At 70.5% G+C, this 115,343-nt stretch carries 100 protein-coding genes and 1 tRNA gene (2 of these 101 running past the window's edge); 57 read left to right on the top strand and 44 right to left on the bottom strand.

Annotation, left to right across the window (positions count from 1 at the left end):
• From FR742_RS30695 to FR742_RS30685, 3 genes are all read left to right on the top strand, one after another.
• A protein-coding gene (locus tag FR742_RS30695; protein ID WP_261808827.1) for a BTAD domain-containing putative transcriptional regulator crosses the window boundary here: on the top strand, positions 1-1,498 show its 3' portion. It extends 1,391 nt beyond the left edge of the window; the window shows 1,498 of its 2,889 coding nt (coding positions 1,392-2,889); its start codon lies off the left edge, out of view; its stop codon occupies positions 1,496-1,498.
• 73 nt (positions 1,499-1,571) lie between these two features.
• Complete coding sequence (locus FR742_RS30690) at positions 1,572-2,168, top strand: lipoprotein (protein ID WP_148034165.1); 597 nt, start codon at positions 1,572-1,574, stop codon at positions 2,166-2,168.
• Entirely contained in the window at positions 2,152-2,688 is a 537-nt protein-coding gene (locus tag FR742_RS30685; protein WP_148034164.1) for an OmpA family protein, read from the top strand. Before FR742_RS30690 ends, FR742_RS30685 begins: the two co-directional genes overlap by 17 nt.
• A gap of 17 nt (positions 2,689-2,705) precedes the next feature.
• On the opposite strand, the gene FR742_RS30680 is transcribed toward FR742_RS30685, so the two are convergent.
• Positions 2,706-3,788 carry a S1C family serine protease gene (locus FR742_RS30680; protein ID WP_148034163.1) on the bottom strand — a complete coding sequence of 361 codons (1,083 nt, stop codon included), beginning with the start codon at positions 3,786-3,788 and terminating at the stop codon, positions 2,706-2,708.
• An 826-nt stretch (positions 3,789-4,614) separates the two neighbouring features.
• Here FR742_RS30680 and FR742_RS30670 point away from each other — a divergent pair.
• Positions 4,615-5,460: a hypothetical protein gene (locus FR742_RS30670; RefSeq protein ID WP_187281375.1), complete on the top strand. Its 846-nt coding sequence runs from the start codon at positions 4,615-4,617 to the stop codon at positions 5,458-5,460.
• A gap of 60 nt (positions 5,461-5,520) precedes the next feature.
• Positions 5,521-7,698, top strand: a complete 2,178-nt coding sequence (locus tag FR742_RS30665) for an acyl-CoA dehydrogenase (protein WP_148034160.1) — start codon at positions 5,521-5,523, stop codon at positions 7,696-7,698.
• Positions 7,699-7,716: 18 nt separating this feature from the next.
• Here FR742_RS30665 and FR742_RS30660 read toward each other — a convergent pair whose 3' ends face one another.
• The gene (locus FR742_RS30660; protein WP_148034159.1) at positions 7,717-9,531 is read right to left on the bottom strand and encodes a hypothetical protein; all 1,815 of its coding nucleotides are present in this window, start codon (positions 9,529-9,531) and stop codon (positions 7,717-7,719) included.
• A gap of 109 nt (positions 9,532-9,640) precedes the next feature.
• Here FR742_RS30660 and FR742_RS30655 point away from each other — a divergent pair, with 109 nt between their 5' ends.
• The 5 genes from FR742_RS30655 to FR742_RS30640 all read left to right on the top strand — a co-directional run bounded on the left by FR742_RS30655 (position 9,641) and on the right by FR742_RS30640 (position 17,505).
• A complete protein-coding gene (locus tag FR742_RS30655; RefSeq protein ID WP_148034158.1) occupies positions 9,641-11,260 on the top strand; it encodes an alpha-(1->3)-arabinofuranosyltransferase family protein in 1,620 nt (539 codons plus the stop codon).
• 113 nt (positions 11,261-11,373) lie between these two features.
• Positions 11,374-11,508, top strand: coding sequence for a hypothetical protein (locus FR742_RS46080; protein ID WP_261808826.1), 135 nt, complete (start codon positions 11,374-11,376; stop codon positions 11,506-11,508).
• A gap of 12 nt (positions 11,509-11,520) precedes the next feature.
• Positions 11,521-12,315 carry a glycosyltransferase gene (locus FR742_RS30650; protein ID WP_148034157.1) on the top strand — a complete coding sequence of 265 codons (795 nt, stop codon included), beginning with the start codon at positions 11,521-11,523 and terminating at the stop codon, positions 12,313-12,315.
• A gap of 7 nt (positions 12,316-12,322) precedes the next feature.
• The gene (locus tag FR742_RS30645) at positions 12,323-13,444 is read left to right on the top strand and encodes a glycosyltransferase family 4 protein (protein WP_148034156.1); all 1,122 of its coding nucleotides are present in this window, start codon (positions 12,323-12,325) and stop codon (positions 13,442-13,444) included.
• On the top strand, positions 13,441-17,505 hold the full coding sequence (locus tag FR742_RS30640; protein WP_187281374.1) for an alpha-(1->3)-arabinofuranosyltransferase family protein: 4,065 nt from the start codon (positions 13,441-13,443) through the stop codon (positions 17,503-17,505). The genes FR742_RS30645 and FR742_RS30640 overlap by 4 nt, the downstream gene beginning before the upstream one ends.
• Here FR742_RS30640 and FR742_RS30635 read toward each other — a convergent pair.
• Entirely contained in the window at positions 17,426-18,616 is a 1,191-nt protein-coding gene (locus tag FR742_RS30635; protein WP_187281373.1) for an acyltransferase, read from the bottom strand. The two genes, FR742_RS30640 and FR742_RS30635, sit on opposite strands and share 80 nt — an antisense overlap.
• Positions 18,617-18,735: 119 nt before the next feature.
• Between FR742_RS30635 and FR742_RS30630 the strand changes: the two genes are divergently transcribed.
• Both FR742_RS30630 and FR742_RS30625 read left to right on the top strand, forming a co-directional pair.
• Positions 18,736-19,650 carry a DUF3068 domain-containing protein gene (locus FR742_RS30630; protein WP_148034153.1) on the top strand — a complete coding sequence of 305 codons (915 nt, stop codon included), beginning with the start codon at positions 18,736-18,738 and terminating at the stop codon, positions 19,648-19,650.
• A 168-nt stretch (positions 19,651-19,818) separates the two neighbouring features.
• On the top strand, positions 19,819-20,925 hold the full coding sequence (locus FR742_RS30625) for a nitronate monooxygenase family protein (RefSeq protein WP_148034152.1): 1,107 nt from the start codon (positions 19,819-19,821) through the stop codon (positions 20,923-20,925).
• Here the strand turns inward: FR742_RS30625 and FR742_RS30620 are convergent.
• Positions 20,922-21,731 carry a crotonase/enoyl-CoA hydratase family protein gene (locus FR742_RS30620; protein WP_148034151.1) on the bottom strand — a complete coding sequence of 270 codons (810 nt, stop codon included), beginning with the start codon at positions 21,729-21,731 and terminating at the stop codon, positions 20,922-20,924. The two genes, FR742_RS30625 and FR742_RS30620, sit on opposite strands and share 4 nt — an antisense overlap.
• 124 nt (positions 21,732-21,855) lie before the next feature.
• On the opposite strand from FR742_RS30620, the gene FR742_RS30615 reads away from it, so the two are divergent.
• The 5 genes from FR742_RS30615 to FR742_RS30595 are packed head-to-tail and all read left to right on the top strand — an operon-like array spanning position 21,856 to position 28,064.
• Complete coding sequence (locus FR742_RS30615; RefSeq protein ID WP_148034150.1) at positions 21,856-23,400, top strand: acyl-CoA synthetase; 1,545 nt, start codon at positions 21,856-21,858, stop codon at positions 23,398-23,400.
• A 16-nt stretch (positions 23,401-23,416) separates the two neighbouring features.
• On the top strand, positions 23,417-24,310 hold the full coding sequence (locus FR742_RS30610) for a Zn-ribbon domain-containing OB-fold protein (RefSeq protein WP_148034149.1): 894 nt from the start codon (positions 23,417-23,419) through the stop codon (positions 24,308-24,310).
• Positions 24,311-25,330 (top strand): thiolase domain-containing protein, encoded by a 1,020-nt coding sequence (locus tag FR742_RS30605; protein WP_148034148.1) that lies wholly within the window; start codon positions 24,311-24,313, stop codon positions 25,328-25,330.
• Positions 25,330-26,478, top strand: a complete 1,149-nt coding sequence (locus FR742_RS30600) for a thiolase domain-containing protein (protein WP_148034147.1) — start codon at positions 25,330-25,332, stop codon at positions 26,476-26,478. The genes FR742_RS30605 and FR742_RS30600 overlap by 1 nt, the downstream gene beginning before the upstream one ends.
• A complete protein-coding gene (locus FR742_RS30595) occupies positions 26,478-28,064 on the top strand; it encodes an acyl-CoA synthetase (RefSeq protein WP_148034146.1) in 1,587 nt (528 codons plus the stop codon). The genes FR742_RS30600 and FR742_RS30595 overlap by 1 nt, the downstream gene beginning before the upstream one ends.
• A gap of 43 nt (positions 28,065-28,107) precedes the next feature.
• Here FR742_RS30595 and FR742_RS44785 read toward each other — a convergent pair whose 3' ends face one another.
• Genes FR742_RS44785 through FR742_RS30580 form a run of 3 tightly spaced genes read right to left on the bottom strand, consistent with a single transcriptional unit; the run spans position 28,108 to position 36,944 of the window.
• Positions 28,108-35,352 (bottom strand): tetratricopeptide repeat protein, encoded by a 7,245-nt coding sequence (locus tag FR742_RS44785; protein WP_187281372.1) that lies wholly within the window; start codon positions 35,350-35,352, stop codon positions 28,108-28,110.
• Positions 35,353-35,393: 41 nt separating this feature from the next.
• Positions 35,394-36,020, bottom strand: coding sequence for a LysE family translocator (locus FR742_RS30585; protein ID WP_148034145.1), 627 nt, complete (start codon positions 36,018-36,020; stop codon positions 35,394-35,396).
• A 30-nt stretch (positions 36,021-36,050) separates the two neighbouring features.
• A complete protein-coding gene (locus tag FR742_RS30580) occupies positions 36,051-36,944 on the bottom strand; it encodes a LysR family transcriptional regulator (RefSeq protein ID WP_148034144.1) in 894 nt (297 codons plus the stop codon).
• Between the two features lie 103 nt (positions 36,945-37,047).
• Here FR742_RS30580 and FR742_RS30575 point away from each other — a divergent pair, with 103 nt between their 5' ends.
• The gene (locus tag FR742_RS30575; protein ID WP_148034143.1) at positions 37,048-37,578 is read left to right on the top strand and encodes a cysteine dioxygenase family protein; all 531 of its coding nucleotides are present in this window, start codon (positions 37,048-37,050) and stop codon (positions 37,576-37,578) included.
• On the opposite strand, the gene FR742_RS30570 is transcribed toward FR742_RS30575, so the two are convergent.
• Positions 37,569-38,219 (bottom strand): alpha/beta fold hydrolase, encoded by a 651-nt coding sequence (locus FR742_RS30570; RefSeq protein ID WP_148034142.1) that lies wholly within the window; start codon positions 38,217-38,219, stop codon positions 37,569-37,571. The two genes, FR742_RS30575 and FR742_RS30570, sit on opposite strands and share 10 nt — an antisense overlap.
• Positions 38,219-38,704 (bottom strand): pyridoxamine 5'-phosphate oxidase family protein, encoded by a 486-nt coding sequence (locus FR742_RS30565; RefSeq protein ID WP_148034141.1) that lies wholly within the window; start codon positions 38,702-38,704, stop codon positions 38,219-38,221. The genes FR742_RS30570 and FR742_RS30565 overlap by 1 nt, the downstream gene beginning before the upstream one ends.
• A gap of 67 nt (positions 38,705-38,771) precedes the next feature.
• On the opposite strand from FR742_RS30565, the gene FR742_RS30560 reads away from it, so the two are divergent.
• Positions 38,772-39,398 (top strand): helix-turn-helix domain-containing protein, encoded by a 627-nt coding sequence (locus FR742_RS30560; RefSeq protein WP_148034140.1) that lies wholly within the window; start codon positions 38,772-38,774, stop codon positions 39,396-39,398.
• 39 nt (positions 39,399-39,437) lie between these two features.
• Positions 39,438-39,938: a pyridoxamine 5'-phosphate oxidase family protein gene (locus FR742_RS30555; protein ID WP_148034139.1), complete on the top strand. Its 501-nt coding sequence runs from the start codon at positions 39,438-39,440 to the stop codon at positions 39,936-39,938.
• Here the strand turns inward: FR742_RS30555 and FR742_RS30550 are convergent, their stop codons facing one another.
• Positions 39,939-41,279, bottom strand: a complete 1,341-nt coding sequence (locus FR742_RS30550; protein ID WP_148034138.1) for a M20/M25/M40 family metallo-hydrolase — start codon at positions 41,277-41,279, stop codon at positions 39,939-39,941.
• Positions 41,280-41,512: 233 nt separating this feature from the next.
• Here FR742_RS30550 and FR742_RS30545 point away from each other — a divergent pair, with 233 nt between their 5' ends.
• Positions 41,513-42,898, top strand: coding sequence for an aspartate aminotransferase family protein (locus FR742_RS30545; protein ID WP_148034137.1), 1,386 nt, complete (start codon positions 41,513-41,515; stop codon positions 42,896-42,898).
• Positions 42,899-42,963: 65 nt separating this feature from the next.
• A complete protein-coding gene (ald, locus tag FR742_RS30540) occupies positions 42,964-44,079 on the top strand; it encodes an alanine dehydrogenase (RefSeq protein WP_148034136.1) in 1,116 nt (371 codons plus the stop codon).
• On the opposite strand, the gene FR742_RS30535 is transcribed toward ald, so the two are convergent.
• From FR742_RS30535 to FR742_RS30515, 5 genes are all read right to left on the bottom strand, one after another.
• Entirely contained in the window at positions 44,076-45,503 is a 1,428-nt protein-coding gene (locus tag FR742_RS30535; protein WP_148034135.1) for a tetratricopeptide repeat protein, read from the bottom strand. The genes ald and FR742_RS30535 overlap by 4 nt on opposite strands.
• 53 nt (positions 45,504-45,556) lie before the next feature.
• The gene (locus FR742_RS30530; protein ID WP_148034134.1) at positions 45,557-46,423 is read right to left on the bottom strand and encodes a sulfite exporter TauE/SafE family protein; all 867 of its coding nucleotides are present in this window, start codon (positions 46,421-46,423) and stop codon (positions 45,557-45,559) included.
• A 137-nt stretch (positions 46,424-46,560) separates the two neighbouring features.
• Positions 46,561-46,953: a VOC family protein gene (locus FR742_RS30525; RefSeq protein ID WP_148034133.1), complete on the bottom strand. Its 393-nt coding sequence runs from the start codon at positions 46,951-46,953 to the stop codon at positions 46,561-46,563.
• A gap of 21 nt (positions 46,954-46,974) precedes the next feature.
• Positions 46,975-47,622 (bottom strand): response regulator transcription factor, encoded by a 648-nt coding sequence (locus tag FR742_RS30520; protein ID WP_148034132.1) that lies wholly within the window; start codon positions 47,620-47,622, stop codon positions 46,975-46,977.
• Positions 47,619-48,731 carry a sensor histidine kinase gene (locus FR742_RS30515; RefSeq protein WP_148034131.1) on the bottom strand — a complete coding sequence of 371 codons (1,113 nt, stop codon included), beginning with the start codon at positions 48,729-48,731 and terminating at the stop codon, positions 47,619-47,621. Before FR742_RS30515 ends, FR742_RS30520 begins: the two co-directional genes overlap by 4 nt.
• 95 nt (positions 48,732-48,826) lie before the next feature.
• Between FR742_RS30515 and ggt the strand changes: the two genes are divergently transcribed.
• The gene (ggt, locus tag FR742_RS30510) at positions 48,827-50,563 is read left to right on the top strand and encodes a gamma-glutamyltransferase (RefSeq protein WP_148034130.1); all 1,737 of its coding nucleotides are present in this window, start codon (positions 48,827-48,829) and stop codon (positions 50,561-50,563) included.
• 73 nt (positions 50,564-50,636) lie between these two features.
• On the opposite strand, the gene FR742_RS44780 is transcribed toward ggt, so the two are convergent.
• Entirely contained in the window at positions 50,637-50,813 is a 177-nt protein-coding gene (locus tag FR742_RS44780; RefSeq protein WP_187281371.1) for a hypothetical protein, read from the bottom strand.
• A 104-nt stretch (positions 50,814-50,917) separates the two neighbouring features.
• On the opposite strand from FR742_RS44780, the gene FR742_RS30505 reads away from it, so the two are divergent.
• Complete coding sequence (locus tag FR742_RS30505) at positions 50,918-51,700, top strand: SURF1 family protein (protein WP_187281370.1); 783 nt, start codon at positions 50,918-50,920, stop codon at positions 51,698-51,700.
• Positions 51,701-51,702: 2 nt separating this feature from the next.
• Entirely contained in the window at positions 51,703-52,005 is a 303-nt protein-coding gene (locus FR742_RS30500; protein ID WP_187281369.1) for a DUF3817 domain-containing protein, read from the top strand.
• 19 nt (positions 52,006-52,024) lie between these two features.
• Here FR742_RS30500 and FR742_RS30495 read toward each other — a convergent pair whose 3' ends face one another.
• The 3 genes from FR742_RS30495 to FR742_RS30485 form a co-directional block, all read right to left on the bottom strand.
• Positions 52,025-52,216, bottom strand: coding sequence for a hypothetical protein (locus FR742_RS30495; RefSeq protein WP_148034129.1), 192 nt, complete (start codon positions 52,214-52,216; stop codon positions 52,025-52,027).
• A 94-nt stretch (positions 52,217-52,310) separates the two neighbouring features.
• Entirely contained in the window at positions 52,311-53,390 is a 1,080-nt protein-coding gene (locus tag FR742_RS30490) for a protein kinase domain-containing protein (RefSeq protein WP_187281368.1), read from the bottom strand.
• 46 nt (positions 53,391-53,436) lie between these two features.
• Positions 53,437-54,279, bottom strand: a complete 843-nt coding sequence (locus FR742_RS30485) for an arylamine N-acetyltransferase (RefSeq protein WP_261808825.1) — start codon at positions 54,277-54,279, stop codon at positions 53,437-53,439.
• A 72-nt stretch (positions 54,280-54,351) separates the two neighbouring features.
• On the opposite strand from FR742_RS30485, the gene FR742_RS30480 reads away from it, so the two are divergent.
• From FR742_RS30480 to FR742_RS30455, 6 genes are read left to right on the top strand one after another with little or no spacing between them, the layout of a single operon-like run.
• Positions 54,352-55,035 carry a response regulator transcription factor gene (locus FR742_RS30480; protein WP_187281367.1) on the top strand — a complete coding sequence of 228 codons (684 nt, stop codon included), beginning with the start codon at positions 54,352-54,354 and terminating at the stop codon, positions 55,033-55,035.
• Entirely contained in the window at positions 55,032-58,802 is a 3,771-nt protein-coding gene (locus FR742_RS30475) for a DUF4153 domain-containing protein (protein ID WP_261808824.1), read from the top strand. The genes FR742_RS30480 and FR742_RS30475 overlap by 4 nt, the downstream gene beginning before the upstream one ends.
• 11 nt (positions 58,803-58,813) lie before the next feature.
• Complete coding sequence (locus FR742_RS30470) at positions 58,814-60,349, top strand: amidohydrolase family protein (RefSeq protein WP_261808823.1); 1,536 nt, start codon at positions 58,814-58,816, stop codon at positions 60,347-60,349.
• Between the two features lie 36 nt (positions 60,350-60,385).
• Positions 60,386-61,465, top strand: a complete 1,080-nt coding sequence (locus tag FR742_RS30465) for an alanine racemase (protein WP_148034914.1) — start codon at positions 60,386-60,388, stop codon at positions 61,463-61,465.
• The gene (locus tag FR742_RS30460) at positions 61,462-61,842 is read left to right on the top strand and encodes a RidA family protein (protein WP_148034124.1); all 381 of its coding nucleotides are present in this window, start codon (positions 61,462-61,464) and stop codon (positions 61,840-61,842) included. Before FR742_RS30465 ends, FR742_RS30460 begins: the two co-directional genes overlap by 4 nt.
• Positions 61,843-61,854: 12 nt before the next feature.
• Complete coding sequence (locus FR742_RS30455; protein ID WP_148034123.1) at positions 61,855-63,051, top strand: hypothetical protein; 1,197 nt, start codon at positions 61,855-61,857, stop codon at positions 63,049-63,051.
• Positions 63,052-63,086: 35 nt separating this feature from the next.
• Here FR742_RS30455 and FR742_RS30450 read toward each other — a convergent pair whose 3' ends face one another.
• Both FR742_RS30450 and FR742_RS30445 read right to left on the bottom strand, forming a co-directional pair.
• Complete coding sequence (locus FR742_RS30450; RefSeq protein WP_148034122.1) at positions 63,087-63,629, bottom strand: TetR/AcrR family transcriptional regulator; 543 nt, start codon at positions 63,627-63,629, stop codon at positions 63,087-63,089.
• Positions 63,630-63,633: 4 nt separating this feature from the next.
• Positions 63,634-64,251, bottom strand: a complete 618-nt coding sequence (locus tag FR742_RS30445) for a LysE family translocator (RefSeq protein ID WP_148034121.1) — start codon at positions 64,249-64,251, stop codon at positions 63,634-63,636.
• Between the two features lie 100 nt (positions 64,252-64,351).
• On the opposite strand from FR742_RS30445, the gene FR742_RS46440 reads away from it, so the two are divergent.
• Positions 64,352-67,087, top strand: a complete 2,736-nt coding sequence (locus FR742_RS46440) for a helix-turn-helix transcriptional regulator (RefSeq protein ID WP_148034120.1) — start codon at positions 64,352-64,354, stop codon at positions 67,085-67,087.
• On the opposite strand, the gene FR742_RS30435 is transcribed toward FR742_RS46440, so the two are convergent.
• Positions 67,077-67,454 (bottom strand): response regulator transcription factor, encoded by a 378-nt coding sequence (locus tag FR742_RS30435; protein ID WP_148034913.1) that lies wholly within the window; start codon positions 67,452-67,454, stop codon positions 67,077-67,079. The genes FR742_RS46440 and FR742_RS30435 overlap by 11 nt on opposite strands.
• Positions 67,455-67,569: 115 nt before the next feature.
• Between FR742_RS30435 and FR742_RS30430 the strand changes: the two genes are divergently transcribed.
• Positions 67,570-67,641: transfer RNA gene (locus FR742_RS30430), tRNA-Arg, on the top strand.
• Positions 67,642-68,073: 432 nt separating this feature from the next.
• Here FR742_RS30430 and FR742_RS30425 read toward each other — a convergent pair.
• From FR742_RS30425 to FR742_RS30410, 4 genes are read right to left on the bottom strand one after another with little or no spacing between them, the layout of a single operon-like run.
• Entirely contained in the window at positions 68,074-68,958 is an 885-nt protein-coding gene (locus FR742_RS30425; RefSeq protein WP_148034119.1) for a hypothetical protein, read from the bottom strand.
• On the bottom strand, positions 68,955-69,533 hold the full coding sequence (locus tag FR742_RS30420) for an RNA polymerase sigma factor (protein WP_148034118.1): 579 nt from the start codon (positions 69,531-69,533) through the stop codon (positions 68,955-68,957). Before FR742_RS30420 ends, FR742_RS30425 begins: the two co-directional genes overlap by 4 nt.
• Before the next feature lie 43 nt (positions 69,534-69,576).
• On the bottom strand, positions 69,577-69,777 hold the full coding sequence (locus FR742_RS30415; RefSeq protein WP_148034117.1) for a hypothetical protein: 201 nt from the start codon (positions 69,775-69,777) through the stop codon (positions 69,577-69,579).
• Positions 69,774-70,583, bottom strand: coding sequence for a bifunctional 2-polyprenyl-6-hydroxyphenol methylase/3-demethylubiquinol 3-O-methyltransferase UbiG (locus tag FR742_RS30410; protein ID WP_148034116.1), 810 nt, complete (start codon positions 70,581-70,583; stop codon positions 69,774-69,776). Before FR742_RS30410 ends, FR742_RS30415 begins: the two co-directional genes overlap by 4 nt.
• Positions 70,584-70,686: 103 nt before the next feature.
• On the opposite strand from FR742_RS30410, the gene FR742_RS30405 reads away from it, so the two are divergent.
• Positions 70,687-71,178, top strand: a complete 492-nt coding sequence (locus FR742_RS30405) for a hypothetical protein (RefSeq protein ID WP_148034115.1) — start codon at positions 70,687-70,689, stop codon at positions 71,176-71,178.
• Between the two features lie 3 nt (positions 71,179-71,181).
• Here the strand turns inward: FR742_RS30405 and FR742_RS44770 are convergent, their stop codons facing one another.
• Both FR742_RS44770 and FR742_RS30395 read right to left on the bottom strand, forming a co-directional pair.
• On the bottom strand, positions 71,182-71,475 hold the full coding sequence (locus FR742_RS44770) for a hypothetical protein (RefSeq protein WP_187281366.1): 294 nt from the start codon (positions 71,473-71,475) through the stop codon (positions 71,182-71,184).
• 182 nt (positions 71,476-71,657) lie between these two features.
• Positions 71,658-72,329 (bottom strand): hypothetical protein, encoded by a 672-nt coding sequence (locus FR742_RS30395; protein WP_187281365.1) that lies wholly within the window; start codon positions 72,327-72,329, stop codon positions 71,658-71,660.
• Positions 72,330-72,851: 522 nt separating this feature from the next.
• On the opposite strand from FR742_RS30395, the gene FR742_RS30390 reads away from it, so the two are divergent.
• The 10 genes from FR742_RS30390 (at position 72,852) to FR742_RS30345 (ending at position 81,676) form a co-directional block, all read left to right on the top strand.
• Positions 72,852-73,355: a DUF433 domain-containing protein gene (locus tag FR742_RS30390; protein ID WP_261808822.1), complete on the top strand. Its 504-nt coding sequence runs from the start codon at positions 72,852-72,854 to the stop codon at positions 73,353-73,355.
• Between the two features lie 63 nt (positions 73,356-73,418).
• Positions 73,419-73,787 (top strand): hypothetical protein, encoded by a 369-nt coding sequence (locus tag FR742_RS30385; RefSeq protein ID WP_261808821.1) that lies wholly within the window; start codon positions 73,419-73,421, stop codon positions 73,785-73,787.
• 185 nt (positions 73,788-73,972) lie between these two features.
• A complete protein-coding gene (locus tag FR742_RS30380; RefSeq protein WP_148034114.1) occupies positions 73,973-74,587 on the top strand; it encodes an RNA polymerase sigma factor in 615 nt (204 codons plus the stop codon).
• Positions 74,584-75,234, top strand: coding sequence for a hypothetical protein (locus FR742_RS30375; RefSeq protein ID WP_148034113.1), 651 nt, complete (start codon positions 74,584-74,586; stop codon positions 75,232-75,234). Before FR742_RS30380 ends, FR742_RS30375 begins: the two co-directional genes overlap by 4 nt.
• Before the next feature lie 243 nt (positions 75,235-75,477).
• Positions 75,478-76,902, top strand: coding sequence for an aminotransferase class V-fold PLP-dependent enzyme (locus tag FR742_RS30370; protein WP_148034112.1), 1,425 nt, complete (start codon positions 75,478-75,480; stop codon positions 76,900-76,902).
• 105 nt (positions 76,903-77,007) lie between these two features.
• Positions 77,008-77,571 (top strand): dihydrofolate reductase family protein, encoded by a 564-nt coding sequence (locus FR742_RS30365; protein ID WP_148034111.1) that lies wholly within the window; start codon positions 77,008-77,010, stop codon positions 77,569-77,571.
• 181 nt (positions 77,572-77,752) lie between these two features.
• On the top strand, positions 77,753-79,708 hold the full coding sequence (locus tag FR742_RS30360; protein ID WP_148034110.1) for a hypothetical protein: 1,956 nt from the start codon (positions 77,753-77,755) through the stop codon (positions 79,706-79,708).
• A 14-nt stretch (positions 79,709-79,722) separates the two neighbouring features.
• A complete protein-coding gene (locus FR742_RS30355) occupies positions 79,723-80,265 on the top strand; it encodes a hypothetical protein (RefSeq protein ID WP_148034109.1) in 543 nt (180 codons plus the stop codon).
• A complete protein-coding gene (locus tag FR742_RS30350; RefSeq protein WP_148034108.1) occupies positions 80,258-80,572 on the top strand; it encodes a hypothetical protein in 315 nt (104 codons plus the stop codon). The genes FR742_RS30355 and FR742_RS30350 overlap by 8 nt, the downstream gene beginning before the upstream one ends.
• Positions 80,573-80,725: 153 nt before the next feature.
• A complete protein-coding gene (locus tag FR742_RS30345; RefSeq protein WP_148034107.1) occupies positions 80,726-81,676 on the top strand; it encodes an NAD(P)-dependent oxidoreductase in 951 nt (316 codons plus the stop codon).
• 278 nt (positions 81,677-81,954) lie between these two features.
• Here the strand turns inward: FR742_RS30345 and FR742_RS30340 are convergent, their stop codons facing one another.
• Positions 81,955-83,193: a hypothetical protein gene (locus tag FR742_RS30340; RefSeq protein WP_148034106.1), complete on the bottom strand. Its 1,239-nt coding sequence runs from the start codon at positions 83,191-83,193 to the stop codon at positions 81,955-81,957.
• A 242-nt stretch (positions 83,194-83,435) separates the two neighbouring features.
• On the opposite strand from FR742_RS30340, the gene FR742_RS30335 reads away from it, so the two are divergent.
• Complete coding sequence (locus tag FR742_RS30335; RefSeq protein WP_148034912.1) at positions 83,436-83,582, top strand: DUF397 domain-containing protein; 147 nt, start codon at positions 83,436-83,438, stop codon at positions 83,580-83,582.
• 155 nt (positions 83,583-83,737) lie between these two features.
• Here the strand turns inward: FR742_RS30335 and FR742_RS30330 are convergent, their stop codons facing one another.
• Positions 83,738-84,481: an MBL fold metallo-hydrolase gene (locus FR742_RS30330; RefSeq protein WP_148034105.1), complete on the bottom strand. Its 744-nt coding sequence runs from the start codon at positions 84,479-84,481 to the stop codon at positions 83,738-83,740.
• Positions 84,482-84,783: 302 nt separating this feature from the next.
• Here FR742_RS30330 and FR742_RS30325 point away from each other — a divergent pair, with 302 nt between their 5' ends.
• From FR742_RS30325 to FR742_RS30315, 3 genes are read left to right on the top strand one after another with little or no spacing between them, the layout of a single operon-like run.
• Positions 84,784-85,908 (top strand): acyl-CoA dehydrogenase family protein, encoded by a 1,125-nt coding sequence (locus tag FR742_RS30325; protein WP_148034104.1) that lies wholly within the window; start codon positions 84,784-84,786, stop codon positions 85,906-85,908.
• On the top strand, positions 85,905-86,744 hold the full coding sequence (locus FR742_RS30320; protein ID WP_222709087.1) for a phosphate/phosphite/phosphonate ABC transporter substrate-binding protein: 840 nt from the start codon (positions 85,905-85,907) through the stop codon (positions 86,742-86,744). Before FR742_RS30325 ends, FR742_RS30320 begins: the two co-directional genes overlap by 4 nt.
• Positions 86,741-87,940, top strand: coding sequence for a ferritin-like domain-containing protein (locus FR742_RS30315; protein WP_148034103.1), 1,200 nt, complete (start codon positions 86,741-86,743; stop codon positions 87,938-87,940). Before FR742_RS30320 ends, FR742_RS30315 begins: the two co-directional genes overlap by 4 nt.
• 7 nt (positions 87,941-87,947) lie before the next feature.
• Here FR742_RS30315 and FR742_RS30310 read toward each other — a convergent pair whose 3' ends face one another.
• From FR742_RS30310 to drmA, 6 genes are all read right to left on the bottom strand, one after another.
• Positions 87,948-88,241, bottom strand: a complete 294-nt coding sequence (locus FR742_RS30310; RefSeq protein ID WP_261808820.1) for a TraR/DksA C4-type zinc finger protein — start codon at positions 88,239-88,241, stop codon at positions 87,948-87,950.
• Between the two features lie 469 nt (positions 88,242-88,710).
• Entirely contained in the window at positions 88,711-90,987 is a 2,277-nt protein-coding gene (locus FR742_RS30305) for a DUF262 domain-containing protein (RefSeq protein ID WP_148034102.1), read from the bottom strand.
• Between the two features lie 32 nt (positions 90,988-91,019).
• Positions 91,020-92,585: a serine/threonine-protein kinase gene (locus FR742_RS30300; RefSeq protein WP_222709086.1), complete on the bottom strand. Its 1,566-nt coding sequence runs from the start codon at positions 92,583-92,585 to the stop codon at positions 91,020-91,022.
• A gap of 107 nt (positions 92,586-92,692) precedes the next feature.
• Positions 92,693-93,460 carry a DISARM system phospholipase D-like protein DrmC gene (drmC, locus tag FR742_RS30295; protein WP_148034101.1) on the bottom strand — a complete coding sequence of 256 codons (768 nt, stop codon included), beginning with the start codon at positions 93,458-93,460 and terminating at the stop codon, positions 92,693-92,695.
• Complete coding sequence (drmB, locus tag FR742_RS30290; RefSeq protein ID WP_148034100.1) at positions 93,457-95,370, bottom strand: DUF1998 domain-containing protein; 1,914 nt, start codon at positions 95,368-95,370, stop codon at positions 93,457-93,459. Before drmB ends, drmC begins: the two co-directional genes overlap by 4 nt.
• A complete protein-coding gene (drmA, locus tag FR742_RS30285) occupies positions 95,370-99,302 on the bottom strand; it encodes a DISARM system helicase DrmA (protein WP_148034099.1) in 3,933 nt (1,310 codons plus the stop codon). The genes drmB and drmA overlap by 1 nt, the downstream gene beginning before the upstream one ends.
• A gap of 232 nt (positions 99,303-99,534) precedes the next feature.
• Between drmA and FR742_RS30280 the strand changes: the two genes are divergently transcribed.
• Entirely contained in the window at positions 99,535-99,903 is a 369-nt protein-coding gene (locus FR742_RS30280) for a transposase (protein ID WP_148028988.1), read from the top strand.
• Positions 99,900-100,823, top strand: coding sequence for an IS3 family transposase (locus tag FR742_RS30275; protein WP_148028989.1), 924 nt, complete (start codon positions 99,900-99,902; stop codon positions 100,821-100,823). The genes FR742_RS30280 and FR742_RS30275 overlap by 4 nt, the downstream gene beginning before the upstream one ends.
• On the opposite strand, the gene FR742_RS30270 is transcribed toward FR742_RS30275, so the two are convergent.
• The 4 genes from FR742_RS30270 to FR742_RS30255 form a co-directional block, all read right to left on the bottom strand.
• A complete protein-coding gene (locus tag FR742_RS30270; RefSeq protein WP_222709085.1) occupies positions 100,766-101,197 on the bottom strand; it encodes a hypothetical protein in 432 nt (143 codons plus the stop codon). The two genes, FR742_RS30275 and FR742_RS30270, sit on opposite strands and share 58 nt — an antisense overlap.
• A gap of 138 nt (positions 101,198-101,335) precedes the next feature.
• Positions 101,336-102,175, bottom strand: coding sequence for an IS3 family transposase (locus FR742_RS30265; protein WP_148034098.1), 840 nt, complete (start codon positions 102,173-102,175; stop codon positions 101,336-101,338).
• Positions 102,172-102,465: a transposase gene (locus tag FR742_RS30260; RefSeq protein WP_148034097.1), complete on the bottom strand. Its 294-nt coding sequence runs from the start codon at positions 102,463-102,465 to the stop codon at positions 102,172-102,174. Before FR742_RS30260 ends, FR742_RS30265 begins: the two co-directional genes overlap by 4 nt.
• 33 nt (positions 102,466-102,498) lie before the next feature.
• Entirely contained in the window at positions 102,499-102,990 is a 492-nt protein-coding gene (locus FR742_RS30255) for a hypothetical protein (RefSeq protein ID WP_187281364.1), read from the bottom strand.
• Between the two features lie 596 nt (positions 102,991-103,586).
• Between FR742_RS30255 and FR742_RS30250 the strand changes: the two genes are divergently transcribed.
• Positions 103,587-105,233, top strand: a complete 1,647-nt coding sequence (locus tag FR742_RS30250) for a hypothetical protein (RefSeq protein WP_148034096.1) — start codon at positions 103,587-103,589, stop codon at positions 105,231-105,233.
• A 306-nt stretch (positions 105,234-105,539) separates the two neighbouring features.
• On the opposite strand, the gene FR742_RS30245 is transcribed toward FR742_RS30250, so the two are convergent.
• The 3 genes from FR742_RS30245 to FR742_RS30235 all read right to left on the bottom strand — a co-directional run bounded on the left by FR742_RS30245 (position 105,540) and on the right by FR742_RS30235 (position 107,360).
• Positions 105,540-106,652: a winged helix DNA-binding domain-containing protein gene (locus FR742_RS30245; RefSeq protein ID WP_148034095.1), complete on the bottom strand. Its 1,113-nt coding sequence runs from the start codon at positions 106,650-106,652 to the stop codon at positions 105,540-105,542.
• 145 nt (positions 106,653-106,797) lie between these two features.
• Positions 106,798-107,151 (bottom strand): hypothetical protein, encoded by a 354-nt coding sequence (locus tag FR742_RS30240; RefSeq protein ID WP_148034094.1) that lies wholly within the window; start codon positions 107,149-107,151, stop codon positions 106,798-106,800.
• Positions 107,124-107,360, bottom strand: a complete 237-nt coding sequence (locus tag FR742_RS30235; protein ID WP_148034093.1) for a hypothetical protein — start codon at positions 107,358-107,360, stop codon at positions 107,124-107,126. Before FR742_RS30235 ends, FR742_RS30240 begins: the two co-directional genes overlap by 28 nt.
• A gap of 388 nt (positions 107,361-107,748) precedes the next feature.
• Between FR742_RS30235 and FR742_RS30230 the strand changes: the two genes are divergently transcribed.
• From FR742_RS30230 to FR742_RS30205, 6 genes are all read left to right on the top strand, one after another.
• Entirely contained in the window at positions 107,749-108,069 is a 321-nt protein-coding gene (locus FR742_RS30230) for a type II toxin-antitoxin system RelE/ParE family toxin (RefSeq protein ID WP_261808892.1), read from the top strand.
• Positions 108,070-108,125: 56 nt separating this feature from the next.
• Positions 108,126-109,238: a helix-turn-helix domain-containing protein gene (locus tag FR742_RS30225; RefSeq protein WP_148034091.1), complete on the top strand. Its 1,113-nt coding sequence runs from the start codon at positions 108,126-108,128 to the stop codon at positions 109,236-109,238.
• 95 nt (positions 109,239-109,333) lie between these two features.
• Positions 109,334-110,572 (top strand): helix-turn-helix transcriptional regulator, encoded by a 1,239-nt coding sequence (locus FR742_RS30220; RefSeq protein ID WP_148034090.1) that lies wholly within the window; start codon positions 109,334-109,336, stop codon positions 110,570-110,572.
• A 136-nt stretch (positions 110,573-110,708) separates the two neighbouring features.
• The gene (locus FR742_RS30215) at positions 110,709-111,065 is read left to right on the top strand and encodes a helix-turn-helix transcriptional regulator (protein WP_148034089.1); all 357 of its coding nucleotides are present in this window, start codon (positions 110,709-110,711) and stop codon (positions 111,063-111,065) included.
• A 474-nt stretch (positions 111,066-111,539) separates the two neighbouring features.
• Positions 111,540-111,767 (top strand): hypothetical protein, encoded by a 228-nt coding sequence (locus FR742_RS30210; RefSeq protein ID WP_148034088.1) that lies wholly within the window; start codon positions 111,540-111,542, stop codon positions 111,765-111,767.
• A 140-nt stretch (positions 111,768-111,907) separates the two neighbouring features.
• On the top strand, positions 111,908-113,629 hold the full coding sequence (locus FR742_RS30205) for an IS1634 family transposase (protein ID WP_148034087.1): 1,722 nt from the start codon (positions 111,908-111,910) through the stop codon (positions 113,627-113,629).
• A gap of 1,163 nt (positions 113,630-114,792) precedes the next feature.
• On the opposite strand, the gene FR742_RS30200 is transcribed toward FR742_RS30205, so the two are convergent.
• Positions 114,793-115,343, bottom strand: partial view of an Eco57I restriction-modification methylase domain-containing protein gene (locus FR742_RS30200; protein ID WP_148034086.1) — the end only. The gene runs 3,550 nt beyond the window's last position; only the last 551 of its 4,101 coding nucleotides appear in the window; the start codon falls outside the window, past its right edge; the stop codon is at positions 114,793-114,795.

Below are 115,343 nucleotides of genomic sequence, written 5' to 3'. Positions count from 1 at the left end.
GGCCGAGCCGGAGGCGGCGCGAGAGATCGTCCGGCTGTGCGGCGGACTGCCGCTGGCGCTGCGGATCGCCGGGTCGCGGCTGGCCAGAAGGTCCGGCTGGACGGTCGCCCACCTGGCCGGGCGGCTCGGCGACGAGCGGCGCAGGCTGGACGAGCTGAGCGCGGGCGACCTGGCCGTGCGCGGCAGCCTGGCGCTCGGTTACCGCGGGCTGGCGGAGCCGGAGCGGCGGCTGCTGCGCGAGCTGGGCGCGTTCACGGCCCCCGACTTCGCCCCGTGGGTGCTGGGCGAGGACCTGGAGCCGCTGGCCGAGGCCGGGCTGCTGCAGTCGCGCGGGCTGGACGAGGCGGGCCAGGAGCGGTTCGGCCGGCACGACCTGACCAGGCTGTACGCGGCCGAGCGGCTGGCGGAGGAGGGCGGGCCCGGCCCGGTGCTGGCGGCCAGGGCGGCGGAGATCCTCGACCGGACCAGGCGGGCCAGGGCCACCCTGCTGCCCGCGGAGCCCGGCTCCGGCCGGACGCTCGTCCGTACCGCCGAACAGATCCTGGAGACGGGCCGGCTGCGCCAGGAGGCGCGCTGGCTGAGCGCGGAGCGCCGCTTCCTGGTCGCGGCGGTCGGCGACTTCTTCCGTGCGGGCCTGTACGAGGCCGCGTGGCGGCTGGCGTTCTACCTGACGCCGCTGTTCGAGCTGGCCGGCCACCACGACGACTGGCATGCCACGACCGCGACCGGGCTGGACGCGGCCAGGGCGGCGGGCCACCGGCAGGGGGAGGCGCTGCTGCTGCGCGGCCTGGCCGATTTGCACCGGGCGGAGGGGAGGAACGACGCCGCGGCGGCGGCGCTCCGGGCCGCCCAGCCGCTGGTGGAAGGGCTGGAGCTGGCCCGCATCACGCTCCGGCTCGGGTTGGTCGAACCCCGCAGGGCCGAGGCGGAGCGGGTGCTGCGCCGGGCGCTGCACGTCTTCGGCCAGGCCGGTGACCAGCGCGGCAGGGCCGACGCGCTGCGGGCGCTGGGCGCGCTGCTGTCCGGCCGGGAGCCGCTGGAGGAGAGCCTGGCCGTCTACCGCGAGCTGGGCGACCCGCGCGGCGAGGCCGAGGCGCTGCTCGACCTGGCCAGGCTGCACCTGGGGGCGGGCCGCCGCGCCGAGGCTCGGGCCTGTGCGGAGCGGCGGGTCGCGATCAACCGGCGGCTCGGCGACCGGCTGCCCGAGGCGTCCGGACTGCTGGTGCTCGCCCGCGTCGCCCGCGCCGAGGGGCTGCCGGACGCCGCCGAGGACTCGGCCGGGCAGGCGCTGGAGACCTTCACGGTCTACGGGGACCGGCGCGGTTCGGGTGCGGCCCTGCTCGTCCTGGCGGAGTCGTACCTGGACATGGAGAAGATCGATGAGGCGGTTGAGGCGCTGACGCGTGCTATGGGAGAGTTTGACCGGCTCGGTGACGAGCTCGGCCGCGCGGCGGCCGAGCGGCTCGCGAGCGAGGCCCGCGGGAGGCGGGGCGTTTAGCCCGCTATGCGGATCCTGAATGTCGCCTCGCTAACGTTCGGGCCCTGAGTTCAGAACCCCCGAAAGGTGAACCATGCGCAAGACGTTCGTGCTGGCGGTGGCGGTCGTGGCGCTGACCGGCTGCGGCATGCTTCCCCCCACGACGGGCGGCGGCGGCCAGGAGAAGCAGGGCGGGACCCAGGCCGCCCAGACCGAGAACGCGCCGCCCGAGACCACCGCGCCCCCCGCCGAGCAGCAGACCGCCCCGCCGCAGGGGGACAAGGTCATCGCCAGCCGCGAGACCAAGGCCGAGGGCACCGACGGGGCGACCAAGGTCAGGGTGGAGATCACCGGGCTGCTGCGCCAGGGCAAGACCGCGACGCTCAACTGGACCATCACCGGTCTGGAAGGCAGTTTCAACGTGCACAACGGTATGGGCGGCGGCGTCTTCGACTACTCCGTGTCCGGCGTCAGCCTGATCGACCCGGTCAACGCCAAGCGCTACCGCGTGGCCCGCAACGGCACCGACGACAAGGCCGAGTGCGTCTGCTCGGGCACCCAGGGCGAGTTCCTGGAGAAGGACGAGAGCGCCAGCCTGTACGCGGTCTTCGCCGCGCCGCCGGCCGACGTCACCAAGGTCAACATCGAGATGCCGCAGATCGGCGTGTTCACCGATGTTCCGATCTCTTAGTCTCGCCCTCGCCCTGACGCTGGCCTCCCCGACCCCTCCGCCGGAGTCGGCGATCGGCGTGGTGGAGGACCTGGTGCTGCCCGTCGAGGACATCATCGGCGAGGTCGAGTCGCTCGACGGCAGCGAGAGCGAGTCCCAGCGGGGCGACCAGGTGACGGTGGCGCTCACCAGTGACGTGCTGTTCGCGCTCGACAAGTGGCGGCTCACCGCCAAGGCCAGGCAGCGGCTCAAGGAGGTCGCCGAGCAGATCAACACCGAGGGCGCGGGCGGCCAGGTGAGGGTCGAGGGCCACACCGACGACCAGGGCGCCGACGCCTACAACGACACCCTCTCCCAGCGCCGGGCGGACGCCGTCAAGCAGGTCATGGCGGGCCTGCTGACGCTCCCCGGCGTGACCCTCCAGGCCCAGGGCTTCGGCGAGACCCGCCCCAAGCTGCCCAACACGGCCGAGGGCAAGCCCCTGCCGAAGAACCGAGCCAAGAACCGCCGCGTCGACATCGTCTACACGATCAAGCAGTGAGCGCGGCGGCCTGCGGCTCACCCGGCCTGGAGTTCGGTCAGGGTGACGGTGACCTTCTGACTGGCGCCGTTGCGTACGAACTCGATCTCGACCTTGTCGCCCGGTTTGTACTCCGTGAGGGTTTCGGTGAGGTCGGCGATGGTGGGGGTCTGCTTGCCGGCGACCGAGACGATGATGTCGCCCTCGCGGATGCCGGCCTTGGCGCCGCCGCCGTTCGGCTGGACCGAGCGGACGGCGACACCGGCGGGCTGGCCGTCTTCGCCGATCACCGTCGAGCCCGTGATGCCCAGCGCCGCCCGGTGGCTGTTGACCACGCGGCCGTGCTCGACGATCTGGGCGGCGATGTCCGTGGCGGTGTTGCTGGGGATGGCGAAGCCGATGCCCGGGGCCGCGCCGCCGCCCAGCGACGGGTTGGTGGCGGCCAGGGTCGGGATGCCGATCACCTGTCCGGCCATGTCGACCAGGGCGCCGCCGCTGTTGCCGGGGTTGATCGCGGCCGAGGTCTGGATGGCGCTGGCGATCGTCGCGCCGGGCGAGCCTTCGCCCTGCGGCTCGCTGACCGTGCGTCCCGTCGCGGAGACGATGCCGTTGGTGACGCTGCCCGACAGGCCCAGCGGGTTGCCCATGGCGAGCACGAGCTGGCCGACCCTGAGCCTGGACGAGTCGGCGAACGTGGCCGGGCGCAGGCCCCGCGCGTCGTCCACCTTGATCACCGCGAGGTCGCCGGCGGGGAAGGACTCGACCAGCTTCGCGCTGCGGGAGCCGCCGCCGGTGGCGAGCGTGACCTCCATGGTGGTGGCCTCGCCGATGACGTGCGCGTTGGTGACGATGTGGCCCTTGTCGTCGTACACGACTCCGGAACCGAGGCCGGCCTTCGTGTTGATCTGCACGATCGACGGCAGGACCTGGGCGATGACGCGCTCGTACGTCTGCTCCAGCGGCAGCGCTTCGGCGGTGGGGCTGGGCGAGGGGGTGGTCGCCGTGGCGGTGGCGGTGGCGGTGGGTGAGGCGGTCGGCGAGGCCGTGCCGCGGACTCCGGGCGCGCCGGCGCAACCGGTGACCAGGACGGCGGCGGCCAGCCCTCCAGCGATCTTGCGCATGCCCGGTACTCTGCCCAGCTCGGACGGAAAGATACGCAGGTCAGGGGTGTGGGTTGCGCGACGTCTCCTGATGGATACGGTACGTGACTTCGTTCTGGTGCGGGCATAGCGGAAATGTCGCCCGTCCAGGTGACGTAGCCTTCAAGCCATGGCGGACGTCGGCGATCAGAACAACGGCAACGATGCTCCCACCGCTCCCTTTCGCAAGATCGTCCCGCCTGCGGAGGAAACCATCGCCTTCCGCCGGGACCGTCCCTCAGGAGCCTCACCTCGTCCGGGCCAGGGGGAGGTGACCCCTGAGCCTCCCAAGCCGGCGGCATCGGGCGGCCCTTCCCGGCCTTCTGGTGCGAAGTCGGGCGGTGCTTCCAAGCCTGGGAGTTCCGGCGGTTCCGCGCCGTCCGGGCCGAATCCGATCGAGACGTCCGGCCCTCAGACCGGGAGAGCACCCGGTAAAGGGGCTCCGCAGTCTGCGGGCCCCCAGAGGCCCGGAGGTGAGCGTCCCGCCGGTCGTCCAGGTCAGCCGGGCCCCGCCGGACCTGGGGCCGGTCCCGCTAGACCCGCAAGCGGCTCGGCTGCGCCGTCCGGGCAGGCCGGTGCTGGAAAGGCTGGTCCTCCGGCTCGGAAGGCCAGGTCTCTGGCCGAGTTGGTCGGGCAGCCCGGGTCGGCAGGGAAGGCTGGGTCTCCGGCTGGTCCGGCTGGGCAGCCTGGTGCTTCGGCTGGTTCTGTCGGGCAGGCTGGGGTGGCTGGGCCGGCCGGTGGTTCGGCTGGGCCGGCTGGGTCTTCGGCTGGGCAGGGTGTGGGGCCGCGGCGGGCTGGGGTGGGGCCCGTGCGGGTGGGGGCGGGGCCGGTGGGGCCTGGGGGTGCGCCGTTCGGGGAGGCTGAGCCGTTGCCGGTGACGGCGGGGCCGCCTCCGTTGAAGGGTGGGCTGGTCAGCCGGATCGGGGACATCCCGATCAAGGTCGTTTACCTGCTCGGCGCCATCGTCGCCACGGTGGCCGCCGTCCTCCTGGTGTTCGTGATCTTCTCCGGCGACGTGCCGACCCAGCCGGAGAACGAGGACGTCGTCCAGGTCGCCCCGGTGCCCTCGACGTCGGCCGAGGCCTCGGTGACCCCGACCCCCACCGAGACGCCGCTGCCGGCGGTGCCCGCGAAGATGGCGTTCGCCGACCTGCCGGGCAGGGCCACCGCCGCCACCGGCACCGTGACCGACAGCAGGACCGGCATCAGCTACCCCAAGCTGGGCAAGCCCTGGCAGGCCAGGTCGTTCTCGCCGTTCGCGCACGCGCAGCGGGTGGGCAAGGCCGGGGTGCCGCAGACGGTGATCGCGTCGGCGATGCTGCCCGGCGACAACCCGGAGACCAAGCCCAGGTCGGACGCCGACTACCGGGCCATCGCGGCCAGGGCGGCCCGCTGGACGCTGGGTTCCCAGTATCCGGAGGGCGCCACCCTCGCCTGGACCGGCTCGCTGAAGGTGTCCGGGGGCAAGGGCTGGACGCTCGCCTTCCGGGTGACCTACACCGACGGCGGCAAGCAGCGCACCGGGCACGCCCTGGTGTCCGTCGTGGAGGTGGGCCAGACCAAGCCCGCCATGCTGATGGCCTCGATCCCGGAGAGCGGCAGGGCGTACTGGAGAGATCTGAACACCCTGGCGGAGAAAGTTCGCCCCCTCTAGGCCAGAAGCGTGCTCTAGAATATGATTCTGGCATCTACGGAACCGCCTGGAGGATGAGCTATGGCGATCGGGTTGAGCGAGGAGCACGAGGCGCTCCACGAGTCGGTGAGCGGCTGGGCGGAGCGCAGCATCCCCACCGACACGCTCCGCTCTGCCGGCGACGAGCGGCCCGCCTTCTGGCCGGGCCTGGCAGAGCAGGGCCTCCTAGGCCTCCACCTGCCCGAGGAGTCGGGCGGCTCCGGCTACGGGCTGCTTGAGGCCGCTGTCGCCGTCGAGGCGCTGGCCGAGCGGATGGCGCCCGGCCCCTACGTGCCGACCGTGCTGGCCAGCGCGGTGATCCACGCCTCGAAGCACCACGAGCTGCTGCCCGGCCTGGCCGACGGCACCCGCACCGGCGCGCTGGCCCTCACCGGGTCGCTGACCGGCACGCGGGCGGGCGACGGCTCCCTGACCGTGTCCGGCGCCGCGGAGCCGGTGCTCGGCGGCGCGATGGCCGACGTGCTGGTGCTTCCCGTCGCCACCGGCGACGGCGAGCTGTGGGTGGCGGTCGACGCCACCGCCGCCACCGTCACCTCGCTCAAGTCGCTCGACCTCACCAGGTCCGTGGCGAAGGTCGAGCTGGACGGCGTCACCGTGCCCGCCGACCGGGTGCTCGACGGGGTGGAGAGCGCCGACGTGCGCAACATCGCCGCCGTCCTGCTCGGCGCCGAGGCCGCCGGCGTCGCGTCCTGGTGCGTGACCGCCGCCGCCGAGTACGCGAAGGTACGCGTGCAGTTCGGCCGCCCGATCGGCCAGTTCCAGGGCATCAAGCACAAGCTGTCGCGCATGCTGGTCGCGCTGGAGCAGGCCCGCGCCACCGTCTGGGACGCCACCCGCGCCGCGGGCCAGGAGCTCGACTACGCGGCCGCGATCGCCGGCGTCATGGCCCCCGACGCGGCCGTGCAGTGCGCCAAGGACGCCATCCAGACCTTCGGCGGCATCGGCTACACCTTCGAGCACGACGCCCACCTCTACTACCGGCGCGCGCTCACCCTGCGCGCGCTGCTCGGCGGCTCCGCCGGCTGGGCCGCCCGCGTCACCGAGCTGGCCCTGCGCGGCGTCACCCGCGAGATGGAGCTCGACCTGCCGGAGGACGCCGAGCCGCTGCGCGAGGCCCTGCGCGCCGAGATCGCGGAGATCGCCCGGCTGGAGGGCAAGGAGCAGAAGCGGGCGCTGGCCGAGCGCGGCTTCGTCATGCCGCACCTGCCCGCGCCGTGGGGGCGCGGCGCGAGCCCGCTGGAGCAGGTGCTCATCGCCCAGGAGCTGAAGGCCGCCAAGGTCAGGCTCCCCGCGCTGATCATCGGCGCCTGGGTGGTGCCGTCCGTCGCCGTCTACGGCACGCCCGAGCAGCAGGAGCGGTTCCTGCCCAAGACGCTCAGCGGCGAGATGATGTGGTGCCAGCTCTTCTCCGAGCCCGGCGCCGGCTCCGACCTGGCCTCGCTGCAGATGAAGGCGGAGAAGGTCGAAGGCGGCTGGCGGCTCAACGGCCAGAAGATCTGGACATCCGTCGCGCACGTCGCCGAATGGGGCATCTGCATCGCCCGTAACTCCAGCGAGGGCTCCAAACACGAGGGCATCACGTACTTCCTCGTCGACATGAAGTCGCCCGGCGTCACCGTGCGCCCGCTCACCGAGATGACCGGCGAGAACCTGTTCAACGAGGTCTTCCTGGACGACGTGTTCGTCTCCGACGACCTGGTGGTCGGCGAGGTCGGCGACGGCTGGAAGGTGGCCAGGAACACGCTCTCGAACGAGCGCGTCTCGCTCTCCTCCGGCTCTGGCGGCACCGGCGCGTCCGTGCCCGACCTGCTCGGGCTCGTCAAGCGGCTCGGCCGGGACCTCACGCCGGTCGAGGCGGACGCTCTCGCGCACGTCATCTGCGAGGGCCACTCGATCAACGCGCTGTCGCTGCGGGTGACGCTCAAGCAGCTCGCCGGCAACGAGCCGGGCGCCGACGCCTCGGTGCGCAAGCTGCTGTCGACCTCGCACGCCCAGCACGTCTCCGAGACCGCGGTGAGCCTGATCGGCGCGCAGGCCACGGCGGCGGCCGACATGAAGCTCGGCGACCCCGGCTACTGGAACCGCGCCGTGCTCGCGACCCGGGCGATGACCATCTACGGCGGCACCACCGAGGTGCAGCTCAACATCATCGGCGAGCGCATGCTCGGCCTGCCCAGGGACCCCGAACCGGGCAAGTGACCCGCGCGCCCGATCCCCTCACGGCAGCACCGGCCGTGCGGGGATCGGCGTGCCGTGCTCGGCGGGCACCGGCTGCCCCGCCTTGATCTCGCCGACGCACGCGGGCGCGCCGACCGTCCTGAGAGCCAGCTCGCCGCCCTCGCCGTGCACGGTCGCGTACGTCGCGCCGAGGTCGCGCCCCGCCCTGACCTCGGCCTGCCCGCCGCCCAGCCGCACGACGAGCGTGGTCTCGGCCGAGTTCAGGTACGTGACCAGCACGGTCCACTCCCCGGCCGGCAGCCTCTCGGGCAGCGGGAAGACGGCCTCCTCGGCGCCCACGGGCGTGCAGGAGGCGCCGCCCGGCACGGTGACCCCCTTGACGTCCACCGGGTTGAGCCGTCCTCGCGGGTCGAAGACGAGCGGGGCGCGCACCGGCCCCGACAGCCGTTCCGTCCAGTTCACCCGGCCGGGCGCGAGCGGGCCGAGGACCTTGGAGACGCGGGCGTACTGGAAGAAGAAGGCCGGGTCGGCCACCTTGACCGGCACGAAGGTGTCCAGCACGACCGAGTCCTGGGGGACGCGGGCCAGCGCGAGCTCGGCCGTCACCACGTAGCTCTCGACGTTGCGGCCGAGGGGCAGTGCGGTGAAGGCCGTCACCGACCAGACCGAGCCCGCCGCGCACACCGCGGCCAGCGGCGCCCACGCCCACCGCCACCGCGGCGGCGGGCGCAGCCACGGGCGCTCCTCGCCCGCCACGGGGATGAAGGCCAGGCCGATCACGATGGCGGCCACCATCGAGGTGGACGCGATGTACCGCAGCTCGAACCCGCTCAGGTCGGCCCCCAGCGCCTCCACCCGCCCCAGCATGACCGGGACGACGTCGGCCAGCAGGAAGTAACCGAGCAGCATCAGCCAGGCCAGCCAGGCCCGCCGCCGGTAGCGCAGCGACACGATCACCACGGCCGCGCCCACCACGAGCGAGGCCCAGATCAGCGGCGCCGGGGTGGCGGCGAGCGCGTAGTCCTCGCCGATCGGCCACCACCGCCACGGGCCGCCCAGCGAGGTGGGCACGAGCGAGCCCGAGAACATCCGCCACGTGGCCTCCACGGCCAGCCCCGCGTCCGGCAGGGAAGGCCGCACCGTGTCGTTCGTGAGCTGCACGGAGGTGAACATCTGGTGGAAGAAGACCACCGAGTACGCCGCGAGCACCCCGCCGTAGAACAGCCACACGCGCGTCATCCGGTCCCGCGCCAGCCAGCCCAGGGTCAGCACGAAGGCCATCACCAGGATGAACGGCGACTTGACGTAGAACGCCATCGCGAACAGCGTCCAGCCCACGGCGGCCACCGCGTGCCGCCGGCGGCGCGTGCGGGTGTAGAGGACGTGTGACGCGAGCGCCATGGGCACCGCCACCTGGAAGGGCAGCGCCCCCAGCACCACGGACCACCATGACAGCGAGGGGATCGTCATCGGGGTCAGCAGGAAGAACCCCAGCGGCACCAGGATCGCCGACCGCGACCCGAACAGCACCGTCAGCAGCCGCAGCAGCGCCAGCCCCGCCGCGGCCAGCAGGCACATCGTGACGCCGTGGGCCAGCGCGTCGTTGTAGCCGCCGAGCCGTCCCATCAGCCACTGGATCGCGAACGGGCCGGGAGCCATGTGCCCGTAGTCCACCCGCATCAGGTAGTCCCAGGTCAGGCTCTGTTCCAGGCCCCTGGCGATGAACATGAAGTCGTCCTGGCGGAAGTACGTGCGGCGGACCAGCTCGAACTTCCACACCAGCTGGGCGGCCACCATCAGCAAGCCCGCGGCGAGCACCACGTCGCCGCGCACCGCCTGGCCGGCCCTCGCCACCCCGTCGTCCTTCCTGCCCGCGATCCCCCACGCGACAGCATGCCGGAAAGGTCCCTCAACTGGCGACATGCCGGGAAAAGCAGTCATAGAGGTGTGATGTCATAGCTGGATGCCACACCAGGCCAGAGCCGCCCTGGCCGGCGCCGCCCTCGGCCTCACCCTCGGAGCCCTCGCCCTCGGTCCCGCTCTGGGCTGGGGGTTCGTGCTGCTGCAGGACATGGTGTTCGTCCCCGACCCGGCGTTCTCCCTCTTCACCTTCGGCCTGGCGGGCGGCGCGCCCCGGGTGGTGCCCAGCGACGCGGTGGTCACCCTCCTGTCCCAGCTCCTGCCGGGGGAGCTGGTGCAGAAGCTCGTCCTGCTGTCGATCTTCGTGCTGGGCGCCTCGGGCGTCGCCGTCCTCGTCCCTTCCCCCGGACCGGCCCCCCGGCTGGCGGCGGCGGCCTTCTACGTCTGGAACCCGTTCGTGGCCGAGCGCCTCCTGATCGGGCAGTGGGCGCTCCTCCTGGGGTACGCGGGGCTGCCCTGGGTGGTCCACGCGCTCGACCGGGGTCGGCGCCTGGCCGTCTCCGTCCTGCCGGCGGCGACGGGCGGCTTCGCGGCGATGCTGGTCACCGTCGTCACCGCCCTCCCCGTGGCCGCCTCGTCCGGCCGCCGGTGGGGGAGGGTGCTCCAGGTGGGGCTGGTGCTGGGCGCCTTCTGCCTGCCGTGGCTGGTGCCGGCGGTGCTGCGGCCCGACGGTCTCGAAGGGGACCCGGTGGGGGTGGAGGCGTTCGCCTCGCGGGCCGACACGCCGTTCGGGACGGTGGGGAGCCTGCTGTCGCTAGGCGGGATCTGGAACGCGAACGCCGTGCCCGCCGGGTACGACGGGATCGTCGGGGCGGTGGCGCGGCTGGTGCTCGTGGTCGCGGGGATCGCCGGGTTCTGGTGGCTGGGCCGCCGGTTGCCGTACCGGAACGGGCTCGTGGTGGCCGCCGTCATCGGGTTCGCCGTCGCGTCCGCGGGGGTCACCGAGGCCGGGCGGTCCGTGCTGAAATGGCTGGTCGGGGTGTGGGGCGGGTTCGCGGTGTTCCGGGACGCGCAGCAGTACGTGGCGCCGGTCGCGTTGCTGGCGGCCGTGGGGCTCGGGCTGCTGGCGGCGGCCGTCGTACGGGAGAGCCCGGCCGGGGCGAGCGGGTCCGCGGCGCCGGGCGGACAGTCGGCGACGGCGGGTGGGCGGCCTGGACGGTGGCTGGTCGCCGTGCTGGTCGTGGTGCCGGTGGCCGTGCTGCCGACGATGGCGTGGGGGGCTCTGGGGGCGCTGGACGCCGTCTCGTATCCACGGTCGTGGTACGAGGCGAGGGACACGCTGCGTGACGACCCGGCTCCCGGTGACGTGCTGGTGCTGCCCTTCGAGTCGTACCGGAGATTCGACTGGAACGGGCACAGGGCGGTGCTGGATCCGGCGCAGCGGTTCTTCGCGGTGCCGGGGCGGCGGGTGGTGACCAACGACGTGGTGCGGGTGGGCGAGCTGGTCGTCGGAAGCGAGGACCCCCGGGCCGCGGAGGTAGAACGCGTACTAGAAGGCGGTTCACCTGACCTCGCCCGACTGGGGTTCCGGTACGTGATTGTTGATGCGGGGACGGTTGAGGAGAAGAACCGGTTCGCCGGCTGGCTCGGTGACGCCGAGGTGCCGGTCAACTCTGCGGAGCTGCGTCTGTACAGGTTGGAGCCGCCGCTTACGACCCGATAAGGTACCTCATCAGGGGTTTTGTAAAATTTGGGTCTAGCTACTAGCGAGTAGCAGTAATTGGTTCTAGGTTTGTCCACATACCCCGGACCCCTGCCGCACCAGGAGGAACCCCCGTGATCAAGATCCTGTTAGCAGCGATCATCGGCGTAGCCGTGGCCGCACTAGTGACGACGATCACCACGGTCTCCCTGACCGGTTCCACCGCCACGCCTGTCAACCAGCCGCTCTACAACTACGGCACGCGGTAACAGAGCGCCGCCATGCCGCCCTCCTCCTCAGGGAACTCGGGGGCGAGCCGGCGACCACTGCTTGAGATCGTCGTTCCCGCGCACAACGAGGAACGACGGCTTCCCGGGGGGCTCCTGCAGCTGTGCGCGAAGCTTGCCCGCATGCCGTTCCCGACCGCGGTCATCGTCGTCGACAACAACAGCACGGACGGCACCGCCGAGATCGTCCGCACCTGGCCCGAGGGCGAGGTCCCGGTCCGGCTGGTGAGCTGCCCGGTGCCCGGCAAGGGAGCCGCGGTCCGTGCGGGGCTGATCGAGACCCGTGCCCCCTTCGTGGGCTTCTGCGATGCCGACATGGCCACCGACCTGGCCGCCGTCGACGTCGCCTTCGGCCTGCTCCTGTCCGGGGAGCGGGTGGTGATCGGCTCGCGGGCGCACGCGTACTCGAGTGTCGAGAACCGGCACAGCCGGATCCGCGAGATCGGCGCCGTCGGCTTCCGCGCGCTGGCCAGGGCGCTGGTGCACGGGGTGAGCGACACCCAGTGCGGGTTCAAGTTCTTCGACGGCCCGCTCGCCCGCGAGGTGGCCGCCGAGCTGCGCACGCCCGGGTTCGCGTTCGACGTGGAGCTGCTGGCGCGCTGCGCCGGCCGCGGCTCGCGGGTGCTGGAGATCCCGGTCCGCTGGCACGACATGCCAGGCTCCAGGTTCTCCCCGGCCCGGCACAGCTTCGGCATCATGCTGGAGCTGGGCAGGATCTGGCTGAGGCTGCGCGCCACACCGCCCGCGCCCGTCTGGGAACCCCCGCTCGACCCCGTCGGATATCCGTGAACGACCCATGAACGTCGCCGTCGTCAACTGGCGCGACCCCTGGCACCCCGCCTCCGGCGGCGCCGAGACCTACGCCTGGGAGCTGGCGTGCCGGATGGCCCGCGCGGGCCACGCGGTCTCGTTCGTCACCGCGCGGGCGCCCGGCCAGTCGCGGGCGGAGACCCGCGACGGCGTACGGGTGCGCCGGATGGGCGGGGTGTTCACCGTCTACCCGCTGGTGCTGCTCTGGCTGCTGGTCCGGCGCACCAGGTTCGACGCGGTGCTCGACTGCCAGAACGGCATCCCGTTCTTCACGCCGTGGGTGCTGCCGCGCCGTACCCGGATCCTGTGCGTCGTGCACCACGTGCACGACCGGCAGTTCGGCCTGCACCTGCCGTGGTGGCTGGCCGCGGTGGGGCGGTTCCTGGAGGGGCCGGTGTCGCGCTGGACCTACCGGCGGCACACCGGCGTGGCCGTGTCGCCGTCCACCGTGCGCGCCATGCGGGAGCGGCTGCGCTGGATCGGCCCGATCCACCTGGTGCACAACGGGGTGAGCACGGGCCCGCCCGAGAACGACGTCCCCAAGAGCCCGGTGCCGCGCGTCGTCTGCGTCGGCAGGCTCGTCGCGCACAAGCGCGTCGGCCTGCTGCTGGACGCGGTGGCGGAGCTGCGGGAGCAGCGGCCTGACCTGGTCGTCGACGTCGTCGGCCGCGGCCCGGAGGAGGCCGCGCTGCGCGCGCGGCTCCCCGGGGGCGTCACGCTCCACGGCTACCTGCCGGAGGAGGAGAAGGCGCGCCTGATCGCCGCCGCCTGGGTGCACGTCACCGCCTCGCAGGGCGAGGGCTGGGGGCTGTGCGTGGTGGAGGCCGCCGCGCTCGGCGTGCCGACCGTCGCCTTCGACGTGGAAGGGCTCCGGGACGCGGTACGGGACGGCGAGACGGGCTGGCTGGTGCCCGAGGGCGGCACACCGGTCGCTGACCTGGCCAAAGGCCTCGGCGCGGCGCTGGACGAGGTCGCGGACGAGCTGACTGACCGGGGTCCGGACACCTATAACATGAAATGTCGGAAATGGGCTGGACGGTTCTCCTGGGACGCCAGCGCCGACCGCCTCATGGCGTTGATCACCGGTGCGGACGTGGAGGAGCGGTGACCGAGAAGGCCCGGCACCGCTTCTGGCTGGTGTTGTGCTGTGCCGGCTTCGCGATCCTGGCGTTCACCACCAAGCCCGGCCACCTCATCCCCGACACCAAGCTCGACCTGGCGCTGAACCCGCTCGGCTGGCTGGAGCGCGCCACCCACCTGTGGGATCTGCAACATTTCGGCCAGCTCCAGAACCAGGCGGCCGGCTACCTGTTCCCGATGGGCCCCTTCTTCGCCCTCGGCGAGCTGGCCGGCGTCGAGCCGTGGATCACCCAGCGGCTCTGGCTGACGCTGCTGTTCTGTGTCGCGTTCCTGGGCGCCGAGCGGCTGGCCGCCAAGCTCGGCGTCGGCACGCCGGGCACCAGGATCGCGGGCGCGCTGGCGTACGCGCTGGCCCCGCGCGCGCTGTCGATCGTCGGCGAGATCTCGATCGAGTGGCTGCCCGCCGCGATGCTGCCGTGGATCCTGATCCCGCTGCTCACCGCCGCCGAGACGGGGCAGCGGGCCAGGGCGGCGGTCCGGTCGGGACTGGCCGTGGCGCTGTGCGGCGGGGTGAACGCCGTCGCCGTGCTGGCCGTGCTGGTCGCCCCCGTCGTCTACATCCTCACCCGGCCGCGCCCGGTGCCGCGCTGGCGGATGCTCGGCTGGTGGACGGCCGCCGTCGCGGTGGCCACCCTCTTCTGGTCGCTGCCGCTGCTGCTGGTGGGCCGGTACGCGTTCTCGTTCCTGCCCTACACCGAGACCTCGGCGGCGACCACGCAGGTCACGTCGCTGACGAACGTGCTGCGCGGCGCCTCCGACTGGGTGCGCTTCCTGCCGCTCAGCGGCGTGTTCGAGCAGCCGCCCGGGTACGCGATCGCGACCTCAGGCGCGATGGTGGCGGTCACCGGCGTCATCGCCGCGCTCGGCCTGGCCGGGCTGGCCCGCCGCGACCTGCCCGCCAGGGGCTTCCTCATCGCGCTCTTCCTGGTGGGGACGGCGGCGGTGACGGCCGGGCACATCAGCGCGCTGGAGCCCGCCGTGGCCGAGCCGATCCGGTGGCTGCTGGACGGCCCGCTCGCGCCGCTGCGCAACCTGCGCAAGTTCGACCCGCTCATCCGGCTCGCGCTCGCGTTCGGGCTGGCCCACCTGCTGGCGAGCGTGCTCGGCCGGGCCAGGCTGCCGCTGCGGGCGGTGGCGGCGGGCGCGTTCGCCGCGCTGGTCCTGCCGGTCTTCAACCAGGGCCTGGCGTACCCCGGGGTCTTCCAGCAGGTGCCGGACCACTGGCGGCAGGCCGCCGCCTGGCTCGACGAGAACGCCGGTGACGAGGGCGTGCTGGTCGTGCCCGGCGCCTCGTTCGGCGAGTACGTGTGGGGCCGGCCGATGGACGAGCCGCTCCAGCCCCTGTCCAGCGTCCGGTGGACGGCACGTCAGATCACCCCGCCGGGCTCGGTGGGGCTGAGCAGGCTGCTGGACGCCGTCGACCAGCGGCTGACGTCCGGCCACGGCTCGGCCGGGCTGACCGAGGTGCTGCGCCGCATGGGCGTCCGCTACGTGCTCGCCAGGAACGACCTGCTCAGGGAGCAGCTCGCGGGCGCCTGGCCGGCCAGGATCCACGAGGCGATGAGCGAGTCGCCCGGCGTCACCAAGGTGCGCTCGTTCGGCGAGCCGGTCGGCGACGTGTTCGGCGACGACGCCGTCGACTCGCTCGACGCCGCCTTCCCCGCGCTCGACCTGTACGAGGTGTCGGAGCCGTCGGACCTGGTCACCGTGCGGCCGGCGGCGGACGCGCTGCGGGTGCGCGGCGGCCCCGACTCGCTGCTCAGCATGGGCGACCTCGGCCTGCTCGGCGACGGGCCGGTCCTGGTGAACGACGACGCGGCCGGGGTCGAGGCGCCGGCCGTGGTGAGCGACGCGCTGCGGCTGCGCGAGCGGCACTTCGGCGAGCTGCGCTCCAACATCAGCCCGACACTCACCGAGGACCGGCGGGCGGACTTCAGCGGCGTGCTGGCCCTGGACCTGATGGAGAAGGGCTGGCTGGAGAACACCGCCACCGCCGAGTACGACGGCATCGCCGGCGTCTCGGCCTCCTCCTCGGCCGCCGACGCCGGCGCGCCCGCCGGGACCAGCGACCCCTCGCGCGGCCCCTGGTCGGCGATGGACGGCGACGTGCGCACCGGCTGGGAGACCGACGGCGCGCGCACGCCCGAGGGCGAGTGGCTCCAGGTCGACCTGCCCGCGCGCCGGGAGGTCTCCCGCGTCCGTGCGATGTTCGCCGCCGAGCTCCTGCTCGGCCAGACGGTGGACCGGGTGGCGGTCGAGACCGAGGCGGGCCGCCGGGAGCAGGACGTCGAGCAGACCACGGACCCGCAGTGGCTGACCCTGCCCGAGGGGCCGACCTCGTGGATCCGGGTCACGATCCTGTCCGTCCGGCCCGGTGACTGGACCTACGGGCAGCGCGCCGGGATCGTCGAGCTCAGCGTGCCCGGGGTGACCCCCGGCAGGACGATCCGGCTGCCCGGCTCCGGCGGCGACGTGTTCGTCATGGACCGCGGCCTGGACGCCCGGCCCGGGTGCGTGCGCAGTTTGAACCGGTGGGTGTGCAATCCCGCGCGGCTCGCGCGTACCGGGGAGGAGAGCACCGGCCTGGACCGCACGTTCACCGCGGACGCGGAGCGGGCCGTCACCGTGCGCGGGTCGGCCGTGCTGCGCGACAGCGCGCTCGTCGACCGGTTCACCCGGGTCAGCGGCGGCGTGACGCGGGTGTCGGGAACCTCGCAGCTCAGCGAGGACGCGGTGGTCTCGCCCCGGTCGGCGTTCGACGGCGACCTGACCACCACCTGGGTCCCGGCCGACGGCGACCGCGAGCCCGCGCTGACCGTCGCCTGGAAGGGCAAGAAGAAGATCTCCCGCATCCAGGTCGGCAGGCCGGGCAGCGACACCCAGTCGCTCGACGTGGTGGTCACCGGCGACGGCGGCGTCTCCCGTGGCGGCCGGGTGGACGAGCGGGGCCACGTCAGCTTCGACCCGATCACCACCACCCAGCTCAAGATCCGCTTCTACCCGCTCACGCAGCGGGTGCAGGTCACCGAGCTGGCCATCCCGGGGGTGGCCAAGGCGAGCACCCCCGGCGACATCCCGCTCCGGCTCGACTGCGGCACCGGCCCGCGGATCGAGGTGAACGGCCAGGTCGTCGAGACCCGCGTCGCAGGCAGCCACCGCGACCTGCTGGAGCAGCGGCCGGTGCGGATCACCGGGTGCGAGAAGGCGGAGCTGCTGGCGGGCGACAACCGGGTCAAGGTGGCCGGTTGGGAGCCGTTCCAGGTGGAGAACCTGGTCGTGGGCGCCCTGCCGGAGACGCCGCGCCAGGTGGAGGCCGCCGCGGTGCCGGGCACCTGGACGCAGTCCGCGCGCGAGGTGCACGTGAGCGCGCCCGACGACGCCTTCCTGGTGGTCGGCGAGAACTTCAACGCCGGCTGGCGGGCCAAGATCGGCGACCGGACGCTCCGGCCGGTCCGGATCGACGGCTGGAAGCAGGCCTGGGAGCTGCCCGCCGGCACGTCGGGTGTCGTGCGGATGGAGTACACGCCGGACCGGCCCTACTGGTTCGCGCTCGCCGCCGGGCTGGGCGGGATCGCGCTGCTGGCGCTGCTCTCCCTGATACCGCTCGGGCCGCGCCCCGAGCACGTGCGCGCGACCGCGCCGGCCGCCCTCTCGCGGCTGTCGAGCTGGCGGGCGCCGTACGCGGCGGTGGCGGGGCTGGCGTTCGGCTACTGGATCGCGGGCACGCCCGGCATGCTCGCCCTGGTCGCCGCCGGGGCACTGGCGCTGTGGCTGGACGGCCGCACGCGGGGCGCGTACTGGCTGCCGGCCGGACTGTTCTGCGCGGCGGCGGGCGCCCAGGCCGTCGCGCTCACGCTGCGCTCGTACGGGATCGAGGCCGGGATGCTGATGGACCACGTGCCGCAGCTCGTCGCGTGCGCGGCCATGGGCGCGCTGTTCGGGCGGCTCGTCACGCGGCGGGAGCCACCGGCTGCGGAGCCGGAGCTTCCGGTGGCCGAGCAGGTGCTGACCGGCGCCGGCCGAGCGTGAGGGCGACATGTTCGATCAGGTGATAGCTCGCGATGCTGAGCAGCAGCGACACGATGAACGACACCACGGCCAGGCTGGTGAAGTCGCCGGTGAACGGCGGGTCGCCGGTGATCTGCCGGTGCAGCGTGATGACCGGCGCGTGCCACAGGAAGAAGCTGTAGGAGATGCGGCCCAGGTAGGCGGCGACCGGGTTGCCGAGCAGCCGGTGGCGCAGCGAGCCGGGGTCGGGCGCGAGCGCGAACGGCGCCACCAGCAGAACGGCCACGGCCGCCTCCAGGGTCATCCTGACCATGGACTCCCCGAGGGTCGGCAGGGTGAGCGTGCGCGGCCCGGCCAGCGGCGTCGACAGCACCGCGTACAGCAGGAAGGCGAGCACCAGCAGCTGGGGGGCGAGCGAGCCGATCACCCGGCTGCCGCCGAGCCAGACCGACAGCACCGCCATCGCCATGCCGCAGGCGAAGAACACCAGGTGGTACGGGAGCCAGAGCGCGAGATCCGGCACCTCCAGGACCCGTGCGGCCACCACGGTGGCCACCGAGACCACCGGCAGCACCGCGATGCCCCAGAGCAGCCGCGCCGGCACGTTGCCGCCCCGGGCCGCCCACCGGTGCAGCGCCCAGCCGAGCAGCGGCAGCACCAGGTAGAAGGCCATCTCGATGGGCAGCGTCCACATCTGGTAGAGGCCCTCGGCGCTGTGCAGGCCGGGGACGTAGTTCTGCAGCAGGAGCAGCCAGACCACCCAGCCGGTCCAGTCGAGCGGCGTCCAAGCCCACAGCGCCAGCGAGGCGACCAGCCAGTAGACCGGCAGCACACGCAGCGCCCGCCGCCACAGGTAGAGCCCGGCGGCGGGGCGCGGTGCGCCCTCGATGGCGGCCTTGGCCCACGGCCGGTAGAGCAGCAGGCCCGACAGCAGGAAGAACACCGGCACGGCCATCCCGAGGCGGGACAGCAGCCAGGCGTACATGCCCTCGCCGTACATCACGCCGGTGTTGCTGGCCACGTGCAGCAGCCACACGCCGAGCGCGGCCAGGGCGCGGATGCCGTCGAGAGCGGCGTCTCTCTTCAGTGCTCTCACCCCCGGGGTCTCGTCGGCGAAACCACGATAGAACATGTTTCTATCGATTTGGTTGCGGCTCGTGGTCGGCGGGTGACGCCGATCACGCACTGTCATACTTTGATCCAGGTCATACAATCCCGACGACAACACGTTCTAATTTTGCGGAGGTCTCGATGGGTCGTATTTCAACGCTCGTCCTCATCGGGCTCGGCGCGTTTTTCATCGCGCTCGCCCCGCTCCTGAAATTCTGGGCGGCGGACCAGCTGATCTCCGCGCCGGCGAACCAGTTCGGCATCTCCACCCTGGAGGCGAAGGGCGCCCAGTACTTCTCCCGCCAGGATCTCAAGGTGCTGAACGCCGACCTCGAGATCATCGTCACCACCCGTGGTGACGTGAAGGACGCCACCGGCGACCGGGTCGTCTGGGACGAGGCCACGGTGGTCAACGACGTGACCAACAACCGCAGGTCAGTGGACATCTCCGACCGGCGCAGCGCCTTCAACAAGTACACCGGCGAGGCCGTGAACTGCTGCGGCGTGAACATCGCCAAGGCCCCGGTCACGCTGGAGGGCCAGATCTACAAGTGGCCGTTCGACGTGGAGAAGAAGACGTACAAGGTCTTCAACTCCACCGCCAAGCAGGCCTTCGACGCGACGTTCGTGCGCGAGGAGAAGGTCAACGGCCTCGACACGTACGTGTTCGAGCAGCTGGTGCCGGCCACCAAGACCTCCACGCAGACGATCCCCGCCAACATCGTCGGCATCACCGACGTGACCGGTGACGTGCAGATCGACCGCTGGTACGACGGCAAGACCACCTACTGGATCGAGCCCGTCACCGGCTCCCCGGTCAAGCAGGAGGTCCAGCGGCACGAGGTGCTGAAGACGCAGGACGGCGTGGAGCGCGCCGCGGCCTTCGTCGCCACCGCCCAGATGACGGAGGAGACGGTGAACGGCCTGGTGAGCAACGCCCAGGACGGCAAGAGCCAGATCAACCTGCTGCGCAACACCATCCCGCTCGTCCTGCTCGTCGTGGGCGTCGCGCTGATCCTCGCCGGCGTGGTGCTCGGCCGCCGCCGCACCGCCTGATCCTTTTCCGACCCCGGGGCCCGCCGCGTGCGGGCCCCTTTTACTTTTTCCGGGACCGTTACAACGAAATTGAAACGTGTTCCAATAAAAAGTTACTCGCCGGTACAAGCGAAACATCTAGCAGTAGAACGTGTTGCAGTTCGGTCTTCCCGGTCGTATCGTCGGGACATGCGGACCCGTGTGACGGACATGTTCGGAATCGACCTCCCGATCTTCGCGTTCAGCCACTGCCGCGACGTGGTGGCCGCCGTCAGCAAGGCAGGCGGAATGGGCGTGCTCGGCGCCCTCTACTTCACCCCCGAAGAGCTCGAACGGGAGCTCGCCTGGATCGACGACCACGTGGACGGCAAGCCGTACGGGGTGGACGTCGTCATGCCGGCCTCCTACGAGGGCGCCGAGTTCCCGGCGGAGGAGCTCGTCGGCCGCCTGCAGGGGATGATCCCCGAGGGGCACCGGCGGTTCGTCGAGAACCTGCTGTCCAGTCACGGCGTGCCGCCGCTGTCGCAGGACGCCGACGCCGGCCGGGTGCTGCTCGGCTGGACGGACGCCACCGCCCGCCCGCAGGTGGAGGTCGCGCTCAGGCACCCGATCGCGCTGCTGGCCAACGCCCTCGGCCCGCCGCCCGCCGACGTGGTGGAGCAGGCGCACGCCCACGGCGTCAAGGTCGCCGCCCTCGCCTCCACCCCGCGCCACGCGCTCAAGCAGGTCGAGGTGGGCGTGGACGTGGTCGTGGCGCAGGGCACCGAGGCGGGCGGCCACACCGGCGAGATCTCCACGATGGTGCTCATCCCGCAGGTCGTGGACGCCGTGGACGTGCCGGTGCTGGCGGCGGGCGGCATCGGCAACGGCCGCCAGATGGCCGCGGGCATGGCGCTGGGCGCGGAGGGCGTCTGGACCGGCTCGCTCTGGCTGACCGTCGAGGAGGCGGACACCCCCGAGATGGCCAGGCGGCGCATCCTCGCCGCCACCTCCCGCGACACGGTCCGCTCCCGCAGCTGGACGGGCAAGCCCGCCCGGCTGCTCAAGAACGAGTGGACCGACGCCTGGGAGGCGCAGGAGTCGCCGGGCACGCTGCCGATGCCGCTGCAGTTCATGCTGGTCTCGGACGCGCTGCGGCGCATCGGCCGCTCCGACGCCGCCGAGCTGGCGACCTTCCCCGCGGGCCAGATCATCGGCATCACCAACCAGGTCCGCTCGACCAAGGACGTGGTCTACTCCCTGGTCGAGGAGTTCGCCGAAGCCCTCGAACGCCTCGGCCGCATCACCCGCGACTAACGGCCCTGATAGGTCGGGGGGCGCTTCTCGCGGAAGGCGCGGGTGCCCTCCTTGGCGTCCTCCGACCCGATCACCGGCCAGCCCAGCTCGTCCGACACCTTGAGCGCCTCCTCCTCCGCGAGGCCCTGGGTGTCGCGGTAGGTGCGCAGGATCGCCTGGACGGCCAGCGGCCCGGCCGCCGCCACGCTCGCGGCCAGCTCGCGGGCGGCGTCCAGCGCCTCGCCGTCGGGGACGACCCGGTTGACCAGGCCCATCGCCAGCGCCTCGGCGGCGGTGACGGAACGGCCCGTGAGGAGGAGGTCCATCGCGTGGCAGTACGGGATCTGGCGCGGCAGGCGGACCGCGCTGCCGCCCATCGGGAAGAGCGCGCGCCTGGCCTCGAACAGGCCGAGGGTGGCCGACTCCGCCACCACCCGCAGGTCGGTGCCGACGAGCAGCTCGGTGCCGCCCGCCACCGCGTAGCCCTCGACGGCGCTGATGACCGGCTTGGCGGGCAGGTCCTCGCGGAGCAGGCCCTTCCAGTGGTAGTTGGCGATCTTCTCGCCACGCGCCACGACCTCGGGGTCCGACGGGGGAGCGGACATCGCCTTGAGGTCGGCGCCGGAGCAGAACGTGCCCTCCGCGCCCGTCAGGATCGCCACCCTGACGTCCGGCTCGGCCGACACGTAGGCCCAGGCGCTCGCCATGCCGATGAGCATGTCGGAGGAGAGCGCGTTGCGGGCCTCGGGGCGGTTCATGGTGACGATCACCACGTGGTGGTCACGTTCCACGCGGCAGTGGGGGGTGCTGATCGGCAGAAGCTCCACTCACTCCTCCTGAAATCAAGCGCTTGCTCACACCATAGCCGCGGGTTACGCTGCCCGAAAGAAATGAGAACCTGTTCTTATTTCGCCGGTTCGGGGGCCTCGTACGACCTGGTGAGGAGTACCGATGGGCACGCTCGGTTTCTGGCGGCTGGCGCAGGCGGACCCCGGCTGGATCGCGGCCGTGGACCCCGACGGCACCGAGCACCGGGCCGGTGACCTCCTCGCCCGCGCGAACCGCCTCACCCACGGGCTGCGCGCGCTCGGCCTGCGGACCGGCGACGGCCTCTGCGGGCTGGTGCCCAACGACTCCGACGGGCTCGTGCTCTACCTGGCGGCCCTCCAGGCAGGCTGGTACTACACGCCGATCAACTGGCACCTGACCGGGCCGGAGATCGCGTACATCCTGGCCGACAGCGAGGCCAAGGCGTTCGTCACCCACCCTCGGTACGCGGCAGAGGCGACGCGGGCGGCGGAGGCCGTCGCTCCCGAGCGGCGCTTCGCCGTGGCGGACCTGCCCGGGTTCCGGCCGCTGGACGAGCTGACCGAAGGGCAGCCGGAGACCATGCCCGCCGACCGCACGGCCGGCGCCACCATGCACTACACCTCCGGCACCACCGGCAGGCCCAAGGGCGTGCGCCGCCCGCTGACCGGCCTGGACCCCGACGACGGGGCGGAGCTGATGACGTTCCTGCTCGGCCTGTTCGGCGTCACCCCCGGGCGGCCCAACGCCCACCTGGTCACCTCGCCCAGCTACCACACCGCCGTCAGCCAGTTCGGCGGCACCGCCCTGCACATGGGTCACACGCTCGTCTACATGGACCGGTGGGACGCCGAGGAGATGCTCAGGCTCTGCGAGCGCCACCGGGTCACCAGCTCCCACCTGGTGCCCACCCACTTCAAGCGCCTGCTCGCCCTCCCCGAAGAGGTGCGGGGGAAGTACGACCTGTCCTCGCTGAAGTGGATGATCCACGCCGCCGCCCCCTGTCCCGTACCGGTGAAGCAGGACATGCTCCGGTGGTGGGGCGACGTCGTGTACGAGTACTACGCGGCCACCGAGGGCGGCGGCACCCTGGCCACGCCCGGCGACTGGAAGGCGCACCCCGGCACGGTCGGCAACGCCTGGCCCATCACCGAGCTGCTCATCGCCGACGACTCGGGCGAGCCGGTGCCCGCCGGCACCCCCGGCACGATCTACATGAAGATGATGGGCGCCTCCTTCGAGTACAAGGGCGACCCGGCCAAGACCGAGGCGAACCGGCTCAAGGACTTCTTCACCGTCGGCGACATCGGCTACCTGGACGAGGACGGCTTCCTGTTCCTGTGCGACCGCAAGGCCGACATGATCATCTCCGGCGGCGCGAACATCTACCCGGCCGAGATCGAGAACGAGATCATGGTCCACCCGAAGGTCGCCGACGTGGCGGTGTTCGGCATCCCCGACGAGGAGTGGGGCGAGCAGATCAAGGCCGTCGTCGAGCCCGCGCCCGGCGCGGCGCCGGGCCCGGAGCTGGCCGCGGAGATCCTCGCCTCGCTGGAGGGCCGCCTGGCCAGGATGAAGTGGCCGAGAACCGTCGACTTCATCGACGAGATGCCCCGAGAGCCCAACGGCAAGCTGCTCAAACGCAAGCTGCGCGCCCCGTACTGGGAGGGCCGCGACCGAGCCATCTGACCACCCGGGAGGGTGCATGTCCGATCCGCTGACCGCGGAGCACGTGCTGGAGTTCCCCGGCGGCTACACCCGCTCGACGGGACCGGTGATCGGCCGGTTCCTGACCGAGCTGCGCGCCGGACGGATCGTCGGGGTGCGCACCGCCGACGGACGGGTGCTCGTCCCCGCGCTGGAGTACGACCCCGCCACCGGCGACGCGGTGACCGGCGAGTACGTCGAGGTCGGCCCGGCCGGGACCGTCACCGCGTCCGCCTGGGTGGCCGAGCCGCGCCCCGGGCACCCGCTGGACCGGCCCTTCGCCTGGGCCATGATCAAGCTGGACGGCGCCGACACCGCGCTCGTGCACGCCGTCGACGCGGGCAACCCCAAGGCGGTCACGCCCGGCACCCGGGTGTGGCCGGTGTGGCGCGGCGAACGCTCGGGCCACATCACCGATCTCGCCTGCTTCGCCCCCGAGGTCACCAGGATCGTCTCGCCGGTCCGCGTCCCGTACACGCTCCAGGCCGGCGGCGCCCTCCGCGTCTTCCTGGAGGGGATCAGGCGCGGCGTCTTCGTCGGCGGGAGGTGCGCGAGCTGCGGGAAGGTGTACGTGCCCTACCGGCTGTCGTGCCCCGAGTGCGGGATCGCGATCGGCGAGCAGGTCGAGCTGCCCGACACCGGCACGGTGACCACGTTCGCGATCAACAACCTGCCCGACCCGCGCGCCCCCGAGGTGCCCTTCGTCTCCGCGTACGTGCTCCTCGACCGGTCCGACGTGCCCGTGATCGCGCTCGTCGGCGGCGTCCCCGCGCACGAGGTGCGACAGGGCATGCGGGTCAGGGCCGAGTGGGTGCCCGAGAGCGAGCGGACCGCGTCCATGGCGAACATCCGGTGGTTCGCGCCCACCGGCGAACCCGATGTGGAGCTGTGAATGAGACAGGTCGCGATCGTCGCCTTCGCGCAGACCCGGCACACCGCCCACGACACCGGGCTGTCCGAGCCCGAGCTGATCCTGCCCGTGATCGAGGAGGTCAAGGCGCTGACCGGGCAGAAACGGTTCGGCTTCACCTGCTCGGGCAGCTGCGACTACCTGGCGGGGGCGCCGTTCTCGTTCGTCTCCGCGCTGGACGCGGTCGGCGCCTGGCCGCCGATCTCGGAGAGCCACGTGGAGATGGACGGCGCCTGGGCCCTGTACGAGGCGTGGGTGCGGCTCCAGCACGGCGACGTGGACACCGCCCTGGTGTACGGGTTCGGCAAGTCCAGCCAGGGCGACCTGCGGGCCATCATGACCTTGCAACTCGACCCGTACTATCTGGCGCCGCTCGGCCTGGACCAGCTCTCGTACGCGGCGCTGCAGGCGTCGGCGCTCGGCGCCGGACGGGCCGAGCTGGACGCGATCGCGCGCCGCAGCCGCGCCGACGGCAGGCGCAACCCATACGCGCTGGACCTGCCGGAAGAGCTGCCCGACGGGTACGCGGTCGAGCCGCTGAAGGCGTCGGACGTCGCGCCGATCACCGACGGCGCGGCGGCCGTGGTGCTCGCCGCCGGGGACCGGGCCCGCGAGCTGTGCGCCACCCCCGCCTGGATCACCGGCATCGCGCACCGCATCGAGCCCCACTACCTCGGCCTGCGCGACCTCAGCCGGTCGTCCTCGGCGGCCGACGCGGGCCGCGCGGCGGGCGTCGGCAAGGGACCGGTCGACGTGGCCGAGCTGCACGCCCAGTTCGCGCACGAGGAACCGATCCTGCGCCGGGCGCTCGAACTGCCCGACGACACCGTGATCAACCCGTCCGGCGGCCCGCTGGCCGCGAACCCCGTCATGGCCGCCGGGCTGATCCGCCTCGGCGAGGCGGCCCGCCGCATCCACGACGGATCCGCCCGCCGCACCGTCGGCCACGCGGCGAGCGGCCCCTGCCTGCAGCACAACCTCGTCACCGTACTGGAGGCCTGATGGCTGAGCGCTGCGCCGTGATCGGCGTCGGGCAGACGCGCTACACGACCAAGCGCAGGGACGTGTCGATCGCCGGGCTGGTGCGCGAGGCGGCGCTGCGGGCGCTGGAGGATGCCGGGCTGACGTTCAAGGACATCGACGCCGTCGTCATCGGCAAGGCGCCTGACCTGTTCGAAGGCGTCATGATGCCCGAGGCGTACCTCGCCGACGCGCTCGGCGCCGCGGGCAAGCCGATGCTGCGCGTGCACACCGCGGGCAGCGTCGGCGGCTCCACCGCGCTCGTCGGCGCGGGCCTGATCCAGTCCGGCGTGCACGAACGGGTGCTGGTCGTCGGCTTCGAGAAGCAGTCGGAGTCCAACGCCACCTGGGCGCTCTCCACCCACCTGCCGTTCAGCTCGTCGCTGGTGGTCGGCGCGGGCGGCTACTTCGCCCCGCACATCAGGGAGTACATGCGCAGGAGCGGCGCCCCCGGCCACGTCGGCGCGCTCGTGGCCGTCAAGGACCGGCTCAACGCGCTCAAGAACCCGTACGCCCACCTGCGCATCCCCGGCATCGACCGGGCGATGGTCGAGTCCACGCCCATGCTGTGGGAGCCGATCCGCTACCTGGAGTCGTGCCCGTCCAGCGACGGCGCCTGCGCGATCGTGCTCTCGTCCGAACGGGCCGCCGCCGGCATCCCGGCCTGGGTGCACGGCACCGCCATGCGCTCCGAGCCGCTCTCCAGGGCCGGCCGCGACACCGTGAGCCCGCAGGCCGGCAAGGACTGCGCCGCCGACGTCTACCGGCAGGCCGGCGTCACCGACCCGCGCCGCCAGATCGACGTGGCCGAGGTGTACGTGCCGTTCTCCTGGTACGAGCCGATGTGGCTGGAGAACCTCGGCTTCGCCGCCGAGGGCGAGGGCTGGAAGGTCACCGAGTCCGGCGCCACCGCGCTCGACGGGGACATCCCGTGGAACCCCTCCGGCGGCGTGCTGTCCAGCAACCCCATCGGGGCGTCCGGGCTGATCAGGTTCGCCGAGGCCGCGCTGCAGGTGCGCGGCATGGCCGGAGAGCACCAGGTCGACGGGGCACGCCTGGCGCTCGGGCACGCGTACGGGGGAGGAGCGCAGTTCTTCGCCATGTGGATCGTCGGACGGGAGAAGCCGTGATGGAGTTCAACCACGCTGACTTGTTCGAAGGGGTGGCCGACGCGATCGGGGACCGCACGGCGGTGGTCTGCGGGCCGGACCGCCGCACCTACGCCGAGCTGGACGCCGAGGCCAACCGGCTCGCCCACCACCTCCAGGACCGCGGCATCGGGCCCGGCGACCACGTGGGGATCCACCTCTGCAACGACATCGAGTACGTGGCCGGCCTCCTGGCCACCCTGAAGCTCCGCGCCGTCCCGGTCAACGTCAACTACCGGTACGTCGAGGCCGAGCTGCTCTACCTCTACCGCGACTCCGACATCCGGGCCCTGCTGTACGACGTCGAGTTCGAGCCCCGCGTGGCCGCCGTCGCCGGCCAGGCGCCCCGGCTGGGCCATCTCATCGCGGTCAACGGCCCGCCCGGCATCCCCGGCGCGATCTCGTACGAGGAAGCCCTGCGGAGCGGCGACCCGGGGCGCGGCTTCGGGCCGCGGTCCGGGCAGGACGTCTACATCATCTACACCGGCGGCACCACCGGCATGCCCAAGGGCGCGATGTGGCACGTCGAGGACCTGTTCATGGCCTTCGGCGGCGGCAACCCGACCGGCGAGCCGCGCGCCACCCCGCAGGAGGTGGTCGACGAGGCCGTCAAGGCGAGCCCGATCGCGATGATGGCCGCCGCGCCGCTCATGCACGGCGCCGCCCAGATGGGCACCTTCATCGCCTTCTGGATGGGCGCGACCATGGTGTACGTGCGCACGTTCGACCCCGACGAGGTGTGGCGGGCCGTCGAGCGGGAGAAGGTGCTCACGATGAACATCACCGGCGACGCCATGGCCAGGCCGCTCGCCGAGGCGCTGGAGCGGGGCTCCTACGACGTGTCGTCGCTGTTCGTGCTCAGCTCGACCGGCGCGATCCTGAGCGGCACCGTACGCGACCGGCTCCAGGAGCTCCTGCCCAACGTGCTGATCCGCGACAACTTCGGCTCCACCGAGGCCGGCTACACCGCCGACGGGATCGACGGGGCCACCCCCGAGACGGGCCTGCGCTACCGGCCCAACCCGCACGCCAGGCTGGTTGTGCTCGACGACCGGCTGCACCCCGTCAGGCCCGGCTCCGGCGACCTGGGCACCGTCGCCAAGGCCGGCCGCATCGCGTTCGGCTACTACAACGACCCGGACAAGACCGCCCGCACCTTCGTCACCACCGAGGACGGCACCCGCTGGCTGCTCACCGGCGACCTGGCCACCGTCGAGGAGGACGGCACCATCACCGTGTACGGGCGCGGCTCGCAGTGCGTCAACACCGGCGGCGAGAAGGTGTTCCCCGAAGAGGTGGAGGCCGTGCTCAAGGGGCACCCGGCCGTGTTCGACGCGGTCGTCACCGGGGTGCCGGACGAGCGGTGGGGCAACCGGGTGGCCGCCGTGGTCGAGCCGCGTCCCGGCGCCGCCGTCACCGCCGAGGAGCTCGACGCCCACTGCCGGAAGCAGTTATCGGGCTACAAGGTGCCGCGCTCGTACGCGTTCGTGCCGCGCATGGAGCGCTCGCCGTCGGGCAAGGCCGACTACCGGTGGGCCAGGGACACGGTGCTGGCCGCACAATCTTGACCAGCGCAGGGCCGGCGCGGGCCCTGTGCTGGTCAACCACCGGTCAGCGGGGCCGGAACCAGCGAAGGTTGATGAGGTCGTGCTCCACCAGCGCGACCTCCCCGGCCCGCCCGGCCCGCTCGTTCAACCCCAGCCGCGCCCGCAGCACGTCCCGATGCATCTCGACCAATTCCTCGTCGTACCCGCCGTCCCCGTACCTGTAGCCACCGTCGCGGTCGTCGTCGTCGCCGCCGTCGCCGCCGTCGCCGCCGTCGCCGCCGTCACCGCCGTCACCGCCGTCGCCTTCGGCGTCGAGCAGCTCGCGCAGTCGCGCGTCCGCGGAGCGCAGTGCCGCGTCGGCGGCCTCGTCGCGCCCCAGCCGCAGTTCGCACAGGCCGAGCTGGTAGTGGGCGACCGCGCTCAGGTAGCCGTCCCGGATCACCCGCGTGCCCCGGTGCAGCACCGCGCTCGCCTCCGGCGCCCGGCCCGCCGCCAGCAGCGCGTCGCCCAGCATGAGCATCGCCCTGGCCAGATGGCCGCCCAGCACAGGGTTGCCCGGCGCGTACCGCTCCAGCGCCGTCACCGCCTCACGCAACGGCGCCACCTCGTCCTCGTACCGCTCCTGCGACGACAGCGCCGCCGCCAGCGACAGGTTGGCGCCCGCCCGCCCGGCGTGCACGCTCTCGGCGCCCACCCCCGCCGCGATCAGCCCGTCGTACAGCCTGATCGCCTCCCGAGCCCTGGCCTCCGCCCGCGGCCCGTCGTCCAGGTGCAGCATGGTGAGCAGCTCCGCGCTCTGCGCGAGCGAGTCCGCGAGCACCGCCCGGTACGTGAGATCGTCAGGAGCCCGCCTGGCGTCCACGATCAGCTCCTCCACCAGCGGAGCCGCCTCGCCCAGCGCGCCGCGCATCAGGTGGCAGCGGACCAGCCGCTGCTTGGCCAGCGCCTGCTTGAGCCGGGCCGCCGGGGATCCGGCGTACCCGTCGACGGCGAGCGCCGCGTACTCCACCGCCTCACCGGCCCGCCCGTCCGCCAGCATGTCGTCCACGATCACCACCGCCACCTCGGCCTCCGCCAGCCGCCGGGCAGCGGTACGGGGCAGCCGCCGGTACTGGTTGACCGCCTCCACGAGATGGGCGAGCGACTCCCGCTTCCTGCCCATCCGGCGCAGCACCAGCCCGCGCACCTCGTCCGCCCTGGCCCGCGCCGCCGGGTGGCCCTCCGGCAGCCGCTCCTGCTCGGCCACCGACCAGGCGACCGCCTCCAGCGCGGCCTGCGGCCGGTCCAGCGCGGCCAGCGCCGCACCCAGGCACGAGTACGCCATGGCGGCGACGCCGGGCTCGTCCAGCTCGTCGCACAGGTCGGCGGCCCGCTCCAGATGGGCCAGCGCCTCCACCGGACGGCGCGCGCCCAGCAGCGCGTCACCGTAGAGCGTCAGCGTCCTGGCCAGCGCCGCCTTCTCCGGCGTACCGGCCAGCAGGTGGGCGGCCTGCTCCAGGGTGGCGAGCACCGGACGGGCCAGCTCGTGCTCGATCCCGGCCAGCGCGGCGAGCGCGACCCCCAGCCGCGCCCGGTGACGGGCATCGGCCGCCGCCAGCCCCTGGAACACCCGCACCGCCGCCTCGGCCGCCGCCGCCTCGCCGGTCAGCGCCGCGTACCGCGCCAGGCAGTCGCCGAGCGACGCGTGCAGCTCCCGGCCGGCGCGGACCGGCACCTCGCGCGTGAACGCCTCGGCGAACGCGGTCATCGGCCCCAGCAGATCCACCTCGCCCGCCCCGTCCAGATGGTCGGCGAGATCGTCCAGCAGAACCCGCAGCGCGTCCGGCGGCGGCAACGGCCTGACCTCCAGCGCCCGCGCCAGGAACGGCGCCGGATCCTGCTGCAGCTCACCGAGCGCCAGCAGGGCGAGCAGGTGCGTGGCGGCCGGCTCCGGCGCGAGCGGCCCGTGGTCGTCCAGCAGCCCGGCGATCAGCGTGGTACCCCGCACCAGGTCCAGCCCCGCCCGCTCGTCGTCGTCCAACCGCACCCGGCACAGCCCCCGCAGTTGCAGGCACGTCCCGGCCAGCAACCGCCTGGGCACCGTCGCCTCCTCCGGCAACGCCTCGACCGCCCCGCCGGCGGCCTCCAGCGCGCCGCCGAAGTCCCCCCGCGCGAACCGCGCCCCGGCCAGCAGTCGCAACGCGACAGCGCGCCCCAGCGGCTCCCGCACCAGCTCCGCCGCCCGCCCGGCCGCCTCCTCCGCCTCCTCCCACCGCTCCAGCCCGGTCCAAGCACAGGCGACCAGCAGCACCCGCTCCGCCGCCCCCTCGTCCGCGTCCACCGCCGCCACCAGATGCGGCAACGCCTCCTCGAACCGCCCCGCCCCCAGCAACCCCCGCCCCAGAGCCGCCTCGACCTTCCCCCACAACCGCACGTCATCCCCGCGCCGCCGGCGATCCTCGTCCTCTCCTCGCGCGCGGAGGCCCTCCTCCCACACCGGTCCCGGACGCGCGCGGTCACCCTGCTGCCGGGCGCCTTCCCCCCGGTGCCCGAGCAGCAACCCGGCAGCCCGCGAGGCGAGCACCACCGCGTCCCGCGCCCGCCCGGCTCCCGCCCACACCCACGCCAGATGCGCCTGAGCGTCAGCGAGCGGGCCGACGTCCGTCCCCCCTCCCGCCACGAGAACCGCCAACGCCTCCTCGGCCCGCTCCACACTCTCCCCACTCCGCACCGCCACCCCAACCAGCGACAACCCCTCCACGAAGCGCCTGTCATAGGCCCCGCGAAGTGCAAATTCAAAGCCCTCTTCGGGCGTCCCGTGAGGTGTTGGTTCGGGGTTATGGGCGGGTGTCTCGTGAGGTGTTGGTCTGGGTTTATCGGCGGGTGTCTCGCGGGGTGTTGGTTTGAGGTTTTCGGCGGGTGTCCCGTGAGGTAGTGGTTTGGGGTTTTCGGCGGGTGTCCCGCGAAGTGTCGGCCCGTAGTCCTCTGCAGGTGTCGCGTGTCGTGCTTGTCGGAAGTCCTCCGCAGGTGGCCTGTTTCTGGCCCGTCCGTCCTCGGCTGCTCCGTACGGTGCCTGCGAGGAGTCCGCCGCCGATGCCTGCCCGTCGTCGGCGATCGCCCGGTGACGCGTCCGTACGGAGTCTGTGGGGAATTCCTCGTCCGGGAGCACAGGTTCGGCGAGTGGCAGGGCACGGCCCAGGAGCGCGCGCGAGCGGCGGACCCATCCCGCCACATCCCGCCGCAGTCGATCCTCGTCGCCCAGTTCCCGCAGCAACCCGGCCGCCGACTCGAACTGCGCCAGCCCGTCGGCGGGCCGATCCAGCTCCACCAGGCACATCCCGAGCAGCCGCCGGCATCCAGCCAACAACCGGTCATGGCCGTCACCGAGCCCGTCGGCCACCCACACGGCCTCCCGCAGCGAGTCCAGCGCCTCCTCAGGCAACCGGCGGAGCAGCAGGTACTCGCCCAGGTCCCGCAGCCGCTCGGCCAGTTCCCGCCCGTGCCGCCCCGGTTCCAGGACGGTCAGCGCCCGCAGGTTCTCCACCGCCTCCCCGGCACTCCGCACCGCGGCCTGGAGATCCCCCCGTTCCCCGTGCACCCGCGACACCAGCCCGGCCGCCCCGGCCAGCACCGCACGCAACCCCGGCTCCTCCGCCGCGATCCCGCGCAGCCGCACGACCGCCTCACCGGCGACCACCACGGCCGCCTCTCCCCGCCCTCGCCGGTCCAGCCGCGACCCCAGCCGGTCGAGCCGCCGGCACACCTCCAGATCGGTGACCGCCACCCCCCGCACGGCCTCGACGACCTCCACCGCCAGCCCGGCCCCCAGCCCGACCAGCCGCTCCTCGTCCAACTCATCCAGCGGCCCCAGCACCCCACCCCCCACCAACGCCCACCCCTCACGAGAGCCAGGCGCGGAACCCCCGTCACCCCCCGGACGCACCCCTCCATACGGCGAGGAACCACCCGACAAGCCCTCCCCACCCACGGGCGGTGCATCCTCCCCCACACCCAACGGCACACCAGCCCTTCGAGCACTCACGTACGGTGCGCCATCGTCCAGATACACCCCCGCAGCCCTCCCGTACGGCGGAGGGCCACTCGGTGAGACACCTTCACGCACCCCCGGAGTTCCGTCGTCTGGCGGGGGACCGGTCGGTGGGGCGCCTTCACGTACCCCTGGAGTTCCTCCGTACGACGGGGTACCGGTTGGTGGGGCACCTTCGCGCACCCCCGGAGTTCCGTCGTATGGCGGGAGATCGGTCGGGGCACCTTCACGAACCCCAGGAGCTCTGTCGTATGGCGAGGGACCGTTCGGTGGGGCGCCTTCACGTACCCCCGCAGCTTCTCCGTACGACGGGGTTTCGTAGGAAAGGCCGGGAGAGACCCCGCCCGGGTCAGGCAGCACGGAGAGGACCGCTTCCATGTCCCCGGCCAGCAATACATCCCCGCCCGCGGCCAGGAACGCCGACACCGCCTCCCGCAGCCGCCCCGTCCCCGCCAGCGCGCACGCCAGGTTGTACTGTGCCCGCTCCGCGTGCGCCGCGTACCGCGGATCCTCCTCCACCAGGATCCTGAACCGCGCCGCAGCCTCCCGCGCGGGCCTGACCGCGAGCTCCGGCACCCCCGACAGCAGCAGGCACGCCGCCTGGTTGAACAGCGCCTCCGCCTGCCCCTCCGCCTGCTCGTACGGGGGAGCGGCCGCGAAGATCTCGGCCGCCTCACCCGCCGCGGCCACCGCCTCAGGCAGCCTCCCCGCCGCCGCCAGCCAGGCCGACGCCGTGGACAGCGCCGTGGCGACGTCGGCCCGTTTCCCGCCCCTGAGCCGCTCCACCAGCATCTCGGCCAGCGTCACCCTCAGCGCCCGCACCCCGGGATGCCCCGCCTGCCACGGCGGCAACGCCGCCACCGCCCCGGCCACCTCCGGCTCATCCCGCAACAGTCGGAGCACCGCGTTGAGCCGGTCGCCGAGCTGCTCGCCCGGCCCCAAGGCGGCCTCGCACAACATCCTGTCCAGCCGGTGCACGACCAGCGACCGCAGCGCGACCCGTACCCGCCCGTGATCCGCGCAGACCCGCAGCACGTCGAGCATCCGCGCCAGGTGCGCCGCCGTCCGCCCCGGATGATCGTGTACGACGGTCACCAGCGACTCCAGCCCCGCCGTCTCCTCCAGCACCTGCCCGACCACCACGTCAGGCACATCGATCACCAGCCCGCCGGACAGCCCCTGCCCATCAGAGGCAGGCCGCCGGCTGGAGAACCACCCACCCCGCACGTCGGGGACCCGGCTGCCCTGCGCGTCAGGGGTCTGCTGCTGGGCGAGCCGCTCGCTCTGTACGGCGGGAACCTGCTGTTCGGAGGGCCGCTCGTTCTGTACGGCGGAGGCCTGTTGCTCGGGGGGCCACCCGCTCTGTACGGCGGGCACCCGCTGTTCGGAGGGCCGCCCACCCCGCACGTCCGGCGGGAACAGCCCGGCGACCCACGCCGCGACCTCGGCCCTCCGGCCCTCCTCCAGGCCGGGTACGACGGACAGCAGCGCCCGCAGTTCCCTCGGCGACGGCGCGAACAGCATGGCCACCGCCACCGCCGCGCCCGCCACGCCGTCGTCCGGCGCTCCCGGCGACGCCGACCACCGCTCGCGTTCGCGGTTCAGGAAGCGGTGGACCAGCTCGTTGCCGGGTCCCGCCTCATGGCCGCGCACCCGCATGAGGGCCGCCAGATGGACCCGCAGCGGGACCGCGTACAAGGGGTCGTCGAGCGGAAACGGGCGGATCCGGTCGAGTCCATCACCTGCCCCGGGCCGCGTGGCGAAGGCGCGGATAGCGGCGGCTGCGTGTCCGGCGCGCTCCGGAAGGGTCAGGGGGTGGTCCTCCAGGCGGACGGTCGCGCGGATGAGGCGCTTGAGACGGCCGCCGGCGGCGGTGTCCAGCCGACGCCACCAGGCGGCCGGAGGCGGGGCGGCACCCACGGAGGTACGGGCCACCAGCAGGAGACGGATACGCGGGTTGTGCCGGTGGGCGGCCAGGCCGCGCACCAGCTCGGCCACCAGGGCGGCCGACGGCTCGGGGAAGTCGAGCACGAGCAGGGTGGGCCGCGACGCGTCGAGCCGGACGGCGGGATCCGACAGCGGTCCCACGAGTGCCGTCGCCGGCAGGAGCCCGGCGTCCCACCCGGCCGCCGACAGCTCCGCGCACAGCTCCACCGCCAGCCTGCTCTTCCCGGACCCGCCCGGCCCGGTGATCAGCGCGGCCGACAGCGGCTCGGGCCCGGCGGCCCAGTTCCGCAGCGCCGTCAGCTCCGCCTTCCTGCCGACGAACGGCACCACCGCGTGCCGCGCCACCGGCAACGACCAGTCCGGGCAGTCCTCCGGAGGCTCTCCCGTGGCGGGTTCCAGCAGGTCGGGGAGCAGGACGACCCGCTCGTCCCCGGACACGTCCTCCAGCAGCCCCGACGCGGGAAGGGCGTCACCTTCCACCCACGCGCGAAAGGCGTCGTCCAGGAGCAGCGCCTCCACCGGTACGACATCCGCGTGCCCGTCCTCGTACCAGGAGACGACCACCCCCACGAGCTGACCCGTCGGCTCCGCCAAGAGGGCCGCGCCCGAGAAACCGAGCCTGGAGGCACCCGGCGGCGAGCCGGAGAACTCGACCCCCAGAGAAGCGGGCACCGCCCCGGCACCGGCGGCCGCCACCACCGAAACCAGCGGCTCATCCCGCGAATCCGCTCGGGCGAAACCCCGGACGACGCACCGCACCCCATCCCCGGTCACCCGCCCCCACCGAACCGGCCCCAAGGACCCCTCCCAGGGCACCTCCGAAACGTCCGACCCCGACGGGTCCGGCGAGCCGGGATCCCCTCCGCCCCCGCCCGCTCCCCGTGCTGGGGACGGCCGGGCCGCGCCACCACTCCCTCCAGGCGCCCCACCCACCGAAAGCCGGGACGGGCCCGACGAGCCGGGGTTCCGCCCGGACGGGGCCGGTGAGGGTGCCGGTGAGGCGGTGGGGACCTCAGGGATGTGGAGCAGGGCCGCGGCGAGGGGGCCGTGGCCGTGCCAGACAGGCTGGGCCCGGGTCCAGGGGCCGGTGCCGCGTACGTGGCAAGGAGCGGCGGGGTCGATCACCTGGGCGGAGGTCAGGATCAGGCCGGGGGCGACCACGTACCCGGAGCCGGTCACGCCCGTGAGGTCGTCGTGGCCGGAGTGCACCTGGACGACCCGCTCTGAGGCGACGCGTGCGGATCCGGAGTCGCGTGGTGGCCTGTCCATGGCGCCGTGTCCTGGAATGCCCTGCCCGGCGTCGATGTCGCCCCGGCTCAGGGAGAATTCCGCCACCCGCTCACTATCGCACTACGGCACCGAAATTTCCGGGCTTGTCAGGCCTTCTCACCTGTGAGCCAGGCCGCCAGCCCCAAGTAGACCAGCCCACTGCCGATGTCGATCCGCCGCCGGGCCCGCACCGAGCGCCGCACGCGGGTGGCCAGCGCCGACGACAGCAGCGCGTACGTGCCGTCGGAGGCCATGCCGAGCGCCATCCAGAGCAAGCCGAGCACCAGCATCTGCGGCGCGACCGCCCCTGCGGCGGGGTCGGCGAACTGCGGCAGGAACGCCATGAAGAAGATCGCGGTCTTCGGGTTGAGCACGTTGACCACGAACCCCTCCCAGAACATCCGCCGCTTGGACTGCTCCGGCAGCTCGACCATCTCCTCCGCGGTTCCCCGGGCCAGCAGCTTGCGGAGCCCGAGCCAGACGAGGTAGGCGACGCCCGCGTACTTGACGATCGTGAAGGCGGTCGCCGACGCGGCGAGCAGGGCGCTGACGCCGAGGGCGGCGGCGACCACGTGGACCACCGACCCGGCGTGCACGCCGAGGACCGAGACCAGCCCCGCCGCCCGGCCCTGGGCGACGCTGCGCGTGACGATGAAGATCACCGCCGGGCCCGGCACGAGCAGAATCGCCAGGGTGGCCGCGCAGAAGAGGGCAAGTGTGGAGAGATCCGGCATGCCGTCATCCTATGGAGCCCGTCAACGGGGTTAAAGGCTGTCGCGCAGGGCCGCGACCAGCACCTCGGTGGCCGACGGGTGCGGCGGGTGGCCGTAGACGGCGGCGAACACGTGCCGGGTGGAGCCCGGGACGCGGCGCGCGGTCACGTCCGGATGGCGGTGCGCGCGCAGCGCGAGCGCCGGCAGCACGGTGACGCCTATCCCGGCGGCCACCAGCGCCTGCACGGCCACGATGTCGTCGCTGGTGAACGAGATCCGCGGCTCGAACCCCGCCTTGTCGCACAGGTCGAACAGATGGCTCCGGCACCGGTCACACCCGGCGATCCACGCCGCGTCCGCGAAAACTCCCAGATCGGCCTCATCGGACTCCGGCGAACCGGCCTCCACGAACCCCGGCCCCGGGGTGATCAGGTAGCTCGGCTCGTCCCACAGGTGGATCAGCTGGAGCCCGGGAGCCTCCGGCGCCGTGTCGTCGTACCGGAACATGACCGCGACGTCCACCCGCCCGGCCCGCAGCAGCCGCAGCGCCTCCGGCGGCTCGGTCTCGGTGAGTTCGAGCCGCAGCCCCGGGTGCGACTTCCGCAGCAGGGCAGCCGCCTCGGGGATGAACGTGCCGAGCGCCGAGGGGAACGCCGCCAGCCGCACCCGCCCCGTCTGCAGCCCGACGTGCGCGGCCAGCTCCTCGGCGGCGGCGTCGAGCCGTCCGACGATGTCGCTCGCCCGCTCGGCCAGCAGCCTGCCGGCCTCGGTCAGCCGGATGCCGCGCCCGGCCCGCTGGATCAGCTTGGCGCCGGTCTCGGCCTCCAGCCGGGCGAGGTGGTGGCTGACGGACGGCTGCGCGTAGTGCAGCTCCCGTGCGGCCGCGGTGAGCGAGCCGGTACGGGCGACCGCGAGCAGGACGCGGAGCCGGGTGACATCCAGCATTCATCAATCGTATCTATAGGTCGGCTCGAATACTTCTGTTGGACCTATCGATGGTCGGCGCGAGACCGTAGGAAGAGGAAGCCGCACGACCTCGGGAGGATGCATGGACACCGTCACGACCGTACGGCCCGGCCTGGCCGAGCTGGTGGCGGGCGTCGGCGCGCTGACCGCGCGCCGCCTTCCCGCCCGCGACACCGCACTCGCCGTCGCTGACCTGATGCGCGACCGGCTGCCGAGCCTGGACATCCTGACCGCACAGGAGCGGCTGGGCTCGCCCGAGACGTACGTGTCATGGCCCCTGCACGCGCAGGACGACTTCTCGATCGTGGCCGTGGTCTGGCGGCCCGGCCAGGAGACCGCCATCCACGACCACATCTCTTGGTGCGCGTTCGCCGTGCTCAGCGGCAACGAGCACGAGACCCTCTACCGGGACGAGGGCGACCATCTGGTGGAGATCGGCCGCGCCGACAACCGGCCGGGCGACGTCAGCGGCTTCGCCCCGCCCGGCGACATCCACCTGGTGCGCAACACCAGCTCCGAGACGGGGGTGTCGATCCACGTGTACGGGGCCGACATCGGCAGGCTGGGCAGCAGCGTCCGCCGCGTGTACGAGCTGCCGGTCGTTCAGAGGTAGCCGGCGAGCCGGTCGGCCAGCTCCTCCGGCCGCGACAGCATGACGCTGTGGCTGCCGCCGATCTCGTCCGGTTCGATGCCCAGCCGCTCGCGCACCATCGGCCGGACGAACTCGGGCGGGAACCACCGGTCGTCGCGGCAGAGCAGGTAGCGGGTCGGCACGTCCGGCCACCTGTCCAGCGGCCACGGCTCCACGAGCGCCTTCTCGGCGTGCCCCCGCCCGTGCCGCAGCGCCTCGGCCGCGAGGTCGGCGGGCACGTCGTGCATGAACAGCGCGACCGGGTCGTCGATGTCCTTGTCGCCGAAACCGCTGTTCGCCCACCAGTCGGCGGGCGGCTCACCGGGCGCCGGCACCATGCCCGCCAGCAGCACCAGCAGGTCGGCCTTCGCCCGGTCGCAGACGATCGGGGCGACGAACCCGCCCCATGAGTGCGCCACGACGACGAGGCCGTCCAGGTGCCCGACGGACTTCCGCACCTCGGCGATCACATGGTCGGCGTGGTCGGTGAGCCCGGCGTCCGGATCGTCCAGCGGCAGGTCCACGGCCACCGTGCGGTGCCCCCGCCCGCGCAGGCAGGTCTCCAGCGGGCGCCACGGCCAGGAGGTGCCGCCGCCCCCGTGGATCAGCGCGAACGTCGCCATCACGCCCCCGTGGGCATCTGGCCGGGCAGGCGGGTCTGGAAGTCCAGCACCCCGGCCCACGTAGGCCGGACGGCGATGCGGGCCATGCGGACTCCCGGCCGGTCGGCCTCGGCCACGTTCCTGGCGCCCTGCTCGGGGCCCGCGTAGCGGTGGTGGGCGAGCGCGTACTCCGGCACGATGCCGTCGACGTCGGTCACCTCGGCCCGGCCGCGGATGAGCAGCACCTCCGGCGGGGTGGCCGTGGTGTCGATGGTGATGGCGACCTCGGGCCTGGCCCGCAGCGCGTTGATCTTGACCGCGCCGGCGAACGTGGCCATGACGACCTCCTCGCCGTTCCAGTGGAACAGCGTCGGGTAGACGCGTGGCGTCCCGTCGGCGGCGACGTACGCCACCCGGGCGAGTTCCTTCGAGACGAGCAGCCTGCGTGCGGTCGGATGCTCCAATAGCCGGACATCTCCCTGTGGAAGGGTGTCCAGAGCGTTCATGTCATGGCTCCAATCACGTGTTGGTCCTAAACTAGGACTAACACGTACGAATTCGCAAGGATTTTCGATGCGAACCTACGACGACCCCTGCGGCGTCGCCCGTGCCCTCGACCACGTCGGGGAGCGGTGGGCGCTGCTGATCGTGCGCGAGCTGCTGCTGGGCCCCAAACGCTTCACCGACCTGCGCGCCGGCCTGCCCGGCGCGAGCCAGAACGTGCTCTCCCAGCGGCTGCGCGAGCTGGAGGAGTCCGGCGTGCTGCGCCGCCGCAAGCTGCCGCCGCCCGCCGCGAGCCGGGTGTACGAGCTGACGGAACGGGGGAGCGAGCTGGAGCCGGTGGTGCTGGCGCTGGCCCAGTGGGGCAGCCGGATGCCGCTGACCTCGACCGGGCCGCTGAGCGTCGACGCGCTCCTGTACGCCCTGAAGTCGACGTTCGACCCCGGGGCGGCGGACGGCTTCGAGGGCAGCGTCGAGCTGCGGCTCGGCGAGGAGAGCATCCTGGCGACGGTCTCGGCCGGGCAGCTCACCTTCGCCAGGGACGGCGCGGGAGGAGACGCCGTGCTGCGCGCCGACGCCGAGACGATCAGGAGCGTGGTGTTCGCCGGCCGGAACCTGGAAGAGTCCGAGGTGGAGGGGGACCGGCAGGTGGCCGAGCGGTTCGTCACCCTCTTCCCGCGCCCGCCGACGAATTTCTGACGTCCGCCGGGTCCACTCCTCGCGAAGGAGGAACCACCCATGAACCCGATCACCGAGCTCGACACCCGCTTCAGCGCGGGCGGCGCCGCCGCCACCACCTGGGAGGAGGCCGCCGAGCTGCTGGAACGCGCCGAGGTCTGGTGGCTGTCGACCGTACGCCGCGACGGCCGCCCGCACGTCACGCCCTTGCTGGCCGTCTGGCAGGACGGCGCGCTCCACTTCTGCACCGGCCCGGAGGAGCAGAAGGCCAGAAACCTGGAGGCCAACCGGCAGGTCGCGCTCACCACCGGCGCCAACACCCTGAGACAGGGCCTGGACCTGGTCGTGGAGGGCGTAGCCGAGCAGGTCGCCGACGAGGGCAGGCTGAAGGCGCTGGCGGACGCCTGGGAGGCGAAGTACGGCCCCGACTGGCACTTCGACGTCCACGACGGGGCCTTCCACAACAGCGCGGGCGGGCGGGCCCTGGTGTTCGAGGTCGCCCCCGCGCGAGCCTTCGGCTTCCGCAAGGGCGACTACGCGCAGACCCGCTGGCGCTTCTGACTACGGCTGCGCCAGCTCCTGGAGGAAGAGCGCCTCGGTGGTCACCACCCGGCGCAGCTCCTCCAGGTCGACCCGCTCGTTCGGCGCGTGGCAGGCGGCGTCCTCGTCCTCGGCGCCGAACAGCAGGATCTCCGCCGCGGGGAACTGCTTGAGCAGCGTGTTGACCAGCGGGATCGAGCCGCCCGCCCCCACGTCGCGCGGCGGCCGGCCGAAGGCCCGCTCCATCGCCCTGTTGAGCGCGGCGCGCGCCGTGCCGCCCGAGTCGGCCTGGAAGCCCGAGCCGACCGTGAGGTCGCCGAACGACACCCGCACGCCCCACGGCGCCACCTGCTGCAAGAACTCCACCACCGCGTTGACCGTGGTCTTCGGGTCGCCCGCCGGCGGCACCCGCACCGTCACCCTGGCCCGCGCCACCGGCTGCACGGCGTTGACCGCACCCGAGACCGACGGCACGTCGAGCCCGGTCACGGTGATCGCGTACGAGGCCCACAGCCGGTCGGCCAGCGAGCCGGAGCCGACCAGCGACACGCCGTCGGCCACGCCCGCGGTCTTGCGGAACTCCTCCTCCGTCGGCCCCTGACCCAGGAAGCTGCCACGGGGCAGGCCGGGCACCCGGACGTCGCCGTTCTCGTCGTGCAGCGCGGCGCACATGCGCATCAGCGCCGCCAGCGCGTCAGGAGCGGCGCCGCCGAACGAGCCGCTGTGGAGCGGCTCGCGGAGCGTGCGCACCTCCATGGTGAAGGCCGCCATGCCGCGCAGCGAGGTCGTCACCGCCGGGTCGCCGACGCGCGGGTTGCCGGTGTCGGCCACCACCACCGCGTCGGCCCGCAGCAGGTCGGGGTTGCGCTCGACGAACGCCTCCAGCCGCTCGCCGGCGTATTCCTCCTGGCCCTCGATGATGACCTTGACGCCGACCGGGAAGCGGCCCTGGAAGACGCGGAGCGCGGCGACGTGCGACATGACGCCGGACTTGTCGTCGGCCACGCCGCGGCCGTACAGCTTGCCGTCGATCAGCGTGGGCTCGAACGGCGGCGTGCGCCAGGAGGCCGGGTCGCCCGCGGGCTGCACGTCGTAGTGGGCGTACAGCAGGACGGTCGGCGCGCCGGGCGGCGCGGGAGCCTCGGCGAACACGGCGGGAAAGCTGTTGTCGACCGGGACGCGCTGCACGCGCGGCAGGCCGGTGCTGCGCAGCAGCTCCTCCACCGCCGCCGCGGCGGCGTGCACGGGCTCCTCGGGGTGGCCGGGGAAGGCGACCGACGGGATGGCGGCCAGCCGCTTGAGCTCCTCGACGGTCTGCGGCATCGCAGCCGCAACGGCGCTCTCGATCTGCTCAGGAGTCACGGGACGGTCCCCCGGGGGTCTTCTCGGTGGTCGGGCGTTCCATTGGATCACACCGTCGCTCACAGCAGGTGAAAGGGTGTGACCACTGCGCCAGGGTACCTGCGGATTTCGTAGTTGTTACCGAAAAGTTCTGCGGATCTCGGTTCACGTCACTGGAGTAGCGACGCAATCCCTTGGCAAAGTGGCTGGTGAGGTTGCACACTGGTGTGCAGATCGAACGAGGGAAGATACACATGACGCAGCCGGAACACGACGTCCTGAAGGCCGCGCAGGACAACCTGTGGTTGCACTTCACCAGGCACAGCTCCTACCAGAAGTCCGAGGTGCCCACCATCGTCCGCGGTGAGGGCTCCTACATCTACGACATCCACGGCAAGCGCTACCTCGACGGTCTGGCGGGGCTCTTCGTCGTCCAGGTGGGCCACGGACGCGGCGAGCTGGCCGAGGCCGCCGCCAAGCAGGCGCAGGAGCTGGCGTTCTTCCCGCTCTGGTCGTACGCGCACCCCAAGGCCGCGGAGCTGGCCCAGCGCCTGGCGAGCCTGACGCCCGGCGACCTCAACCGCGTGTTCTTCACCACCAGCGGCAGCGAGGCCGTCGAGAGCGCGTGGAAGCTCGCCAAGCAGTACTACAAGCTCATCGGCAAGCCGCTCAAGCACAAGGTCATCAGCCGCCAGATCGCCTACCACGGCACCACGCAGGGCGCCCTGTCGATCACCGGCATCCCGGCGTTCAAGCAGATGTTCGAGCCGCTCGTGCCCGGTTCCGTGCGGGTGCCGAACACCAACCACTACCGCGCCGACGAGACCACCGGCGTCCCCGGCATGACGCCCGAGGAGTACGGCTACTGGGCGGCCGAGCGGGTGGCCCGCGCCATCGAGATGGAGGGCCCCGACACGGTGGCCGCCGTCTTCGCCGAGCCGGTGCAGAACGCCGGCGGCTGCTTCCCGCCACCGCCCGGCTACTGGCAGCGGCTGCGCGAGATCTGCGACGAGTACGACGTGCTGCTCGTCTCCGACGAGGTCATCTGCGCCTTCGGCCGCCTCGGCACCATGTTCGGCGGCGAGAAGTTCGACTACGTCCCCGACATCATCACCTGCGCCAAGGGCATGACCAGCGGCTACTCGCCGATCGGCGCGATGATCGCGCACGACCGCCTGTTCGAGCCGTTCAAGAACGGCGACGAGATCTTCGCCCACGGCTACACCTTCGGCGGCCACCCCGTCTCGGCCGCCGTGGCGCTGGCCAACCTCGACATCTTCGAGCGCGAGGACCTGCTCGGCCACGTCACCAGGAACGAGCCGCTGTTCAGGGCTACGCTGGAGAGCCTGAAGGACGACCTGCCCATCGTCGGAGACGTCCGCGGCTCCGGCTACTTCTGGGGCATCGAGCTGGTCAAGGACCGTGACACCAAGGAGACGTTCAACGCCGAGGAGTCCGAGCGGCTGCTGCGCGGGTTCCTGTCGCAGGCGCTGTTCGACGCCGGCCTCTACTGCCGTGCCGACGACCGCGGCGACCCCGTCATCCAGCTCGCGCCGCCGTTGATCGCCGGGCCGCAGGAGTTCGAGGAGATCGGCGGAATTCTACGAAGTGTGCTGAAGGAGGCGTGGGCGCGCCTCTGATCGACAAAATATCCGGTACGGGATCCCGTACCGGATATTTTTTTCTCCGAAAGGACAGACAGCCCATGAAGATCGGCGTACCTGCCGAGGTCAAGAACCACGAATACCGCGTCGCCGCCACCCCGGCCGGGGTGCACGAGCTGGTCGAGCGCGGCCACGACGTGACCGTCCAGCGCGGCGCGGGCGAGGGCTCGCACATCACCGACGAGGAGTATCTCGCCGCCGGGGCGAAGATCCGCGACAGCGCCGACCAGGTGTGGGCCGAGGCCGACCTGGTGCTCAAGGTCAAGGAGCCGATCGCCGAGGAGTACCACCGGCTGCGCGAGGGCTTGGTGATCTTCACCTACCTGCACCTGGCCGCCTCACGACCGTGCACCGACGCGCTGCTGGCCGCCCGCACCACCGCCATCGCGTACGAGACCGTGCAGGTCAACGGGGCGCTGCCGCTGCTAGCGCCCATGTCGGAGGTGGCGGGCAGGCTGGCGCCGCAGGTGGGCGCGTACAACCTGATGCGGTTCAACGGCGGCCGCGGCGTGCTGCCCGGCGGCGTGCCGGGCGTGGCCCCCGCGAAGATCGTCGTCATCGGCGGCGGCGTCTCCGGGCTGAACGCCGCGCAGATCGCCGTCGGCATGGGCGCGGACGTCACCGTGCTCGACACCAACGTCGACCGGCTGCGCTTCATCGACGCCGTCTACCAGGGCAGGCTCAAGACGCTGGTGTCGACCGCGTACGCGATCGAGCGGGAGGTCCTGGCCGCCGACCTGGTCATCGGCGCGGTGCTCATCCCCGGCGCGAAGGCCCCGACGCTGGTCACCAACGAGCTGGTCGCCCGCATGAAGCCGGGCTCGGTGCTCGTCGACATCGCCATCGACCAGGGCGGCTGCTTCGCCGACTCGCGGCCGACGACGCACGCCGAGCCCACCTACCGGGTGCACGGCTCGGTCTTCTACTGCGTGGCCAACATGCCGGGCTCGGTGCCCAACACCTCGACCTACGCGCTCACCAACGCTACGCTCCCGTACGCGCTCAAGCTGGCCGACCTGGGCTGGAAGGACGCGCTCAAGGAGGACGCGGGCCTCGCGGGCGGCCTCAACACCCACGACGGCGCCCTCACCAACGAGCCCGTCGCCCAGGCCCTGCACCTGCCGCACACCAAAGTCGCCGACGTCCTGGCGGCCTAGAACCCGGGCATGCGGGCGTCGGCGCCGTCACGGGCGGCGCCGGACAGCCCGAGCCTGCCGCGCAGCTCGCGCGCCGTCGACAGCACGTGGGCGACCTCCACCGGGCTGGGCCACGGGGCGCTGCCCGGGCGCAGCAGCGTGCCGCGCACCGACGCGAGGTGCTCGACCGCGCTCGCGTGCAGCCCGCTCCGCGCCACCAGCCAGGCGATCACCTCGCCGTGGTCGAGCAGCGGCCTCGTCACCAGGTCCCAGGTGCCGAGGATCTCGTTCAGCTCCGCCACCTCAAGGGCCACGCCGCCACGGCGATCGGTCGCCAGCGCCGCCAGCTCGGCCCTGGCGGCCAGCTCCGGCTCGGCCGTCCGGTCCCAGACGGGCGGCGGCGGGTCGGTCAGCCACTCCTCGGCCTCGGCGCCCCGGCCCGCCGCCGACAGCAGCCCGGCCAGCTCCAGCGCCGCCCGGTGGTGGCCGGCCAGCGCCGCCTGCCGGAACCAGTGGCGGCCGCCCTTCAGGTCGCCGAACTCGGCGATCAGCAGCAGCCCGAAGTTGAACGCCGACTCCGGGTCTCCGGCCGCCGCGCCCCTGCCGAACCAGTGGCTGGCGCCCTTCGCGTCGCCCAGCTCCACGCAGACGAACCCGGCCATCCGCTGGCCCTCCAGCCGCCCCGCGTACGCCGCCTGCTCGTACCAGCCCCTGGCGGTGCGCAGGTCGCGGCGCGACAGCGCGATGGCGCCGAGCTGGACCGCCGCGCCGGGATGCTCGCTCTTGGCGGCCAGCCGGTAGTAGGCCTCGGCGCCCTCCGGGTCGCGCCCGGCCTGCAGGAGCAGGCCCAGGCAGTAGGCCGCGCCGGCATGACCGGCCCGGCAGGCGGTCTCCCACCAGCGCACGGTCTCGGCGTCCTCGCCCGCCGAGTAGGCCAGGAAACCCAGGTCGTGCGCGGACGCGGCGTCGCCGCCCGCCGCCGCCTGCCGGTGCCAGTCACGCGCCGCCACGAGCTCGCCGGTGTCTTCGCAGATCAGCGCCAGCCTGCGCGCCGCCGTCCGGCTGCCCGCCTGGGCCGCGCGCTCGAACCAGATCCTGGCCCTGCCGGGGTCGCCGCGCTGCTCCTGCAGCAGCGTCGCCAGGTTGACCGCCGCCTCGGCGTCACCCGCCGCCGCCGCGCGCTCGTACCAGCCGAGCGCCTCGTCGAGCGTGCCGTGCTTCTCGTGCCACAGGCCCAGGTTGTAGGCGCTGTCGACGTTCCCGGCCCCGGCCGCGGACTCCCACCAGTGGCGGGCCGCGCCGCGGTCGCCGCGCTGGGCGTAGAGCCTGCCGAGCCGGTGCGCGGCCTGGGCATCGCCCCGCTGCGCGGCCATCAGCAGCTCCGCCTCGTCACCCACGCGCGGCGCCGGGACGGCCGGCCTCGTCGCATCACCTTGCCAGAGCATGCCAGAAGGGTGGCATGTGATCGCCTGATTGCGAACCGTAATCGCCGAGCGGCTCAGGAGAACTTGATTATCCCGGTGAACATGCCCATGCCGCAGGCGTAGCGGAGCGTGCCCGGCGGCTGCGGCGGCAGCCGCACGGTCGCGGGCAGCGCCAGGTCCCGCCCGGCGAACGCCACGGTCTCCGTGCAGCCCCGGTCGACCAGCTTGAACACCACCTCGACCGGCACCCCGGCGGGTGCCTCCACCGCCGCCGGACGGTAGCCGTCGCGCAGCGCCCAGATGGTCACGACAGGGCTCCGCGCGCCGGTCGTGGTCGCGGTCGCGGGCAGCCAGCCCCCGAGGTTGACGCCCGTGCCGACCGTCCACAGCCCCGCCGCGATCGCCAGCACCGCCGCCGCCCTCGCCAGTCTCGTACGGGTGACGCGCCGCAGCAGCCAGCCCAGCAGCGCCAGCGCGGGCGCGGTGCCGAGCACGAACCCGGCCATCACCGCGGCCCCCGACAGCGCCGAGCCGCTGGTGATCGCGACCAGCTCCATGCCGATCGTCACCCCGCACGGCACCAGGATCGTGGCGGCCCCGAGCAGCGGCGGGCCCAGCCCGCCGAACGCGCGGCGCGGCGGCTGGCAACCGGGGCGGCGGTAGAGCCTGACCGCGAACGCGATCACCATGAGGCCCGCCGCCACCAGCAGCACCGCCCGCGCCTGCGGCGGCGGCTTCACCGCCGAGCCCGCGAGCCCGAGCAGCGCGCCCGCCGCCGTGTAGGACAGCAGCCGGCCCGTCAGGAACCACCCCAGCACCACCCGGTCGCGCTCCCCGGTCAGCCCGACGAGCAGGCCTCCCTGCACGGCCGTGCACGACGCTGTCCCCGCCACCAGACCGGCGACGAGACCACTGCCGAACAGGGCCGCCGCCTGCATCATCGTCCCCTCCGCCGAAGGTCTCCTCCGAACGTAACGGCCCGTGCCCGGACGCGGCCAGTGACAGTTCTTTCACCCTCCGTGCCGTTTACCTCCTTTGCTTCCGTTCACGGGACGCCCCGAGCCCCTGGCGAGCGTGTTCACCTTTGGTCCGTGAGGGTTGGGAAGACGCAGAACTCGTTGCCCTCGGGGTCGGCCAGCACCGTCCACTCCTCGCGCCGGTCGAGCACGGCGGCCCCGAGCCCGGCGAGCCGCTCGACCTCGGCCTCCCGGTCCTCGGACTGAAGGTCGAGATGGAGGCGGTTCTTGCCCGCCTTGCGCTCCGGGACTCGCTGGAACCACAGGCGCGGAGGGCCGCCCTCCACCAGGACCGTGGGGTCGTCCTCGGGGTCGTCGATCCCCTGGGCGCGCAGCCTGGCCAGCTCGGCGTCGTCGTACGGCGCCACCGCGTAGCCGTCGAGCGCGGCGGCCCAGAACCGGGCGAGGGAGGCGGGGTGCGCGCAGTCGACCACCACGTCACGCAGTCCGGCCATCGGGTGGCCTCCTCCCGGGGTTCAGAGCCAGCCCGGTTTCACCAGGCCGGACTCGTACGCGATCACCACCAGCTGCGCCCGATCCCGGGCGTGCAGTTTCATCATCGCGCGGCTCACATGCGTCTTGGCCGTGGCCGGCGACATGAACAGCTTCGCCGCGATCTCGTCGTTGGTCATGCCGCCGCCGACCAGGGTGAGCACCTCGCGCTCGCGGTCGGTGAGCTGGTCCAGGTTCTCGGCGGCCAGCGGTTCCTTGGCGCGCGACGCGTACTCGGCGATCAGGCGGCGGGTCACGCTCGGCGACAGGAGCGCCTCGCCGGCCGCGACCACCCGCACCGCCTGGATGAGCTCGGCCGGCTCGGTGTCCTTGACCAGGAACCCGCTGGCCCCGCCGCGCAACGCCTCGAAGACGTACTCGTCCAGCTCGAACGTGGTCAGGATGATGATGTGCGGCCCCTCCGGCATCTGCCGGGTGGCGGTGAGCCCGTCCATGCCCGGCATGCGGATGTCCATGAGCACCACGTCGGGCCCGTGCTCGCGGGCCAGCCGGATGGCCTCCGCGCCGTCGGCCGCCTCGGCGACCACGCCCATGTCGGGCTGGGCGTCGAGCAGGGCCTTGAAGCCCGCCCGCACCAGCGCCTGGTCGTCGGCGAGCAACACCTTGATCATGCTTTCTCCTCGGGAAGGGGCAGGCGGGCCGTGACCCGGAAGCCGCGGCCTGATGGACCGGCCGCCAGCGTCCCGCCCAGCGCGACGGCCCGCTCGCGCATGCCGGGGATGCCGTTGCCGCTGCCCTCTCCGGCCAGCACGGGGGGTGTGGTGGAGCCGCCGTCGGTGACCTCGATGACCAGCTCGCGGGCCCCGTACGCGAGCAGGACCGTCACCGCCGCGCCGGGGGCGTGCCTGGCGGCGTTGGTGAGCGACTCCTGGACGATCCGGTAGGCGGCCCGCTCGACCTGCGGCGGCAGCGCGCGCGAGCCGGTGCGTTCCAGCTTCACGTCCAGGCCGGAGCGCTCGATCAGCTCGTCCAGGCGGTCGAGCCCGGCGGTGGGGGAGCGGGGCGCGCCCTCGCGCAGCACGTTCAGCACCGAGCGCATCTCGCCGAGCACCTCCTTGGAGGCGGTCTTGATCGTGGCCAGCGCGGTGCGTGCCTGCTGGGGGTTGTCGTCGATGAGGTGCAGCGCGGTCGAGGCCTGCACGTGGATGAGCGAGATGTTGTGCGCCAGCACGTCGTGCAGCTCCTGGGCCATGGTCAGCCGCTCCTCGCTGGCCTGCCGCCTGTTCTCCTCCTCGGCCGCCCGCTGCTGCTGGGCGCGCCGCTCCCTGACGATCCTGGTCAGCTCCGCCACCACCATGAGGAGCAGGACGAACGCGGTCACCGCCAGGTCGTGGAAGAGCCCCGTCGGCTCGCCCGACCGGATGTAGCCGTAGGTGATGAAGACCGCGATGCTCACCCCGGCCATCACCCATGCCTTGACCCGCTGCCCCAGGGTGACGAGGGAGAACAGCAGGATGATCGGCGACAGGTAGACGGGCCCGTACGGGTATCCGGACCAGGTGTAGGCGTAGGTGGCCGCGAGCGCGGCGACCGCGGTCCCGACCGGATAGCGCCGCCGGAGCAGCACGCCCACCGGCCCCACCAGCAGCAGCGCGACCGCCAGCCAGTCCAGCGGCTCGCGGAAGTCGCGCTGCCCCCAGTACGCGCCGTACGAGAGCACGAGCTGGGCGGCCGCCACCACCAGCGCGTTGTACGGGTCCAGCACTGACTTCTTGCGCACGACCACCACGCTAGGCCCGGGTGCCGGCCGGCGCATCCCCCGGGTGTCGCAGGGGGCCCTACCGCCCGGGGCGTACCTAGGTCATCGTGGAGTCCATGCGCCACGTGATCGTTCCCGCAGCAGCAGTCCTCGTCACCCTGGCCCCCGCCGCCCCGGCGTTGGCCGGACCACATCACCAACCGCAGAAGGTCCCGGTCGCCGAGGGGTACGGAGGCGCGGTCGCGACCGTCGACCTCGACGCCTCCAAGGCGGCCGTCGACGTGCTCAAGAGAGGCGGCAACGCCGTCGACGCCGCCGTGGCCGCCGGCGCGGTGCTGGGCGTCACCGAGCCCTACTCCGCCGGTCTGGCCGGCGGCGGCTTCATCGTCTACTACGACGCCCAGCGCCGGAAGGTGCACACCATCGACGGCCGCGAGGCCGCGCCCCGGGCCATGACCGCCACCTCGCTGGAGGGCATCCCCTTCGAGGAGGCGGTCACCAGCGGCCTGTCGGCCGGCGTGCCTGGCGCGGTCGCGCAGTGGGACCTGGCCTTACGCCGGTTCGGCACGATGTCGCTGAAGCAGGCGCTCCAGCCGGCCGTCACGGTCGCGTCCAGGGGATTCGTGGTCGACCAGACGTTCCACGACCAGACCGCGCAGAACGCCGCCCGCTTCAAGGACTTCACCTCCACGGCGAAGCTCTACCTGCCGAACGGCGCGCCGCCGCCCGTCGGCTCCGTCTTCAGGAACCCCGAGCTGGCCGCCACCTACCGCGAGCTGGGCCGGCGCGGCACCGGCTGGCTGTACGGGGGAGAGCTCGGCAAGGAGGTCGTGGCCACGGTCAAGCGTCCGCCGGTCGCCCCCGGAGCCACCAGGGACGTCAGGCCCGGCTTGATGGAGCTGCGCGACCTGCGCGACTACCGCGCGCTGCTGCGCGAGCCGACCAGGTCCGGCTACAAGGGCCTGACGGTGTACGGCATGGCGCCGCCGTCGTCGGGCGGCTCGACCGTGGGGGAGGCGCTCAACATCCTCGACGCGCTGCCCGAAACCGGGGTGCACGAGTATCTGGAGGCGTCCAGGCTGGCCTTCGCCGACCGCAACGCCTACGTCGGCGACGTGCCTGGCGTGCCGCTGAAGGAGCTGCTGTCCGACGGCTTCGCCAAGGAACGCGCCTGCCTGGTCGGCGACCGCGCCATCGCGCACCCGGCCGCTCCCGGCAGCCCCGACGGCTCGTACGAGACCTGCCCGGCGCCGCAGGGCACCGCCGCGGAGACCACGGCCGAGGGCCCGGAGACCACGCACCTGGTGGTGGCCGACCGGTGGGGCAACGTGGTCGCGTACAACCTGACGATCGAGTCCACCGGAGGCAACGGCATCGTGGTGCCTGGCCGCGGCTTCCTGCTCAACAACGAGCTGACCGACTTCACCTTCGGCCCGGCGCCGGGCGACCCGAACCTGCCCGCCCCCGGCAAGCGGCCGCGCTCGTCGATGGCGCCGACGCTCGTGTTCGACCACGGCAGGCCGGTGATGGCGCTCGGCTCTCCGGGCGGTTCCACGATCATCACGACCGTGCTGCAGATCCTGGTCAACCGGTACGAGTTCGGCATGTCGCTGCCCGAGGCGCTGGCCGCGCCCAGGGCGACGCAGCGCAACACCGCGCAGACGCAGGCCGAGCAGGGCTTCCTCGACCGCTACGAGCAGGAGCTGGAGGCCAGGGGCCACGACCTGGTGCTGAACCCGGAGATCGGCGCGGCCACCGCGCTGGAGTTCCTCCGCGGGGACCGCGTCCAGGCGGTCGCCGAGCCGTCCAGGCGCGGCGGCGGCAGCGCTCTCGTGGTGCGTCAGCGCCACTGATCAGAGGGCCCGGGGCATGACGAAAACCCGCCACGGTCCGTGGCGGGTGGCCCCCCGTGACGTGAAGGGAGGTCTACCGCAGCAGGAGGAACGCCGCCACACCGATGACGGCGACGACGACGACCACCGCGATGATCGGCAGAACCGGCGACTTCTTGGCAGCGGAGGCGGCAGACTCCTGCTCGGACCGCTGCGCGAACGCGCGGAACTGCTGGGTGTTGCCCGCGGGATCGATATGCTGGTCAGACATGGCCAGCAGCCTAGCGTGATCGCCTGCCGCATTTGCGCGTTTTATCGCCTTCCCTGCGGCGGGCTGATTACGAGACCGGTCACGTGGGCGGATACTTTTAATCCATGCTCAAGACCCTGCTCTCGCCGCGCCTGCTTGGGCTGCACCTGCTCACGATCGGGGTCGTGATCGCGTTCATCATGCTGGGCCGCTGGCAGCTCGGCGTGTTCGAGGACTCGGGGCGGCCGGTGATGACCACCGACCCCGCCCCGGTCCCCGTCACGGAGCTGGCCCCCCTCGGCGCGCAGATGCAGGGCACCGCCGTCGCCCGCAAGGTCACCGTCGAAGGCGTCTACGAAGCCGGCCGCCAGCTCCTGGTCGCCGACCGGCGGCCCGACGTCGACGCGCCCGGCGGCAAGGTCTCGCGCGACCACGGCTACTGGGTGCTGACCCCGATCAGGCTCGACGACGGCACGCTGATGCCGGTGGTGCGCGGCTGGGTGGCCGACGCCGCCGACCCCGCGGCCACGGCCGTGCCGGCGGGCCGGATGAGCGTGCCGGGCCGGCTGCGCCCGCAGCAGGGCAGCGACACCGTCCAGCGCAGGCAGGAAGGGCTGCCCCCCGGTCAGGTGCAGACGGTGGCGACCGGCGAGCTGGTCAACCTGTGGCAGGGCGAGCAGGTGCGCAACGGCTACGTCGTGGCCGAGCCGCCCTCAGGGGCGCTCACCCAGGTCGTCTCGCCGCCGCCGATGGCCGGCGGCGAAGTCACCTGGCGCAACCTCGCCTACGCCGCCAACTGGTGGATCTTCGCGGGGTTCGCCGTGTTCATGTGGTTCCACTTCGTACGCGACGCCGTACGAGCGGATCGGGACCGTGAAGAGTCCCCCGAAATGGTTCTGGAAGGTTAACGGTGGAATCGGCTCTCAAGCCCTTCCGGGTGCTCGCCTACATCGTCGGCGTCATGCTGCTCGTGCTCTGCGGCGGCATGGTGCTGCGCTACGGCTTCGACATCCCCGGCCCGTCGAAGGTGATCTCGCCCATCCACGGCGGCCTCTACATGCTCTACCTGGTCGCGGTGATGAACCTGGGCATGAAGGCCCGCTGGGCGTGGCCCTACATGCTGGGCGTCATGCTCGGCGGCACCGTGCCGTTCCTGTCGTTCTACGTCGAGCGCCGCGTCACCCAGCGGGTGGCGACGGCGGCGGAGGCCTGAGGGCCCCCGCCGGATCGCCTCAGCGGCCGATGCCGCGCCGGCGGGCCCTCTTGAGCCGCTCACGCTGCGACGGGTCGAGCATGAAGTAGCCGACCACCGGGGCGGCGACCACGCCGAGGACGACGAGCAGGGTCAGCCAGCCCGGAAGGAAGATCCACGAGAACAGGACTGCCACGCCGGCGCCGATGGCGTACTTCTGGATTGGCGACATACTCAACATCCTCCGAACGCGGAGCGCACGCCCCGCCTCTCCCACATTCTGCGTCGTGCGGACAACGAGCGAGCCCACCGCCGGGGTTCCCCGATCACGATATATCGCAACGGGCCAGTACGTCGAGCAGTTGCCGCCGCAGCGCCTCCGGCGTGGGCCGCCCGGCCGGCGGCCCTGACAGCAATCCGACCAGATACGGCGCCAGCGGCCCCGCGCGCAGCAGCGACGCGCCGGGAGCGGGCGGCCGGCCCTCCACGGCCAGGAACAACGTGGCCCCGAGCGCCCACAGGTCGCCCGCCGGACCCGGCACCCCCTCCGGCGGCAGGTAGGCGGGCGGCGGCGCCGGCACCGGCGGTGGGACCAGCGCGGCCCGGCCCTCGGCGTCGATCAGCACGGTGCCCGGCTGCACCCCGCCGTGGTGCTCGCCGCGCCCGTGCCACGCGGCGAGCCGGTCGAGCACCGCCAGCCCCACGCCCGCCACCCGCGCGGGCGGCAGCGGCCCGTCGGCCGCGACCACCTGCTCCAGGGAGCGGTCCGACGCGAGCCGCCCCAGCGTCCACTCCAGCGCGTCCACCGGCGGCACGGCCGGCGTGAGCATCGCCCTGATCAGCGCCCGGAGCGGGTCCGAGGCCTCGGCCGGCGCCTGGCCGGGCGGCCTGCCCTCGACCGCGAAGTGCAGCGTGGCGGCCAGTGACCACAGATCGGCGCCCGGCCGCATCCCCATCGAGGGCAGCCCGAACCCGGTCAGCAACGCCCGCCCGGTCGGCGACAGCAGCACGTTGCCCGGCTGCACCCGCCCGTGCACGATCCCGGCCGCGTGCGCCGCCGTCAGCGCCGACAGCACGTACACGCCCACCCGGGCCGTCTGCCGCACCGGCAGCGGACCCCGCCCGCGCACCGTCTGCTCCAGCGACGAGCCCTCCGCGAACGCCGTCACCAGCCACGGCTCGCCGTCCTCCACCGGCACGTCGAGCAGCGGCGCGATCGCCGGATGCACGAACCCCACCGTCCGGCGCGCCTCCCGCACCGCCGTGTCCAGGCTCCCGGCGGGGGCGCGCAGCCGCCGCACCACCACGTCACGGTGCTCCACCTCGTCGAAGGCCAGCAACAGCTCGCCCCCGCCGAGGGGGTTCAGCAGCCGATAACGCCCCGCGAGCTTCCCGGTGTCTCCCATGGCCACGTGCACCAGCGATACGCCTCCCGACGAGCTGTGTACCCCGTCAGGCAAGCCACGCCTCATGCGCGGCGTGCAACCTGCCCCACAGCTTCTCCTTCTCCCTGCCGCTCACGTCCTCCAGCGGCAGGGAGAAGACGTCGGCCAGCGCGGCGAAGTAGTCGCGGGCGCTGTCCAGCGTCACCCTGTCGGCCCCCACGCCGAGCCGTGACAGCACCAGCCCGCGCAGGCTGTCGATTCCCCGCGCGTCCCGCCGCTGCACCACCGCGACCCGCACGAACCCCGACTCCGGCGACGTGGTCAGGTGCTCGTGCTTGGCCGCGAAGTCCGCCATCACGGCCGGTTCCATGCCGAAGTCCATGCGGATGAACGAGCCGCTCGGGTCGTGGTCCAGCCGCCACCCGCCGGGCGCCATGTCCGACGGGCGCAGCCCGTACTCGTGCGGGCCCTGACGGTAGACGCCGGAGACCAGCGGGAGCGGCTCGTGCAGCCCGTCGCCCAGCCCCACGTCCGCCAGCCACGCGCCACCCGGGTTGGTCTCGTCCGGCAGCCCGGACACGGTCAGCACCAGGTGGTTGCCGGTGATCCCCGGCTCCTCGCCCCGGCCCTGCGCCCCGCCCACATGCCGCGTCACCGCGTAGCCGAGCGCCGCCAGCAGCTCGGAGAACGCCCCGTTCAGGTGGTAGCAGTAGCCGCCACGGCCGCCGAGTATCCGGCCCGCCGACTCCAGCGGATCCACCGTCGTGGGCCTGCCCAGCCAGATCTCCAGCACCTCGTACGCGACCCGTTCCACGTGCGCGGTGTGCAGGGCGCGCAGGGCGGCGGCGGAGGGCGCGGCGTGCTCCAGTTCGGGCAGGCCGAGACGGCGCAAGTATCCAGGGATGTCCACTGCCCAAGTCTGCACCGGATGTGCACGAATTGGGGAGTGCCGTCTGCACACCCCGCTTCTAGGCTCTCGATTGTGACGCAGCGGCGACGCATTCTCGTGGTGGAAGACGACCAGACGATCGCGCTGGCCGTGCGCGACCGGCTGGCCGCCGAGGGGTTCCAGGTCAGGACGGCCGCCGACGGGCAGACCGGGCTCGCCGAGTTCGACCGGGCCGAGCCCGACCTGGTGATCCTGGACCGGCTGCTGCCGGGGCTCGACGGGCTGGAGGTGTGCCGCAGGATGCAGGCCGCCCGGCCGGTGCCCGTCCTCATGCTGACCGCGCTCGGCGAGGAGACCGACGTGCTGGTCGGGCTGGGCGTGGGCGCCGACGACTACCTGGCCAAGCCGTTCAGCATGCGCGAGCTGGTGGCCAGGATCCACGCGCTGCTGCGCCGGGTGGAACGGGCCGGACAGCTCGCCGCCGAGGACACCGTGATCAAGGTGGGGGAGGTGCGCATCGACACCGCCGCCCGCCGGGTCTTCGTCCGCGGTGCCGAGGCCCAGCTCACCCGCACCGAGTTCGACCTGCTGCGCCGCCTCGCCGAGCGGCCGGGCCAGGTGTTCGAGCGGGAGCGGCTGCTGTCGGATGTGTGGGGGTTCTCCGAGGCGGCCGCCACCCGGACGGTCGACAGCCACGTGCGGGCGCTGCGCCGCAAGCTCGGCTCCGACGTGGTCCGCACCGTGCACGGCGTCGGCTACGCGCTGGTGCGGCCATGAGACCGCTCGACTTCCTGGGCCGGATCAAGGTCAAGCTCGGCATCGTCATCGTGCTGGCCGTCGCCACCGCGTTCGTGGTGAACGAGGTCGGCATCAACTCGGGGCTCTCGCGCGAGGTGCGCATCGGCGTGGCCGTGGCGCTCGCCCTCATCATGGTGCAGCTGCTCGCCATGGGCATGACCAGGCCGCTGCGCGAGATGGCCAGGGCCGCCCAGACCATCGCCAAGGGCCGCTACTCGCTGCGCGTCCAGGCCACCTCGCGCGACGAGGTGGGCGAGCTGGCGCGGGCCTTCAACGCGATGGCCGCCGACCTCGGCGAGGTCGACCGGCAGCGCCGCGAGCTGGTCGCCAACGTCAGCCACGAGCTGCGCACGCCCATCACCGGCCTGCGCGCCGTCCTGGAGAACGTCGTGGACGGCGTGTCCGCGCCCGACCCCGTCACCATGCGCACCGCGCTCGCCCAGACGGAACGGCTCGGCCGGCTGGTCGCCCAGCTCCTCGACCTGTCCCGGCTCGACTCCGGCGCGCGGCTCATCGAACCGGAGGCGGTCGAGCTCCGGCCCCTGGTGGAGCAGGCCGTCCTGGAGGCGGCGCTGGCGCGCGAGGACGTCCGGCTCGCCACCTCGGTCCCCGCCGGGCTCGTGGTCCTCGCCGACCCCGACCTGCTGGCGCAGGTCCTGGCCAACCTGCTCGACAACGCGGTACGGCACAGCCCGCCGGACGGCACGGTCACCGTGACCGCCTCGCCTTCCGGGGCCGGGGTGTGTCTCTCCGTCGCCGACCGGGGGCCGGGCATCCCGGCGCCGGCCAGGGCGCGCGTCTTCGAACGCTTCTCCAGGCTCGACGCGGGACGCACCGCCGACGGCGGGGGCGCCGGGCTGGGCCTGGCCATCGTCAAGGAGATCGTCGAACTGCACGGCGGTTCGATCCGCATCGACGACTGCGCGGGATGCCGCATGCTCGTCGACCTACCAGGGAGGACTGCGATGGCGCCCGAAGAGGCCCGCCCGCCACGTTCCCAAGATCCCGCGCCTTCCCCCATCACGGCATCCGCCCTCACCTCGACAGATCCAGCCACCGCCAACCCCGAACTGGCCGGCGCCGTACCGGCCGGTGCCGCGCTGGCTGGCGCCGAACCGGCCGATCCCGAACCCGCTGACGCCGAACCGGCTGGCGCTGTGTCGGCTCGGGCCGTGCCTGCGAGGTCCGACGGCGTCGATGCCCTGCGCGTCGACTCCACGCTCACGACCGCTGGACGTGCCGAGGCTTCGGATGCCGACCCCGCGCCGCCCACGCAGGCCGGTTCGGAGCACGTCGGCTCGGGGCGATCTGACGCGTCGCGTGCCGGGTCTGGTCTCGCGCACGCGTCCGGGTCGGTCGGCGAGAGTTCGGAGGGCGTTGATGCGCTCGCGGTGGAGGCCGGGCAGGAGGACTCGGCCTCCGGGGTGGTGGGGGGCGTGCTGCCGGTGCCGGGGGATGACTCGCCGATCAAGGGGCTGGTCAAGATCGTGGCTGGGGGGATCGTCGGGCTGGCCGTGGGGTTCGTGGCCGGGTTGCTCGCCGCCGCTTTCGCGAGCGTGATCTTCGGGGACTCGGCCGCGGTGGTCACGCTCGTGTGCGTGACCGCGTTGTTCGGGGCCATCGGAGCGTCGCTGGGCGCCAGCGCGGCCCGCCGCGCCGCCGAGCACGCTCACCTGGTCGCGACGTACGGGCCGGTCGCGCAGGCGTACGGATCGGCTGGTCCGGGCGGGGAGGCCGGGCCGGGCGGGCGTGCGCAAGCGGGTGCGAGCGGGCAGACGTACGCGGCAGCCGGTGCGGGTGTGCAGGGGCACGGCCCGGTCAGTTCAAGCGGACAGGTGCCACCAGGCGGGCCGGGGTCCACTGGACAGCACGACCCGGGATCCGCAGGACAGCTCGGGCCGAGGCCCGGAGGGCAGCTCGGGTCGGGATCTGCAGGACAGCACGGATCGGGGTCCGCAGGACAGCACGACCCAGGAGCTGCAGGGCAGCACGGGTCGGGATCCGCAGGGCAGCTCGGGTCGAGGTCCGCTGGGCAGCTCGGGTCGGGATCCGCTGGGCAGCTCGGGTCGAGGTCCGCTGGGCAGCACGACCCAGGAGCTGCAGGGCAGCACGGATCGGGGTCCGCAGGACAGCATGGGGCGAGGTCCGTAGGACAGTACGGGGCGGCGTCCGTAGGGCAGCACGGATCGGGATCGGCAGGTCAGTACGGGCTGGGAGCGGGTGGTGCGTACGGGCCGCCGCCGGTTTATACGCCGCCGCCGCTTTTCCCGCGGCCGGAGCTGCCCGAGACGCCTCGCTGGCTGTTGCCCACGGCCGGAGGGGCGGGGGTGTTCGCGGCGATCGCGCTGCCCGATGCCCAGATCGGGCTGGGGATCGTGCTGGTGTGCGTGGTGCTCGGGGCCGCCGCGCTCCCGGCCGTCGTACGGCGGATGACGCCGTGGACGATCGCGTTCGGACTCACCTCGTACTGGCTGATCGCGATGGCGGCCGTCAGGGACGCCGACTGGCTGGTGACGATCCTGCTCCTGGCGGGGGCGGGGCTGGCGGCGCTGGCCGTGTCGGGCGCGGGGCTCGGATGGCTGGGCGTCATCAGGGGAGGCGCCTCCATCCTGCTCGCGTTCGGCCCGCTGCCCTGGTTCCTGGCCGCGCCGCTGAAGGGCCTGGCGGCCAGGCGGCGGATCCTGCCGACGCTGACCGGGCTCGGCATCACGGCGGTGCTGCTGGTGGTGTTCGGGCTCCTGTTCTCCTCGGCCGACCCGGTGTTCGCCTCCTACGTGGAGCGGCTGACCACCACGCCCGACTGGGCGGAGTCGCTGCCGGCGCGGATCGTGCTGTTCGCCGTGTTCGCGGCGCTGCTGGCGGCGGTGGTGCTGGTGGCGCTCCGGCCGGTCGCCGACCCGGTGGGCCCGGACATCAAGATGCCGGTGAGCAGGTCCATCTGGCTGGTGCCGCTCACCGCGGTCAACCTGCTGTTCGCGGCGTTCGTCGCGGTGCAGATCACCGCGCTGTTCGGCGGCGACGCGTGGGTGCTGAAGACGGCGGGCCTCACCTACGCCGAGTACGCCAGGCAGGGCTTCTTCCAGCTCGTCGTGGTCAGCCTGGCCGTGCTGGGCATCGTCGCGGTGGCCGCCGGCGTGATCAAGACCGAGCGTCGGGAGCGGTGGGTGCTCGCCGGGCAGCTCGGCGTGCTCTGCGGGCTGACCATGGTGGTGCTGTTCTCCGCGCTGCACCGGATGGACCTCTACACGGACGCGTACGGGCTGTCCCGGCTGCGGCTGTCGGTGGAGGCGACCGTCTACTGGCTGGGGGCGCTGTTCGCGCTGGTGCTGCTGGCCGGGGCGGGGCGGCTCGCCGGGCGCGGCTCGGGGTGGCTGCCGCGCACCATCGTCCTGGTGACCGGGCTGGCCCTGGGCGCCTTCGCGGTGGTGAACCCGGACCTGCGGGTGGCGGAGTCCCAGGTGGCGGTGCGCGGCGTGCAGAAGCTGGACTCGGACTACCTCGGCGACCTCGGGGCCGAGGCGGTCCCGGCGCTGGACCGGCTGCCGGAGCCGCTGCGCAGCTGCGTGCTGGCCGACGTCGTGGCGGCGAACGGGCTGGACCGGCCCGACTCGTGGAACGGCTGGAACCTGGACAGGACCGCGGCCCGCGCCCTCCTCGCCGAACGCCCGATCATCGGCAAGGATCTCTCGGACCCGACGCTGACGCGTTCTGACGGGTCGTGTTTCGTACAGGCTCCTGGTGGTTGAATCTTGGGGTGATGTTCGACGTAGTCATCAGCGGCGGGCGGGTGCTCGACGGCACCGGGGCTCCCCCGTACCGGGCGGACGTGGGGATCACCGGTGACCGGGTCACGGCGGTCGGCCGGCTCGACGGCGCCGGGGCGGCCGCCGAGATCGACGCGGCCGGGCGGCTGGTGGCTCCTGGGTTCGTCGACTGCCACGTGCACGGCGACGCGGTGGTGTTCGACCGGTCGGTGCAGCTCGCGGCGCTCCGGCAGGGCGTGACCACGTTCGTGCTCGGCCAGGACGGGCTGTCGTTCGCGCCCGGCTCGGCCGAGACCGTGGCGTACGCGTCCCGCTACTTCGCGGCCGTGAACGGCCCGCTCGGCGAGGGCCCGCTGACCGTGGCCGAGCTGCTCGGCGGCTACGACCGCGCGGTCGCGCTGAACACCGCCTACCTGCTGCCGCACGGCACGATCCGCTACGACGTGATGGGCGCCTCGCCCGCCCACGCCTCCCGCGACGACCTGGCGCTCATGCTGGCGGCGGTCGAGCGCGGCCTGTCCGAGGGCGCCGTGGGGCTGTCGAGCGGCCTGGAGTACCTACCGGGACGTTACGCGGGCGCCGACGAGCTGGCCGAGCTCTGCCGCCCGCTCGGCGGTCTCCCGTACGTCACCCACATGCGCGCCTACGGCGCCAGGGCCGAGACCGGCATCAGTGAGGTGGTGGAGATCGCCACCCGGTCCGGCGCGGCCGTGCACGTCTCCCACCTGCACGGCCCGGCCGACCTGCTGCTGCCGCTGCTCGACCGGGCGCAGGCCGGGAGCGTCGACCTCACCTTCGACACCTACCCCTACCTACGCAGCAGCACGATCCTGGCCATGGTGGCGCTGCCGCCCCAGGTGCCCGCCGCCGACACCGAGAGAGCCCTGGAGATGCTCCGCTCCGGAGAGCTCGACTCCTGGTGGCCGGAGCTGGAGCGGACCTGGCCGCGGCTGACCGTCTCGCACGCGCCCGGCCTGGAATGGTCCGAGGGCATGACCATGGTCGCCGCGGCGGAGCGCGCGGGGGTGGAGCCGGCCGAGTTCTGCCGCCGCCTGCTCGTCGAGACCCGCCTGGAGGCCGGCTGCGTGTCGGCCCGCCCCGACGAGGGCCCGGCGGGGGAGGAGTCGGTGCGCCGCGTGCTGCGCCACCCGTCGCACACCGGCGGCTCCGACGGCATCTACGTGGGCGGCCATCCGCACCCGCGCGGCTTCGGGGCGTTCGCCCGTTTCCTCGGCCGTCATGTCCGCGAGCTCGGCGACTGGACGTGGGAGCAGGCCGTGGTCCACCTGTCGTCCCACCCGGCGCGGCGGTTCGGGCTGGCGGACCGGGGGCTGCTGCGTCCCGGGTTCGCCGCCGACGTGGTGGTGCTGGACCCGCGCACCGTCGCCGACAGAGCCACGTACGAGGCGCCGCGCACGCTCGCCGCCGGGATCGGCGACGTGCTGGTGTCGGGGGAGCGGGTGCTGGCGGACGGCGAGCTGACCGGGGCCACTCCCGGCAGGGCCCTCCGGCCAAGATCCGCAGGATAAGGTCAGAACCGGGCAGAGGGGGAGTGCGTGCCGGAGATGCTGGGGCGTTCGGTGTTCGGCGGGGAGCTGGGCTTCCCGCTGATGGTCGTGCACCGCGACGCGCTGCACCACAACATCGCCACCATGGCCGCCTTCGCCCGCGACCACGGCATGGAGCTCGCCCCGCACGCCAAGACCCACATGTCACCCGAGATCTCCGCCCGCCAGCTCGACGCGGGCGCGTGGGGGCTGACGGTGGCCACGCCCGCGCAGGCGCGGACGGTGCGCGGGTTCGGGGTCGGCCGGATCATGGTGGCCAACCAGGTCGTGGACCCCGCGGGGCTGCGCTGGGCGGCCGCCGAGCTCGACGTGGACCCCGGGTTCACGCTGATGTCCTTCGTCGACTCCCCGGCGGGAGCCGACCTCCTGGCCGCCGCCGCCGGCTCGCGGCCGTTCCAGGTGCTGGCCGAGCTGGGCCATCCGGGCGGCAGGGCGGGGTGCCGTACGCTCGACGACCTGCTGACGCTGGCCGCGCACGTCCAGCGGACCGACGGGGTCGAGCTGGTGGGGGTCGCCGGGTACGAAGGATCGCTCGCCACGGCGCAAGAAGTCCGGAAATATCTGGATCTGTTGCAGGAAGCCGTCGAACACCTCCGCCTCCGCACACCCATCCTCACCGTCGGCGGCAGCCAGTGGTTCGACGTGATCGGCCGCCACCTGGTCGCCACCCATGCCAGGGTCATCCTGCGCAGCGGCGCCTACGTCACCCACGACGACGGCTACTACCGCGAGCGCACCCCCTTCAGCCGGATCGACGGCGAGCTGCGCCCCGCACTGGAGGTGTGGGCGCACGTCCTGTCGACCCCCGAACCCGGCCTCGCGGTGGTGGGCATGGGCAAGCGCGACGCCCCGTACGACGAGGGGCTGCCCGTGCCCAGGCGAGGCGGCGTCACCGTCGTCAAGATGCAGGACCAGCACACGATCGTGCGCGCCGACGGGCTCAGGCCCGGCGACCTGCTCGCGTTCGGCATCTCCCACCCGTGCACCGCCTTCGACAAGTGGCGCGAGCTGCCCCTGGTCGACGGCGACTACCGGGTTGCCGGCACCATCACCACCCGTTTCCAGGAGCAGCCGTGAAGAAAGAGCTGAGAACGACCGAGGGCGCCGCCCCCATCGGCGCCTACTCGCAGGGGCTCGTCGTGGGCGACTTCGTCTACACCTCCGGCATGGGCCCGCTCGACCCGCAGACCGGCGAGCTCGCAGGCGACGACATCGTCACCCAGACCCACCAGGTGATGCGCAACCTCGGCGCCATCCTGGCCGCCCACGGCCTCGGCTTCGACGACGTCGTCAAGGCGACCGTCCACCTCCAGCACCTCAAGCGCGACTTCGCCGCCTACAACGAGGTCTACCAGTCCTACTTCACCCAGCCCTACCCCGTACGCACCACCGTCGGGTCGCAGCTGCTCGACATCCTGGTGGAGATCGACTTCGTCGCGCACAAGAGCGCCTGAGGGACGCCCGTCGTGGACAGTTCGGTGTTCGCCTTCGTCGAGGACCTGCGCGGCGAGGGCGTCGAGCGGGTGCTCGACAGGATCAGCGGGTACGGCGCGGCCGGCGTCACGGTCGGCGCCGTCCACCACGCCGCCCGCGACGTCACCCCGCACGGGCTGTCCCGGCTGACCGTGCGCCGCGACGGGGCCCACTTCCCCCCGCCCGGCGACCTGTTCTCCGGCCTGCGGCTGCGGCCGCCGGCCGGACACCAGGACGCCTTCGACGGGCTGCGCGAGGCGTGCGGCGAGCGCGGCCTGCGGCTGCACGGCTGGACCGTGTTCCTGCGCAACGCCACGCTCGGCGAGGCGCACCCCGACGTGACCGTGCGCGACTGCTTCGGCGACCGCGGCTCGCCCGCCGACCTGTGCCCCGCCCATCCTGACGCGCGCGCGTACGCCGTCGCCCTCGCCAGGGCGGTGGCCAGGCTCGGCGTCGACTCCGTGGTGGCCGAGTCGCTGCACTTCAGGCCGCTGCGGGCGGAGCGCTCGTTCGTGCCGCTCGGGCCGATGGACGCCTACATGTTCGGGCTCTGCTTCTGCGACTACTGCATGCGCCGCGCCGCCGACCTGGGCGTGGACGCCGAGGTGGCGCGCGAGGAGTGCGCGAGGATCCTCGGCGGCGTGCTCGACGGCGACCCGCCCGCGCAGGGCGAGGTGACCAGGGCCGCGCTCACCGCGTACGCCGGACCCGACGTCGTCGCCTACGCCCGCGCCCGCTCCGAGACCGTCACCACCCTCGTCTCCGAAGTGGCGTCGGCCGTCGGCGACGAGGGGTCGAGACTGGTGTTCGCTGACGCGACCGGCGGCGTCAAGGGCTACCGCGACGGGCTGCCCACCCCCGGGCTGGCCGCCCACGACGCCTGGCAGCTCGGCGTCGACCTGGTGGCGCTCGGCGACCTGGTGCCCGCCTTCGCCGTGCTCGCGTACGCGCGCGACGCCGCCAGGGTGGCCGACGACGTCGGCGCCTACCTGCGCTCGGTCGGCAAGGACCGCGAGGTGCGCGCGGTGCTGCGGCCCGGCTACCCCGACAGCGACTCCGCCGACCGGCTGGTCGCCAAGGCCCGCGCGGCCAAGGCGGCGGGCGCGTCGGCGGTCGACTTCTACGCCTACGGCCTCATGCCGCACCCGGTGCTCGACCGCATCCCGGCCGCCCTCTCGGAGATCCGCTGACCTGACGTACGGCACGCTCCCGCCGTACGCGGCCTTCAGCCGACCCCGTCCAGCACCGCCGCGACCGCGTCCCGCGCGAACCCGTCAGGCAGGGGCACCCCCCGGAACACCGACCTGACCCACACCGCCCCGGCCAGCAGGTCGACCACGAGCATCGGGTCGACCGACTCCTTCAGCTCGCCCCGCCGTACCGCACGCTCGAAGATCTCGCGTTCCCTGGCGAACCGGTCGGCGAAGAACCGCCGCGCGTCCAGCTCCGGATGCTCCACCGCCGCGCCCAGCGCGGCCACCGCGACATCCGCGGCCGGCGGCTCCGACAGGAGCCGCACCACCCCCTCCACCAGCGCGACCAGGTCGCCGCGCAGGCTCCCCGTGTCGGGCGCCGTGAACCCCAGCAGGTCGGCCTCGACCAGCGCCGCGCCCAGCAGCGCCGCCTTCGACGGCCACCACCGGTAGATCGTCGTCTTGTTCACCCCGGACCGCTCCGCCACACCCTCGACGGTCAGCCCCGCGTAGCCCTTCTCGGCCACCAGACGCAGCGTCGCGTCGAAGATCTCCTGCTGCTTCCTCGGCGCCATGCGATCATTTTCTCCCGGCGAACGCGGTGGCCACGCCAAGACCGAGATAGACGACACCGCTCACGTACCTCAAGGTCCTGGCCCTGCGGGCGAGCCGGCCGCCCAGAGCGCCCGCCGCGACCGCGTACACGACGTCCGAGATCAGCCCGAGCAGCAGCAGCGTGAGGCCGAGCACCACCACCTGCAGCGCCGGCGACCCCGCCGACGGGTCCACGAACTGCGGCAGGAACGCCAGGAAGAACAGCGTCACCTTGGGGTTCAGCACGTTGACCAGCACGCCCTCCAGGAACACCTGCCGCAGCGGCTGCCGGGGCGGCTCCCGCGTCGTCTCGTCGTCCTTCGCGGTGAACGCCCTGATCGCCAGATAGACGAGGTAAGCGACGCCCGCCCACTTCACGATCGCGAACAGCGTCGCCGACTGCGAGATCACGTACGACAGCCCCAGCGCCGCCGCGGCGATGTGCACCAGCGTGCCCGCCTCCACCCCGAGCGCGCTCGCCAGGCCCGCCGACCGGCCCTGGGCCAGCCCCCTGGCGGTGATGTAGAGGTGGTTGGGCCCCGGGACCAGCACCAGGGCGAGCGAAGCGGTGGCGAACAGCAGGAACGTCGTGAGGGAGACCATGCGCTGACTGTACGAGCACGTTTGGTCCCCATATAAGGGCCAATCCGCCCCGCTTGAGGTGGGCCAATCGATTGTCGGCCCCGCATGGCATAGTGACGGCGTGAACGGTTCTCTCGTCGGGCGAGCGACCGAGCTTTCCCGGCTCGTCCGCGTGCTCGAAGCGGCCGCGGCCGGCACCGCCGGGGTCGCGCTCGTCGGCGGCGACGCCGGCATCGGCAAGACCCGCCTCACCACCGAGCTGGTGGCCGAGGCCCGCGAGCGCGGCTTCCGCGTGCTCGTCGGCCAGTGCGCCGAGCTCGGCGACACGCTGCCCTACCTTCCGCTGGCCGACGCCCTGCGCGGCGCCGAGCCCGCGGTGGCCGCGGCCGCCGCCGCCCACCCGCTGCTCGGCCAGCTCCTGCCCGGCACCGAGACCGCCCCGCAGGCCGGCCTCACCCAGCAGCGGCTGTTCGGCTCGCTGCTCGGCCTGCTCAACGAGGTCCAGCCGGTGCTGTTCGTGATCGAGGACCTCCACTGGGCCGACCGGTCCACCCGCGACCTGCTCGTGTTCCTCAGCCGCATGGTGCAGACCGAGCGGGTCTGCGTCGCCGGCACCTACCGCACCGACGACATCCACCGCCGCCACCCGCTCCGCTCGGTCCTGGCCGAGCTCAAGCGCCTGCCGACCGTCACCAGCGTCGAGCTGGGCCCGCTCGGCGCCGGCGAGATGTCCGACTACGTGTCCACGCTCGGCTCCGTCGCCGCCCGCGACCTCGGCCTGATCATCAGCCGTGCCGACGGCAACCCGTTCTACGCCGAGGAGCTGTTCGCCGCCCTGGCCGAGGGCGACGACCTGCCCGACGGCCTGGCAAGTTTGCTGATGTCCCGGGTCGAGGTGCTCTCCGAGCCCGGCCAGCGGGTGCTGCGCGCCGCCGCCGTCGCCGGCCGCCGCGTCGAGGACGAGCTGCTGCGCGAGGTCTCCGGGCTGCCGCTGCCGGAGTTCGAGGAGGCGGTGCGGGAGATCGTCTCGCGCGGGCTGCTCCGCGTCCACGGCCAGGGTTACGCGTTCCGCCACGCCCTGCTGCAGGAGGCGGTCTACAACGACCTGCTGCCCGGCGAGCGCACCCGGCTCCACGCCGCCTTCGCCCGCCTGCTCACCTCGCCCGCCGAGCTGGCCCACCACCACCTCGCCGGCCACGACCTGGCCGGCGCGCTGGCCGCCTCCGCCGAAGCCGGCCGCCAGGCCGAGCGCCTCGGCGCCCCCGCCGAGGCCCACAACCACTACGACCGCGCGCTCGGCCTGTGGGACCGCGTCGACCGCGCCGAGGAGCTGGCCGGCGAGACCCGGGAGACGATCGCCCTCCGCAGCGCCGTCGCCGCCGCCGACAGCGGCGACAACCACCGCGCCGTCACCGCCCTGCGCGCCCTGCCGCAGACCTCCGAGGTGAGCGAACGGCTCGCCTACTACCTCGCCGAGATCGACCACCTCGACGCCGCCGTGGTGGCCGCCGAACACGCGGTCGCGACCGCGTCCGACCAGGTCTCGCTGGCCAGAGCCCTGGCCACGCACGCCCGCGCCCTCCTGTGGACCCCACGCCACGCCGAGGTCGAGGAGCTCGCCCACCGCGCCCTCGACACCGCCCGCCGCGCCGGCGCCAAGGACGCAGAGACGAGCGCCCAGATCATCCTCGCCATCTACACCGAGCTCCACCACGGCCTCACCAAGGCCCACGACCTGGTGCGGCTCGTCACCACCGAGCGCACCGGCGACCTGGCGATGGACCTGCGCGCCCGCTTCCACCACGCCCGCATCCACTACGACCAGGGCCTCATGGCCGAGGCGGCCGAGGTCGCCGACGCCGGCATCCGCCTCGCCTACGAGACCGGCCTCAACTGGAGCACCTACGGCACCGAGCTGCGCTTCCTCCGCTTCCTCATCCACTACGCCTCCGGCGACTGGGACCAGGCCGAGGCGGTCGCGTCCGGCTTCGCCGCCCGCGTCGGCACCATCCCGGAGGCCACGCTTTCGTCGTTCGCCCTGTTCATCGAGGTCGGCCGAGGCAGCCCCGACGTGGAGAGCCGCCTGGAGTGGCTGAGCCCGTTCAGGCACGACCAGTTCATCGCCTACATGTTCCGCGGCCTGGCCGCCGAGCACGCCCTCTGGAAGGGCGACCCGGCCGCCGCCCTCGACCACGTACGCGCCGCCCTCGACGCCCTGCTCGCCGGCGACGCCGCCAGCATCCGCATCGCCGCCGTCGGCCTCTGGGCCCTCGCCGAGCTCGGCACCACCGACGGCGCCGACGACCTCCTCGCCACCGCCCGCCACGCCGTCGAGTCCGGCATCGTCGGCGAACGCGTCCAGATGGGCCCCGAGGGCCAGGCGTGGGCGCTGCGCGCCGAGGCCGAATGGCACCGCGTCCACGGCCGCCCCGACCCCGAGCTGTGGCGCCAGGTCGCCGGCGCCTTCTCCTTCTTCCCCTACGAGGAAGCCCGCGCCCGCTGGCGCCTCGCCGAAGCCCTCCTCGCCTCAGGCGACCGCGACGCCGCCGAGGCCGAATGGTCCCGAGCCGACGCGACGGCCACCCGCCTGCGCGCCGAACCCCTGCGCCGCGCCCTCGCCGACCTCGCCCGCCGCGCCCGCTTCGGCGGCGGCGGCACCGACGGCCTGCTCACCGCCCGCGAGCACGAGGTGCTCGGTCTCGTCGCCGAAGGGCTGACCAACAAGGAGATCGCCGGCCGGCTTTTCATCGCGCAGAAGACGGTCAGCGTCCACGTCTCCAACATTCTCGCCAAACTCGACGTCTCCACCCGCACCCAGGCCGCGGCCATCGCCCGCCGCGACGGCCTCATCCCGTGACGAGGTCCCGCACCACCTGGATCAGCTCGGCCGGATCGAACGGCTTCGTCAGATAGGCGTCGACCCCGATCTCCCTGCCCCGGCGCTTGTCGTCGTCCTGCGCCCTGGCGGTGATCAGCACCACCTTGATGTGCCGCGTCGCCTCGTCGTTCCGCAGCCGCGCCGCCGTCGTCCACCCGTCGAGCATCGGCATCATCACGTCGAGCGTGATCAGATCCGGCCGCACCTCCAGCACCCGATCCAGGCAATCCTGCCCATCGGTGGCCGTCTCCACCTCGAACCCCTCAAGGTTGAGATTGACGGCGATGAGCTGACGAATGACCTCGTCATCGTCTACGACCAGAACTTTGCCAAGAACGTCACCCACGGCGGTCAAGCTAGCGGTAGCGGGGCGGTCACGTGGGGTTTTCTGTGGATGTGTTGGCGGACGGTTATCTGGTGCGGAGTGGGTGCGGGATACTGGTAGCCTTGGTTCTCGTTGAGCCCCCTTAGCTCAGGGGATAGAGCACCGGCCTCCGGAGCCGGGTGCGTAGGTTCGAATCCTACAGGGGGCACTCACGATCAGCCGGGCCGGACATTGTCTGACCTGGCTTTTTGCTTTGTTTCCGTATCCACGTGACCTTGCCATCCTGCGACACCGTGAGACGAGATGCGCGAGTCATGCGCGATTCCTTGATCATCGGTCGTCCTCTCGGGCGCGGTCCATCCGCTCGATCCACACTTCGTCGTAGGCGGCCATGCAACGGTGGTAGAGCCGCTGCAGCACCTCCACGCTGTGCCGGCCCTTGGGCTACCTGAGCTGCGGGCACACCGACAGGAGTCGCCGCACGTCGTGCCGACCATCGTTGAGCTTGTGGACCGCTGGCGGCGAGTGGGAGGCGACGTTGGCTTGCCCTGATTCGCCAGGTTGCCCGATAACCGGGAAACGAAGCTCCACCCGTCGGCCACGCCGGCTTGTGAGGCCGGCGCCGCCGCGGGTGGCCAGGTCAGTCGCGTGTGGAGCCGCCTGTGGCAGACGTATTCAGCTGCGCGCTCGTCCGGCCGGTGAGCTCCTCGAGGGAGACGCTGTGCCGTGACCCGTCCTGAAGGATTGCCGTGACGCTCTTGACACCGCCACGAGGTGAAACTCTCTCGCGCTGCTCCGTCGTCGGCGCGTCCGGCCACCAAGCCGCGAAGTAGCCGCCGGTGACGGTCGCGGTCACGCTGCCTTTCGCCTCCGTGGAGAGCTCCAGACCCACCACGTCGGCACCGACCCTGCCGGTCACGGTACGCACGCTCTCCTCACTCGTGCTCATGACCGCGCCGAGGGCGGCCCGCGCCGACTCCGCGGGAACCGGCGGAAGCGGTTGTGCGTCGGGCCCCGGCGTGCTGCCGTGCGAGCCGACGAGGTCGCCATCGTGGAGCAGGCAAGTGATCTCGGCCAGGTAACTGCTGTCGTCGTTGACGTAGACGAGCGTCCACGGCCCCCGGCCCTCGGTCACCACGGGCCGGAAGCCGAGCTCGCGCCCGGTTGTGCGCTTGGCGGTGTCTCGAGCGTTGTCGAGGCACTTCTCCTGGGCGTCGGCGGCCCGGTCACCGCTCACCGTGTGCGGCGTCGCGGTCCACGCTGCCATCGCCGAGCCGCCACCGAACACGCCGGGCAGCAGCAGCGCTGCCGTGATGCCGACGGCCACCCCTGCGCCGACAGCGGTGAGGCGCCTGGTGGTGAGCAGGCGCGGGCTGCTGGTCGTCGGTACGGGTGCCTCCATCGGGTCGGTGGCCACCACCCGCGCCAGCAGGGCCCGAGCCTTGGGGTCGATGTTGGTATCCAGGTCAGCGGGAGTGACGGCCGGGTCGAGGTCGCGCAGGGCGTGGTCGAGGGTGTCGTTCATCGCATGCTCCGGGAGTCCACGGTGGCGGTTGCCACGGGCTGGGTCGTAGTGGCGGGGGCCGCGTCGGCGTGGCGGCGCAGAGCACGCCGGGCCCGGGTGAGCCGAAGCCGGAACGCGACGGGAGAAATGCCGAGCACTCGCGCGGCCTGTGGGGCTGTGAGGCCGTCCCACACGGCCAAGGCGAGCGCCTCCTGGTGGAGCGGGCTGAGCCGCCGCCACGCCTGGACGAGGTCGAGCCGGCGTGCCACCGACTCGGGGTCCAGCCCGGCCGCCGCGGCGCCGGTCAGCTGGCTGTCGGCGATGCGAACGGTGAGCGCCTGCCGCCGCTGGTCGGCCCGCATCCCATTGCGCAGAGTGAGGTGCGCCACGCCGAACAGCCAGGCCCGCGCTTCCTCCGCCGCCGGCGGCACGTCATCTAGGCGCCGCCAGGCGACGAGGAACACATCAGCGACCACGTCCTCGGCGTGGGAGGGGTGGACGCGACGCTCGACGAACCGCAGCAATGCGGCATACGTCTGCTCGTAGAGGTGGGCGAAGCGCTGGGTGCGCGGCGGCCCCGTGTCGGTGACGTTCATGTCTAGGTCATGTCCGGCAGGCTCACAGGTGTGTCATGACCCGTCACGACGAGGCGTCGGTCACGGCCTCCTCCGTGCTCTCGCCGGTGACATCGTGTGCCGCCCTGGCCGGCAGCGTCGACCACATCCGGATCGCCATGACGGCCGATAGGGCCGCAAGCACTGAGATTACTTCCTCGCGAACCACTGGCAGTTTTTCCGGGCTCAACACGGCGGCCTGGAAGGGCAGGTCCTGACGGGTCATGGCGCCGATCCTTGTCGGCTCGCCTTGATGGAGAACATCAGCGGGATGCGCGGTCGGCCCTCCGGCAGCCGGTAAACCGGGCCGTGGGCCTCCAGGTTGCCGAAGCGCCTGAAGAGCGTGTGGTCGTGCTCGTGCAGGAAGTCGATGCGCAGCCCGGCCCAGGCCAGTGCGGAGATCACCTCGCCTAGGGTGTGCTGGAACTGTACGGACGTGGTGTTGGCCAGTTCTTCGGAGCCGGTGTAGGTGTACGGCTCGTCCCAGATCTGCGGATCGCTCCTGAAGTAGTCGAACGTGACGGTCGACCCCTCGGCGTCGTCCAGCATGTCGGTGAAGGGGTGGAACTCCGACAGGTACAGGAATCCGCCCGGCTTGAGCAGGGTGGCTACCACCTCGGCCCAGCGCCGCATGTCGGGGAGCCAGACGAGCGCGCCGATCCCGGTGTAGACGATGTCGTAGGCGCCGCCCAGCGCGGCGGGGGCGTCGTAGACGTCCGCGGCCACGAAGCGGGCTTTCAGGCCGCACTCCTCGGCCAGGGCGGTGGCGGTCTCGATGGCCTTCTCCGACAGGTCGAGCCCGCAGACCTGGGCGCCTCTCCTCGCCCAGGCGAGGGTGTCGAGCCCGAAGTGGCATTGCAGATGCGCCAGCGACTTGCCGGCGACGTCGCCGACCTCTTCGATCTCGAAGTCCCGCAGCGGGTCGCCGCCCGCCTTGAATCCGGGGACGTCGTAGAAGTCGCTGGCCACGTGGATGGCCACGCGTTCGTCCCAGTTGGCGCGATTGACGGCCAGGTAGTCGATCTCGCTCATGGCGGTCGAGCCTAGGGTCCCGCCCGGCGGTGACCCAACCGGATATCGCCAGCCTGAGAACGGTGATAGGGAATGCATAGGACGCCTGGCTACCATCGCGATCATGCAGGTTCCTGGTCCGCACTATTCCCCGTTTCATCCCCACAGCCGGCCGATGCCGCCCCCTGCGCCGCCCGTCAGCCGGGCGCTCGCCGGTTCCGCTCTGGTCTCCTCAGTCGTGATCGCGATCGGCGCTTTCCTGCCGTGGAGCAAGATGTTGGTGCGCGGTTCGGCGATCGAGGAGGTGACCGGGTTCGAGGATGCCGGCGTGGCGCCGTTTTTCGTCGCGTGGCTCGGTGCCATGTTCGCGGTCGCGGCACTGACCGCGGGCAAGACGACGAACGAGGCCGAGGTCGTGCCGGGGGCGGTCGGCTTGATTCTCTGCGGATCCAGTTGGCTCCTCACCGTCCGGAACTCTGACGAGGCTGTTCTCCGATGGGTCAGCGACGGGCTCTTCGTCTCCCTGGCCGGCTCGGTCGCGCTGTTCGTCATCGGCGTCATGGCGATCGTCCAGGACCGTCGGTGGCGCTGGGCGGCGGTGACACGGTCGGCTTGACGGTCACGCCGCCTGCCATCGTGGGAAGGGCGCTCGTCCCTGCGAAGGCCGGATGTCGTGGTTGCCGGCGAACAGGCGGGCGGGATCGTACTGTCGTTTGACCGCCGCGAGTCGCTCGCGGACGGCTCTCGGACAGATCGCGGCGACGTCCTCCTCGGTGGCGGAGGCGAGGAGTTGGCGTAGGCCCCGTCGGGCGTCGATTCCTGGCCGGCGAAGGCGCTCCGGGTGAACAGCTTGATGCCGGGCGTCGACGAGCGTGTCGGCGTAGGGCCTGGGCGCCACGTCGTTGTCGATCACCGTGCCGAGCCGGCGGATCGGGTCGAGGACCCTGGTGCCACCGCGTCGGCCTTGAACTCGGGCGGGTAGTTCTTCATCACCATCAGGGACATCTCTTCCCCTGGACCTCAAGATCCAGTCTCCAAGGTGTCCACGTTCAAGGGGAAAGGCCCGCCGGCGGCAGTACGAGAGGTGATGGCGCGTCAGGCATCGCGATCACCAGGGTCCGGCTGCCATCGGCCGATCCCGATGGCATCGGAGCTCGGTGACTCCCGCGAGTGAAGCTGCCGTCGGCACTCGTCCGTCAGCCGGGGATACACGCGGGGGATGGCCTCGTAGATGCGCTGTCTGAGCAGGCGCATTCCCGCCGCTTGGCCGACCCTGCCGAACAGTCCTTCCAGCTCACTGTTGTACGCAGTGAGCTCGTGGCGGAGGTAGTTGACCACCCATCTCTGCAGGGTCGGCTCGTCGACCTCCCCTTCCCGGGCGGGTGCCGGGATGTGATCAGGCCGGTCCCAGGCCCGCTCCGCATCAAGGCGGTTCCGGTGTGCGACCGCTTGGCGGGTCAGCACATCCCAGCCGACGACCGGCACCGTTATCGGCACGCGAGCGATGCGCCTGAGCGTTTCGTCACGCCTGCGATCTGCGGCGAGCAGCGCCGCCCGGGATCTTCGCTCGGCCCTGTCGCGCAGCCCGGCGAACGCCTCCGACTCTTCGGCGATGAGGACCCTCTCCGTCTCGTACAGTGGCATCGGTGCCGCGGACCGGAACATGGGATTGGACGCCAGCCTGTCGGGCGGACCTAGAAGCGCTCGGATCATGGCCGGACTCCAGCCGCGTTCCCGCAGCTTTGCCACGGTGTAGTGCTCAGTCATCGCTTCTCCTTCCTGCTGTGAAGACAGGATGGACGGCCTCAGGAGCGCGGCTCGGACACGAATCATGTTCTGTGGATAAGCTCCGTCGTGATCACGCCGCCTCTGGATGCGGCACGTCGTTCGCCATACCGAGCAGGTCGACCAGGGCGAGCATCGTACGAACGCGGCAAGCCGCGTGGCCGGCTGACCTGCGGCCCGGAGGTGGCGCCCTCACCACAGGTTGGCGGCGGGCTGTTGGTGACAAGCTGTGACAGGAAAACTGCTCGATGTGCTGACGTCCGGGCGCTTTGAAGAGCATGAACGTCGAGGAGATCTTTGCGATGATGGCCGGGTAGCGTTCCGCGTGCTCGAATGTGGAGGAGGTGATGCGGATGTCCTACAGTCCGAAGCTCGCCGCGGCGCTGTCGGGTGCCACGCTTCGCCAGCTCGCGCACTGGCGGAAGGCTGGTTCGGGCCGTGGAGCCGTGCTGGTTCCGGAGATTTCCGCCGTCCGCCCCGTCCTGTACTCGTTCCGGGGATGTGATGGCGTTGCGAACCTGCGTCAAGCTGCGTAACGATGCTTCGCTGCAGAAGATCAGAAGGGCGTTGGACACGCTCCGCGACGACCTGGGCGAATGCGATCACCTCTCGGCCTACCGGCTGGTGGCTGACGGCAGCAGCATCTACCTGGTTGCACCCGATCAGGCGGTCGACCTCGTCCGCAAGAAGGCCAACGTCGTCATCCACGAAATGGTGGACGTTTTGCGGCCGTTCTATCGTGACGGGCGCCATATCCCTGACCTCCTACGACCACGTGACCATGTGACGGTCGATCCGGCGGTCCGGGGTGGGATCCCGGTCATAGAGGGCACACGGGTGCCCTATGACGAGGTCGCCGCGCTTCTCAGGGACGGTGTTCCCGCTGATCGGATCCTTGATTACTACCCGAGTGTCACGGCGACGGCCGCGCTGGAGGCTGCGGACTTCGCCGACTATGTCGACAGCTACGAACCTCCCAGAGGACCGCGTGAGGCTGCTGCTGGATGAGAACGTCCCCAAGCCGCTTTACCAGGCTCTCAGCGCCTTCATCGTGACCACGAGATTGTTCACTTGCTTGACCTGTCCGGCTGGTCCGGAACGCGTGACGAGAGCCTCTATCCGCTGGCGGCTGCCGAGGGATTCCACGCGGTCGTGACCAACGACGGGCGGCAGATGCAGCGCCCTCGTGAGGTTGCGGCAATCGCGGCCTCGGGTCTGCACCGGATCGAGTATCCGCACAAGCACGGGGGCCTGGCGGGGATGGGTCTTGTCATCGCTACGGTCGCCGCGGGGCTCCCCGGCGCCTTGGCGGTGCTGGAGGCAGCGGATGGCCAGAGATTGGTCACGCTGCAGAGCATCGACCCCACATCGGCGGCTCGATTGCGTGTGATCGATCCGGTGGCGGATCCACCCAAGTTCTGGATCGCCTCTACTGACTGAATCGAGCGAGGGCTCGATGCCGGCCGGCCCTCGCCAGGGCAGCGCGAATAATCCGACATCCCCGTTGAAGATCTCATGGCGTACAAAGAGGGTGAGTGTGCTGCGGCGGTCTGCCGCCGATGACCTCGCCGCTCTAGTACTGCACCCGGCGGGAATGAGGGTGACCGGTCGGACAGTGCTTGTGTATGGACATGTCACTGCGCGCCCGGATACGTGACGGGGATGCCGAGGCGTTCGAGGTGCTCTTCGAGGAGATGGCCCGGCCGGTGTTCAGTCACGCCTTCCGATTGACCGGGAACTGGTCGGCCGCCGAGGACGTGCTGTCGCTGACCTTTCTCGAGGCGTGGCGGCTGCGGCATCGGATCGACGCCGACGGCGGGTCGCTGCGGCCATGGGTGCTGGGGATCGCCACCAACGTGGCGCGGAATCTGCGCCGGGCGGCGAGGCGGTACGACGACGCCCTGGCCAGGATGCCCAAGGGCCATCCCATCCCTGACTTCGCCGACCAGATCATCGGCCGCATCGACGCCGCCGAGCAGCTGGCCGCGGTCCAGCAGGCCTACGGCTCGCTGCGCCGACAGGAGCAGGAGGTGTTCGCGCTCTGCGTGTGGTCGGGGCTCGACCACGCCGAGGCGGCCCAGGCGCTGGGCGTCGCCGTGGGGACTGTCAGGTCCCGCCTGTCCAGGGCGCGCAAGAAGCTGGAGAAACTCGCCGCGGAACGGCAACAGGCCTCCGCGTCGCGACAGGTAAAGGGTGACCACGACAGCGTGGTCCGGTCCGTACGGGAGGAGAACCGATGAACAAGGCCGAGCGCGAGTCCCTGGCCGGGTTGCTGCCGTTCGAGGCGGAACCGCAACTCCCGGACGGCCGGCAGCGTCTACTCAAGGAGTTCGTCATGGTGGAAATCCGCAGGTCGGCCCCTCGGCGGCGCCTGGTCCGTCCCGCCCTCCTGGCCCCCGCACTGGCCCTGGGTGTCGCGGTGGCCGTGGGCGTCCCGGCTCTCCTCGGCGGTGGGACACCCGCGTACGCGGTGTCGAAGAACGCTGATGGGACGCTCACCATCACCATCAACCAGGCCAAGGACCCCAAGCCGCTGGAGGCCACGCTCCGAGGCATGGGAGTAAACGCGGTCGTCGACTACATCCCGGGAGGGAAGCGATGCTCGCCGCAGCCGCGTAGCACGAGTTTCCTGTCCCGGCAGGAAGCGCAGAACCCGGCCGACGGCAGGCCGTTCCACATCTGGCCGCCCAACACGGACGAACCGGGGTTCCGCATCGACCCGGCCGCGATCAAGCCCGGGCAGACGGCGGTGCTGGAGTTCAGCGTCTCCGCCGACGAGAAGACCGCCGGCATCTGGGCGAACATCTCCAACGGGCCCGTCGCCGCCTGCACGCTCGTGGACAGCGACGAGGCGCCGCTCGGCCCCCCGCCCGGCTGGGACGACTGACCGGAGGCACACACGATCAGCCAGGTCAGATGCCGTCTGACCTGGCTTTTTGCTTGTTTCCTCAGTCATGCCTCGCCATCCTGAGACGCTGCCGGATCCTCGCGGCGATCAACGCCTGTGCACACCACCACCCGGGACGTCCGCGTACCAACTGGCGGGCAACAGTGCCGGTGGACAGGTCGCCCAGTACGGACGCGGTCCGGCGGGCTCGGCCGGCACAAGCGCGATGTAAGGATACGGATCATGTCAGATGCCACGCAGTACCCCCTGGAACCGAACCCGGAGCAGGTGCGCCTGATGGGCGAGGCCGTGCTGGCCTTCGTCGAGGACTTCCTGCGCGACCTGCCGGAGCTGCCCGCCTTCGACCCGGCTCGCTCCGCCGCCCTGGCGGGGGCGCTGCGCGAGCCCGCCCCTGAGCTGGGCAGCCCGCTGTCCGGCCTGCTGTCCACGCTGCACGCGGCGGCCCGCGACGGCGCCGCCAGCGCCGGGCCCGGCTATCTCGCCTACGTGCCGGGCGGTGGCCTGTACGCCGCCGCGCTCGCCGACTTCCTGACCGCGGCCATGAACAAGTACGTCACCGTCTGGCAGCTGGCCCCGGCCTGCGCGCAGATCGAGGCCACGGCCGTCCGCTGGCTCTGCGACCTGTTCGGCTACCCCGAGGAGGCGCGCGGCATCCTCACCTCAGGCGGCTCCATGGCCAACTTCTCGGCCATCGTGACCGCCCGGGTCGCCCGGCTCGGCGAGAGCTTCCTCGACGGCACCGTCTACGTCACCGACCAGACCCACGCCTCCTGTGCCAAGGCGGCCCTGCTGGCGGGCCTCCCGCGCGCGCACGTACGGGCCGTGCCGGCGGGCCCGGACCTGGGGATGGCCCCGGACGCGCTGGCCCGGATGATCGCGGACGACCGGCGGGCCGGACTGCGGCCCTTCCTCGTGATCGGCAGCGCGGGAACGACGAACACCGGAGCGATCGACCCGCTCGCCGAACTCGCCGCCGTCGCCGGAAAGGCCGGGGCGTGGTTCCACGTTGACGCCGCTTACGGCGGCCCGTTCCAGCTCACCGAGCGCGGACGCGCCCGGCTGCGCGGCATCGAACTGGCTGACTCGATCACCCTGGATCCGCACAAGGCCCTGTTCCTGCCGTACGGGACCGGCGCGCTGCTGGTGCGCGACGGCGCCCTTCTGCGCCAGGCCCACCACATGGACGCCGCCTACCTGCAGGATCTCGGCGACGAGGACGACATCCCCAACTTCACCGAATACTCCCCTGAGCTGACCCGCGACTTCCGCGGCCTGCGACTGTGGCTGCCGATCAAACTGCACGGCCTCGACGCCTTCCGCCAGGCTCTGGACGAGAAGCTCGACCTGGCCGAACTGGTGCACGACACGCTGCGCAAGAACGGCTTCGAGGTCCCGTGGCGACCGAGCCTGACCGCCGTCGCCTTCCGCTGGGTGCCCGAGGAAGGCGACGCCGACGCCTTCAACGCCGAGCTGCTGCGCCGCGTGACGGCCCGGGGCCGCGCGCTGCTGTCCAGTACGCGGATCGACGGCCGGTACATGATCCGGGTGTGCGTCGTCAGCCACCGCACCCACCGCGACCGGGTCGAGGAGCTCCTGGACATCGTCAGCGAGACCTGCGCCGCGCTACGGGCCGAACACCTGGCGTGAGCTTGCCGACTGTCGGCTCGTTCGACCTCTCGCTGGACCGATGAGGTTCCGCAGGGGAAGCGGTCTCAATACGTACGAGCCAATCGGCCGGCAGAGGAGACAGCAGTGAACGACATCGAACCGCAGACCGCGAACGGCAAGGTGCTCTGGCACTTCACCATGTCCCTGGACGGGTTCGTGGCCGGGCCCAACCACGAGATGGACTGGATGATGACCGGCATCTCGCCCCGGCCGGGCGCGATCGAGGAGTACGTCGCGACCACCGGCGCGATCCTGGGCGGCCGGCGCGGCTGGGACCACTTCCCGGATCCCCGCATGGTCTACGGCGGCGCCTGGACCGGACCCATCTTCGTGCTCACCCACCATCCCGAGGACGCCAAGCCCGCCGACGGCGTCACCTTCCTGGACTGTGACGTGGCCGAGGCGGTACGGATCGCGCTCGCCGCAGCCGGCGGGAAGAACGTCGAGGTGCATTCGCCGACGATCGGCGGCCAGCTTCTCGAACGCGGGCTGCTCGACGAGATCGACCTGCACATCGCGCCCGTGCTGCTCGGCGACGGCATCCGGCTGCTGGACCTCCCCGGTGGCCGGCCGCACTACCTCCACCGCCTCGGCGTCGATGACCCCACGGCCGAGCTGGGTGTACGGTACCGGCCGGTCAGGGCGTGACCGGCCCTGTATTCGATTCTCATACGCTTGAACTTTCAGAGCCTTCGCTCACGTACCATCGGCTGACGGATCCGCAGTAACGCCATATCGGTCGTGACCGGAGAATCCAACGAGCGGCCGACCCAGGAGTACGCTGGCCCTGCCGTCAGTGTGCATCCCGCCGTTCGTGCTGGAGGCCCGCATGAGCTCTCCGGATCCACGCCCTCATCTGGGCGGGGATTACTCCGGCATCGACCCCGGCTTGATGGACCTTTTCGAGCCGGCTCTCGGCCGTACGGGCGCGACCATCGAAAGCAGTGAACCGCAGATCAGGCGTACCCTTCAGCAGTTCGACCTGGATACTTCATACCTGACCGCGTTCAGAGAAGCCGCCAACTGGATCAGCGCGAAGCGTCCTGAATTACGTCGGCGCAAGGAGACCATCTCCGCCGAAAAGGCGGACTGGGGTGCTCCCGGCCAGGCTGTCAATGGGATGGTCGCGTTCGACGAGGCCCGCTACAGCAAGACGTTCAACGATCCCGATGTCTACGCCGCTGTCAGCCACCTTTCCGCCGACGGCAAGATCAGCGACTCCGCCCTCGCTGCGCTGGAAAAGCGAGCGCAGGACCCGGAGTTCGCCACGAAGCTCATGCATGCCCTCGGCCCGGAGACTTACCTGGCGCTCATGCGCAGGACGGTGTCTCAAAGGGATGAGAAGCGCCTTGAAGCCGCTCTGAGCAAGGCTCTCGGCGCGGCGAGTCCCCGCCTGGGCGCCGACTGGCGGAAAAGCTTGACGGCCGACCTCGATCGGGAGGAGTACTTCGCGCTCGCGCGGGCGCTCAAGCATGGGACGTTCGACCACGGCTTTCTGCTGTACGTGGCCAGGAAAGTGGATTCAGCGTCGCGGGCCGAAAAGGATCCGTGGTTCGCGGGCCGGCAGGTGAGAACGCCTTTGCCCGAGGCGATGTACCAGTCCGCGATGAAGGACGTTTTCGAGGCGCTGGGCCGGCATCCGAAAGCGGCCCAGGAATTCTTTGCCTACGACCGGTCGGCGCTGAGGTTCTACGTGATGGAGAAGCCGCTGAAGGACGGTGGTGTGGCGCTGGGCCGGGCGCTGGAGGCGGCCACGATGACGTTCCGCGACCATGCGGGCACCGCCCTGGACCCGTCGCGCGGCTACCTCTCGGCCGGACTCGCCTCCGACCTCGTGCATCTCCAATTTGAACGGATCAAGGCGGACGAGCGCCCTTCCTTGGTGGCTGCCGGGTCCATCGGGCGGATTCTGGCGGCGTACATATCCGACGTGAACCGGGTTGCCTTTGTCGGCCTCGAACAACCAGGCGTGTTCATGGAGGACTATCCGAACCTCCCAGGGCGGGAGGACTGGGGAGCACGGTTCAACAAAGGCGAACTCCGCGCCGTGATGCAGGAGGCGTTCAAGGAGGACGAGAAGGCATTCGGAGTGGTGACCTCGGCTCAAACGGCATGGAGCGACAGACTCCTCAACCATGGCGCAGGTCAGGTGGCCGCAGGTCAGGGCGCCGACAGCTTGAACACCGCAGGGCTGGAGATCGGTGCGGGATTCGGCCTGATCACCGACGCGGCCGGTCTCGCCCGTATCGAGAAGGGGCACGAGCTCGACGAGACCCAGAAACGGAACATGAAGATCCTCACGGCCGTGGTCAACACCGGTCTGGCTATCCCGCAAGCAGGGTCATGGCCCATCGGGGCGAGTGTGACGGGCGCGTGGACCGGCATGATCGAAGACGCTGTTCAGGGCAACGCGCGAAAGGAAGCCGTATTCGCCGCCAACAGCACCGTCGAACAGACTCGGTTCCTCGTCCATCAACTCACTGCTCAGGCCATGTTCGACCATGGTCTTTTCGGAGCGGCCGACCCACCCGCGAAGACTCACCCATGGGCGTCGCTCAGCGACGTCGAACCCGGTGACGATCCGCGCAGCGCACCGAACAACTTCCTCAAGCCAGACGGCAAGACGCTGATGTCGTTCGACGAGATGAGCGCCGGCGATGGTCGACGCTACGACGCCTACCACACCTGGCTCTATAAACGTCCTGAGGACAACCCGTGGAAAACACTCGGAGTTCAAACCGCTCTCGACGACGGTTACACCACCGGATTCGTGCGGTATCAGTGATCAAAGTCAGTCGGATGGCCATCCTGGGATGCGCCCTCATCAGTGCTTCCGCTTGCATGGGCGGAACCAGCAAGGTCGACGCCACCCCGCTGCCCACGGTTTATGCCCCACCCTACATATGCGATCATGTTCCCAAAGTGGCGGTCGAGCGGGTGACCGGAGTCGTCGATCCACTCATTACCGGTTCTCTCCCTCTCCCGGGTGAGGACCGCCCCGTCGTGGGCGCTTGCTCTGCCTTCGAGCCGACCGGCGAGCGTCGGGCAGTACTCCGCATCATGCTTGACACCGGCGGAAGTCGTGGCCAGATAGAGAATCAGTTGCGCGATGGAGTCTCCGAGCAACTACCGGAAATCGTCCCCGACGGCTTCGGCTTCTACACAGTGGACCCGAATGAGGAAACCCGGGCGGGCGCGATGCTGGTGAAAGGCAAGGCGCGTTTGTCGATCGAACTCGTGAAGGGCGTCGAGGGCCGCGACAACGCCGCCGACGTCGTGGCCCTCATGAAGCTCATCGCCCCCAAGCTCATCCCGGCCGCCGGCACCGAGGAGAATGGCTGACCTGATGACGGACATGGTGCCCAACCCGCTCTACGAAGCATTACGCGAAGCAGAGCAGAAGATCACCCCGCTCATCGAGAACGCGACCCGGGCGATCGAGCAGTCCTACAAGGAGTTCCACTCCGGCCGAATCTGGGTGGGCCCGACGGCCAAGCTCTTCGACGCCCAGCTAGAACTCCACCGCTCCCGCGTGGTCCGCGCCGGTGCCGACATTCTGGAGGACATACGCGAGAAGATGGCCGGTCTGCCACGCCAAGTGGACGAGAAGCAGGCGCTGGCCCTCACGCGACAGTACGACCTACGGTGACGGCCGCGCTGACGAGTCCGCTTCGGGGCGGCTGTCGAGACGGTTTACCTGCGCTGACCTGGGAGAAGTTCCAGGTGAGCGCGGATGCCGAGGAAGTCCGCGCGATCGCCTCGGCGGACGGCCGGTCGGCCCACAGTCGCTCAAGGAGTTTCGATGACCGACTCGACGACGAACCGGTCCAGGCCGCGGGTCGGCTGGATCGGGACCGGCCGTATGGGAGTCGCCATGGCCGCGCGGCTCGCCGACGCCGGTGTGGACGTGACCGCCTGGAACCGCACCATCGCCAAGGCTGAGCCGCTCAAAGAACACGGCGCGTCGGTCGCGGAGTCGCTCGGCGCCTTGCGCGACCGGGACGTGGTGTTCACCACGGTCTCCACGTCGTCCGTCCTCGAACAGGTGCTGTTCGGCGACGACGGGCTGCTCACGGGCGACGCGGCGCCGGGAGTAGTGGTCGACTCCTCGACCGTGTCCGTGGAGTCGTCGGCCGAGGTGCGCCGGGCTTGTGAGGCGAAGGGTGTCGCCTACCTGGCCGCGCCGGTCAGCGGCAACCCCAAGGTGGCGCGGGCCGGCGCGCTCAGCCTGGTGGTGTCCGGTCCCCGGGAGACCTATGACCAGGTCGCCCACCTGCTGCAGTCGCTCGGCAGGTCCGTCACCTACGTGGGGGAGGGCGACACCGCCCGGCTGGTGAAGATCGCGCACAACCTGATGCTGGGCGTGGTGACCCAGACGCTGGCGGAGATCACCGTACTGGCGGAGAAGGGCGGCGTCCCGCGGCACGCCTTCCTGGCGTTCCTCAACGACAGCGTCATGGGCTCGGCGTTCACCCGCTACAAGTCCCCGGCGTTCGTGCACCTCGACTACACGCCGACGTTCACGCCACCCCTGCTGCGCAAGGACTTCGACCTGGGCCTGGCCGCCGCCCGCGCCCTGGACGTGCCGATGCCGGTCACCGCCCTCACCGCCCAGCTCGTCCAGGCCAGCGTCGGCACCGGCCGGGTGGCCGAGGACTTCGCCATCCTGCTCGACCTGCAGGCGGCAGCCTCGGGGCTGGATCTCAAGCCGGAGGACGTCGCGGTGGACGACGGTCTTGGAGACCGTTCATGACCGCCGCGTGCTGCCTCACGGGCTTGATGGGCGCCTTTGCGTCAAGACCGGTGAGTTCGATGTGAACCCTTCGCGGTGAAGGCCGGCGATCTTTCCGTACGGTTTCCGCCGCCTGTCCGCGTCCCTGATCGCATCGATAATCCGATTCGTTGGCCGGTGAAGGGACTGACCGGCCGGACGTAGGACGCATCTCCGCTCGGGCGCTGGTTCAGCGCGTTTCGCGAGACTCGCTGGTCCAGTGCCATGGAGAGCCCAGGTGGTTGACGATAGGCGCCCACTCAGGTTTCCTCGTCGTCACCGCGCTGACGGAGCGCGCGCTCGGCGATCCCGCTGGAGAGCTTGCCCGTCACCGATCTGGCCCGGTCAAGGGTCTCGTTGCCGAGGCGCCTGGCGGCATCGACGCCGTCTGCTCCTGTCTCGAGCGCCTTGTCCTTCACCTCCTTGGCCGCGTCCGCCCATCGTCTCGCCTCCGATGACTTCCGAACGCGCTCGATCCCGAGCCGCCCGTGGAAGTCGATGACGGCGCGCGAGACATGGTTGCTCGACTGCACTACAGCCGGGGCTTTGGCCGGATGCCTCAGCACCTTGGCGTTGGCCGTGCCGGCAGCCGCATCCATGCGGGCCATCAGGCGTTCGGTGCTCCGTGAGATGAGTTCCAGCCGGTCCTTCCGGGCAGCCCTCAATCCGAGACGATGCCCGTCCAGTTCCCCCGGAGACGCGTCCAGCACCCGGTCGAGTTCGAGCACAGCGATCGCGTCCTGCAACTGGAAGCAGCGAGCCAGCACAGCGAGCCACTCCTGTCCCTTGGACTCTGCTTCCTTGGCTGCCTTGGCGAGATCAACGATCTTGGTCTCGCCCTCCAGCTTTTCCGCGAGCGCGTCGAGTTGACGCAATGCATACGCCTGGGTTTCTGCGATCGTCGCCGGCGCGGTCTGTACCTTCGACCACGTGATTTCGTCGACCCGGCCCCTCGTCTCCCGGATGGTCATGGCCTCCTCGATGACGAAGCCCACTCCGATCATGCGGGCCAACACGGCGTCCTTCTGGGCGCGCAGCACATCGTCGACCTTCTCTTCGATGGTGACGAGATAGTCGGTGATCTCGTTCATGGTCACCTGCATCGCAACCTGTGCCATGATCACTGCAGCACCAGCCAGAAGCGTTGGGTTGGGCACCACAGATCCGGGCCCCTTCGTGATCTGGAGCCATGATTTGATCGAGCCTGGCTGCCCCACCATTGCGTGGCTGACGCCTGGGGTCTTGCTTTCCATCAGCCCGAATTTCTTGACAAGCTGCGCGGACTCCTTGGTCAGCTTCACCCAGCGACCTGAGTTGGCGGCAATCTCAGAACCTGCCCGCACGGCTCCGGCTCCGCTACTGAGAACAGATCCGAGCCGTTGCACTCCGAGGTCTTTCGACGGCAGTCCCTCGGAGTTCAGGAAGCGTTCGACAGCGGTCGGATTCCCGATGACCGCCAGGCCGTCGCCGTCACTGATCAGTTGAATGCCGTTATCCATCACCGACTCCTGAAAGATGGGCAGGGAAAGGGGCTTTTCGCAGTTGAGGGTGGAGTCGGGATGCGTGGGGCGATCGCGGGGGTGGTGTCGAGGTCTTCCAGGACCGGAGTTCCTACGCTCACCGTCCGACGGAGGACCTCGACGTGCCCACGCTACCTTCGACGCCCCCGGCCTGTCCGCGTTCTGCCACCTCAGGGAGTCGAATTGGAGGTCGTCGGGGCAGCACGTACGCGACAGGATAGATTCCGGACATCATTGTCCAGAAGGGCGAGATTCCGAACACGAGCGACAGTAAGAACCCTGACGGCCCCAAGCTGACCTTCACCCCCGCCGAGTGGAAGGCGTTCCTCGGCGGCGTCAGGTCCGGAGAGTTCGACTCCCTGGGCTGAACCGCCAGCCGCGATTTCCATCACCCCCTGGCAGTCACCGGTGCGACGTCTCCATGCACGCGAGGTCACCACATGAGAACGCTTCTTGAGGTCGGTGCGGCGGCGTTCGACCTGGATGGCCTGGGCGGCAAATCGGCGTCACTGCTGTCGAAGCCTCAAGAAAGATCGATGGTGAGACCGGAGGTGGCGATGCCGATCTCGCCGTCGTATTCGGCCCCAGCAGCGGCTCGCGCGGCTGTGGCGTCTGTGCCCGGCTGCAGGTGAGTCAGTAACAGGTGTCGGGCATCGGCTTCCTTGGCTTGCCGACCTGCCTGGCGGGCGCTCGACAGGTGGCGCCGCGAACCCTGCGGGACCCGGTCCACGAATGTGGCCTCGGCCAGGAGCAGGTCAGCGTCGCGCGCCAGGTCCACCACATCAGGGCTCGGGCCGGTGTCCCCGGTGTACGTGAGCACTCGCTCGCCCGCTGTCAGCCGTATGCCCGCATTGGGCACCGAGTGCGGCAGTAGACGGGTCTGCGCGCGGAACGGGCCGATGGCGATCTGGTCGCCGGCGTTGAACTCGTGCAGGACATAAGCGTCGGTCAGCATCCCCGGGCGGTCCAGCGCGAGCACCGCATCCAGGGCGCTGGGCAGCGAGTACACCGGCAACGGCGCCGGTGGGTCATCACGTAACGCACGCGCACGCAACAGCGGGTTCAGGTCGGCACAGTGATCGGGATGTCCGTGACTGATGAACACCGCGTCGACCTGATCGGCGGTGATCCGTTCCAGCAGCCGCGGCACCGTCGCGTATCCAGGGTCGACGAGCAGCCTGAACCCGTCGTGCTCCACGAGGTAACCGCTGCAGGCCTGGCCCGCCGCCGGCCACGCGCCGCACCCGCCAAGGATTGTCAGCAGCATCCATGAACTCTAACGGCCGGCTCACCAACCATGGCGCCCGTATGAGCCGTGCGCGTTCGCAGAGGGCTGGTCGGCGTGCCTGAGCGCTTGCGAATCGGCCAAGCCGTAACTTTGCGCTGGTCATACGTCATGGTCGAACCCCGAGCAAGATCCGGGAAGGCCGATGAAAGCGAATCGACAGCGTCCGGCACGCCCAGCCGGCCGCACCCTCGTCAGGCCGGACAGGTCCAGCGGGCGCATCGCACGCTGAGGGAACAGCTGCTTCCTGGCGGAACACACCGAAAATCAGTGAAAGGGACTGCATGCACACCGTTGTCTCCGGAGTGATCGCGGACGTGGTCGCACCCTCCGCGGCCCAGGCCGACCGGACCGGGGAGTTCCCCCGCGCCGCCGTCGAGGCCCTGGCCAAGGCAGGGCTGCTCGGTCTGACCAGCAGTGCGGAGGTGGGCGGCGGCGGACAGGGGCTCAGGGCCGCCGCCGAGGTCATCACCGAGCTCGCCTCCGCCTGCGGATCCACCGCGATGATCACCCTCATGCACTACTCGGCCACCGCGGCGATCGAGGCGCACGGCCCGGCCGAGGTGCGCCGGGCCATCGCGGAGGGCCGCTACCTGGCCATGCTGGCGTTCTCCGAGGCCGGGTCGCGCAGCCACTTCTGGGCGCCGCTGAGCACCGCCGAGGCCGACGGGGACGAGATCCGGCTCGACGCGCGCAAGAGCTTCGTCACCGCGGCGGGCGAGGCGGACGGCTACGTCTGGTCGAGCCGGCCCCTGTCCGGTGACGGCCCCATGACGCTGTGGCTGGTGCCCCGCGACGCGGCCGGGCTGAGGGTCAGCGGCTCCTACGACGGTCTCGGCCTGCGCGCCAACGCCTCCAGCCCGATGGCGGCCGAGGGGGTGCGCGTCCCCGCCGCCGCCATGCTGGGCGCGGACGGGGACGGGCTCGACATCGCGCTCGCCACCGTGCTGCCCACCTTCCTGGTGCTCAACGCCGCCTTCTCCCTGGGCGTCATCGAGGCGCTGGCGGCCAAGGCCCACGAGTACCTGGCCACGACCAACCTGGCCCACCTGGGGCAGCGGCTGGCGGACCAGCTCCCGGCGAGGTCCTCCTACGCCCGCGTCCGCACCAGGGCCGACCAGACCCGGGCGTTCCTGAACGACACCCTCGCCGCGCTCGAATCCGGGCGTGAGGACGCCATGCTGCGGGTCCTGCAGGTCAAGGCCGTCGCGGCGGAGGCGTCGGTCGAGATCGGCGACGAGGTCATGCGGCTCTGCGGCGGGTCGGCGCTACGGCGGGACCTCGGCATCGAGCGGCACTTCCGCGACGCCCTGGCCGCCCGCGTCATGGCTCCCACCACGGAGGCGCTGCACGACTTCGTGGGCAGGGTCTCCTTCGGCCTGCCCCTGCTCGACGGGGACGCGTCGTGACGCTCGTCATGGGAGCGGTGGCCTACGACGCGAAGGTGGTGCCGATCTGGACCGGGTTCCGCTCCTGGCTCCTGCGCAACGGCCTGCCGTTCGACTTCGTGCTCTACTCCAACTACGAGCGTCAGGTCGAGGATCTCGTCGCGGGACGCGTCCACGCCGCCTGGAACTCGCCGCTGGCCTGGGTCCGCGCCCGCCGACTGGCCACCGCCGCCGGCCGCTCGGTGCGTCCCCTGGTGATGCGCGACACCGACCGCGATCTGCGTTCCGTCGTGGTCGTACGCGCCGACTCCGGCATCACCTCCCTGGACGACCTCAAGGGGCAGGTCGTGGGCACCGGAGCCGTGGACTCCCCGCAGGCCACCCTCCTGCCGCTGCATCACCTGCGCGTCGCGGGGGCGCGGTTCGAGGTACGTCGCTTCGACGTGGGGGTGGGCCTGCACGGCGACCACATCGGCGGCGAGCGCGACGCCGCCCGGGCGCTGCTGTCGGGCGAGGTGGCCGCGGCCTGCATGGTCGACGCCAGCCACCTGCTCTTCAGCCGCGAGGGCACGCTTCCTCCCGGCGCCACCCGGATCCTCGTCGGTACGGCGGCCTACGACCACTGCAACATGACCGTCGTCGACTCCGCGCCGGAGGAGCCCGTCCGGCTGTTCGGCGAGCTGCTCACCGGCATGTCCTACGCCGACCCGGAGGTGCGCCCGCTCCTCGATCTGGAGGGTCTCACCGCCTGGGTGGCGGGCCGTACGAGCGGATACGGCGAGCTGGAGGCCGCAGTGGACGCCGGCGGCTTCTACGACCTCGCTGGCCGGATCACCGCCGAGGGTTACCGGCCGTGACGGTCCGGGCCCTCGACCTGCGGGACGTGGGGTTCGACCGGGGAGCGCACCTCCTGCTGCGCCGGGAGCTGGCGCTGCTGCCCGTCGGCGGCCGGCTCGCGGTCGCCGGTACGGACGAGGCGCTCGTCGTGCACCTGGCCGCGTGGTGCCGCAGAGAGGGCCACGACCTGCTCCCTGGCGACGAGCGTGACGGCCGGGTGCGCGCGTGGGTCGTCCGCGGCCGGGCGGGGCATGACCGGTGGGCCGGCGCGGAACGGGCCGGTGGATCGTCACCCGCCGGCCTGGTCGCCCGGCCCCCCTCGCACTGGGGGCTGGCGGCCCGTGGGGCCCTGGTGGAGTCGGGCGGCCCGGCGGTCCGCTTCGACTTCGACCGCAAGGAGACCGTGTGGTCCGAGCTGGCGCCGAAACTGTATCTGCAGGCGGTGGCCCGGCAGTGGGATCCGGTGGCGGCGGTCGACTGGGACACCCCGTTCGAGCTGCCCGCCGAGATCGAGGCGGCGGTCGTCCAGGTGATGACCTACCTGGTGGAGAACGAACAGGCCGCCCTGGTCATCCCCGCACGGCTGCTGGCCCGGGTGCACCCGCACTTCCGGGAGGTGATGCAGCTGCTGGCCGTGCAGGCGGCGGACGAGGCCAGGCACGTCGAGGTGTTCACCCGCCGGGCGACGCTGAAGGGCGAGGAGCTCGGGACCTCCTCCGCCGGCGGGCGCGCCTCCCTGATGACGCTGCTGGCCGAGCCCGACTTCTCCCTCGCCTCGTTCCTGCTGTCGGTGCTCGGCGAGGGCAGCTTCCTCAACCTGCTGTCCTTCCTGGACCGGTACGCGCCCGACCCGGTCACGCGGCGGATCGTGGCCCTGGCCCACCAGGACGAGGCCCGTCACGTGGCCTTCGGCATCGCTCACCTGGAGGAGCAGGCCCGCGCCGATCCCGCCTTCCGGGGCACGCTCAGAGGAGCGATCGAGCGGCGGCACGACGCGCTGGCCGACACCGCCGGCATCAACGCGGACGTGCTCGACGCCCTGACCGTGCTGGCGGCCGGTGAGTGGAGTCCCGCCGCGATCGCCCGGGGGCACGCGGCGGTCCAGCTGCTCCAGACGGAGATGCTCGAAGGGCGCAGGAACCGCCTGGTCCGTCTCGGTTTCCCGGCTGATGAGGCCGCCGACCTGGCCGCCCTGCACACCCGCAACTTCATGTGAGAGCGGGTCAGCGGCGGCGGGAGGCGCACTTCACGCAGGTCTTGATGGCCGGGAGGATCTTCAGGCGCTCGATGGGGATGCGTTGCCCGCACCTCGCGCACGTCCCGTAGGTGCCATCGCGTAGCCGCTCGGAAGCGAGGTCCAGCTCGGCGAGGTGGGTCAGGGCCTGATCGAGAAGGGCCTGGACGTGGGCCCGCTCGAACGCCGTGGACGTACCCTCGGGGTCGTGCTCGTCGTCGGAGGCCGTCAGCGCCGGAGCCGACCCGAGCGGAGTGCTCCTGACCGGGACCGTGATCGCCACCGTCTCCGCGCGCCGGCGTTGGGCCGCGCAGCAGCGGGCCGCGCGCAATGCCGCGCTCGCCCATGTCGCCGAGGCGTGTGAGCGGCGCGGACCAACCTCCTCGACCCGATCTATCGCTGCGCCACAGAGGCCCAGATCGTGCTGCTCGGTCAGGCGATGACAGAGATGGCACAGGTGTCGGCCACGCCTCGGCCCGGATCGCCAGAGGGTCTTCACCATGTGGACGGCGTACGACCGGGCGGTGGCACTGGAGCGTGAATGCCTGATGGCATGGCCGTAGAACCGCGCTGCGCAGGTTGTCATAGCGGATCTGTCCCGTGAGAGCCCTCGGCCTCACCCTCCCCTGCAGATCCTGACTCATCGAAGGGCACGTCAACCGGACCATTATGCGGAATCTGATCTGTCAAGCGGGGGCCTTACGGCTCGGCTCCTCGTCGGAGTAGCCGCCGCCGAGACCCAGGACCAGCCGTCACGCCGATGGGCTGCTCCAGCCGAACTGTTCGAGACGGTGCCTGGCGATCTCGATCTCGGTGGGTGTGAACAGCTCCGCGAATCGGGGCCGCAGGACCAACGCCTCTACGGTCAGGTCCAGCCGACCGCGTTCCCACAGCGCCGCGAAGCCGTCGGACACAGCAGGCGAGTGCAGGAGCTTGCGCGCTGTAGCCAGGCTGCCGTGCTCGGCCAACATGCTGCGAAAGTACGAAGCGTTGTAGTTGGCCTCTCTGCGCGCCCTGTCGTAGATGGAGCGCATCGCCGTCTCGAACTCCGCGTGGGCTGGACCGCTCACCGGACTGGCGGCCGCGGCGGGCTCTGGTGGGATCTGATTGTCTCCCGCGGCCGTCTCGTTGCGGCGTGTCACGTAGCCGAGGAGAGCGTCCACCGAGGTGAAGACCTCATACCCCAGTTCCTCCAGTCTCGACAGGTCCGCTACCGCGTGATCCAGTTCCAGGACGACTGGCTTGCCCTGGCCGGCTTGCAACCCGTCGGGCCAGAACGCCTCGGCAACAGCCAGGGCTCGGCCGGTGACAGGGTCGGCGATCTCGCTGTCCAACGCCGGTTCGGCGTAGCCGAGCCGCATCAATTCCTCGACCATCGCCTCGATCTGGGTGACCCGGACATCGTCCTGTCCGTCGGAGAGGACGGCCATCGGGCGCAGTCCTTCGGCGACGATAGGGGCGGCCCCATCGCGCAGCCCGGTCAAGAAGGCCTGCGCCGCCTGTGCCAGCAGCTCACGTCGCGCCTCGAGGAAGTCCTGGTACCGCTCCACCCGCCACAGATCACTATCCATCGGGATCCATTGCGAGGTGAGAACCCCTGGGTGCTTCTCCTCGGCCTCGGCGAAGTACTTCTCCGGCGGACGCTTGCCGATCATCAGGTTCGTGTCCTGGGTGAGGAAACAGAAGTTGGCGACCGCGTTGACGTGGACGCGGTCGTAGCCGGCCTTGTAGAGCAGCGCCTTGGGAAAGATGTGGTGGACCTGCAGCGAGTTCAGCTTGCCGAGCATCTCGGCGTGCAACTGGAGCCCGCTGCCGAAGTCCCGAGCGCCATGCACACGAGTGAGCATGTAGAGCAGAGGGTAGAAGCGCGACCCACGTGTGGAGCCTTCGAAATCGTGCGGCCTGATCTCGAGGTTGCCGCCACGCCAGCGCTCAAGCGACGCGATCAGCCCGTCGATGCCGGAGCGTTCCACTGTGTCGTAGTCCTGGGCCAGCACGGTTTCGGTGGAGCCGGCGAAGCGGCCCCACAGCGCCGCGTGCACGTACCAGAACAAGACCCGGTCCCGATGCGCGCTGTCCAGGAAATCTCCACCCGGGGTGAGGTGAAGCAGGCGAGAGACCACGGGAATGGCGTAGCGGCCCATCAGGACCTGGTCGTGGTCGAGTCCCAGCCGCCCCGACACCGCCCCGAGTAGTTTGTCGACGTGGCCGACCGACTTGGTGAGTGCTGTCTCGAACTCCTTGTCCGTGACGGAGTCGAGCGCGGTGAAGACAGCACGACCGGTTGCGACGGCGGTGATGTTGCGTAGGAGCCAGTCCAGAGAGAAGTCGAAGCGCTTCACGTGCCACTGCCGCAGGTGATCACGCATCACCTGCCGAGCGGGCGGCCACTGTGCGCAGATCTTGGCAAGGGCGAGATCTCCCTTGGAGAGCGCGGTGCCACCTGAGTTGACCCGGTTGAAGATGTCGACGACGACATCGACGTTCTTGTCCGGGCCCGTGATCTTCTCCTCGTGGAACTCCCGGTTCTCCAGGTTCTTCAGGCGGTTCAGGCGGGCGATGTAGGTCGAGAACTTGTCCGGGTACCGCGCGAACGTATCGATGAACGGATCCAGGCCTTCGACGAACAGCCTGGTCACGTCGACCCAGCGCAGGTCGTCGCGCATCTTTGCCGGACCGTAGAACTCGAATGTCTCTTCTTCGACGTTGAACCGCAGCCCGGTGAACGCCGAGGGATCGCCCTCGAAGAAGGCCGGCGGCTTACCGCGCATGATGCCGTACAACGATGTGATCCGCTGCTGGCCGTCGAGCAGCAGGAGCCGCACGCCTCCGTCCGTGGCGCCGCCGCGGACGGAGGCCATTTCCGGCTCGGTCTCCCACAGGAGCAGACCGCCGACCGGATACCCCCTGTAGAGGGACCGCATGAGCCCGCGAACCTGATCGCGGTTCCACACGTAACCCCGCTGGAACTCGGGGAGGAGCACGGTGCCATGGTCGATCTGGTGGAGAAGCACAGAGAGAGTGGCCAACTGTCCGTCCCTTCCTGGTGATCGCTCGACCTTCAATGTAAGCCGAATTGACCCCGTGTTTCGGGCGGCTGTCGAATAGCCTGGAGCCCCAGGCCGTCCTTCTGTTCGGCCAGTTCTTCGAGTATTTCCCGGACCTTGCCGACGTTCGGGTGCCGGGAGCCATAGCGGCGCTCCAGATCGGGCAGCAGGTCGCGGAGAGACTCGCCCGCTCGCGTACGATCGCCAGAGCCCAGCTCCAACAGCCCGATGCGACGCCGCAGGTCGAGGATGCGTTCCTCGTCCACGCCGAACCGTTCTTCGTCCTGCAGCAGCCGACGGAGCTGGGTGAGCGCGAGACCGATGTCGCCCAGCGCGGCACGGCAGTTCGCCTCCATCAAGCGGAACCGCAGGACGTGGTCGTCGTCTGGCCCCTTACGCTGCGTCAGATCCGCTATCAGCCGCTGGAATTCGGATGCGGCGCGCCGGTAATCGCCACCGAGGAACAACACGTCGGTCAGCTCGATGCGCAATTGGAGCGCTTCGTCATGTTCTGGTCCTAGGGAGTGCACCGCCGCTTCCACCGCATTCGACAGCACCTCTGCGGCCTGTCTGAAGCGAGATTCGGCTTTGAGGACGCTGCTCTCCTTCCGGGCTCGGGCTATTTTGTCCTGTGGCTGGTACGGGGGTACGGATGACGACTCCGGCACCGGAGCCTTCGCCGGGGTCTGGGTGGTTTCCTCGCTCGGTGTCTTCTCGCCTGACGTCCCGATACGCCCGATGACGGCCGCGTACATGAGCACGGGGTGCGAGGCATCGACTGCTACGAAGTCTGGCAGGGGAGGCAGGCCACAGCAGAAGGGCAGCAACCGCTCGTACGCGACAACGGCATTGGGTGGCCGCTGGGAAGGGTTCTTCGCCAGCAGCCAGAGGACGAGCCTTTCGAGCTCTTCGGGGACGTCCGCCCGCAGCGCCCTCAGCGGCTGTGGTGCATCGTCCACGTGTCTGCGCATGGAGGCCAGCGGTGTCTCACCGGCGAACTGGTTCGTCCCGGTGAGCAGCTCGCGCAGGATGACGCCGAGGGAGTAAAGGTCGGTCTGCGGGCTCACGGTGCCGCTCATCGCCTGTTCGGGGGCCATGTATTCGGCTGTGCCGACCACGATGCCGGTCGCGGTGAGTCGTGTAGCGGTGGGGGAGAGCGCGGCGGCGACCCCGAAGTCGAGCACTTTGACGGTGCCGTTCTGGCAGAGCATGAGGTTGGCGGGTTTGAGATCGCGGTGCACCAGAGACTCCGCATGGGCGACAGCCAGGACCGAGCACACTTGGGTGGCGATCGCCGCAGCCCAGCCGATCGGCACCTGCTCGACCTCGTCGAGCAGGTAGCTCACTGGGGAACCCTTGACGAGCTGCATGACCAAATACAGGTTGTCTCCCTCGGTGCCGCAGTCGTAGACCGCGGGCACTCCCGGGTGTTCCAGGCGGGCGGTCGTCCGGGACTCGCGGACGAAGCGTTTGGTCAGCTCGGAGTCGGGGGCGCCGCCTGACAGCCGGTCCACCCGGATGAATTTGATCGCCACGGGCCGGTCCAGCCGTTTGTCGTATCCGAACCAGACTTCCCCCATCCCGCCCTTCCTGCAGGAGAGCGGGTCGAGCTCGTAACGACCGGCGACGATCCTGCCCCTTGCCACAGCGCCTCGCTCTCCGCGGAAGTATCAAGGTCATTTACGGCTCAACTCAGGCGTCGCAGCACGCTGCGGGCGCGCAGCCGGGCGACATGCTCTGCCGCCCGCTGCGGCGCCGGGCCGCCCCGGACCAGCAGCCCGGCCTCGATGTTCCTGGAGACACCCGACTGGGTCAGGTTGGCGCTGGAAACCAGCAGCACCCGCTGGTCGGCGACCGCAAGCTTCGCGTGCATCTTCGCGCCCTGCTCCGCGCGCTCGTCCGCCGGCCAGTGCCATAACTCCAGACCTGGCAATCCGGTGAACGCGTGCGCAGGCTCGGCACCGTTCAGAGCCGACCCCGCACCTTGCAGGGTCTCGACGACCACCATCACCGACACTCCACGTTCGAGCGCTCGGGCCAGCGCGTCGAGCAGCGGCTGGTACGCCGTGGCCGAGTAGGTCATGATGACCAGCTCGTGCGATGCCTCGCCCGCCACGTCGACGAGCACCTGCGCGGTGGATCGGACGGGTACGGCATGCGTGGCCGGCCCGGTCCACACCGACTCGACCGTGGTAGTGGCCCGATGCCGCTCGTAGCCGGAAGCCACCCCATGGAGGTAGATCGCCGTCTCGCCGTTGGGCATGCCGAGGGCCAGTTGCGCGGACAGGACGCGTCGCGCGACATCGGGGAAGTCCGGCTGCGGCACCGCGTTGGCGATCCCGGACGCCGGGCCGCCTTCGGCGATCCGGTCGGCCAGCGTCCGCAGGTGCACCGGGCCGAGGCGCTCCACCGCGTCCGCTGCGACCGCCTCGAAGCGGGAGTGGACGCTGCTCACGGCAGGTCGCGATAGAGGGCCAGGGCCGGATCGTCGATCGGCACGACGAATCTGCGATCCAGGAATCGGTTGCCACGCTCGCAGGTGGTCTCCGAGACGAACAGGCACACGTGGCAGGCCGCGCCGTGCAGGAAGTCCTCCGGCTTGCGGGGCAGCCGTTCGGCACACAGGGGATCGGAGGAGCAGCTCCTGGCCTCGGCGAGCGCGCGGCGGGTCAGCCGCACCAGTTCGTCGGGTTCGGCGAGAGACACCAGGCCGCCCAGGGTGCCCTCGGCGTCCGGCACGGCCGTGTAGATCAGGATCCCGCTGCGCGGGTCGTCCTCCGTGCCCGCGTAGATCCGCTCGGCCAGGCTGGCCGAGTTGTAACCGCATTCGAGCGCGATCGTACGGATCAACAGGTGTGACAGCGTGTGCAGTGCGTAGTAACGAGGTAGCGGCCAGTGGTTGTAGCGAGTCTCCTCGTTGAAGGGCTGGCCGGTGCGAGCCGAGTGGCGGTATTCGCGGAACCGGCCGTACGCCTCCTTGTGCAGCAGCAGGGCCTCCGAACGCTCTACCTGTTCCTCCCAGCGGGCGAGGAGGTCGTCGGGCAGGCGCAGGAAGATGCCTTCGCCTCGCACCTCGCTCGCCGGCACCCAGGTCGGCTTCGATCGGGCGAGCGGCACCCGCTTCACGAGCGTCGGGTCCTCCGGGTCGGGGGCGTCGAGCCGGGTGAAGCCGATCACCGCACGCACTTCCCGCAGCCGCTCGACCTGGAGGACGTCCGAGTAGAAGCCCTTGAGCAGCGGCGGCACCGGCTCGTCCGGGTCGCGATGGGCGGTGAAGTCGTCGCTCGGCGGGGGCAGGTGCGCGCTGGAGAAAATCTCCCACTCGGGTGTGAGCAGGTCGGGGTACTCGTCGACCTCATGATCCTGCCCGGTGGCCTCCTCCATGCGGTACCGCTCGATGGCCGCCCACAGCTCCTCGTCGCCCCACTTCTCGAACTCGAAGGACAGCGGCGGCATCGAGCGCATGAACGGCAGCATGCCGGGGTCCTGCACGTGCTGGAGGTTGCCCCAGAACTTCGCCACCTGGGCGTCGAGCTCGCTCCCCCCCGTCTTCGGCACGGCGAGAGCCGAGAGGGTCTGCGCGAACCACTGGTTGGACGCGCCCACCACGAGCACATGCGGCTGCTTCGGACAGCCGGTGAACGTGCCGAGATGCGGATGGCGTCCCCGGCAGCGGGGAAGCCGCTCCCGGCCTCGCCTGCCCATCGCCTCCCTGATGTTCCGCTCGGCCTTGCAGCGCTGGCAGACGATGCGCACGTTCGCGCCGATGTTCCCGCCCCGGTCCTCCATCAGCAGGTTCGGCTTGGCCGCGACGGAGCAGGGCGCGCCGTGGTGCACGAACTCCAGGTACGGGAAGTCGTCCAGGTGCCCGTCCGTGCAGGCGAGGACGAAGCGGGCGCCGACCACGAGGCGTTTCCGGTTTCCCTTGCCGCATTGGTGGAAGAACCGCGCCTCGTGCGGCTTGTTCGGCTTGTCGTTCTCGAACTCGAACGCCTTGGAGTCGATACGGGCCAGCAGGTTGCAGGCGGTGCACCGCATCCACCCCGGGAAGGGGACGACGGGCACGCCGGTCCTGGCCGCCTCGCCGTTCGGGTTGGTGTCGGTGCCGGGCAGCCAGGGCGCGGGCCGCAGCTCACGGACCGTCTTGCTCAGCAGCTTCTGCACGGCCGCCAGCAGCCGCGGCTCGGTGATGAGCGCGGAATTCCTCTCGGGGTCCTCGGACGCCTTGTACTGCCAGTCGTCGAGGCCCTTCACCAGCACGGAAAAGTTGGGCAGGTCGACGAGGGAGCCGACGCCGGAGGTGAACATCAGATGGCTGGGCCGGACCGCCCCGACCCGGCGGCGGTAGAGGGAGAACTCCGCCATCACTTGCCCTTTCCGTCCAGGGTGGATACGCCCATCTCGTCGCCCACCGGCTCGTCGGTCTCAGCCGGTCCGGCAGGGAACCCCCACTCCGGCGCGTTCACGGGCCCGAGGAAGATCTCCCCGCCGCCCGGCAGCAGCAGGTTCACCTCGTTCTCCGTCTCCCGCATCGAGTTGCCGACCGTCAGGGCGTCCCACGGGCCGTTGCCGGCCCGATGGATGAGACCGTCCACGATCTCCTTGGCGTTGCCCTTCTTCCGCTCGTAGCCGAGCCGTGCCGGGCTGTCCTTGGCCGCGTTCCACAGGTCGATCAGGGTCTTGAGCCGCTCGTCGAGAGCCTGCCTGCCGCGCGGGCCGCCGGCCACCTCCGCCCGTCGCAGAAAACGGTCGATGATCCGGCCGACCAGGTCGCCGTCGAGTGCCACGTCCTCCGCGTCGCGGTTGCGCGAGTGCGTCTCCTCGAGGTTCCGTACGGCCGCGACGAACGCTCCGGTCGTGCCCCGGTCCAGGGCACGGGCGGTGTACGGAGTGACCGACAGCGCCTCCACCTGCCGGTAGAACGTGGCGTGGTAGTGCTCGAAATCCTCGTAATGGGCGAGGTCACGCGGCCGGGACCAGTTGTAGAGCGTGACGACGAGACCTGGGCGGGACGCATCACGGCCGACCCGGGAGGACGCCTGGATGTACTCGGCCGTGTTCTTCGGCTGGCCCGTCACCACCATCAGCCCGAACCGGGACACGTCGACGCCCACCTGGAGCATCGACGTGGCGAGCACGACGTCGACCGGCGGCCTGGCGCTGCGCCGAAGGCTGCGCAGAGCGCGATACCGCTCGGCGAGCGGGTGCGCCCTTCGGCGCTTCGCCTCGTCCTTCTCCTTCATGACGTCGGCGATCTCCGCCCGGCACGCTTGCAGGCGGCGTGAGGTATCCAGCTCCGGGTCGAATCCAAGCTCGAGCTGCTTGAGCACGTCGCTGATGTCTCCGGAGGAGATGCGTGAGGTGAGCTCGACGATGGTCAGCAGGTCCGTACGGCTGAGCAGCCGCTCGGACAGGCCCTTGCTCCTGCCGTGCGTCCTGATCCGGGTGGTGACGTCGTCGTCCAGGTAGCGCCGCATCCCCGCGAGCTCGCGCGTCGCGTTGAAGTAGCCGACGAGCGTCATGTAGGGGTCGGCGGGATCGCCGTACCGGTCGAACAGCGTCTTCCCGGCCAGCAGGAGGATCTCGGCGAGCCGGATCTCGGCGGACTTCATGCGCACGCCGTGCGCGCACACGCCGAGGTAGCGCCGCCCGGGGTTCTCCCTGGTGATGGGGACCTGCCGGGAGAAGAACGTGTCGGTCACGTCGATGACCTGCGGCGGGAACACGGCGAGCTCCCGGCCGAAGATGCCGAGCACCTGCCGGTCGGCCCGCTTGGTCGTCGCGGTGGACGCGATGATCTTAGGACCGGTTGGCCTGCCGGCGGCGTCCCAGGTGCACAGCTCGTTCACCGCCGCCTCGAAGAGGCCGACCACGGTGCCGAGCGCTCCGGAGATCAGGTGCAGCTCGTCCTGGATGATCAGATCCGGCGGGCGGAGCCGGACGACCGGGCGGCTCTCCACCTTCGGCAGACGGCCCTTGGCGTTGTGTCTGCCGCCACAGCCGATCAGGTCGTCCATGTCGTCGTGCCGGTAGCCGTGCCGGGGGCAACGCCGGCTCACCCGGCCGAACAGGTGACCGGCGAAGCCACGCCAGGGGAGCTGCGCCAGCTTGTCGACGGTCGCGATGACGAGGCTCGGCACCAGCCGATAGATCTCCTCGTCCACGGTGAGGATCGGCAGTCCCTCGCGCCGCGCGTACGCCTCGTCGTCCGTTGCCACGCCGGGCAGCGCGCGCAGCATGCGGTCCTCACCGAGGCGCGAGAACGGGCACGGCTCGGCGTCGCCCTCGCTGCCGCGCCCGCAGTAGAGCAGCACGCGGCGGCGTTCCTCGTCGATGTCGAGATTGACGCCCGCGATGAGCTTCTCCCCGCACCAGGGGCAGGACAGCGTCTGCAGGACGTTGGTCTTGCGACTGTCAGGAGATTCCTTGGCCTCCTGGATCTGGTCTTTGGCCTCGACGAACCAGTTCGGCGAGACGGCACTGCCCACCCACAGGCCGATGCGGAACGGCTCCTCGCCCCACGTCTCCGGCGCCTCGCGGCGCAGCACCTCGCAGGCGCACACCAGCGCGGCGGCCCGCTGGAACTGCTGGGCGGTGAGCAGCCGGAGCGTGTAGCGCATCAGCACCGCCACGCCGTCCAGCCCGCTGCGCGCCTCCCCTCCCGAGCCGACGACCTTCTGCAGCCGCCGGATCGCGAAGGTGTACGCGGTGAGCCCGAGGTACGCCTCCGTCTTGCCGCCACCGGTCGGGAAGAACAGCAGGTCGACCGTGGCTGTGTGGTCGGCGGTCCGCTCCGGGTGGGCCGGGTCGGTCAGCGAGGGCAGGTTGAGCAGCATGAACGCGAGCTGGAACGGCCGCCAGCTCGCCGCCCTCACCCCTTGTGTCTCCACCTCCGCCATGGCCTGGTCGAAGGTGAGCCCCTGCTCGTCGCGGAGCTTGCCCACGGCCGTACGGCGCCGCTGCAGCGCCATGGCCTCGTTGGCGAACCTGAACGCCGCGAGCGCCTGCTCGTGCCGTTCCGACGTGCTGTCGGTGATCAGGCCGATGCCGGTCCGGATGCGTTCGGCGGCTTTGCGCGCCTTCCCCACCGCGACGACGGCCGCCTCGCGCAGCGGCTCGGGCAGCGTGGGTATCTCCCGCTCCTGGTCGTCCAGCCAGGCCGAGTAGCCGTCCGCCAGCGGCGCCAGCCCGGTCGCGAGCGCTTCCGGCGAGGCCTGCGCCAGGGCGTCCATGGACAGTTCCACTGCGGCGAGTGCCGTACCTGCCCCGACCGGAGCGACGGTCGCCGGCACGTCGTGGAACGGCAGCCAGGTGGTGCGCAGCTTGGTGGCCCGGCGCTCATCGGGAGCCACCTCGGCGTGCACCGCCACGTTGCGGCCGACCGCGTACCTGCGCTCGTCGCGGTAGAGCAGCCGCAGGTGCTTGTCCTCCAGGTCGGCCTCGTCACCCTCGCCACTCTCCCGGGTGCCGTCCACCGGGTCGTCGATCGGGAGGAAGACCTGCGCGGGCGCGCCGGGCGGAGCCGTCACGACGAGCTCGGCCTGGAACAGCCAGGCGGTGTCCGAGATGCTGTCCGGCTCGACCTGCTGGTTGATCAGGGTCAGCTCGACGACGCGTCGGCCGTCACCCTGAGGCCGCACGGTCACTGCCAGCAGGACGCCGGGGTCATCGGCACGTTCCATTGTGAGGAGGATCTTCTGCGCCGGCTGGTCGAGCCGGACGGGTCCGGGGTGCTCGACCTGTTTCCGGGCCCAGACCCGGGTGGTCTGCTGCCGGCCCTTGGCGTTCTCCACCTGGGTTTCCACCCTGGCGTATTCGCCCCAGCGGGCAGTGACCGCGAGTTCGTCGAGGTCGGCCGGGACGGCGAACGACATGCCCATCGAGGACGCCCACAGGCGGCCGAGGTTCTGCGGGGTGAGCACCTGCGGCAGCTCGCTCTCGCCGCCGTCGCCCTCCGCACCGATCTCGGTCTCCGGCAGCTCGCCGGCATCCTCGGCGACCCGTTTCGGCGACGGCTTCGGACCCAGCATGCCGACCAGATAGCGGTCGCGCGGCCCATGCGACCCCAGCGGCAACTCCTCGAAGTCGCCGTCGTACGGCCCGAGCAAGTCACGCTCGACCAGTTCCTGGAACGCGTCCCTGACTGCGAACGACGTGACCGGCGGAAAGTCCTGCGGCACGTCCAGCGGATGTTGCGCCTCGATCCCCGGCGGGCCGGCGGCCTGCGCCTCCTCGCCACCGAACAGATCGCCCTGGTCGGCTCCCGCTGGGAACAGCTTCTCCTGCCGATCGAACACGTGGCGGTGTCCTTCCTCGACTGACCGTTAGCGCCACGCTAGTTGTTCTTGGGCGGCATCTGAACGAGGAGTAACCAGATCGTAAGCGCCTACCTCTTTCACGAGAGCGTCATAGCGAGAGCCAAGGCATGCCGTAGAGGAACATTCGTGGTCCTACCGGCGCTCACTCAGCCTTTCTCGTCATCTGGGCTTCCCCTCGTAACGTGGAGACCGAACCAGGAAAGGTTTGGTCGTGGCAGGAGTCACGAGGCGTCGCTTTGATCCGGAGTTCCGGGCTGGGGCGGTGAGGATCGTCAGGGAGACCGGCAAGCCCGTCGCGCACGTCGCGCGGGATCTGGGCATCAACGAGTACACGCTGTACAACTGGGTGCAGATGGACCGGCTCGCGGCAGGGCAGGCCGGTGGCGACAGCGGAGGCGGGACGCTGAAGGAGTCGGCGGAGGAGGAGCTGGCGCGGCTGCGGCGGGAGAAGGCCGAGTTGGCCCGGCAGCACGCCAAGGAGAAGGCGGCCTGGGAGAAGGAACGCGCGGAGCTGGAGGACGAGCGTGATGTCCTCAAGCGTTCCGTGGTCTTGTGGGTGAAAGAGGCGATGGGCCGGTGAGCGTGGCGGCCTTCATCTGCTCCCAGAAGACCGACTACGGCATCGACCACGCGATCTCCTGCCGGGCGCTGGAGGTCTCCCAGTCGTGGTTCTACAAGTGGAAGAACCGCATCGGGGCGAATTCGCCGACCGCCCGCCAGCAGCGGCGGGCCCGGTTAGATGCGGAGATCAAGCGCCTGTTCGCGGCCTCGGGCGGTACGTACGGCTCACCGCGGATCACCCAGGACCTGCACGAGGCGGGCTGGCGTGTGTCAGAGAACACCGTGGCCAGGCGGATGGCCGAACTCGGCTTGGCTGGGCGGGCGCCGAAGAAGCCTCGTTCGCTGACCCGGCAGGGCAAGCGGCCGGCCGCGCCGGATCTGGTGCGGCGGAAGTTCACCGCGGTCGCTCCGGACGTGCTGTGGGTCGGCGACGTCACAATGATCCACACCGATGAGGGGCCACTGTACTTGGCCTCGGTGGAGGATCTGTTCTCCCGTCGGCTGCTGGGCTACGCCATGTCCGAGCATCACGACGCGGCGCTGACGGTCGCCTCGCTGCAGATGGCGGTCGCCACCAGGGGCGGCGACGTGGACGGGGTGATCTTCCATTCGGACCGCGGGTCGGAGTACACCGCTGCCCGCTACCAGGCCGAATGCCGCAAGCACGGGGTGGTGCAGTCCATGGGCCGGGTCGGGTGCGCGCTCGACAACGGGGCTGCCGAGTCGCTCAACAGCACGCTGAAGGTCGAGTTTGTGCACCGTCACCACTTCCGTACCAGGGCGGAGGCCCGGCTGAAGATCGCGACCTGGATCGCGGACTTCTACAACGTCAAGCGGAGGCACAGCGCCAACGACGGGCTGCCGCCTGTCACATTCGAGCGTCAGATGATCGAGACGAGGCAAGCATCATCGGCCCTGGTGAGGGCCGCTGTGGCATAGGACCGTCTCCACGGTTTGAGGGGATTGACACTCAATCCGAGACGATGCCCGTCCAACTCCCCCAGAGACGCGTCCAGAACCCGGTCAAGTTCAAGCACGGCGATCGCGTCTTGCAACTGGAAGCAGCGAGCCAACACAGCGAGCCACTCCTGTCCTTTGGACTCTGCTTCTCTGGCCGCCTTGGCAAGACCACCGAAATTGGTCATGCCCTCCAGCTTCTCCGCGAGCGAGTCGAGTTGACGCAACGCATACGCCTGGGTTTCTGCGATCGTCACCGGCGCGGTCTGTATCTTCGACCAGGTAACTTCGTCGACCCGGCCCCTCGTCTCTCGGATGGTCATGGCCTCCTCGATGACGAAGCCCACTCCGATCATGGGGCCAACACGCCGTCCTTCTGGGCGCGCAGCACATCGTTGAGGAGCCCGGGCAATTCCGGACACAGTCCCAAATGCAAATATATGCGTGACTCTATCACGCGGCCTGTCTATCCTCAAACCATTCATCAAGGACTTCTAGTGGCGCGCGATAACCAAGCGCGGAGTGAAGTCGCCGAGCATTGTAGAACCCCTCGATGTACTTGATACGGCCCGGCGCGCCTCGGCCCGGGTGCCGAACTTCCGATGGTGGACCAGCTCGGTCTTGAGCTTCCCGAAGAATGATTCCGCCATCGCGTTGTCGAAGCAAATACCGGTTCTTCCGACCGAGCGACGGATACCGTGCGCCGCCAGCTGCTGACCGAACTCGAACGAAGTATACTGACTTCCTCGATCCGAATGAAACACTGCGCCTTCGGGAAACTCCAGCCGTCCGGCAGTCATATCGATCGCCGCGCCCACCAAGCTCGCAGGATACCGCGTGTCCATCGACCAGCCAATCACCGATTTCGAGAAACAGTCGATGACGGTCGCCAGAAAAAGCGCCCCTTCGCCAGTATCAATCTGCGTGATATCGCCCACCATCTTCTCGCCTGGTGCGCGCGCGGTGAAGTCCCGTCCGACCAGGTCAGGGATCGGCCCGGCCGCCGCGTCCGCCACCGTCAGGCTCCTGCGCTTCTTGACCTGCACCGGGACCAGCCCCATCGCGTTCATCAGCAGCCGCACCGTTTCGTCATCGCACTCGACACCCCGACGAGCTAACTCGGCGTGCACTCGTCGATATCCGTAAGTCCGCTCCGAGCGGATGAATTCATCGCGGATCCGCTTCTTGAGCATCTCGCGCCGCCGTGCCCGAGCCGACGGCGGCCGATCGCGCCATTCGTAATACCCGGACGTTGACACACCGAGCAGCCGGCACATCATCGCGATGTCGAAGTTGGCCTTCTCCGCACGTATCAGGGCGAACTTCTCGCTCACCCTTGATCCTTCGCGAAGTAGGCCGCCGCTTTTTTTAGGAAGGCGATCTCGTTTTCGAGTTCCTTGTTTCGGCGCTCCAGCTCTGCGAGGCGGGCTCGGTCGACCGAGTCGCGCGCCTCTGTCGTGCTACCCTTACGCTTTTCCTTCTCGGCATTCACCCAATTGCGGATCGTTTCCGCAACGAGGTTGTATGCGCGAGCGGCCTGCGCGACCGTGTGATTTCCATCCAACACGTATGACGCGACTTCGGACCGCAACTCGGGAGAGTACTGCCTGGGCTTCTTCGACACTGACCCTTACCTTCCGGACTTCCAGAACCCTACTTAGGTCCGTGTCCGGATGTCAGCGGGCACCCCATCGTCGACCTTCTCCTCGATCGTGGCGAGATAGCCGGTGATCTCGTTCATGGTGAGCTGCATCGCAACCTGCGCCATGATCCCTGCAGCAGTAGCAAGAAGCGCAGGGTTGGGCGCAATCGATCCAGGCCCCTTCCTGATCTGGAGCCATGACTTGATCGAGCCCGGCCGCCCCACCATGGCATGGCTGACGCCTGGCGTCTTGCTTTCCATTAGCCCGAATCTCTCAACAAGCTGCGCGGACTCCTTGGTCAGCTTCACCCAGCGACCTGAGTTGGCGGCAATCTCGGAACCTGCCTGTGCGACTCCGGCCCCGGCGCGGAGAACAGATCCGAGCCGTTGCAGTCCGAGGTCCTTCGACGGCAGCCCCTCAGAGTCCAGGAAGCGTTCGACAGCGGTCGGATTCCCGATGACTGCCAGGCCATCACCATCACAGATCAGTTGAACCTCGTCATTCATCACCGACTCCTGAACCGTGGGCAGGGAAAAGTGGCTTTTCGCCGGAGTCGGGTGCGCGCGACGATCCCCGGTTTGGGTCGAGGATGGGAGCTCCTGCGCTCATCGTCCGACGGAGGACTTCGACGTGCCCACGCTACCTTCGACGCCCCTGGTTTGCCGCGTTCTGCCACCTCAGCGAGCTCGAATAGAAAGCCGTTGGGCAGCGCGTATAGACAAAGGCATTTTAGCCGTGATGTCCCAGTTCGCCCCAAAACCCGCAGGTCTGGACACCAAAGGCAGCCAACGAGCTGTACGAGCGATTCGTGATGAATTCGACGCATTTTGCGATGTTTAGGAGGTGCTGAACGCCGTCCGCCGAGGCTGTCAAACGGGTGAGTAACCAAGTGGCACGAACCCTAGCGGAAACAGCGCATCGCCACGGACTCGTATCGCAAGGTGGACGAGGCATGCCTGTAGCCGGACGTCCTCAACCCCGGACAGGTCACCTCGCCTCGCAGAATGAGGTCATCACCTGAGGTAGTAGATCTCTGCAAGGGGAACGCTTAGAGACTGACTTGGTCAGCTCGCGTTGAACCCGTGGAGGTGTTGTGCAGCGGATGCAGGAGTTACGCGACATTCAGATTGAACGGTTGTACGAGCAGGGGATGAGCCAGCGGGAGATCGCTGAGCTGTACGGCCTGACCGCTCCGCGCGTAAATCAGATTCTGCAGGGGGTGGCTGCACCGAGGCCGCGCCATCGTAGGCCTCCCATCGAACACCTGCAGGAAGCCGTCGCCGCCTTCACCTCCGAATACAAGGACACGATCGCGATGCTCGCGGCCTGCGGCACGTCCCGTGCCGAAGTCATCGCTCGCTTCCAGGTAATCCTGCCCGACGTTGACATCACTATCGTTGGCAAGGGTATTGGCGCCAGCAATGCTGTCTTTGCACACTGGCACGCGCGCGACGCGGAGCTCTTTTCTGCGAGGGTCACCGAGGCTGCGGTCTGGTACCTACTGGGTCGAAGCCTCAACCTGGCTGGTAACTCCAAGGTCGCACTTGAAGCGGATGACTTCGAGGAGGCGTGGGAGGTCGCGGCAGCACTCGAGGAGCAGGGGGTACCCCGCCCCGACGTCGCATCAGTGCTGTGCCTCATCGCAGCCGCGCGTGCCTTTCGCCGCGATAGCCCCGATGTGACGATCACAAGGAAGCGCTACGACAAGTTACGTCTCCAAGCTATCAATGAGTGGAATTTGCCGGCGGCCACAAGGCCCGTTCTCTGGCCTCCAACAGGTCTTACAGTAATAAATCGGCTCGGCGAGGGGTACTGGACGGACGCCCTGCGCAACATCGGCCTCAATATCAACTCGAAGGGCCGTAGCCGTGGTCCCTTGAAGTATCGAGATGAGGACTACGAGTCAGCGATCTCCGACTACTTCGACTACTCAGAGACTCATGGCCATGTGCCGAGCATTGAGGGATACCAGAGGTGGGTCGACTCTGAGGGCCGAGCTGGATATGACAGACCGTCCTGGGGAGCCGTCCGGATCCGCTACAAGACTTGGAGCAACGTCCGCTGGGCCGCTGACAGGCCTCCACATGGGCAAAGGGCTTCGAAAGTCAACCGAATACCGCATAGCACTCGCGCTCTCCACGATGCACAGAGCGAATGGAAGCGCTTCGTTGAGGAGCTTGCTGCCATCCCGCAAACCAAGGCATCAGCTTTCGTAAAAAACTTCCTGCGCTCTTACACAGAGGAGTTCGAGTTCCGGCGAAGGGCCTGGCTGCGGGCAGTGGTAGCTGCCGACTCCACTGCAGCGACACGCCTTCTGGAAGGAAACTCTCTGTCCAAGAAGCAGCATCTCGCACTGATAGAAGGGTCACCAGCGGAAGTTCTGACCGATAGATATATTGATGGCTTGGGCGGAGGGGACCCGCGTATCAACGATGGCTGGGTTTCGCCGGACGCCCAAGCAGAGCTAGATGCTGTGCCTGACCGGGTAGCCTTACAATACAAGGTTCTAAGAGAAACCCGAAACTACTTCACACACACCTCGAACGAATCTCGGCAGCGCCTTCAGGCTGCGATAGATGCCCTTGCCGCCCTGGATTCTCGGTTTACGATGAACCAAGCACTCACTATCCGGATCCTCTCTGATTGGCTGCGGGCTAAGGACCTCCAGCGGCTGCGCATACTATGCAGCTCCGTCCAAGAACTCTGGCGTGCTATGGTCGTCGGCGAAACGCTCATGAACATCCGATGACTCCCATTGGTTAGGATATAAGCAGGTTATGCACGATGGGGGCCACGTCGCCCTCAGCTTGTTCTTTATCCTCCGGATCACGGTCCGCGGTTCTGCGGCGGTCGGCGTCGAGCAGTTGTCGCATGGTCGGAGGGGGAAAGCGCGGCGTTCCGACAATGTCCGGTCATCACGGCTCTTCACCTTCCCTACCAGATTGTTCGCCGCCCTTCCCCAGAGATGACCTGGGCTGGTGACAGGGGTGTTCCTCGGCTTTTCGCCTACCAACACCACGGCCGCGGCCAGACGCCGCAGAGTTCGGCCGGCGGGTCACGGCCAGCGCACCTCCAGGGCGAGTTCCATGAACTGCGCGTACTGCTCGAACGCCCGCTCGACCTCCGCCCGGTCGCTTCCGCTGAGTGGGGCGAGCGACTGTACGGCAATCCGTACCCGGCTCTTCGTGAGGGTGCGTTTCCAGGTGGCCACGACCCGGCCGGCCCGCACCACGGTGGCTTGGAAGACCCCGTTGCTACCGGGGATGATGGCTGCCTTGTGCTCGTCGGCGACCATGAGCGAGCGGTCTTTGTAGCCCAGCAGGTATTCGTCGAACCCCGGCAGCACGAGCACCTCGTCGTCGCCGGCCGGGGGAGGGGCGGTGTCGAGGAGCGCGGCGTCGAGGTACGTCTCCACGCCGTCGACGATCACCCGGGCCAGCGCGTCGCCGGCCACGGCGATGCCGCGTTTGGCGTCGGCTGCGGTCAGGCCGGTCCAGCCGGCGAAGTCCTGCCTTGTGGTGGGCCCGCGGCCGCGGAAGTAGCGCAGGGCGATGGTGCCCAGCGCCTCGTCGCGCTCCGGCCGGTGCGGGTCGGGGACCCACTCGTCGAGCAGCACGAAGCTCTGCTCGTTGCCGATGTTGGGGGCGATGCACAGCAGGCCGCGCTGGCTGGCGTACCACAGCAGGTGATAGCCACGCTGGCCGCTGGTGTCGATGCCCTTGCCGGCCAGCACGGCCAGGCACTCCGACCGGCTCAGCCGCCCGCCGCCGGCCAGGGCCGCGCCCAGCACCTCCATGGCCTGCACGGCGGTCTCCTCCGAGAGGCCGAGCTGCTCGCGTCGTTTCGCTGCGCCGTTCAGCACTCGGACGCCCATCAGTTCGACCATCCAGCGGGCGTCGCGGGACGGGACGAAATGGATGGTGCCGCGCATCGGCCAGGTGCGCAGCGCCTCACGCCGCTCCAGCGCGGCGGTGACGTCGGCGGCAGTGTGTCCAGGCAGTCGCGCGCCGAACGACCACAGACCGCTGGCCAGGTCTTGCGCCTGCATCGCCCCGAGCCAGGTCACCACCTCGGCCACGCCCGTCGCCCGCCCGGCGCCACCGGGCGACGCCCGCAGCAGCAGGCTGGACATCCGCAGGTCGAGCACCTGTTGGGGAGTAAGTTCCACTGATTAACCGTATCCCCCGCCGCCGACAATCCGCCTGTCGTCCCGCGGGGGAGGGGTGTGCGGGCGGGCGGCCTGAACCCCTGGGTGTACGTCAGGCCGCCCGCGGCCCCGCCGGCCGGGTTCGATCCCCGACCGGCGGGGCGGCTCATCGGGCCTGGCCGGCGAGCAGGCGGCGCCACCATTCGAACGCCTCCTCGCGGCGCCACCGCTCGGCCGTCCAGGCCACGGGTGGCACGCCCCGGCGGGGAAGGGTCCGGCGGCGGATCTGGTAGACGCCTGCGCAGGAGACCAACTCGTAGGCGGTCATCCCGCAGGAGCAGGTGTACGCGACGACCCGGCCGGGTCCGACGCCTTGCTCGATCCACCGCAGCGCCGTACGCCCTGAGCGCGGCACGGCCGGATGCGGCGAGATCCCCGGGCAGTCCTCGTCCGTGAGGACATCGAGTGGAGCGAGAACGACGGCGGAGCCGGTCACCGCGTTGTCCGTACGATCCGGCACTTCTGCTCGGCGATGCTCTCCTGCTCCGCGATGACCTGGCACAGCCCTACCAGGTCGTCGGCGTCGACCGTACGGTGCGCGCCCGCGTCCTCGACGGCCCGAGGGAACGGTCGCTCGCGCGTCGCCCAAAACCGTCCGGCGTCGCTGCGCATGATCCGCCACCCGGCGAACACCGGACGAGCGGCGACTACAGCCCTATCGTGTGTCATGGGTCAGGACCACCATCCTGATCAAGGGGTCCGTACGGCGGTTCCAGCGCCTACGGACCCCGGCTTCGATCGCGTCACCTCCGATTACAACAGTGAGTAATTCTGTGATCACAGGTGCGATCGGGGGACACTAAGGGTGGTCAGCACGTCCCCAGGCTTGACGGGGAGGTGCTCGCGATGGCGACTGCACTTCCGGCACGGGCCGTGCGGCTGTGCCGCCGTGATGCCCAGTTGCTTCCGGCCTCCGCCAAGGATTTCCTTCTCATTATTCACACTTGGTAGCCATTCGGGCACGCTTTGTGTGCAAATCTATGGCGCTTCCAGTACGGTGATGCCATCTTTACCTCCTAGGTAAATCTCGCAGGTGGGAGGCGCAGGTAGGTTGGAGGTGTACTACGAGGATGCGAAGTTCAGGAAGAGGTGTGAGTCCGACAGGGAGCGGCGCCGTCACTTTGGGCATGACCGTGCCATCGCTTTGGCGAGGCGTATTCAGCACTTCCAGCAGGCCGAGACGCTCGATGACGTGCGTCATCTCGGCGGCCGGTGCGAGGAGCTGACGGGGGACCGGAAGGGGCAGCTATCCGTTCGGATCGACGCCAACTACCGACTCATTTTCGAGCCTGAGGAGTGGATCGCGGACGATCATGGCTCGCTCGATTGGACGGCCATCACTTCGGTCGTGCTCATCGAGATCGTGGACTACCACTGACGCCGGCATCAGCGGGCTGAACGACAAGCGGTACAACACCGTGGGGAGGGAGAGCAATGGCCAGGGCCAAGACCACGCGCACGCTGTACGCGGCTGGAGATCTCGACTACGCGGTGCCGCCGGGGGAGACCCTGCGGGAGCTTCTCGAAGAGAAGGGGATGACTCAGCGTGAGCTGGCCGAGCGGGTCGGTTTGTCCCCGAAGCATGTCAACCAGTTGATCCACGGACTCGTACGCCTCACCCCCGAGGTGGCGGAATCGCTGGAACGAGTAGTCGGGACGCCGGCGAAGCTCTGGAACCGGCTTGAGGCGGACTACCAGTCCACACGGGCACGGCTGCGCTCCGCCAGAGATCTGGAGCAACACGCCGGATGGCTCAAGGAACTTCCGGTGTCCGAGCTGGTGAAGCGCAAGATCCTCCCTGAAGGGCCGAGCGACAAGATTTCGCGTATCGATCAGCTTCTCGCCTTCTTCTCCGTCGCCTCGGTCGATGTGTGGCGAGACCTGTACGAGCAACCGGCGGCGTGCGCGTTCAGAAAGTCGAAGGTCCAGGACTCGAAGCTCGGCCCCTTGGCCACGTGGCTGCGCCTCGGCGAGATCGAGGCGCGGGAGATGCTGTGCGGCTCGTTCGACGCGACCGCTCTTCGGGCCTCGCTCCCTGAGCTGCGGTCCCTTACCGTGCTGCCCGCCCAGGAGTTCCGGCCGCGGCTGCAGAAGATTTGCTCTGCCAGCGGTGTCGCCGTCGTCTTCACCGAGGAAGTCAAGGGTGCGCGCGTGAGCGGTGTCACGCGCAAGATCGGAACCAAGCGCGTAATCCAGCTCAGCCAGCGCTACCGCACCGATGATCAGCTCTGGTTCAGCTTCTTCCACGAGATCCACCATGTTCTGAACGGTGACGACGAGATGCGTATCGAGATCGCGGGCAGAACCGACATCGAAGACCCGAAAGAGCTGGAAGCGGACCGGTTCTCAGCGGACACCCTCATACCGCCTCAGTACGCTTCCCGACTGGCCGGGCTGACTTCGAAGGCGGCGGTGCGAGCCTTCGCCGAGGAGATCGGCATCGCTCCAGGGATAGTCGTTGGACGCCTGCAACGAGAACACCCCCGGCGATGGCCCTACAGGAACGGGAACGACCTCAAGCGCAAGCTGGATCTGCTCGAAACGTAGTAACAACCGGCACGAGCCGGGACCGGCTGACCGCGCCTCTCCGGTCCCGATAGCACGACCACGACGCCCCCACGTCTGACAGCGAGGTGCTCACGATGGTCACCGAACTCCCCGCATGGGCCGTACGGCTGCGCGCCGAACGCCGCAACCGATTCTGGAGCCAGAAGGACATGGCCCGACGCCTGGTCGAGGCCGCCGACGACGACGTACGAGCCCGGCTCCCTTCCCGGGAGAGCATCGTGCGCCGGATCAAGGCGTACGAGGCGGGGCACAACCAGCCCGACGACCCCTACCGCCTCCTGTACGCCCGCGCCTTCGACCTCACCGAGGACGAGCTGTTCGAGCACAGCCCTGGAAACCTTGGGCGCGACGGTGACGACGAGTGGGACGCTCTGGAACTTGCTCGTCGCGCCGCAGCAACCGAGGTCGGGCGGGAGACACTCGAACGGCTGGAGCTGGCGGTCGATGACCTGGCCGTGGCCTACGCCGGAACGCCGCCCCGTGAGTTGCTGGTTCGGGTGCGCCGTCACCTCTACTACGTGTCCCAACTCCTGGACTCCAAGAAGACGCTCACCGAGCATCGGCGGCTCCTGGTGGTCGGCGGCTGGCTCTCGCTTCTGGCCGCGACCTGTCTCATCGACCTGCGCTGGTTTCCGGCCGCCGCCGCGCGGCTTCGGACGGCTGCCCAACTCGCCAAGGAAACAGAGCATCGTGAGATCGCCGCCTGGTGTCTGGAGACGGAGGCGTGGCAGGTCCTCACCGAAGGCGACTTTGGGCGAGCTTTGACCTTTGCCCAGGCAGCGCAGAGAGTCGCGCCCAGCGGCAGCTCGGCGCACATCCAGGCGACCGCGCAGGAGGGCAGGGCTTGGGCACGCCTCGGCGAGGCGCGGGAGACTCACGAGACGCTGAACCGGGTGATGCGGCTCGTCGCGCCTCTGCATGTCCCCGACCGGCCCGAACATCACTACCGGTACGATCCCGCCAAGTCCGACGCCTACATCGCGACCACGTTGTGCTGGCTCGGTGATACATCGGCCGAGCCGTACTCCCGAGGAGTGCTCGCTCGATTGGAGTCGACGACCGACGGCCCGCCACGGCCACGCAGGGCCGTGGCCGCGCGGCTCGACCTGGCTCTCGCGCTCCTGGCCGCCGACCAGCCCGACGAGGCGGGACACCTGACTCTCACCGCGATGACCAGCGGACTCCTCGTTCCCTCCAACTACTGGCGGGCAGCCGAGGTGGTCAGAGGCCTGGAAACAAAGCGTGCACCCGAGGCTACCGAACTGCGCGAGGCGTACCGCGAGCTCTGCGCGCCTGCGGCCCAGCCTTCATGACGAAGTCGCAGATCATCCTTCCCTATGTGCTCGAAACGTAGTAACAACCGGCACGAGCCGGGACCGGCTGACCGCGCCTCTCCGGTCCCGATAGCACGACCACGACGCCCCCACGTCTGACAGCGAGGTGCTCACGATGGTGACCGAACTCCCCGCATGGGCCGTACGGTTGCGCGCCGAGCGTCGCAAGCGGCTCTGGAGCCAGAAAGAGATGGCCCGGCGGCTCGTCGAAGCCGCTGACGAGGAGACGCGCAAGTGTCTTCCCGCTCGGGAGACGATCGTTCGCCGAATCAAGGCGTACGAAGCCGGACACAACCAGCCGCGCGATCCCTACCGCCTGCTATATACCCGGGCATTCGGGACCAGTGAAGCCGAATTGTTCGACATGCCGCAGGCTCCGTGCCCCCCGACCCTTGACGATGTCCTCGCCAAGTTGCTCGGCAGCGATGCCCTCACCCCGCTCCCCACCCGCACTGGCGGCGCATCGGAATGAGCGCCATCGCCGACCTGTCCGCGAGAGCCCATCGTCTGCGCCTGGCTGACGTGCTGGCTGGCGGGGACCTCCTACAGCCCGCGTTCCGCGAACTCGACGCCGTCACACGGCTCTACCGCGAAGCCACCTGCACCGAGCACACAAGCCGCGCCCTGCTCGGCGTGATCGGAGAATTCGCGCAGATCACCGGATGGATCGCCAGCGACGCCGGACGATACGAACAAGCAGCCAATGTCTATCTCCTCGGCATCCGCGCCGCCCGAGAGGCCGGGGACGGCACCCTGGAGTCGAACCTCGAACCTCCTCGGCTCCCTGTCCTATCAGACCGCCAACCTCGGCGACCCTCAAGAGGGGGTGACTCTCGCCCGCGCGGCACTCGACGCGGCCGGGCCACACGCGCCGGCGCGGGCGCGCGCCCTTGCCTGGGACCGCCTCGCCTGGGCATATGTCCAAGTCGAAGAAGCTGAGCCTGCCATGCGAGCGCTGGAAGAGGCCAGGGCCGCCCTTGAACAGCGCAGCGGCGAAGACGAGCCCCCGTACTTGTACTGGGTGGACGCGAGCGAGCTGCAGATCATGGAGGCACGTGCCTACACCGAACTGCGCCGACCGCTTCGCGCAGTGCCGCTGCTCACCGACGTACTGGACCGTTACGACGCCACTCACGCCCGCGAGCTCGCCTTGTACCCCGCGTTCCGCAGCTAATCCATGATCCAGGGCATGTTCGGGTGTGAAACCGCAGGTCGGTGGCTTACGACTTGGTGGAAACGGCGAAAGGCCCTAGTGACACGATTTCAGCGATAACACCATCACTGCCTGCGCACACGCTGCTACGGTCTGGTGACATGTTCGTCAGGACCACGAGCCGGAAGAACAAAAACGGCACCACGGTGCGATACCTCCAACTCGCCCACAACGAGTGGGATCCCATCGCCAAAGCCGCCAAGATGAAAGTCCTGCACAACTTCGGCCGCGAAGACCAGATCGACCGCGCCGCCGTCGAACGCCTGGTCGGCTCGCTATGCCGGCTGCTGCACCCGGGCCGCGCCGCCGCCCTCACCTCGGGCGCGGAACTGACCTTCATCGGCTCGGCCGCCTACGGCGGCGTCTATCTCCTCGACCAGCTCTGGCGGCAGCTGAAGATCGACACGATCATGACGCGCATCCTGGCCTCCACCCGGCGCAGCCCGTTCACCGAACGGGTGCTGTTCGCGCTGGTCGCCAACCGAGCCCTGGACGCCTCCTCCAAGCTGGCCGCCTCCCACTGGATCGGCCGCAACGCCCACATCGACGGCCTGCCCGCCTGCAGCGATGATGCCTGCTACCGGGCGATGGACTGGCTGCACCAGGTCCAAAACTCCGTGGAGCGCAAGGTGTTCGACCAGGTCGCCACCCTGCTCAACCTAGAAGTCGACCTGCTGTTCTTCGACACCACCTCCACCTACTTCGAGATCGACGAAGGCGATGAGCCGATCGCCCGCGACCAGCGCGGCGTCCCGCTTCCCGACCCCGGCAACACCGGTGAGGAGGACGGCAGCGGACCGGTGATGAAGGGCTTCCGCACCCGCGGCAAGTCCAAGGACCACCGCGACGACCTGCCGCAGATCGTCATCGGCATGGCCGTCACCCGCGACGGCATCCCCGTCCGCATCTGGTCCTGGCCCGGCAACACCACCGACACCGCCCTGATCCGCCAGGTCAAGGACGACATGCGAGACTGGACCCTATCCAAGATCGTGTGGGTCGGTGACCGCGGCTTCGCCTCCGCCGACAACCGCCGCTACCTGCGCCAAGGCGACCACCACTACATCATCGGCGAACGGCTGCGCTCGGGCTCGGCCGAGGCCAAGGCCGCCCTGTCCCGCCAAGGCCGCTACCAGGACGTGGCCGAGAACCTGAAGGTCAAAGAGGTCCGAATCGGCGAGACCGACCGGTTCGTGATCTGCTTCAATCCCGACGGCGCCGAACGCGATGCGGCCATCCGGGAACGTCTGGTCACCCAGCTGGAGGAGCTGATCGCCGGCACCGACACGCTCAGCGCCACCAAACGCGCCGAACTGCGCGGCGTCATCTCCACCAAACCCGGCCTGAACCGCTACCTGCGCACCACCCCCAACGGGCTGCTGCGCATCGACGCCGCCAAGGTCAAGGCCGAGACGAACCTGGACGGCAAGTACCTGCTGCGCTGCTCAGACCCCAAGCTGCCAGCCGAGGACATCGCCCTCGGCTACAAGCAACTGCTGGAGGTCGAGCGGGGCTGGCGCGACATGAAACAGGTCATCGACCTGCGCCCGGTCTATCACCGCCTCGAGGAACGCATCCGCGCCCACGTCATCTTGTGCTGGCTGGCCCTGCTGCTGATCCGCATCATCGAGACCACCACCGGCGCCACCTGGAGGCGCATCCGCGACGAGTTCGACCTCCTGACGGTCGCCACCTTCACCGGCCCGACCGGCACCTTCCGCCAGCGCGCCGAACTGACCAAGCCCCAGCGCGACATCCTGGCCAAACTCGACATCCCGACCCCAAAGAAGATCGTCGAAGCTACACCCGCCACAGACGCCTGACCAGCCACGACGCTGGCACCTAGTGACACGCCGCATCAGCATGCCTGCAAGCATTTCCGCAGCTCAGGCCACAGATCTATGTGCTTTTCTCGCTACACATCTGCGGAACGCGGGTGTACCTATCGTGGCTCGTCGTCGCGCTCGCAGATGCCAACGAGCCAGAGGAAGCGGCTCGTGCTGCCTGGCGGATGTTCGACCTTTCGAAGGACGTGGCCAGCGACAGGACAGCGCGTCGTCATCGTGTTGTCCTCGACCGGCTCGCGCCGTACCGGGACGTACCACAAGTGCGGGAAGTGATAGACCGCGCTCGATGAGGAGTTCGATGGTCAGGGTGGCGAAAGGGCCTCGAACTGCTGGCTGCTTGGGCGTTCACATATCTCCGCTGTCGACGCATCCGGGGCATGGCGTCCAGCCGTCGGCCCGCGCTTCTGCTGCGGGCATTCGCAAGAGATTATGCAGGCGGTTACCCTGGCTTTCGCTGCCGCGCCGACTCGCCTGGAACATGGGGCAGTCCTCGCTGGCGTGGTAGCGGTCGCTCCCCCTCGTGGTAATCACCTGAGGGATGTCTGTCATATATCCGTTTCTCTCTGAAGCGTCGGGGTGGGGCAGGTGGGAGGGCCTCTGCCCCACTTACGGGCAATGCTGATCGAGGCAATCAGTTCGCGATCGCAGACGCGCTGAAGTCTAGCGGTTACCACTCGGATCATGACGGGCTCTTCGCAGTTGAGAGTGTAGGGGGCCAGAGCGTGCCGGTGGCCTGATTGGGGTCGATGCCTTCCAGGACGGAAATCCTCACGCTCACCACCTGGAAAATTTCGACGTTGCTCCACGATACTTTCCGACGCCTCTGGCCCAACACCTTCTACTGCCTCTCTCAAGCGGTGGCTTTCGTACTAGGCTTGGCGCATGCCAAAGTGTGTGAACTGCGAAACGGAATTTGATGTCTCAGATGTCCGAGACGAGTACAACGAGACGTTCGACGGAGAAAGCGATTATGACGAAGAGCACGGCGGAGCAATATGCGCTAACTGCGCCATACCGGACAGGGAATCAAACATGAACCTGGGTGCCGCAATCCTAATGATGAATGGCGACCTCGACTATGACGATGACTTCGTACAAAAGTGGCTATGACGGCCCCTGCCACAGAGCCGCTACCCGGTTCAGAACAGTCCGGGCGGGGCCGCCTTGGGCTCCTTGGGAGCGCGGCCAGTCTTGGCTGACCTCTTCTTGTCGTGGAGGCCCTTGGCGACCTCTTCGGCGTAGCGCTCGTGGTTGAGTTCGAGCAGGCGATCCACGAACTCGCGTTGGGCGAAGGGACCGACCGTGTAGCGGGTCTCCCGGCCTCCTACGATGTGATGGCCGTGGTCGAGGCGGTCGAGCATGTCGTCCCAGCCGTACGCTCGACAGACCGCCGCGTCGATGTCCCGGTGAATCCGGCGCAGCTCGACGATGTCCTCGTCCTGGCACGACGGATCGTTGACCAGGTTGTATGTTGCGGTCAGGCCAGCCTGGCGGGCGAGCATGAGTTCTCGCCGGTAGGTGTCAAGTTGATCCCCAAGGTGCCGCACATCCTCGCTCAATTCCGACAGTGGCAGCGTTTCGAAAACGTCAGACAGCGTGTAGCGAATTCGCGTCTCCAGCGTTGACGCCCGAGTGCGCACCCACCAGTAATGTGACGCGCTCGACAGCAACCCAAGCATCGCCGCATCAT

Source organism: Nonomuraea sp. C10 (assembly GCF_008017515.1).
Lineage (GTDB): Bacteria > Actinomycetota > Actinomycetes > Streptosporangiales > Streptosporangiaceae > Nonomuraea > Nonomuraea ferruginea.
Note: the sequence above shows the minus strand (reverse complement) of the source record. Positions and strands in the feature narration are given on the sequence as shown.

Bases quoted from the DNA above. Each gene is read 5' to 3' on its own strand.
- FR742_RS30375 (WP_148034113.1), top strand. From the start codon at position 74,584: ATGAACAAGGCCGAGCGCGAGTCCCTGGCCGGGTTGCTGCCGTTCGAG.
- FR742_RS30250 (WP_148034096.1), top strand. From the start codon at position 103,587: ATGCAGGAGTTACGCGACATTCAGATTGAACGGTTGTACGAGCAGGGG.
- FR742_RS30225 (WP_148034091.1), top strand. From the start codon at position 108,126: ATGGCCAGGGCCAAGACCACGCGCACGCTGTACGCGGCTGGAGATCTC.
- FR742_RS30560 (WP_148034140.1), top strand. From the start codon at position 38,772: ATGCGAACCTACGACGACCCCTGCGGCGTCGCCCGTGCCCTCGACCAC.
- FR742_RS30490 (WP_187281368.1), bottom strand. From the start codon at position 53,390: ATGGGAGACACCGGGAAGCTCGCGGGGCGTTATCGGCTGCTGAACCCC.
- FR742_RS30525 (WP_148034133.1), bottom strand. From the start codon at position 46,953: ATGGCCGGACTGCGTGACGTGGTGGTCGACTGCGCGCACCCCGCCTCC.
- FR742_RS30535 (WP_148034135.1), bottom strand. From the start codon at position 45,503: ATGCTCTGGCAAGGTGATGCGACGAGGCCGGCCGTCCCGGCGCCGCGC.
- FR742_RS30555 (WP_148034139.1), top strand. From the start codon at position 39,438: ATGAACCCGATCACCGAGCTCGACACCCGCTTCAGCGCGGGCGGCGCC.
- FR742_RS30445 (WP_148034121.1), bottom strand. From the start codon at position 64,251: ATGGTCTCCCTCACGACGTTCCTGCTGTTCGCCACCGCTTCGCTCGCC.
- FR742_RS30475 (WP_261808824.1), top strand. From the start codon at position 55,032: ATGAGACCGCTCGACTTCCTGGGCCGGATCAAGGTCAAGCTCGGCATC.
- FR742_RS30405 (WP_148034115.1), top strand. From the start codon at position 70,687: ATGCAGGTTCCTGGTCCGCACTATTCCCCGTTTCATCCCCACAGCCGG.
- FR742_RS30360 (WP_148034110.1), top strand. From the start codon at position 77,753: ATGAGCTCTCCGGATCCACGCCCTCATCTGGGCGGGGATTACTCCGGC.
- FR742_RS30680 (WP_148034163.1), bottom strand. From the start codon at position 3,788: ATGCGCAAGATCGCTGGAGGGCTGGCCGCCGCCGTCCTGGTCACCGGT.
- FR742_RS30325 (WP_148034104.1), top strand. From the start codon at position 84,784: ATGCACACCGTTGTCTCCGGAGTGATCGCGGACGTGGTCGCACCCTCC.
- FR742_RS30635 (WP_187281373.1), bottom strand. From the start codon at position 18,616: ATGTTCTATCGTGGTTTCGCCGACGAGACCCCGGGGGTGAGAGCACTG.
- FR742_RS30580 (WP_148034144.1), bottom strand. From the start codon at position 36,944: ATGCTGGATGTCACCCGGCTCCGCGTCCTGCTCGCGGTCGCCCGTACC.
- FR742_RS30615 (WP_148034150.1), top strand. From the start codon at position 21,856: ATGGGCACGCTCGGTTTCTGGCGGCTGGCGCAGGCGGACCCCGGCTGG.
- FR742_RS30220 (WP_148034090.1), top strand. From the start codon at position 109,334: ATGGTCACCGAACTCCCCGCATGGGCCGTACGGCTGCGCGCCGAACGC.
- ald (WP_148034136.1), top strand. From the start codon at position 42,964: ATGAAGATCGGCGTACCTGCCGAGGTCAAGAACCACGAATACCGCGTC.
- FR742_RS30520 (WP_148034132.1), bottom strand. From the start codon at position 47,622: ATGATCAAGGTGTTGCTCGCCGACGACCAGGCGCTGGTGCGGGCGGGC.
- FR742_RS30630 (WP_148034153.1), top strand. From the start codon at position 18,736: ATGGGTCGTATTTCAACGCTCGTCCTCATCGGGCTCGGCGCGTTTTTC.
- FR742_RS30655 (WP_148034158.1), top strand. From the start codon at position 9,641: ATGCCACACCAGGCCAGAGCCGCCCTGGCCGGCGCCGCCCTCGGCCTC.
- FR742_RS30690 (WP_148034165.1), top strand. From the start codon at position 1,572: ATGCGCAAGACGTTCGTGCTGGCGGTGGCGGTCGTGGCGCTGACCGGC.
- FR742_RS30645 (WP_148034156.1), top strand. From the start codon at position 12,323: ATGAACGTCGCCGTCGTCAACTGGCGCGACCCCTGGCACCCCGCCTCC.
- ggt (WP_148034130.1), top strand. From the start codon at position 48,827: ATGCGCCACGTGATCGTTCCCGCAGCAGCAGTCCTCGTCACCCTGGCC.
- FR742_RS30465 (WP_148034914.1), top strand. From the start codon at position 60,386: ATGCTGGGGCGTTCGGTGTTCGGCGGGGAGCTGGGCTTCCCGCTGATG.
- FR742_RS30575 (WP_148034143.1), top strand. From the start codon at position 37,048: ATGGACACCGTCACGACCGTACGGCCCGGCCTGGCCGAGCTGGTGGCG.
- FR742_RS30595 (WP_148034146.1), top strand. From the start codon at position 26,478: ATGGAGTTCAACCACGCTGACTTGTTCGAAGGGGTGGCCGACGCGATC.
- FR742_RS30300 (WP_222709086.1), bottom strand. From the start codon at position 92,585: ATGGGGGAAGTCTGGTTCGGATACGACAAACGGCTGGACCGGCCCGTG.
- FR742_RS30565 (WP_148034141.1), bottom strand. From the start codon at position 38,704: ATGAACGCTCTGGACACCCTTCCACAGGGAGATGTCCGGCTATTGGAG.
- FR742_RS30415 (WP_148034117.1), bottom strand. From the start codon at position 69,777: ATGACCCGTCAGGACCTGCCCTTCCAGGCCGCCGTGTTGAGCCCGGAA.
- FR742_RS30210 (WP_148034088.1), top strand. From the start codon at position 111,540: ATGCGAGCGCTGGAAGAGGCCAGGGCCGCCCTTGAACAGCGCAGCGGC.
- FR742_RS30570 (WP_148034142.1), bottom strand. From the start codon at position 38,219: ATGGCGACGTTCGCGCTGATCCACGGGGGCGGCGGCACCTCCTGGCCG.
- FR742_RS30350 (WP_148034108.1), top strand. From the start codon at position 80,258: ATGGCTGACCTGATGACGGACATGGTGCCCAACCCGCTCTACGAAGCA.
- FR742_RS30470 (WP_261808823.1), top strand. From the start codon at position 58,814: ATGTTCGACGTAGTCATCAGCGGCGGGCGGGTGCTCGACGGCACCGGG.
- FR742_RS30505 (WP_187281370.1), top strand. From the start codon at position 50,918: ATGCTCAAGACCCTGCTCTCGCCGCGCCTGCTTGGGCTGCACCTGCTC.
- FR742_RS30345 (WP_148034107.1), top strand. From the start codon at position 80,726: ATGACCGACTCGACGACGAACCGGTCCAGGCCGCGGGTCGGCTGGATC.
- FR742_RS30495 (WP_148034129.1), bottom strand. From the start codon at position 52,216: ATGTCGCCAATCCAGAAGTACGCCATCGGCGCCGGCGTGGCAGTCCTG.
- FR742_RS30545 (WP_148034137.1), top strand. From the start codon at position 41,513: ATGACGCAGCCGGAACACGACGTCCTGAAGGCCGCGCAGGACAACCTG.
- FR742_RS30370 (WP_148034112.1), top strand. From the start codon at position 75,478: ATGTCAGATGCCACGCAGTACCCCCTGGAACCGAACCCGGAGCAGGTG.
- FR742_RS30390 (WP_261808822.1), top strand. From the start codon at position 72,852: ATGGCGTTGCGAACCTGCGTCAAGCTGCGTAACGATGCTTCGCTGCAG.
- FR742_RS30340 (WP_148034106.1), bottom strand. From the start codon at position 83,193: ATGGATAACGGCATTCAACTGATCAGTGACGGCGACGGCCTGGCGGTC.
- FR742_RS30625 (WP_148034152.1), top strand. From the start codon at position 19,819: ATGCGGACCCGTGTGACGGACATGTTCGGAATCGACCTCCCGATCTTC.
- FR742_RS30215 (WP_148034089.1), top strand. From the start codon at position 110,709: ATGGTGACCGAACTCCCCGCATGGGCCGTACGGTTGCGCGCCGAGCGT.
- FR742_RS30530 (WP_148034134.1), bottom strand. From the start codon at position 46,423: ATGATGCAGGCGGCGGCCCTGTTCGGCAGTGGTCTCGTCGCCGGTCTG.
- FR742_RS30585 (WP_148034145.1), bottom strand. From the start codon at position 36,020: ATGCCGGATCTCTCCACACTTGCCCTCTTCTGCGCGGCCACCCTGGCG.
- FR742_RS30270 (WP_222709085.1), bottom strand. From the start codon at position 101,197: ATGATCGGAGTGGGCTTCGTCATCGAGGAGGCCATGACCATCCGAGAG.
- FR742_RS30610 (WP_148034149.1), top strand. From the start codon at position 23,417: ATGTCCGATCCGCTGACCGCGGAGCACGTGCTGGAGTTCCCCGGCGGC.
- FR742_RS30605 (WP_148034148.1), top strand. From the start codon at position 24,311: ATGAGACAGGTCGCGATCGTCGCCTTCGCGCAGACCCGGCACACCGCC.
- FR742_RS30425 (WP_148034119.1), bottom strand. From the start codon at position 68,958: ATGAACGACACCCTCGACCACGCCCTGCGCGACCTCGACCCGGCCGTC.
- FR742_RS30205 (WP_148034087.1), top strand. From the start codon at position 111,908: ATGTTCGTCAGGACCACGAGCCGGAAGAACAAAAACGGCACCACGGTG.
- FR742_RS30410 (WP_148034116.1), bottom strand. From the start codon at position 70,583: ATGAGCGAGATCGACTACCTGGCCGTCAATCGCGCCAACTGGGACGAA.
- FR742_RS30420 (WP_148034118.1), bottom strand. From the start codon at position 69,533: ATGAACGTCACCGACACGGGGCCGCCGCGCACCCAGCGCTTCGCCCAC.
- FR742_RS30330 (WP_148034105.1), bottom strand. From the start codon at position 84,481: ATGCTGCTGACAATCCTTGGCGGGTGCGGCGCGTGGCCGGCGGCGGGC.
- FR742_RS30255 (WP_187281364.1), bottom strand. From the start codon at position 102,990: ATGAATGACGAGGTTCAACTGATCTGTGATGGTGATGGCCTGGCAGTC.
- FR742_RS30650 (WP_148034157.1), top strand. From the start codon at position 11,521: ATGCCGCCCTCCTCCTCAGGGAACTCGGGGGCGAGCCGGCGACCACTG.
- FR742_RS44780 (WP_187281371.1), bottom strand. From the start codon at position 50,813: ATGTCTGACCAGCATATCGATCCCGCGGGCAACACCCAGCAGTTCCGC.
- FR742_RS30395 (WP_187281365.1), bottom strand. From the start codon at position 72,329: ATGACTGAGCACTACACCGTGGCAAAGCTGCGGGAACGCGGCTGGAGT.
- drmB (WP_148034100.1), bottom strand. From the start codon at position 95,370: ATGGCGGAGTTCTCCCTCTACCGCCGCCGGGTCGGGGCGGTCCGGCCC.
- FR742_RS30380 (WP_148034114.1), top strand. From the start codon at position 73,973: ATGGACATGTCACTGCGCGCCCGGATACGTGACGGGGATGCCGAGGCG.
- FR742_RS30355 (WP_148034109.1), top strand. From the start codon at position 79,723: ATGGCCATCCTGGGATGCGCCCTCATCAGTGCTTCCGCTTGCATGGGC.
- FR742_RS30235 (WP_148034093.1), bottom strand. From the start codon at position 107,360: ATGACACACGATAGGGCTGTAGTCGCCGCTCGTCCGGTGTTCGCCGGG.
- FR742_RS30665 (WP_148034160.1), top strand. From the start codon at position 5,521: ATGGCGATCGGGTTGAGCGAGGAGCACGAGGCGCTCCACGAGTCGGTG.
- FR742_RS30450 (WP_148034122.1), bottom strand. From the start codon at position 63,629: ATGGCGCCGAGGAAGCAGCAGGAGATCTTCGACGCGACGCTGCGTCTG.
- FR742_RS30685 (WP_148034164.1), top strand. From the start codon at position 2,152: ATGTTCCGATCTCTTAGTCTCGCCCTCGCCCTGACGCTGGCCTCCCCG.
- FR742_RS30600 (WP_148034147.1), top strand. From the start codon at position 25,330: ATGGCTGAGCGCTGCGCCGTGATCGGCGTCGGGCAGACGCGCTACACG.